This is a genomic window from Arthrobacter sp. UYCu723, from assembly GCF_054059215.1.
Genome location: NZ_JBSSBW010000001.1, coordinates 3,858,484 through 3,973,417, shown reverse-complemented (window position 1 = coordinate 3,973,417; position 114,934 = coordinate 3,858,484). Strand labels below are relative to the sequence as shown.

Sequence of the window (114,934 nt, the reverse complement as noted above, 5' to 3'; positions counted from 1 at the left end):
GCGGACCGGGCCGTGATCGCCCAGACCGCGACGGCGGCCCCGGACCGGATCGACGACGAAACCCGCGGCAACAAACTCGCGCCGTCCGCCACAGGCGAGATCGCCGGGCACCTGATCAAGTCGCGCCCCTGCTACATCTGCAAGCAGCATTTCACCCAGGTTGATGCCTTCTACCATCAGCTCTGTCCCGAGTGCGCCGCCTTCAGCCACAGCAAGAGGGATGCCCGCACGGACCTGAGCGGCCGCCGCGCGCTCCTGACCGGCGGCCGGGCGAAGATCGGCATGTACATTGCGCTCCGGCTGCTCCGCGACGGCGCCCACACCACCATCACCACCCGCTTCCCCAAGGACGCTGCCCGCCGCTTCGCTGCCATGGAGGACAGCAGCGAGTGGCTGCACCGGCTCCGGATCGTCGGGATCGACCTCCGCGATCCCTCCCAGGTGCTGGCGCTGACGGACACCCTGGATGCGGCCGGCCCGCTGGACATCATCATCAACAACGCGGCCCAGACCGTTCGCCGGTCCGGGAACGCCTACAAGCCCCTCGTCGACGCCGAGGACGAGCCGCTGCCCGCTGCACTCGAGGCGGCCAACGGCGGGCCCGAACTCGTCACCTTCGGCCACGCCCACGACAAGCACCCGCTTGCACTGGCCAGCACCGTGCTGGAGCATCCCGTCCTCGCCGGCGATGCCATCACCTCGCTCGCTCTGTCCACCGGCTCCGCGTCGCTGGAGCGCATCTCAGCGGGCACCGCCATCGACGCCGGCGGCCTGGTACCGGACCTGGCCACCATCAACAGCTGGACCCAGGTGGTGGACGAGGTGGATCCGCTCGAGCTGCTGGAGGTGCAGTTGTGCAACGTCACCGCTCCGTTCCTGCTGGTCAGCCGCCTGCGCGGCGCCATGAAGCGCTCCACCGCGAGGCGCAAGTACATCGTGAATGTCAGCGCCATGGAGGGCCAGTTCTCCCGCGCCTACAAGGGCCCCGGCCACCCGCACACCAACATGGCCAAAGCCGCGCTGAACATGATGACGCGCACCAGCGCCCAGGAAATGCTCGACGCCGACGGCATCCTGATGACCGCCGTCGACACCGGCTGGATCACGGATGAACGCCCGCACTACACGAAGGTCCGGCTCATGGAGGAGGGCTTCCACGCTCCCCTGGACCTCGTCGACGGTGCGGCCCGGGTCTACGATCCGATCGTTATGGGCGAGGCAGGCGCGGACCAGTACGGCGTCTTCCTCAAGGATTACAAGCCCAGCCCCTGGTAACCGTCCGCCGGGAGCTCCCGGGCCGTCTGAGGCTTGGGGTACAGGCCTTACGGCCCTAATGGACCTGCCGGGCGGTCCGTGTAACGTGGGTCTCTATGAACACGAGCGCAACGCCGCCTGACGGCCAACTGTCCATGGACCAATGCTGGATGCTGCTGGACACCGGAGTCGTCGGGCGGATCGCCTTGATCGTGGACGGCCATCCGGAGATCTTCCCGGTCAATTTCGTGCTGGAGCGCCGGGCGATTGTGTTCCGCTCCGCCGGGGGCATCAAGCTCTGGGGTGCCATGACCGCCAAGCCCGTCGCCTTTGAAATCGACGGCTATGACGTGCACGAACAGACGGCGTGGAGCGTCGTGGCCCGCGGCGAGATCGAACTGATCGAGAACCTGGCGGAAAAGCAGGCAGTCGATGCCCTTCTCCTTGAGCCATGGCAGCCGGGCGACAAGGACTACTACGTACGGCTCTCGCCGAAGGCGCTGACCGGCCGCCGGTTCAAAGTGAACAAGCCGGATCTTTGGACCACGCGTCTCTCGGATCCGCGCCGGGCTTCCTTCGAATAGACCCTGGGCCTCCTTCGAGTAGACCGGAGTCTGAGGGGCTGCTGCGGTGTCCTTGCCTATTTGGCTTCCGGGGTGTGGACGACGAGCACCGGGCAATGGGCATGCGCCACCAGGGCCGAACTCACCGAGCCCAGCAGCAGTCCCCCGAAGCCGCCATGCCCGCGCCGGCCCACGATGAGCAGGTCCGCGTCACGGCTGGCCTCGATCAGGGTGTGCCGTGGGTGGCCCTGCACGAGACGGGTGTCCAGGTTGGCCGGCGTCTCGGGGCCGAACGCCTTTCCGACGGCCTCCTGCAGGATTTCACCGGCCCGCACGTCGAAGTCGTCGATCCCCATCGCAACATAGCCGTCGTAGACCGCCGGGATGTCCCAGCACGCCAGCGCGGTCACCGAGGCCGAGAGCGGGACGGCCAGGTTCTGCGCGTAGCGGAGCGCCGCAATGGAGGCATCGGACCCGTCAACGCCGACCACGATGTTCTTGACACCCCTGGCGTCGCTCATGGCGCATCCCATTCCCTTGCTGATAGCGCGTCCTGCCCCAGCATCCCGCCCACGCCGGGGTAGGACTAGGGCCGAAAGTCACGGACCGCAGTCCGGTGGCGGTACCCGCTGAAGCGGGGGCGGCGCCGCCCGTCTGGGTCCAACGGCCCTTGTCCGGCATCAGGGTGGGGAGAAGAATTGCAGAGTCCGCTGACGGAAAACGCCGTCGGACCGTGACAATAGATTCAGTGACAATGGAGTCAGTGACAATTCAGACGGCGACACTTCAGACGGCGACAATCATTCGGCAGGCAAAGTTATCAGCACGCGCAGTCCGCTGACACGATCGGCACGGCAGGCTGGGGAGCACCGCATCACACGAGGCAGCGTCAGCGGCCGGACGGGAGAATCATGATTGCCTGGGCAGACGCAGGTCTCTCTGCACACGACGGCTTTCCGGCCGTCATCCGCGTCTTCATTCTCGACGACCATGAACTCGTCAGGCGGGGGCTGCAGGAACTCCTGGAGGGCGAAGGCTTCCTCGTCGTGGGCAGCTCCGGGTCCGCGGTAGAAGCGACACGGCGCATCCCCGCATTGCATCCGGACGTCTGTGTCCTGGACGCCCGGCTGCCGGACGGGACCGGCATCGAGGTCTGCCGGGACGTCCGTTCCGTGGACCCCTCGCTCAACTGCATCATTCTCACGAGTTTCGACGACGAACAAGCCCTGCGCGGCGCGGTGCTGGCGGGTGCGAGTGGCTATGTGTTGAAGGAAATCGGCGGCACGGACCTGATTGGGGCGCTGCGGCGGGCGGCCCGCGGAGAATCGCTGTTCGAGGACGGCGTCGCGGCGGGCATCGTCGACAGCCTGGTCGAAGCCGAAGAGGTGGACCCCCGGACGGCGTCCCTGACACCGCAGGAGCGCCGCGTGCTTGAACTCGTCGGCGGCGGATTGACGAACCGGCAGATAGCGGCCGAGATGTTCCTCGCGGAGAAGACGGTCAAGAACTACGTTTCCTCGCTGCTGGCCAAGCTTGGCTTCGAGCGGCGCACCCAGGCCGCCGTCTTCATCGCGAGCCCCGCCTCGCCCGTGACCCCCGGAAGCCACGCCGGCGAGGGAAGCCGCCACAGTATTCGCTAAGGCAGCGTCCGCTAAAGGCAGCGTCCGCTAAAGCGGGACGGACCACTCCAGGCTGGTTCCGGCGTCGGGCGCGCTGGTGATGGTGCACTCGCCGTCGAGCATCCGCGCCCGGTCTTCGAGGTTGGCCAGTCCATTTCGTTTTTCCGGATCAGCAAAGCCCGAGCCGTTGTCCGTGATGACGACTGTCACGCGGCCCTTGATCACGGCAACAGACACCGAGATGGCATCGGCGCCGGAATGCCGGATGGCGTTGCTGAGTCCTTCAGACACGACGGCCACCACGTTGTCCGCCTTGTCCGGCGTGACCGCGTCCACCGGGCCGGTGATGGTCAGCCGTGGCGTGAACGGCATGGACTTGGCGGAACTACGGGCCACGCGGCGGATCCGTCCGCTCAGCAGCTCGGTTTCTCCGCTGCTGCTCTTGAGCGAGTAAATGGTGTCGCGGAGGCTGCGGATCGCTTCATCGAGCTCGCCTGTGATGTTGCGGATCCGCTCCAGGGCGAGCTCGTCCCTGGTGAAGCGGGTCAGGCTCTGCACACTCAGTCCTGCCGCGAATATCCGCTGGATGACGAGGTCGTGCAGGTCCCGGGCGATCCGGTCGCGGTCCGTGAAGACCAGCAGTTCCTCGCGGAGCCTGTGGACGCGGGCCAGCTCCAGTGCCAGGGCCACATGGGAGCCGAAGACGGCGCCCATTTCGATGTCCGTCCGGGCGAACTGGACCTCGCCCGGTTCCCGGACCAGCAGCAGGAGGCCGTGGTGCGCACCCTGCGTACTCAGCGCCACCGCCAGGAGCGGGCCCGAGATCCCGCCGTCGATCTCACCGAAGAGCGCCGCGGCGTCGTCCAGCAGTACCGGCTCCCCGCCGTCGAGGACGTCCTGGAGCTGCGGCGCGTCCAACGTCAAGGACCGGCCGGAGAAGACGGAGCGGTGCTCACCTGCGACGCCGGCGACAATGTAGCCGGGGCCGTTGACGGCGGGCGCCACCAGCAGGGCGAGCTGCGATCCAGACTCCTGCAGCGCCCTGCTCGCTATCGGGTCGAGACCGCCGGCGGTGTAGTCCCGGTGGCTGCTGAGCATCAGCCCGGAGACGTCCATGCACGCTTCCAGCCAGCGCGCCCGGCGGCGTGCGTCGTCGTAGAGTCGGGCGTTTTCGATGGCGACGCCGGCAGCGGCGGCCAGCGCGACGGCCAGGCCTTCGTCTTCGGCGGTGAAGTCGCTGCCGTCTTCCTTCTCCGTAAGGTACAGGTTGCCGAACACCACGTCCCGGACGCGGACGGGGACGCCGAGGAAAGTCTGCATCGGCGGGTGGAGGGCAGGAAAGCCATAGGATTCCCGGTGTTTGCGCAGATCATGCAGGCGCAGCGGCCTGGGTTCGGAAATCAGCAGCCCCAATACGCCGTGGCCGGTGGGCAGCGGGCCGATCTGATGGGATAGCTCGTTGTCGATGCCGACGGTGATGAAGTGGCTGAGCGCGTGGTCGTCACCGATGACACCAAGAGCCCCGTAGCGCGCATGCAGCAGCCGGCAGGCTGACTGGACGACGCGCTCCAGGACGGCGTCCAGGCTGAGGTCCTCGGCCACCGCCACAACGGCCTCGAGCAGACCTGCCATCCGCTCCTGGGACTGCAGCAACTCCTCGCCGCGGGAGACGAATCCCTTCAACACACCATCGATCCTGGGTTGTGGCTCGGCTTCGGCCTGCTCCGGACTTTCACCCATTGAATGCATGTTCCTGGCCCCAATTCACTACCCCGCGCATCGGCGCTGACGACGTGATGCCAGAATACCCCGCGCCGGTGCCGAAAGCCCCGTGATGCCGGAGCCTGTCGCCTCCTTGTGACCTTGGGCCCTAGTTCCGCGGCGCAGCCGGGCCGTAGGCTCGGCGCCATGAGTACTGATCCCAGCCAGGCCGGCAAGCCCCTCCCAGGCCAGAACCCCCACGACGTCGAGAACCTGGACCACCACGAATGCTGGCGGCTGTTGCGCAGCGTCAGCATCGGCAGGCTGGCCGTCTGGGTGGACGACCACCCGGACATCTTCCCGATCACCTACACAGTGGACCACGGGACCCTCGTCTTCCGGACGGCCGAGGGAACCAAGCTTCAGGCCGCCACCGGTGACACGCCGGTGGCAGTCGAAGCGGACGGCATCGATGCGGACAGCGGCGTCGCGTGGAGCGTGGTGGTCAAGGGCCTGGCGGCACCGGTCGCGAACCAGCAGGAGCTCCTGGACACCGTGGGGCTGCTGCTGTTCCCCTGGCAGGGCGGCAAGAAGGAGCACTTCGTGAGGGTCACCCCGGACACGGTCAGCGGCCGGCGCTTCAAGGTGGTCCCGCCCCTGACCTGGTGGACGCCGCTGGACGACGCTACCCGCTCCGGACTCGAATAGCCCCCGAGACCCTGCATGCATTGGATGCGCTATCAGACGGAGCTGTTCTGGGGACTTCAGAGCAGCGGCAACTGATAGCGCATCCCGGCCCTGGATGCCTGCCTAGGCGAGCCGGGTGATCTCGACGCTCACGCTGAGGGCTGAGCCGCCGCCGCCGGAGAGGATGCCCTTGAGCGGCGGCACATCGCGGTAGTCCCGCCCCCGTGCCACCGTGACGTGGAAATCACCGGCCGGCTTGTGGTTCGTGGGGTCCCAGCTCCGCCATTCGCCGTCCCACCACTCGAGCCAGGCGTGCGACTGCCCGGCCACCGTCTCACCGAGTTCCGCCGTCGCCCGCGGGTGCAGGTATCCGGACACGTACCGGGCGGGAATCCCGCAGCTGCGCAGCGCACCGATGGCGAGGTGCGCGAGGTCCTGGCAGACGCCCTGCCGCTGGGTCCAGGCTTCCTCGGCGTTGGTGGTGACGCCGGTGCTGCCTTTCATGTAGGTCATCTCACCGCGCATCCACTCGACGACGGCGAGGGCCGCCTCGTGCGGGTTGCGGCCCTCGACGACGCCGGGAATGATGCTCAGCACCTCGGTGCCCGGCCCGGTGAGCTGCGACTGCGGAATCCAGTCGCTGAACTGGTTCTGGGTTTCCGGCGCGGCCAGCACGTCCCAGCCGACGATGTCCGTCTCGGACGGGATCTTCTCCACCCGGTGCACCTCGACGGTGGTCGTGGACAGCACTTCCAGGTGCTCGTGCGGCATCTGCATGTCAAAGGCCGTCACCCGGGTGCCCCAGAAGTCGCGGTAGCTGCTCAAAGCGGCCTGCGACGGCGAGACCTTCATCGAGGACTCGAGCACCACCTGCTGGGGATCCGTCAGCGGCGTCATGCGCGCCTCGTTGTAGGAGAGCGTGACGCGCTTGTTGTACTGGTAGGCGGTCTTATGGATGATGCTCAGCCGGGTCATGAAACTTCTCCCACCCAGGCCAGTTCGTCTGCCTGATTGAAGTACTTACGGGAAATGGCGTCGGAGGCCTGCGAGACGGCCTTCTGCACCCGTTCCATGTGTTCCGGCAGTTCCGACATGAGGTCATCCGTGCGGTGGAACTCCAGGAAGGTGCGGGCCTGGCCCACAATGCGGCGGGCGTCGTTGATGAACCCGACGCGCTGCGCCGAGGGGTCCAGCTTGGCGAGGCACTCGTCGGCGTCACGCAGCGCGTACACGATGGAACGCGGGAACAACCGGTCCAGGAGCAGGAACTCGGCGGCGTGCTGGTCCCCGAAGGCCGCGCGCCGGGTCCGCAGGAAGGACTCGTAGGCACCGGCGCAGCGGAGCATGTTCACCCAGGACATGCCGGCGGAGAGCACGTCCCGCGTGGAGAGCATCCGCGCCGTCATGTCGGCGCGTTCCAGCGAGCGGCCCAGGACCAGGAACAGCCAGCTCTCGTCGTGGCTGACCGTGGTGTCCGCGAGCCCGCTGACCATGGCGGTGCGTTCCAGCACCCAGTTGCAGAAGCGGTAGGTTCCTACGACGTCCTTGCGGTGCTGGTTGAGCCCGTAGTAGGTCGTGTTCAGGCTCTCCCAGAGCCCCGAGGACACCGTCTCGCGGGCGCGGCGGGCGTTCTCCCGCGCCGCGCCGAGCGAGCCGGCGATCGACGTCGCACTGTGCTTGTCATAGGCCAGCGCGTTCAGCAGCTCAGGGAGGCCGAATTCCTCGCTTTGCGGGCGGGCGCCCATGACGGCGAGCAGTTCCTGCGCGACGCTGCGCTGCTCCTCCATGGGCAGGTGGTTGAGCCGCTCGAGGTGGACGTCGAGGATCCGGGCGGTGCCGTCGGCCCGTTCCACATAGCGGCCGATCCAGAATAGGGACTCGGCGATACGGCTAAGCATTCGCGGTTACCTCCTGCGCATCCAAAATCTGCTGCTGTTGCTGCTCCGTCTGGCGGTCGCGCCAGTTGCTCTCCACGGGCCAGACCGAGACCCGCTCGCGGACCGCGATGGAAGGCCGTGGGAGCGTCTCCACCGGAACCTGCGGGGAATCCGCCAGCACCCAGGTGTCCTTGGAGCCGCCGCCCTGGCTGGAGTTCACGATCAGCGAGCCCTCCTTGAGCGCCACGCGTGTCAGCCCGCCGGGCAGGACCCAGACGTCGTCGCCGTCGTTCACGGCAAAGGGCCGCAGGTCAACGTGGCGGGGGCCGAACTTGTCGCCGCTGAGCGTGGGGACGGTGGAGAGCTGCAGCACGGGCTGCGCGATCCAGCCGCGGGGGTCGGCAATGATTCGCTTGCGCAGGGCAACGAGTTCGTCCTTGGATGCGTCCGGGCCGATCACCAGGCCCTTGCCGCCGGAGCCGTCCACGGGCTTGACGACGAGTTCGGCCAGGCGGTCCAGGACGTGTTCCCGGGCCTCCTTCTCTTCCAGCCGGAAGGTGTCCACATTGGCGATCACGGGCTCTTCGTTCAGGTAGTACCGGATCAGGTCCGGCACGTAGCTGTAGACCAGCTTGTCGTCCGCGACGCCGTTGCCCACGGCGTTGGCGATGGTGACGCCGCCGGCGCGGGCCGCGTTGACCAGGCCTGGGCAGCCGAGCATGGAATCGGCACGGAACTGCAGCGGGTCCAAGAATTCATCGTCGATGCGCTTATAGATGACGTCCACGCGCTGCTCGCCCGCCGTGGTGCGCATGTAGACACGGTTGGCGCGGCAGATGAGGTCCCTGCCCTCGACGAGTTCGACGCCCATCAGGCCGGCGAGCAGGGTGTGCTCGAAGTAGGCGCTGTTGAACACGCCGGGGGTCAGGACCACCACAGTGGGATCATCGACCCCGGACGGCGCCGTCTTCCGCAGGGCCGACAGCAGCCGGCGGGGGTACTCCTCCACCGGCCGGATCAGCTGCTGGCCGAAGGCCTCGGGGAGGCCCTTGGCCATGGCGCGGCGGTTCTCCAGGACGTAGCTGACGCCGGAGGGTACGCGCACGTTGTCCTCCAGCACACGGAAGGTCCCCTCGGCGTCGCGGACAACGTCGATGCCGGAAATGTGGACCCGCACGCCGCCGGCGGGCTCGAAGCCGTGCACCTGGCGGTGGAAGTGGGCGCTGGTGGTGACGAGCTGGCGCGGGATGACGCCGTCGGACACCACGGTCATCTTGTCGTAGACATCGTTGAGGAAAGCCTCGAGGGCCCGCACACGCTGGGCCACGCCGCCCTCCAGGACGGCCCACTCATCGGCCGGGATCACCCGGGGCACGATGTCCAGCGGGAAGGGCCGCTCCTCCCCCGCGAAGTCGAAGGTGACGCCGCGGTCCAGGAAGGTCCGGGCCATGGAGTCGGCGCGGGCGGTGACGTCCGCCAGCGAGAGTTCGCTCAGGGCGCCGGACACCTGCCCGTAGGACTTCCTGGCCAGCTGGCCGGGGGTAAACATCTCGTCGTAGGCGCCGGTGCGTCCGGCGGCCTCGGCGTAATCCTGGAAAAGGTCAGACATGGCCACTAGCCAACCACCTTTTTGTTACGAAATCATTTCCGGGGTGCGTGGGCAGTTCGCCTGCCGGGCGGAGTCGGCGCGGCGTGCGGGCCGGAGCGGCAGCCGTGGCGGTTGCGGTTGCGGTTGGGTTGCGGGATTCCGGGGGCCATCCGGCATGGTTGAGTGCGTGCCCCTGTTCAGCCCGAAGTCCCCAGCAGCGATTTATGAAACAGCCCTGTACCGAGCAGCGCCCGGCCTGCTGGCGGCCGCGGCCGCCGTCGGGGTGGCCCTTGCCATCCATGCCCTTGTTCCCGTGCTCCCGGCGATGACCCTGGCCGTGGTGCTCGGTCTGCTGTCGGCGAACCTGCCGGGCGTGGCCGTCTGGAGCGCCGGGCGTGCCCGGCCGGGGCTGGACTTCGCCGGCAAACACCTCATGCGCAGCGGGATCGTGGTGCTGGGCCTGAAGGTCAGCCTCGTCGACGTGCTGGGCCTGGGCGGGCCCGCGCTGCTCCTGATCACCGGCGTGGTCCTGGCCGCCTTCGCGGGAACTTACGGCATCAGCCGGCTCTTCCGGCTGCCGCCCCCGGTGTCGCTCCTGATCGCCACCGGCTTTTCCATCTGCGGCGCATCGGCCATCGGTGCCATGGCGGCGGTGCGCCGGATCCGGCAGCAGGACACCGTGCTGCCGATCGCGCTCGTGACGTTGTGCGGCACGCTGGCCATCGGCGTGCTGCCGCTGCTGATGCAGCCGCTGGGACTGGGCCCGGATGAATTCGGGGCGTGGGCGGGGGCATCGGTGCACGACGTCGGCCAGGTGGTGGCCACCGCGCAGACGGCCGGGGCCTCGGCGCTCGCGGTCGCCGTCGTCGTCAAACTCACTAGGGTGGTCCTGCTGGCGCCGATGGTGGCCGCCGCGGGCCTGCACCACCGCAACGGCCAGCATCGCAACGGCTCTGCCGTTTCCGGGGGCAGGCGGCCCCCGATCGTCCCGCTGTTCGTCATCGGCTTCCTGGCGCTGGCCGCCCTGCGCTCGACGGGCTGGCTGTCCCCGGCCGTTCTGGACGCTGCCGCCGTACTCCAGGACCTGCTGCTGGGCATGGCACTCTTCGGCCTCGGTTCTGCTGTGCGGGTCGCCCAGCTGCTGCATACCGGGGTCCGGCCGTTGCTGGCCGCGCTGGCTTCCTGGCTGCTGATTGCCCTGCTGGGGCTGGGCGCTGCCGTCATCATGATTAGATAGCTGGGTGTCGAACCAGAACCTGCGCCGCGATGAAGCGGCAACACGCTCAGCCCTGATCACCACGCACAGCTATGACGTGTCCCTGGACGTGCGGCAGGCGGCGGATCCGAACGTTGCCGGCTACACCAGCCGCAGCGTCATCAACTTTTCCGCGAGCGAGCCCGGGGCTTCCACCTTCCTGGACTTCATCAGCAGCGACGTGCACAGCGTCTTCCTCAACGGCACGGGGCTGGCCGTTGCCGACATCACGGACGGCGCCCGGATCCGGCTCGACAACTTGCAGGCCGAAAACCAGGTTTCGGTCACCGGCACGGCGCTGTTCAGCACCTCCGGCGAGGGCATGCACCGTTTCTTCGACCCGGCAGACGGGCAGTGCTACCTCTATACCCAGTACGAACCCGCCGACGCGCGCCGGGTCTTCGCGAACTTCGAGCAGCCCGACCTCAAGGCCGAATTCACCTTCCACGTCATGGCCCCTTCGGAGTGGCAGGTCGCCTCCAACGGCATCGAAACCCAGCGCACCCAGCTGACCAGCGACCCCGTCACGAGCCGCTGGGACTTCGCCCCGACCAAGGCGATGTCCACCTACATCACCACCGTGCTCGCCGGTCCGTACTTCAAAGCCGCAGACTCCTGGCACGGGGTACTCGGGGACGGGACGGTCCTGGAGGTGCCGCTGGCGCTGTACTGCAGGGCATCCATGGCGTCCTCCTTCGACACCGAGGCGCTCTTCACGCTCACCCGGAACGGCCTCGACTTCTTCAACGGGCTCTTCGACTTCCCGTACCCCTGGGGCAAGTACGATCAGGCCTTCGTGCCGGAGTACAACCTGGGTGCGATGGAGAACCCCGGGCTCGTGACTTTCACCGAAAGCTACGTGTTCACCTCGCGGGCCGCCGATTCGCAGTACCAGGCCCGCGCCAACACTCTGCTGCACGAGATGGCGCACATGTGGTTCGGCGACCTCGTCACCATGCAGTGGTGGGACGATCTGTGGCTCAAGGAGTCCTTCGCGGACTACATGGGGACCCTCGGAGTGGACCGGACCACGGATTGGGACACGGCGTGGGTGAACTTCGCCAACAACCGCAAGGCCTGGGCGTATGTACAGGACCAGCTGCCGACCACGCACCCGATCGTCGCCGATATCCCCGACCTCGAGGCGGCCAAGCAGAACTTCGACGGGATCACCTACGCCAAGGGTGCCTCCGTGCTGAAGCAGCTCGTCGCCTATGTGGGCTTCGAGGCCTTCATCGCCGGTTCACGCCAGTACTTCAAGGACCACGCCTATGGCAACACCACCCTGGCCGAGCTGCTGGCTGCGCTCGGCGCCGCCTCCGGCCGCGACCTCGGGGACTGGGCCCGCCGGTGGCTCCAGACCTCGGGCATCTCGACCCTCTCCAGCGAGATCGACGAGCACGACGGCGTCCTGGCCGCAGTGACGCTCGTGCAGGACGCCGAGGATCCGATCACCGGCCTGCAGGAACCCCGGCCGCACCGGCTGCGGATCGGATTCTACGACGTGGACGACGCCGGCGCCCTCGTCCGCGGGGACAGTGTGGAGACCGATGTCAGCGGCCCCCGCACGCAGGTGGCTGAGCTGGCCGGCAAGCGTCGGCCGGCCCTGCTGCTGGTGAACGACGACGACCTCAGCTACGCCAAGGTGCGGCTGGACGCGCACTCCGAAGCCACCGTGCGGAGCTCCCTCGACAAGCTCAGCGACCCGATGGCCCGGGCCCTGTGCTGGACCGCGCTGTGGGATTCCGCCCGCGACGCCGTCACGCCGTCGACGCTGTATGTCCAGGCCGTGCAGCGCTTCGGCCCGGCCGAGACCGGCATCGGGGTGCTGCTCAACGTGCTGGGCAATGCCGCGACCGCGATCGAACGCTATGTGCCGAGAGCGCAGCGCGACGACGTGCGCCACGAATTCCTCACCGTGGCAGCCACCGAACTGCTCAAGGCCGAACCGGGCTCCGACCAGCAGCTGGCCTGGGCCCGCACCCTGGCCGCGACCAGCCGCTACGACGCCGGCCGGCTGGACCTGCTCCGCGGTATCCTGGCCGGCAGCACCGTAGTCGAAGGCCTCGCCGTCGACGCCGAACTGCGCTGGAATTTCTGGCACGCCCTGGCGGCCAACGGACAGGCGACCCCCGCCCAGCTCGATGAAGAGCTGGTCCGGGACAACACCGCCGCGGGCAAGTCCGGCCACGCCACGGCCATGGCAGCCCGCCCCGAAGCGGCCGTCAAGGAAGCGGTCTGGAATGCGGCAGTCCACGGCACCGCACTGTCCAACCAGCTGCTGAGCGCCACCATCGCCGGCTTCAACTCCGGGCCGGCGGCACTGCTAGCGTACTTCACCGACCGCTACTTCGAATGCCTGGAACAGGTGTGGGCCGGCCGCAGCATCGAGATCGCCGGCCGGATCGTCCGTGGCCTCTACCCGGCCGCGCAGGACCTCGACGGGCATGGCGGCACCCCGGAGACCCACGCCGTGATTGTCCGGAGCGACAACTGGCTGGCCGAACACGCGGACGCGCCCCGTGCGCTGCGCCGCATCATCATTGAACAGCGCAGCCAGCTGCACCGTTCCCTAACGGCACAAGCACTGACGCCACAGGCCCTGATAGCACAGCCGCTCGCGCAGGGCCGGTCTTAGCGGCGCTTCAGAAAGGGATCCGCCGGGGTTGCTTTTCCAGGCTTGGGCTTGCGGTCCAGCACGAGGGCCGCGGCGATGCCGAGCATCCAGATGTCCTTTGCCAGCGCAGTTCCCTGCGGGCTGGGACGGATGCCATCCTCCAGCGTCATGCCGGGTGTCCTCAGGTACATGGTGAACAGGGACCCGGAGAAGATCCCGAGACCGATCCCGGCCAGGCGGCTGGGCAGGAAGGGTGTCAGCAGTGCCGCACCCAGGGTCATTTCCGCGTAGCTAAGCATTTTGCCGAACTTTTCGGCGTCGATTCTGCTGACCGGCGGAATGACCTTGGCTGCCATGGCCTGAAGCCCGGCCGCGCTGTCTTTGTCCAGCTTGCGTTTGCCCCAACCGGCATTCAGGATGAATGCTCCTGTGGTCAGGCGGAGAGGGATGTGGGTGAGTCTCACGGTCGGCTCCTTTCATGATATTTCGTGATAATTCGGCCCGGCGTGGCGCAGCGGGTCATGTCTTCACGCGTTCCCCTGATGCCGCGGACTTCTCGATGGCGGCAATGGTCTCGTGGCGGGCGACGGCGTCGGCGAAGTCCGGCACGGCGTGGGTGCCGTTGTCGATGTCTGCCGCGAACGCCGCGTAGGCGCGCGCGACGTTATATGCCGGCGATCCTTCCAGGCTGCTGAGCGCGGGCCATTTCTGTGCCGGCGCAGGGACGTCAAGTTCGGTGGGCTCGTTCCGCCCTTGCGCTCCCCGGACGGACAGGGGGTAGATTTCGGGGTATGCGGCGTCGGCGGTGATCCGGAGTGTTCCGTCGGTGCCGTTGATTTCCCAGAGGAACCCGGTGCCGCCGGCCACTCCCTCACGGATGTGGACACTGGCGGTCGCTCCGGACGTGAGAGTGCCGATCACGGCGATTTGGTCGGGCGCCGTTTTGACGATCTGTTCCCCGGTCTCATCGATGGTGATGAGCGGCCTGCGAAGATCCGACACGGCCGACAGGTCCGCGAACTCGCCCAGTACGTAGTTGAGTGTGTCCAGGCTGTGCCCGACTGCGATCGTGAGCACGTTGGCCCCGTTTGTCTTGTCGAGCATGTAGGCGTTGGGCCGGCCCACGACGTTGCCCGGGACCGACAGCCCGAGCATGGTCGTTGAGAGGACCTCGCCGACGTATCCGTCGCTGAGCAGCTCCTGGACGAACTGGATCGCGGGGGCCTGGCGGGCCTGCAGCCCGACGGCCGTAGGCACCCCGTGCTCCGCGGCGAGTCCGGACATCGCCCGGGCGTCGCCGAGGTCGCGGCCAAGCGGCCACTCGCAGTAGACGGCCTTGCCGGCGGCAAGGGCGGCGGAGACGAGCTCTCGATGGTGCGGGACCTTGACCGTAACGGCGACCACGTCGATGTCCGGTCGGGCCAGCAGCTGCTCGTGGTCGGAGAACACCGCACGCACCCCGTAGGCTTCGCCTGCTGCGTGCGCGGATTCCGCGCTGTGCGCGCTCAGTGCCCGGATCTCGTAGTTCGGCAGCGCGCGCAGGGCAGGGATGTGGGCGGTGGCAGCCCAGCCCCGCATGGGGCTGACCCCGAGGATCCCGACACCCAACGTCGATTCAGGCATGGCTAGAACCCCAGCGGCTCATCGCAGAGGACCAAGGTGAGGCGCTCCGGTGCCCACTTGCGATTGATGATGAGAACTTTGTTTACGACCCGAGTCCGGAGGGGCTCGTACCTACCGGCGGTTCGCGTCACGCGCGCCTCCTCCGCCGAAACCGGGAATCCCCGGCGGAGTGCCCTGTCGAGGGGCTCGACTTCACTCATGAGACGGTCCTCCTCACCGCTCCCATGTACTTGCGATTGCAAATACCTATGGGGTTAACTGGTGGATATGCACGAAAATTCCCCACCTGGTGATGTGGCTGCTTTCTTCGGCCGGCTTGTTGAGGACTCGCTGCCGGGTCGGCGCGGAGAGCCGGCGTGGCGCGCTTTACTGCAGGCGCACGCGACGCTGATGCGCCAGCTCGACACCGATCTCCGGGCGGACACGGGGCTCCGCCTCACCGACTTCGACGTCTTGGCTCAGCTGGCCGAGACAGGCGGGCAGCTGAGGATGACTGACCTGGCCGCCCGCACGCTCCTCTCGCGCTCGGGGTTGACGCGCCGCGTCGCGAGGCTGGTCGATGAGGGTCTGGTACGTCGAGGAAACACCGCTGAGGACGGGCGCGGCGTAGTGGTCGCCCTGACCGACGCCGGTATCGCCCGGTTGACCGAAACCGTGCCGGTCCATCTTCGCGATGTTTCGAAACTGTTCGTCGAGCGGCTCGACGATCAGGAACTCGCCGTTCTCGAGACCGCCCTGAGAAAAGTCATCGTCCACTGCACGTTCGGCTGAGCATACGAGGGTGCGACGTGCGCAGCTGGGCGCGGGGTCCAGGTGCTAGGGCACCCGGTGCAGCCACTCCGCCGTGCCGAACTTGTCGTCGACGCGCCGGCGGGCGGCGTCGAGTTCGGCGTCGGTGAGTTCCGACGGCGTCGCGGCGTAGCGTTCGGTGAAGACCTCCATCATCGCCGCGACGATCTCGCTGCGGGCCAGGCCGGTCTGGCGCCGGAGCGGGTCCACCCGTTTCTTGGCGCTCGTGGTGCCCTTATCGGAGAGCTTTTCCTTGCCGATGCGCAGTACCTCAACCATCTTGTCGGCGTCGATGTCGTAGCTCATGGTCACGTGGTGCAGCATCCCGCCGTTGGCGAGCCGTTTCTGGGCCGCGCCGCCAATCTTGCCCTGGTCCGTGGCGATGTCGTTGAGCGGGACGTAGAAAGCGCTGATGCCCACTTTTTCGAGTGCCGCCATCACCCAGGCGTCCAGGAAGCCGTAGGAATCGGCGAAGCTGATCCCGTCCACGAGGGTCTGCGGGAGGTACAGCGAGTAGGTGATGCAGTTTCCGGCCTCCATGAACATCGCTCCCCCGCCGCTGATCCGGCGCACCACGCTGATGCCGTGCCGGGCCACTCCTTCAGGGTGGAGTTCGTTGCGGACGGACTGGAAGCTGCCGATGATGACGGAGGGCTCTTCCCAGTCCCAGAAGCGCAGCGTCGGGTTGCGGCGCCCGGCGCCGACCTCTTCGGTGAGGACCTCGTCCAGGGCGACGTTGACGTGGGTGGGCAGCACGGAGGGGCCGATGATGTTCCAGTGGTGGTCCGCCCAGCCGGTGGCCTTCGCGAGGGCGCGGCGTACGGTGACCGCCACGGCGTCGGCGGAGAAGCCGAACAGGACCGCGTCGGCCGGGAGGGCGGCGTCCACCGCCGCGGCGGTGTCCGCGGCGCCGGCGTCCGCCGGCAGACCGGTCAGGGCCCGGTTGATCTCCAGCAGCGCTTCGTCCGGCTCCAGGAAGAAGTCCCCGCTCACCGAGACATTCGCGAGCATGCCGTCGACGACATCGAAGTCGGCGACCACGAGCTTTCCGCCGGGCACCTTGTACTCCCCGTGGTGGCGGCCGCCGCCGTCGTCGGCCTTGCCGGAAGCGGGACCCAAGGGGATCGTTGTCATGTGCTTAATCCTGCCACGACGCCGCTGCGTCAAGTGCACTCGGCCGGACGCAAAAAGCCCGCACCGTAAGCGGTGCGGGCTTTTCCAATAGACCTTGGGGAGAAGTTATTACTTCTTGCCGCCGAAGCCCTTGAAGCGAGCGTTGAAGCGCTCGACGCGGCCAGCAGAGTCCATGATGCGCTGCTTGCCCGTGTAGAACGGGTGGGACTCCGAGGAGATTTCGACGTCGATAACCGGGTAGGTGTTTCCGTCTTCCCACTCGATGGTCTTCTTGGAAGACACGGTGGACTTGGTCAGGAACTTGACGCCGGAAGCCAGGTCGTTGAAAACAACAGCTTCGTACTTCGGGTGAGTATCAGACTTCATAATTGGACCTTTGTTCGCACAACTGGATTTTGCCAGCTGCCAGGTATGAATGGGATGGCTTGCGGAATGCACCGGACGGCCAGCTATCAATCATAGCGGAAAGTCAGCGTCACTGCCGAACACTTAGTCCCGGGGCCGCAGCTCCCAGAACGCGACGGCGGATGCCGCCGCGACGTTAAGGGAGTCGACGCCGGCGCGCATCGGGATCTTCACGGCGAGGTCGACGGCGGCGAGCGTGCCTTCGCTCATGCCGGCGCCCTCCGTTCCGAGCACGAGCGCCAGCCGTTCCGGGTTCCGGACCGCCAGGTCCTCGAGGGAGACGGCATCCTCGGTGAGCTCCATGGCCGCCACGGTGAAGCCCAGGTCCCGGAGCATGGCCAGGTCCCCCGGCCAGTCCTCCAGCCGCGCCCACGGGACCTGGAACACCGTCCCCATGCTGACCCGGACGCTGCGGCGGTAGAGCGGGTCCCCGCAGCGCGGCGAGACGAGGACGGCGTCCACGCCCAGTGCGGCCGCGGAACGGAAGATCGCGCCGACGTTGGTGTGGTCCACGATGTCCTCCAGCACGGCAACCCGGCGGGCACCGGCGAGCAGTTCGGGCAACGGGACCGGAGCCGGCCGGTGCATGGCCGCCATGGCTCCGCGGTGCAGGTGGAAGCCGGTGATGTCCTCGAGGAGCCCGGCGGAGCCGATATAGGCCGGCACATCCGGGTACTCCTCGAAGACATCCGCGAGGTCCTGGATCCATTTCTCGGCGAGGAAGAAGGAGCGCGGCCGGTGCCCTGCCGCCAGCGCCCGGCGCAACACGCGCGAGGACTCCGCGATGTACATGCCCTCGGCGGGTTCGCGCAGCTTCCGCAGGTGGACGTCCGTCAGCTGGGTGTAATCGGAGACGCGCGGGTCGTCGGCCGATTCAAGATAGTGGAAGGTCACGGGCGGTCACTTCGGCAGGTCATTTCAGCAGGTTGGCGATCATGAAGCCCAGGGCGACGAGGCCGAGGACGAAGATGACCCCGCGCAGGACCCCCGGCGACAAGCGGCGGCCCACCTTGGAGCCGATCACGCCGCCGATCAGCGAGCTGACGGCGATCAGCCCCACGACGGCCCAGTTGATCCGGCCGAAGGCAAAGAGCAGGTACGAGGCGGCCGCGACGACGTTCACACCCAGGACCAGGATGTTCTTCATGGCATTGGCGTTCTGGATGGTCCCGGTCATGAAGACGCCGAGGATGCCGACCAGCAGGATGCCCTGGGCCGCGACGAAGTACCCGCCGTAGACGCCGGCCAGATACACCAGGACCACGAGCAGGATGCTGTGGCGCCGGTCCCGGATGGCGTGTTCGGGGTTCTCTTCCCGGTTCCGCACCCATTGCTGGAGCTTGGGCTGGAACACCACCATCAGCAGGGCCACCACAATGAGGGCCGGGGCGGCGTAGTGGAAGACCTTCTCGGGCAGGTGCAGCAGCAGGTAGGCTCCGCTGACGCCGCCCAGGAGCGAGGCGGGCAGGAGCCGGAGCAACTGCCTGCCCCGGCCGGTGAGTTCCTTCCGGTAGCCCCAGGCCCCGGCGGCGCTGCCGGCCACTAGCCCCATCGCGTTGCTGATGGACGCCGTGACGGGCGCGTAGCCGAGGGCGATCAGCACCGGGAACGTGACGAGGGTTCCGGACCCGACAACGCTGTTGATGGTGCCTGCCCAGAGCCCGGCGAAGAAGATGAGGACGCTACTGAGGAACTCCACGCGCTGTCAGGGGCCCGTCAGCGGCGGGCTGCGGCGGTGTAGCGTCCCGCTGTGACGCTGACGTCCAGCGGCAGCCCGAACGTCTCGCTCAGATTTTCCGCGGTGAGGACCTCCGCCAGCGGACCCTGGGCCACCACGCCGCCGTCGCGCATCAGCATGGCGTGGGTGAATCCCGGCGGGACCTCTTCGAGGTGGTGCGTGACGAGGACGATCGCCGGGGCGGCCGCGTCGCGGGCGAGTTCGCTGAGACGGTGGACGAGGTCTTCGCGGCCGCCGAGGTCGAGCCCGGCGGCGGGTTCGTCGAGGAGCAGCAGTTCCGGGTCCGTCATGAGGGCCCGGGCGATCTGGACGCGCTTCCGCTCCCCCTCGGACAGCGAGGCGAAAGGACGGTTGAGCAGCGGGCCCATGCCCCATTCGTTGAGCAGGCCAAAGGCGCGGCGCTCGTCGTCCCTCTCATAGCCTTCGCGCCAGCGGCCGGTGACACCGTAGGCGGCCGTCACGACGACGTTGAGGACCTTCTCTTGCTCGGGGATCTGGTTGGCCAGGGCCGCCGAGGACAGGCCGATCCTGGGCCGGAGCTCGAAGACATCGACGGCGCCGAGGATTTCCTCCAGGATGCCGGCCATGCCGCTCGTGGGGTGGATCCGGGCGGCGGCGATCTGCAGCAGTGTGGTCTTACCGGCACCGTTGGGGCCCAGGATCACCCAACGCTCGCCTTCCTTGACCTGCCAGTCCACCTTGTCCAGGAGCGTTTTCGCCCCACGTACAACGCTGACGGCGGCCATTTCAAGAACATCACTCATAGGAGTAGACACTAGGACAAAAAAGCGGACTACTGATAACCGGAGGCGCGCCCGCGTGCGGGTGCGCGCCGGGTCCGCGCGTCGCGTCCGGCGCGTCCGGTCCATTCAGGGAAGTCGCCGCAGCGAAACGAATTCGGGCGCCGGCCGGGCGCTGGCTAGGATTGCAGCCATGAGTTCGAACGTGACTGCGGTCAGCTATGCCCCGAAATTGCGCCTTTCCGACGTGCAGCGCCTCCGGGCCGCGCTCACCGCAGCCGGCGTGAGCGTCGACGCGGAAAGCCGCACCGGGGACGGCCGCTTCGAGGTGTACTCGGCGGACTGCTCACTGGAGTCCGGGACGGCCGCGGAGCTCGCGGAACTCCGCCGGGTGGCGGCCGGCGCAATCGAGGGCGTGGATACGGCGATCGTGCCGGCCTCGCTCCGGAATGCCCCGCGGAAGTTCCTGATCATGGATGTGGACTCCACCCTGATCCAGCAGGAGGTCATTGAACTCCTGGCAGCCCACGCCGGAAAACGCGAAGAAGTCACGGCTGTCACCGAGGCCGCCATGCGCGGCGAACTGGACTTCGCCCAGAGCCTCCACGCCCGGGTGGCGGTGCTCGCCGGACTGCCGGCCGACGTCGTCGATTCGGTCCGGGCCGAAGTGAAACTCAGCGACGGCGCGGCGGAGCTGGTGGCCGCCTTCAAGGCCGCCGGCCACGTCGTGGCAGTGGTCTCCGGCGGGTTCAACCAGATCCTGCAACCCATCGCCGAAGGCCTGGGGCTGGACTACTGGATCGCCAATGAACTCGAAATCGTGGACGGCGCCCTGACGGGGAAGGTGCTCGGCGATGTGATCGACCGGGCGGCCAAGGAAAAGTACCTGCGTGAATGGGCCGCCGCGGAAGGAATCCCGCTGGAGCACACCATTGCCGTGGGCGACGGCGCCAATGACCTGGACATGCTGGGGGCCGCCGGGATCGGCGTCGCGTTCAACGCCAAGCCGGCCGTCCGCGCCGTCGCGGACGCCACCGTGAACATGCCGTATCTCGACGCGGTGCGGTACATCGCCGGTGTCTGAACCGAATGTATTTCTAGGGCCTGTTGCTTTCGATTGAGCGGCCGATGATGCGCGCGCCTTCCGGGAAGGCGCCGGGGTTGGGTCCGGCGTAGTTGAGCCGGATGAACGGGCCCGCCGGTTCGGCGGGGAACCATTCGGTGCCGGCGGCGATGATGACCCCGGCACTCTCGCAGTCGCGGGTGAGCTGTTCGAGGTCGGTCCCGTCGGGCAGCCGGGCCCAGAGGTTCAGCCCTCCCTTGGGGATGTGGCTGATGTGAGCCTGCGGGGCGTGCTCTCGCAGGCTGGTGACCAGGAGGTCGCGGCGCGATTGGAGCTGGTGCCGGAGGCTTCGCAGATGCGTCTGCCAGGCAGGCTGGGTGACGACATCGAGTGCCGCGGCCTGGAGAAGGCCGCTGACATACATCGACTCGGCTCCGCGGTCGGCAAGGATGCGTTCACGGGCCGGGCCGCGGGCGATGACCGCGGCAACCCGGACGGCCGGGGATACGCTTTTCGTCAGTGAGCGAAGGTAGACGACGTGGCCGGAATCATCCCTCGCGGCCACGGGGACGGGGGTGGAGGTGATGCCGAAGTCGTGTGCCCAGTCGTCCTCAACGAGGAACGCGCCGTGCTCTCGCACGACGTCCAGGACTTGTTCGCCGCGCCGGGCCGGCCATTGCGCTCCGGTGGGGTTCGCGTAGTTCGGCTGCGCGTAGAACATCCGTGCGCCGGTCTCCGCGAAGGCCCGGGCCAACTCGTCCGGGCCGGGACCGTCCGGTCCGCTGGGCAGAGGGACGACACGGACGCCGGCCTGCGCTGCAGCGAGGATGGCGCCCCAGTAGGTCGGGGATTCCATCAGCAGGGTCTGCCCATGGCCCACCAGGGCCCGGAAGATGGAGCTGAGTCCGCTCTGGCTTCCCGGCAGCACGATGACGTCGCTCGGCGTCGGCGGGGTGACCCCTGCCGGGGTCGAGGTGCCGAGTTCGTGGGCGAACCAGGACTGCAGTTCGGGAAGCCCCGCGGCCGGTGGGCGAGCCAAGGCGGCGTCGCCCCGGGCTGCCCTGGTGAGTGCTGCACGCACCAGGCGTTCCGGCAGGAGTTCCCGGTCCGGATAGCCGGAATGGAATGCGATGACATCGTTCGACGCGCTGCGCATCGCAGTGGAGGCCGAGCGAAGAGGCGCCTGGGGCGAACGAAGCGCCGCCGTCTGCCAGCCGTAGTCCGACGGTCGGGCGGTCCGGACGGCGCGCACGAAGGTCCCGACCCCTGGCCGGCTCTCGATCAGGCCCTGTGTGGTGAGGGTCTCCAGGGCCTTCTGCACCGTCACGGGGCTGGCGTGGTATTCGGCAACCAGCGACCGCGTGGACGGCAGCCGGGATCCCGGCGCCGCTCCGGCGATCCATTCCCTGAGTCGCGCGGCAATTCGGGAACTGCTATCGTTGTTCATGAGAGACAATAGTAGCGCTACTACACTTATTCGCCCAGTGATACTGCACCGACAGCCTAACGGTCTGCGGTGGGGCCTCCTCGGAGTAGCGGCGTTCTCGTTCACTGTCCCGTTCACGAGGCTGGCCGTCGCGGGGCTCTCGCCGCTGTTCATCGGGTCCGCCCGCGCCGTGATAGCCGCAGTCCTGGCCGCCTTCGCCCTCTCCCTCACCCGGCAGCGTTTTCCTCGCGGCGCACAGTGGACGCGGCTCGCGGTGGTCGCCGGCGGGATCGTCGTCGGCTTCCCGCTGCTCACCTCCTTCGCCCTCACGACGGCGCCCGCCACCCACGGCGCCGTCGTCATCGCGCTGCTTCCGGCCGCGACGGCAACGGCCGCAGTCCTCCGCGCCCGCGAGCGTCCACGGAAAGCCTTCTGGGTCGCGACAGCCATTGGTGCGCTGGCGGCGATAGCTTTCGCCTTTGCGCAGTCCGGGGGCCTCGGGCAGCTGCACTGGGCGGATCTGCTGCTCCTCGGCGCAGTAGTGGCCGCCGCCATCGGCTACGCGGAAGGCGGCCTGCTCGCACGTGAACTCGGCGCGTGGCAGACGGTGTCCTGGGCCCTTGTCCTCGCATCCCCGCTTATGGTCTTCCTGGCGGCGCTCTCCGCGGCCCGGCAGCCGCCGTCGGGCACGCCGGTCCAGTGGGCTGCCCTCGCCTACCTCGGCATCGTCAGCATGTTCCTCGGCTTCTTCGCCTGGTACCGCGGCCTGGCCATCGGCCCCATGGCCCAGGTCAGCCAAATCCAACTCGTCCAGCCCGTCCTGAGCATCTGCTGGGCCGGACTCCTGCTGGGCGAGACACTGACCTGGACCACCATCTTCGGCGGCCTCGCCGTCATCCTCTGCGCCGGCATCGCTGTCCGCGTCCGGCTCAACCCGCCGCCCACGCCGCGGAATCGCTCATGACCCCCGGACCACGAAGTTCCTCGACCAACAAAGGAAGAACCGCATGTACACCCCAGCGCACTTCGCAGCCGGCCCCGACGCGATCCATGACCTCCTCACCCGGCCGGCCGCCGCCAACCTTGTCACCATGACCTTGCAGGGCCTGCTCGCCACCCTGCTGCCGTTCGTCTACGATTCGTCGGTCGGTGAACATGGCGCCCTGCACGGGCACCTCGCCCGGAACAACGCCCAGTGGTCGGAACCCGCGATCGGAGAATCACTCGTCATCATCCAGGGCGCGGACGCCTACATTTCGCCCTCCTGGTACGCCTCGAAAGCCGAACACGGACGCGTCGTGCCAACCTGGAACTACTCCACAGCCCATGTGTACGGCCAACTGGTCATCCACGACGACCCGGCCTGGCTCGGAAATCACGTTCGACGGCTGACGGACCTCAACGAAGCCAACTCAGACCGCCCGTGGACCGTGGACGATGCCCCCGAGCGCTACATTTCCGGCCAGCTGCGCGCCATCGTGGGCGTCGAACTGCTGATCACAAGGATCGAAGCGAAGACCAAACTCAGCCAAAACCGGACCGGCACCGACATCGACGGCGTTGTGGCCGGACTTACTGCCCAGGGGCTGGCGGAGAGCGCCGCCGACGTTGAACGAGCAAGACGAAACCGGGACGCTGGCCGCCCGTTGGACGCGGGGCCCTCCCTATGAAACCTGGCCGGTCGCTCGGCCGGGCCGCCGATGATGCCTGAGGAGAGGGGCAGGCCCCATCTCCTCAGCTCGGGCCGAGGACGGGGCGCTGCCGGGAGATGGGGCTGCCCCGCCCCCTGCTGGTTCTTTGCCCGTGCCGGACGTTTAGCTGTTGCTCTTGTCCGTTGTTGCTTTGTCGAAGTAATCGGCGCCGCCGACGTACTCGGTGTGGCCTGTTTCGACGTCGGCCGTCACCATCTTGGCCACCTCGGCGGCGAACTCGGAGACCGAGTACAGCTTTCCGGCCTCGGCGCGGCGGGCCTCGATGGCGCCCGGGTTGGAGCGGTCCAGCAGGGTGGCCGTGACGGTGCCCTCGATCATGTCGCCGGACACGACGACGAGCAAGATGCCCTTCTCGGCGAGGCTCGGGACGAGTTCACGGAGGGCATCCTCGCCGGCGCGCTTGCTGCGGGCCACCGGCTCGTAATCCGGCATGGTGGGCACGGTGTCGATGAAGTGGGCCTGGTGGCTCGTCACGAAGACGACGCGGGAGCCCTCGGGCATCAGGGGCACGGCGGCGTTCAGCATGTTCACTTGGGCATCGCGGTTGAGCTTGAGGGCATATCCCTCCTCCATGCCCGACTCCATGCCGCCGGAGGCATTCAGCACCAGCACGTCGAGTGAGCCGAAGTTTTCCATGGCCGCGCTGGCCAAAGCCTGAACGCCTGCCTGGGTGGTGAGGTCCGCACCGACGGCGGCCGCGCGGCCGCCGGCGGCCTCGATCTCTGCGACCACCTTATTGGCGCGCGGTGCCTTCTGGCGGTAGTTCACGACGACGGCGGCACCCTCGGCCGCCAGGTACTTGGCGACTTCGGCGCCGATTCCCCGCGATGAGCCGGTCACAATTGCGGTCTTATTGTCCAGCAGTCCCATATACGAGCTCCTTTGTTCCAAACGTCCAAAAACGGTGGGTCTGCAGTCCATCATGCCAGCGTTGCAGGGCTTTTCCGTTGTTCAGGATCCACAAAGAAGCCACAGCGGGCTAGTTCCGGGTCGGATCGGGCCGTGCCCGGGCTGCCGGGCGGTCCCGTCAGCTGAGGTCGATCCTGATCTTCTTCGTGGTCGACTCCGGTGGTGCCGCCGGCACGGGCGCCCGGACTTCAAGGACGCCGTCCTTGTAGGTGGCAGTGATGTCTTCGTCCTTCGCGCCGGGTGGCAGCGCGATGCTGCGCTGGAAGGAGCCGTAGCGGAACTCCGAACGGTACCCCATCTTGCTCTTGTGCTCGGACCTCTCCACGCGCTCAGCCCTGATATGGAGCATGCCCTCGCTCACGGAGACGTCGACGTCCTGGTCGGGATCGATCCCGGGCACCTCCGCCCGGACCACCAGGGTGTCGCCGTCCTGGAACTGCTCCACCTTGATGGACGACGTCATCGGGAGGTCACCGTCGAGGAACCGCTTGATCGGCTCCAGCACGTCCGACGGCGCCCATTTGCTGATATCAGCCATGATATTTCTCCTGATTCCATGCCCCTGCCTTGGCATAGTGAGGGGCTGTAGCCCCATTAGACACCCGGGAAGGGGCGCTGTTAAGGGCAAAAAGTCCTATCGTGGCGGCTCCGGCTGCCTCAGTGGCCCATGCCGAGGCCGCCGTCTACCGGGATGACCGCGCCGGAAATGTAGGCGGCTTCGTCGCTCGCGATCCAGCGGACGACGTCGGCCACCTCGGACGCTTCGGCGAAGCGGCCGGCGGGGACCTTTGACAGGTAGTCCTTCTGGGTCGCCTCGGGCAGTTCCGCCGTCATGTCCGTATTGATGAAGCCGGGCGCGACGACGTTCGCTGTGATGCCGCGGCCGCCGAGTTCACGGGTCAGCGAACGGGCGATCCCGACGAGGCCGGCCTTGGAGGCCGAGTAGTTGATCTGGCCCGGGGCGCCGTAGAGGCCGGAGACGGAGGAGATGAGGACGACGCGGCCCTTGCGCGCCCGGATCATGCCCCTGGAGGCCCGCTTGATGACACGGAAGGCGCCGGTGAGGTTCGTGTCGATCACCGAGGTGAAGTCGTCCTCGCTCATGCGCATCAGCAGGGTGTCCTTGGTGATGCCGGCGTTGGCCACGAGCACCTCGACGGGTCCGTGCGCGGCCTCAACTTCGGCGAAGGCGGCGTCCACGGAAGCTTCGTCCGTGACGTCTGCCGTGACGCCGAGGATGCCCTCGGGGAGCTTTGACTCGCTGCGGTAGGTGACAGCCACCTTATCCCCGTTGGCCAGGAAGGATTCGGCGATGGCGAGGCCGATCCCGCGGTTGCCGCCGGTGATCAGGACGCTGCGGCCGGTGGTTGCTGCTTCAGGCATGGTGGGGGCTCCGGAATTCTGCGGCGTGACGGCGCCGCGTAGGGGTGGATTTTCCTGCCTCCGATCTTAGCGCCCGGGCGGCGCGCGTTTGGGCGGCTCCTCCGATGGTGAGAGAATTGAAGTAAGCCTTGGGAGCGTGATCTGACAGCCTTGACCCTCAAAAACCGACCCGGTGGACCGTTGCCTGGGGACCCGGGTGAGTTACCGGGTGACACCGAGGTCCACAGCATCACGGACGCCGCCACCGCACACTCGGAAGAGATGCGCCAGCGGATGATCAAGTACGCCGTGGCCATGGGAATCCGCATGGTGTGCCTGATCCTGATATTCGTGGTGGACGGCTGGTTCAAGTTTATTCCCGCGATCGGTGCGGTGTTCCTGCCGTGGGTCGCCGTTATCATCGCCAACGGCGGCGACAAGGCGGAGATCCACAGTGACTCACTGCTGGACTACGTTCCGCTGGGTGAACTGGATGCGCCGGGAAGCGCCGGGCGGGCAGCTGCTGCGTCTGAAGACCCCTCGGTGACGTTGTTGCAGGGCGAACTGATCGAAGACGAGGATGGACTTGCTGAAGATGAAGGCGACCACGGACGGGCTGCTTCATGAACCTGTTTGACCTTGCCGGGAACGGCGGCCCGACGGCGGGCCCCGCCGAAGCGGTGTGCTCACGGAAGGCATGCCGGGCCGGTGCCGAGTGGCAGCTGCTGTGGAATAACCCGAAGATCCATACTCCGGAACGGCGCAAGATCTGGCTCGCCTGCGGCGAGCACCGGCCCTGGCTTGAGGACTACCTCCAGACCCGGGGTCTGTGGAAAGAAACCGTGGCCCTTGAGCCGGCAGGCGGGGCCGGCTGAATGTATCGCTTTCTCTTTTCCAGCAAGTGGCTGGGATACCTTTTGCTGGCTGCCATCTTCGCCACCGCCTGTGTCTTCCTGGGCCGCTGGCAGATGGACCGCCGCGCCGAGACGCTGGCCGAAATCAACCGCGTGACCTCCAATTACTCCGCAACGCCCATTCCGTTTGCCGATGTCAAGGACCAGTTCAGCAGCCTGGACGCTCACCGGGAGTGGACCCAGGTGGAGCTGAAGGGCAGCTACGACGCCGCCGGTCAGCGCATCGTCCGCAACCGGCCGCTCAACGGCCAGCCCGGCTACGAAGTCGTGGTCCCCTTCAGGCTGGGGACCGGCGAGACCGTGGTAATTGACCGTGGCTGGCTGCCCATCGGCAACAACAATCCGGGCCGGCCCGACTCGGTGCCCGCACCGCCGTCGGGCACCGTGAGCGTCGTCGCCCGCCTCAAGCACGCCGAGCCCGAGCTCCAGCGCGGTGCGCCGGACGGGCAGCTGGCGTCCATCGACCTGGCCGCCTACTCCGCGCAGTTGGGTTACCCGCTGCTCACCGGCGCCTATGGACAACTGGCCTCGGAGACACCATCCGTTGCGGACATGCCCATCGCCTTCCCCAAGCCCACGACCGAGGAAGGCACGCACCTGTCGTACTCACTGCAGTGGTTTGCCTTCGGGGTGCTGATGTTCATCGGCTTCGGCTACGCGGCCCGTCAGCAGGCCCGGAACGCGGCCGTCGACGCCGAGGACGCGGAAGCCCAGGGCACAGACACGGGCGGCGGGTTCCTGCACTCCAGCGGGCCGGTGGCGCGGCGTCGTCCTGCCCCCCGGAAGCGGAAGAATGCGACGGCGGAGGAAGAGGAAGACGCCATCCTGGACGCCCAGGGTTACTGAGGGAGCCCCGCATGGATCCGAAACCGGTGGCGAACGTGAAGCATGCCCTGACCGCGGCAGGAGCCGAGGACACGGTGACGGTCTTCGATTCTAAAGTCCCGACGGCGGCAGCGGCGGCAGCCGTCCTGGGCTGCGACGTCGCGGCGATCACCAACAGCCTCGTCTTCGACGTCGGGGGCACTCCCCTGCTGATCCTTGCCAGCGGCGCCGCCAAGGTCGACCTCCGGAAGGTCGCCGCGCAACTGGGCACGGGCAAAATCCGCCGCGCCACCCCAGAGTTCGTGTTGGAACACACGGGCCAGGAAGTAGGCGGAGTAGCCCCGCTGGGCCACCCCGAGAAGATCCGCACCCTGCTGGACCGCTCCCTGGAAATCCACGAAGTCCTCTGGGCCGGCGCCGGCGATCACAACTCGATGTTCTCCATCGGCTATGCCGAGCTCCAGCGCATCACCGACGCCGAGATCGTGCCCGTCCGTTAGCCCAACTGACCCGCAATAGTTGTCGTTTTGACCGGTCAAAACGACTGGTCAAAACGACAACAACTGCGAGTTAGTTGGGGTGCCGACGCTACGCGAGGGTGATGAGGTCCAGGTAGTCCTCGTTCCAGTGGTCCTCGATGCCGTCGGGCAGCAGCACGACGCGCTCCGGGTTCAGGGCTTCGACGGCACCTTCATCGTGGCTGACCAGCACGACGGCGCCGGTGTAGTTGCTCAGGGCCCCGAGGATCTCGGCGCGGCTGGCCGGGTCGAGGTTGTTGGTGGGCTCGTCAAGGAGCAGCACGTTCGCGCTCGAGGCCACGATGGTGGCCAGCGCGAGACGGGTCTTCTCGCCGCCGGACAGCACACCGGCGGGCTTGTCGACGTCGTCGCCGGAGAACAGGAACGAGCCCAGGATGTTTCGTACTTCCGCGTCGTTCATGTCCGGGGCGGAGGAGCGCATGTTCTGCAGGACGGTACGGTCCACGTCGAGCGTCTCGTGCTCCTGGGCGTAGTAGCCCACTTTCAGGCCGTGGCCCGCAACGACTTCGCCGGTGTCCGGCTTGTCGACGCCGGCGAGCATCCGCAGGAGGGTGGTCTTGCCGGCGCCGTTGAGGCCCAGGATGACCACCTTGGAGCCGCGGTCGATGGCGAGGTCCACGTCGGTGAAGATCTCCAGAGAGCCGTAAGACTTGCTGAGGCCGTCCGCGGTGAGCGGCGTCTTGCCGCACGGTGACGGATCCGGGAAGCGCAGGGCTGCCACGCGGTCGGTCGCGCGCACGGCTTCGAGGCCGCCCAGCAGACGTTCGGCGCGCTTGGCCATGTTCTGCGCGGCGACGGCCTTGGTGGCCTTGGCGCGCATCTTATTGGCCTGGTCGATGAGGACCTGGGCCTTCTTCTCCGCGTTGGCGCGCTCACGCTTGCGGGCGCGCTCGTCCGTTTCGCGCTGCTGGAGGTAGCGCTTCCAGTCCATGTTGTAGAAGTCGATCTGGGCGCGGTTGGGATCCAGCAGGAACACCTTGTTGACGGTGGCTTCGAGCAGCTCGGTGTCGTGGCTGATCACGATCAGCCCGCCCTGGTGGTTCTTCAGGAACTCGCGGAGCCAGGAGATGGAGTCGGCGTCGAGGTGGTTGGTGGGCTCATCGAGGAGCATCGTTTCGGCGCCCGAGTACAGGATCCGGGCGAGTTCCACACGGCGGCGCTGGCCACCGGACAGGGTCTTGAGCGGCTGGTTCAGCAGCCGGTCCGGGAGCGCCAGGTTGGAGCAGATCGCGGCGGCCTCGGCCTCGGCCGCGTAACCGCCGGCGGCGAGGAATTCGGATTCCAGCCGGTCATAGCGGTTCATCGCCTTGCGCTGGACCTCGGCGTCCTCGCTGGCCATGTCCTCATGGGTCTGCCGGAGCTTGCCGACGGCGATGTCCAGGCCGCGGGCGGAGAGGATCCGGTCGCGGGCCAGCTGCTCCATGTCCGGGGTGCGGGGATCCTGCGGCAGGTAGCCGATCTCGCCGCTGCGGGTAACCTTGCCGCCGGCCGGCAGGCCTTCGCCCGCGAGCACCCGGGTCAGTGTGGTCTTGCCTGCACCGTTACGGCCGACGAGGCCGATCTTGTCTCCCTTGTCGATCCGGAAGCTCACCTGGTCCATAAGGAGGCGGGCGCCGGCGCGCAGTTCGAGATCCTGGACGGTAATCAATGCAGCTAAGGCCTTTCACAACAGGGAACGCCGCGGCACAACGGATGGAATCTGGAGGGGGCCGGGGCAGTGCGGCCGAGAGAACGGCCTCCACCAGTCTACCGGCCCCGCCTCCGCCCGAAGACAAGAGCCCCGGATCCCGGCCGGACCCGGCCTTTGGCGGCGCCCTCCAGCATCCGGGCCGCCGGTTAGTGGAGCACCTACAAAATAGGGACCGCGCCGCCGCCGTAGGGTCGGAAGTAAGAACCGCCCCCCCCCCTTTTTGATGCGAGGAAATCCGATGCCCGAGACACACCGCACCGCCACCGCCGTCACCCCGGTGCCCGTGCGACGCCACCGCTGGAACGCCACCGACCTCGGCCTGATCGCCGTCTTCGCCGCCCTCGTGGCCGGTTCCGCGCTGATCGCCGCCATTCCCGTGGGCGGACTCGGCGTCCCCATCACGCTGCAGACCCTTGCCGTCATGCTCACGGGGCTGGCCCTCGGCCCCGGGCGGGCCTTCGCCGCCGTCGGGCTGTACGTTCTCCTGGGCCTCGCCGGGCTGCCGATCTTCAGCGGCGGGCGCAGCGGACTCGGTGTCCTGGCCGGTCCCTCGGCGGGCTACATCGTCGGCTTCGTGTTTGCGGCCGCGGCGGTGGGCTGGCTGACCGTCGTCGTGCTGCGCCGCACGGCGGGACGTCCCGGCAGGCTTCGTGCGGTCCTCCTTTTCGCCGCCGCGATGGTGGGCAGCATCATCTTTGTCCATGGCCTCGGCATCCTTGGCATGATGGTCAACGCGAAGCTGGACTTCCCCAAGGCGTTCCTGGCCGACCTGGTCTTTTACCCCGGAGATGTGATCAAGAACGCACTGGCCGTGACCATCGCGCTGTCCCTGCACAAGGCCTTCCCTGACCTGCTCATCCGCCGCGTCCGGACCGCCGGCGCCGCGAAGGCGGAAGTCCGCCCGTGAGCATTGTCCTGGACCGGGTGGCGGTACGGGTCCAGGTTGACGGCCGCGCCGCACCCAAGACCCTGCTCGAAGGGGTGTCGGTGGACCTCTCGGAGCAGCGGATCGGCATCATCGGCGCCAACGGCTCCGGCAAGTCCACGCTGCTGCGGCTCCTGAACGGACTCGTGGCACCGAGCAGCGGCTCCGTGCTGGTGGGCGGTGCGGATACCGTCCGCGCGGTGCGGGAAGTCCGACGCCGCGTGGGGTTTGTCTTCACGGACCCGTTGTCCCAGCTGGTGATGCCCACCGGCCGCGAGGACGTCGAACTGTCGCTCCGGCGCTCGGTCCGGAACGCCGCGGAGCGGCGCAGGCAGGCCGAAGCGACCCTGGACCGCTTCGGGCTGCTGCAGCTGGCGGACCAGAGCATCTACGAACTCTCCGGCGGGGAACGACAGCTGCTGGCCCTCGCCGCGGTCCTCGCGGTGGACCCGGAAGTCCTCGTCCTGGACGAACCCTCCACCCTGCTGGACCTGCGCAACCGGGAACTGCTCCGCCGGACCCTGGCCGGGCTTGGCCAGCAGGTCATCCTGTCCACCCACGACCTTGAGCTCGCTCGCGACATGGACCGGGTCCTCGTGGTGCATGCCGGCCGGGTCGTGTTCGACGGCGGGCCGGCGGCCGCCGTCGACCATTACCGGGCGCTGAGCGCGGCTGGCCTGGAGTCGCCGGCAGTGGAGCAGCCGTGAGCGGGCACGGATTCCTGCTGGCGAACTACGTGCCCGGCCGCTCCGTGGTCCACCGCTCGCCGCTGTGGCTGAAATTCCTGCTGGTCCTCGGCTGCGGCATGGCGTCCTTCCTGATCGTGGACTGGGCGGTTGCGGCCGGAGTGCTGGCGCTGATGTGCGGGGTGTTCCTGCTCAGCGGGGCGGGGGCGGCCCGCCTGTGGCGCGCTGTCCGGCCGGTACTGGCGGTGCTCGCGGCGATCGGGCTCTTCCAGTGGTGGCAGCTGGGCGGTCCCACGGCGGCACGGATCGTGCTGAACGTCCTGGTCTGCGTCGTGGCGGCGTCGATCCTCACGGCGACGACGCCGGTCCAGGGGTTGCTCGACGGGGTGGCGTCTCTGGCCACGCCGTTCCGGCGCATCGGGGCGGATCCGGAACGGTTCGCCCTGACGATCGCCATCATGTTGCGCAGCATCCCGTTCATCGCGGGCGCATACTCCGACGTCAGGGATTCCGCCCGTGCCCGCGGCCTGGAACGCAACCCCAGGGCCCTCGTGCTCCCGGTATTCATCACCACCGTGGCCTTCGCGCGGCAGACCGGTGAAGCACTCGCGGCACGGGGTCTGGGCGAAGCCGAGGACCTGGACGGCTGACAGCCCTCCCAGGCGCCCACCCGCGGGACATGCCCTCCCCTGCCCGCAGCCACCGGACATATGCCCACTCTGCCCGCTGCCCGAGCCCAAAAATGGGCATGTCCCCCGGCTGGTGCACGCGGAACGCCCTCCCCGCGGCCGTGACCGCGGGACATGCCCTCCCCGGCCCGCAGCCACAGCACATATGCCTACTCTGCCCGCTGCCCGAGCCCAAGAATGGGCATGTCCCCCGGCTGGTGCACGCGGAACGCCCTCCCCGCGGCCGTGACCGCGGGACATGCCCTCCCCGGCCCGCAGCCACAGCACATATGCCCACAATGCCCATTCCTCAAGCCCAAGAATGGGCATGTCCCCCTGAGACTATGACAAGCTGCGGTATTCCAGCAGCGCCGCCGTGCCCATTCCCCCGGCGATGCTGATCAGTGCCAGCGCCAGCTGCCCCTCCAGCGGGGTGCGGCGCGCCTGGCCGAGCAGCCGCGTGACGAGCACCGCGCCGGAGGCCCCGTAGGCGTGGCCCAAGGCCAGGGCACCGCCGTCGAGGTTGGCACGTTCCGGGTCGATACCGAGCTGCTCGAGGCAGGCAATGGCCTGCGCCGCGAACGCCTCATTGAATTCAATCAGCCCAATCGCGCCCGCCCTCAGGCCGTGGGCCGCGAGCAGCCGTTTCCCCGCTGCGGCCGCGCCGATCCCCAGCAGCTGCGGGTCCACGCCCGCCGTGTCCGTGCCCAGCACCAGCAGCCCGTCGCGGGCACCGAGTTCGCGGGCACGCTCCAGCGATGTGATCACGACGGCGGCCGCACCGTCCGCATCAAAGCAGGAGTTCCCGGCGGTGACGGTACCGCCCGCCACGAACGCCGGCGGGAACCGGGCCACCACCGCGGCGGTCAACCCGCGGCGGGGGCCGTCGTCGGCGGCGACTGCCAGGGGGCCGCCGGGGTCCGGGCCTCCCGGGAGCGGGACGATTTCGGCGTCGAACGCGCCGGCAGCGGCGGCGGCCAGGGCGCGCCGGTGGCTGCGCAGCGCCGCGGAGTCCTGCCGTGCCCGGCTGATCCCGAACCGGGCAGCCACGTTTTCGGCAGCCACCCCCATGTCCGGATCGCCGTAGCGGCTCGGCGCAAACTGCGCCCGCGAGAAGAATTCCGGGCCGCCGTCGCTGTTCCGGTTGGCGCGGAGCGGTGCCGTGCTGATGCTTTCCACCCCGCCGGCCAGGTACACGCCGCCACCGCCGGCGGCCACGAGACGGGAGGCGAGGGCGATCGCGTCGAGTCCGGACCCGCACTGCCGGTCCACCGTGAGGCCGGGGACGCTGACCGGCAGGCCGGCTTCGAGGGCCGCGAGCCTGGCCACGTTCCCGCCGCCGCCCACGGCATTGCCGATCACAACATCCGTCACCGACTCCGCGGCCACGCCGGCGTCGGTGAGCAGGCTGCGCAGCACGGGGGCCAGCAGCTCATGGGCGCGCAGTGTCTTCAGGGCGCCATTGGCGCGGCAGATCGGCGTCCGGCGGGCGGCAATGATGACGGGCTGCCGGTCCGCGGGGAGCGGCGGCACGGCCGGCACGGCCGGCACGGCCGGCACGACGGACCTGACCGGCGGCTCAGCCAAGGCGGCGGGCCCTGGGGTCATGTCCGGTGATCCAGTCGAGCAGGAGCTGCCGGCTGAGCTTGCCCCGGTCCGTCAGCGGGAGCTCGGTCAGCGCGAAGTACTCCAACGGACGCTTGTCTCGGGCCAGCACGTCTTCCACCCCGGCCTTTAACTGCATCGCTGTCACGCCGCCGTGGGACGGCACCACCGCGGCCACCACACGCTGTCCGCGGAGATCATCGGCGAGGCCGGCGGCCACCGCCGAGGCGACACCGGGCACGGAGGCGAGGGCCAGCTCCACCTCGTGCGGGTACACGTTGGTGCCGGCGGTGATGATCATGTCCGAGCGGCGGCCCAGCAGGTGCAGCGTCCCTCCGGACAGGTAGCCCTGGTCCCCCACGGTGTACCAGCCGTCGAAGCACTGCAGCGCCTGGCCGTCGTCTCCCCAGAGGTAGCCCTCGCTGACCATGCCGCTGCGGACGCAGATGTTGCCGTCGCTTCCTTCCGGAACCGCCGCGCCGGCACCGTCCAGGATCCGGATCTCGACGCCGGGGAACGGCTTCCCGATCCCGGTCCCGCCCAGCCGGGGCCGCTGCCCGGGCTGCAGGCCGGCACCGGCGACGAAGCTCAGTTCCGAGGCGCCGTAGTACTCAAAAATGGTGGCATTGGGCGCCCAGCGGCGTGCCGCGTCCAGAGTGCGGGCGTCCAGTTTGGAGCCGGCACAGATGATGCTGCGGATCCCGGAGGCGTCCACGCCGCCCGCAAGGCCCCGCTCGCTGAGCAGCCGCAGCATGGTGGGGATAAGGACCAGCCGGGTAATGCCGTCGTGGCTGACCGCGGCGTGGACGTCGCCCACGTCAAACTTCGGCAGGGTGTGGAACTCCGACCCCGCGTACAGGCATTCGGCCAGGGCGTAGAGGTTCAGGCTCGCGGCGAGCGGCCCGGGCGCAAGGGTCCTGTCCTCCGGGGTCAGGCCGAAGAACTCGATCGAGGCGTCGAAGGACACCTGCCAGGACCGACGGGTGCGGGTGAAGGCCTTGGGGACAGACGTGGTGCCGGAGGTCAAACCGATCAGGAACGGCGCGTCGGGCGGGCCGTCGATGAGCTCGTCAGTGCGCCCGTGCCCGGTGACCGGAGCCGCACGCCGGACCGTTTCCGCTATCCGTTCGGTGATGCTGTCCTGCAGCTGCTGCGGCCAGGTCGGGTCCAGCACGGCGCATTGCCGCTCCCCCGCCACCGACGCGGCAAAGGACACGGCGAAGTGCAGCGAGTTCGCTTCGGACACGACAGTGACGGCGGGCGCCGCGGGCACCAGCGCCGCGGCGGCATCCCGCAGCTGCTCCCAGCTGAGACCCTGACCGGCGACCACGACGGCGGTGCTGTCGGGGCGCTCGCCGGCCCAGCGCTGGAGTCTGTCGAGGAAAGGCATCGGATCAACTTTACCGAGCGCAGGCGCCCCCGCCACCGGTAAACGATATTGTGACAGCATGAGTTTCAATGACAACGTCGAGCTGGACCCCTCGCAGGTGCAGGACCGGCGGGGCATGGGCCGCGGCGCCAAGGTCGGGGGCGGGATCGGCGGCGGCATCGTCCTGCTGATCGCGGCCCTGTTCGGCATCAACCCGGCGCTGCTGGAAGGCCTGACCGGAACCACCCAGGACTCCGGCGCGCAGGGCCAGGGCACCGAGCTGGCCTGCGCCAGCGGCGCCGACGCCGATGCCCGCCTCGATTGCCGCATCCTTGGCACGGTCAACAGCCTGAACGCCTTCTGGCCTGCCTACCTGGCCCAGTACAACGAGCAGTACCCCCAGCCGAAGACAGTCATCTTCACGGGCGGAACCGGCACCGGCTGCGGCGCCGCCACCTCGGAGGTGGGCCCGTTCTACTGCCCCGCCGACACCACTGCCTACTTCGACCCGGGCTTCTTCCAGGAGCTCGTGGACCGCTTCGGGTCCTCCGGCGGGCCGCTGGCACAGGAGTATGTGGTGGCCCACGAGTTCGGCCACCACGTCCAGAATCTGCTCGGCAACCTGGACCGCGCCCAGCAGGATCCCCAGGGTCCGGAATCCGGTGCCGTCCGCGTCGAACTGCAGGCCGACTGCTATGCCGGGCTGTGGGCCCGCTACGCCACCACGCAGCCGGATCCCAAATCCGGGCAGCCGTACCTGGAACCGCTGAAGGAACAGGACCTCAAGGACGCCCTCTCCGCCGCGTCGGCCGTCGGCGATGACCGGATCCAGAAAGCCGCCACCGGCCGGGTCTCGCCGGAGGCCTGGACCCACGGCTCCAGCGCGCAACGGCAGAAGTGGTTCTACCAGGGCTACAGCACGGGCGACATAAACCGGTGCGACACCTTCGGCGTCGCCACACCGTAGCGCACACAACCGGCTAACGACGACGGCGGGCCCACCTCTGGGAGGTGGGCCCGCCGTTCGTTTCGCGCGGGGAGCGCGGGGAGGCGGTGGGGATTTAGATGTTGAAGCCGAGGGCCCGCATCTGGTCGCGGCCGTCCTCGGTGATCCGTTCCGGACCCCACGGCGGCATCCAGACCCAGTTGAGGCGCCATTCGTCGACGACCCCGTCCAGGGCCTTGCCGACCTGCTCCTCGATCACATCGGTGAGCGGGCAGGCGGCCGTGGTGAGCGTCATGTCGATCAGCAGGGCGCCGTCGTCGTCTGAGTACTTCAGCCCGTAGAGCAGGCCCAGATCAACGATGTTGACCCCGAGTTCCGGGTCGATCACATCCTTGAGTGCCTCTTCGACATCCTCGAGGCCCGTGCGGGCCACATTGAGTTCGGTCATTGCGGAGTCCTAACTACGCCTGAGCTGCAGCCGAGGCGGCAGCGATGGTGGCCGCCCCTGCGCCGGTGGCGTAGCGGTCGTAGCCTTCTTCTTCGAGGCGGTCGGCGAGCTCCGGGCCGCCCTCTTCCACAACCTGGCCATCGACGAACACGTGCACGAATTCCGGCTTGATGTAGCGCAGGATCCGGGTGTAGTGCGTGATGAGCAGGGTGCCCATGTTGCCTTCGGCGTGAGCGCGGTTGACGCCCTCGGAGACAACCTTCAGCGCGTCGACGTCGAGGCCGGAGTCGGTCTCGTCGAGGATGGCGAACTTCGGCTTGAAGAGCTCCAGCTGAAGGATCTCGACGCGCTTCTTTTCGCCGCCGGAGAAGCCTTCGTTGACATTGCGCTGGGTGAAGTCCGCATCGATGCGCAGCTGCGCCATGGCAGCCTTGACGTCCTTCGTCCACGTGCGCAGCTTGGGTGCTTCGCCGTCGATGGCCGTCTTGGCGGTGCGCAGGAAGTTCGTCATGCTCACGCCGGGAACCTCGACCGGGTACTGCATGGCCAGGAACAGGCCGGCGCGGGCGCGGGCGTCAACGGTCATCGCGAGGACGTCTTCGCCGTCGAGGGTGATCGAGCCGGAGGTGACGTTGTAGCGCGGGTGGCCGGCGATCGTGGACGCCAGCGTGGACTTGCCGGAGCCGTTGGGGCCCATGATGGCGTGGGTCTCGCCGGTCCTGATGGTCAGGCTGACGCCCTTCAGGATTTCCTTTGTGCCCTGCTCGGTGTCAATGCTGACGTGCAGGTCCTTGATCTCAAGAGTAGACATGTGCCTTGTTCTCCTCTGCACCGTGCGCTCCGGCACTGTGCGGTTTCTGGTCGATAAGTATTCTGGTGCGGGTTGCCGGCTGCAGGCAGCTAGCTGAAGGTCGGAGCCTCGGCACCGTTCAGGACGTTGGTGAAGTCCACATAGACCTCGTCATCCAGGACGGTGACGGCAAAGACGGGAACGGGATCATAGGCCGGCAGCTGGAGCGGCTCGCCGCTGCGCAGGTCGAACTGGGAACCGTGGCCCCAGCACTCGATCTTGCAGCCTTCAACCTCTCCTTCGGAGAGGGAGATGTCCGCGTGCGAGCAGGTGTCGCCGATGGCGTGGATCTCCCCCATCGAGTCCTTCACGATCGCTACGGGGTAGTCGTCGATCAGGATCCGCAGCGCCTGCTTGAGTTGGATCTCGCTGGCGTTGCAGACCAGCTCGCCCCTTGGCTGTTCAGTCATTGATGGTTTCCTGTGCTGTCTAGTGGTTCGTTGCCGCGAGTTCGCGCTCGACAGCGGCCGTGAGTCGCTCTTCGATGGCCGGAACCTTGATCTGCTGGATGATCTCGTTCAGGAAGCCGCGGACCACCAGGCGGCGGGCCACTTCTTCCGGAATGCCGCGGGCCATCAGGTAGAACAGGTGCTGGTCGTCGAAACGTCCGGTGGCGCTGGCGTGGCCGGCGCCGGCGATCAGGCCGGTCTCGATCTCAAGGTTCGGCACGGAATCCGCGCGGGCGCCGTCGGTCAGGACCAGGTTGCGGTTGGCCTCGTAGGTGTCGGTGCCTTCTGCTTCCTTGCGGATCAGAACGTCACCCACCCACACGGTGTGCGCATTGCGGCCCTGCAGGGCGCCCTTGTACAGGACGTTGGACTTGCAGTTGGCGACGGCGTGGTCCACGAACAGGCGCTGCTCGAGGTGTTGGCCGGCGTCGGCGAAATACAGGCCGAACAGTTCCACTTCGGCGCCCGGGGCGGTGAAGCGGGCCGAAGGCGTGACCCGCACCAGGTCGCCGCCGAGGCTGACGACGATGTGCTTGAACCTGGCGTCGCGGCCGAGCTTCACCTGCTGCGAGGAGGCGTGCACGGCGTCGTCGTTCCATTCCTGGAGCGAGATGACGGTCAGCTGCGCGCCGTCCCCAACCACGATCTCGACGTTTTCCGACACGACGGCGGTGCCCTGGTGGTCCAGGACCACGACGGACCTGGAGAGCTCTTCCGCGACGATCACGACGTGCTGCGCGGAAGCCTCGGTGCCCTGGCCGGTCAGCAGGACGGTGACCTCGCCGTCAACCTGGACCTCGGCCGGAACGGTGATGACGGTGGCCTCGGAGAAGTTCTCCCAGGCGTTCGCGGAGACGCGGTCCTCGGGGATGGCGGCGGAGCCGATCCGGCGGTCGTCACGGCCGACGGTCTCCACCGTGACGCTGTCCGGAGCGGTGACGCTCACGGACGGTGCGGCACCGTTGAGGACGTCGGTGTGCAGGCCGCGGAGGCGCTTGAGCGGGGTGAACCGCCAGTCTTCCTCCATGCCGGTCAGCGGCTTGAAGTCCGCCAGCTTGTAGGAGGTCAGGCGGCCGGCACGTGAGCTGTCCGGGATGCCGACGCCGCCACCGTGCGAATGGCGCTTGACGGCGTCGCCCGCCAGCGGTGACTTCGACTCCGCGGCGTTCACGGGTGAAAGGCTTTCGCCTTCCTCGGTGAAACCGTTGATGAACGGCTGGGATGAGGGCGCGCCGACGCGGGCCTTTTCAGTAGTGATGTCAGTCATTAACCGACCGATCCTTCCATCTGCAGTTCAATCAGTCGGTTCAGCTCAAGGGCGTATTCCATCGGGAGCTCGCGGGCAATCGGCTCGATGAAGCCGCGGACGATCATCGCCATGGCCTCGTCTTCGCGCATGCCGCGGGACATCAGGTAGAACAGCTGCTCTTCGCTGACACGCGAGACCGTGGCCTCGTGCCCCATGGTCACGTCGTCCTCGCGGATGTCGATGTACGGGTAGGTGTCCGACCGGCTGATGGTGTCCACCAGGAGCGCGTCGCAGCGGACCGTGTTGGCCGAGTGCTTGGCGCCTTCGCGGACCTGGACCAGGCCGCGGTACGCAGCACGGCCGCCGCCGCGGGCCACCGACTTGGACACGATCGAACTCTTGGTGTTCGGCGCGATGTGGACCATCTTGGAGCCGGTGTCCTGGTGCTGGCCTTCACCCGCGAACGCGATGGACAGGGTCTCGCCCTTGGCGCCTTCGCCCACGAGGTAGACGGCCGGGTACTTCATGGTGACCTTGGAGCCGATGTTGCCATCGATCCACTCCATGGTGGCGTTCTCTTCGCAGATGGCGCGCTTGGTGACCAGGTTGTACACGTTGGTGGACCAGTTCTGGATGGTCGTGTAGCGGACGCGGGCGCCCTTCTTCACGATGATTTCCACGACGGCGGAGTGCAGCGAGTCCGAGGTGTAGATCGGTGCGGTGCAGCCTTCGATGTAGTGGACGTAGGAGTCCTCGTCCGCGATGATCAGCGTGCGTTCGAACTGGCCCATGTTTTCCGTGTTGATGCGGAAGTAGGCCTGCAAGGGGATGTCCACGTGGACGCCCTTGGGCACGTACACGAAGGAACCGCCGGACCACACGGCAGTGTTCAGCGACGCGAACTTGTTGTCGCCCACCGGGATGATGGTGCCGAAGTACTCCTGGAAGATCTCCGGGTGTTCGCGCAGCGCGGTGTCGGTGTCCAGGAAGATGACACCCTGTTGTTCCAGGTCCTCGCGGATCTGGTGGTAAACAACCTCGGACTCGTACTGGGCTGCGACGCCGGAGACGAGGCGGCTGCGCTCCGCTTCCGGGATGCCCAGCTTCTCGTAGGTGTTCCGGATGTCCTCGGGGAGGTCTTCCCAGGTTGCGGCCTGCTTCTCGGTGGACCGCACGAAGTACTTGATGTTGTCGAAGTCGATGCCGGAGAGGTCTGCACCCCACGTGGGCATGGGCTTGCGGTCGAAGTACTTCAGGCCCTTGAGCCGAAGGTCGAGCATCCATTCCGGCTCGTTCTTCTTGGCCGAAATGTCGCGGACGACGTCTTCATTGATACCGCGGCGGGCATTGGCCCCGACATCGTTCTTGTCGGACCAGCCGTACTCATAGGTGCCGATTCCGTGGAGCTCGGGATTCTTTTCCAGAATCTCCGAAATCACAGTGGATTCAGCAACCTTCTTCTCTGATAGTTGGTCCGTCATCACGGCCTTTCTTGCAGATGGTTGGATACTTCGTCCAGGTTGCCCGGGGTGGTCGCGGGGCTGTAAAGCCCCCTGGCCGCCGGACGGCCTGTGGGTATGTGGGTGGTGCAGACGTGGCCGCCGCGCGCCAGCGTGGAGAGCCGGCGGACGTCGACGCCGACCAGCCGGGAGAACACTTCGGTCTCCACATCGCAGAACACGGGGAACTGCGCGGCCAGCTGCTGGATGGGGCAGTGCCCCTGGCACAGCTGGACGCTTGAGAGCGCCGCCGGCAGGGGCGCCTTGGCTTCACGGGAGGCCGCGGACGCGACGAAGCCGTCGCGGCTCAGGGCCTCGGACAGCGCCTGCGCGCGGGCTGTGATGTCCGGTCCGGCGGCGTCGATCTCGGGTGCGTAGCGGCTTTCCATTTCGCCGAAGCGTTCGACGGCGAACTGCCGCACGGCTTCGGGGCCGGCCATCTCGCCGAGGCGCTGCAGCGCCAGGGTGGCGATGTCGAGGTAGTCGTTGCCGAGCGTGGACTGGCCCTGGGAACTGAGGACATAGCGGCGTGCGGGGCGTCCCGCTCCGGCGCCGGCACGGGCAACCCGCTTGACCTCGATCACGCCGTGGCGTGCGAGGTGGTCCAGGTGGCGGCGCACCGCGGCGGGAGTGAAGCCGAGCAGGTCGCCGAGTTCGGCGGCGCTGATGGGTCCGTGTTCCAGTACCGCGTTCAGCACGCGGTCCCGGGTCCGCTCATCGGCGTCGGCCGCCTGCGCCACCGCCACGGGCGGATGAGGTGCCCCAGCCGCCTGGGGCGCGTGTGACGCACCATGCCCGGCAAGGGCAGCAGAAGAAGAGGGGCTCATGGAATACACAACACAATCATGTCGTAATTTAGTCCCGCGATCCAGTAAGGCAGGGCTTCCCTCCGGTCCGCGTCCGTGCCGTCGGCTTCCGTGCTGTCGGGATCCGGCACCGCACCCGGCCGCGCGTACTACATCGCGTAGAATGCTCTGGTGCGATCTCCCGAATCCCCCGTCCTGTCCATCAGCGGGCTAGTCAAGGATGTTGGTCCGCTGCCCACCCTTGACGGCAAGATGCTGCGGGTGGTCAGCGGCCTCTCCCTTGTCGCCGAACGAGGACAGGTCACGGCACTGCTGGGCGCCAACGGTGCCGGCAAGACCACCACCATCGAATGCGCCCAGGGACTCCAGAAGCGTACCGCGGGAAGCATCAGTCTGCTAGGCCAGGACCCGGACACGGCCGGGGCCGGACTGCGCGCGCGCGTCGGCGTGATGCTCCAGGACGGTGGGCTGCCGCCGTCGGCCCGGCCCATTCCGCTGCTCAAGCACATCGCAGGCATGTACCAGGAACCGTGGCCCGTCGAGGAGCTCATTGCACGCCTTGGCATCGACGGCTTCAGCCGGACTTCGGTGCGGCGGCTCTCCGGCGGACAGAAGCAACGCCTCGCCCTCGCCGCAGCCCTCGTCGGGAATCCCGAGGTGCTCTTCCTGGATGAGCCGAGCGCCGGCCTGGACCCGCAGTCCCGCCAGCTGGTCTTTGAGCTCATCTCCGAACTCCGCAACCGCGGGATGGGGATCATCCTGACCACGCACCTCATGGACGATGCCCAGCGCCTCGCCGACTATGTCTACATCATCGATGGAGGCCGCAACGTCGCCGAGGGAACCGTCGCCCAGCTCCTGCAGCACAAGCTTCCGGCCGGCGCCGGGGAGCAGCACATCCGCACCCTGCTGTTCGAGACAGAACCCGGGCTGGATTTCACCGGGGTGCTGCCCGACGCCGTCGACGTCACCGAAGCGCGGGCCGGCAGCTACGCCGCCACCGGCGCCCTCACCCCCGCCGATCTGGCCGCGATCACCGCGTGGTGGTCCGCGCGCGGGATCATGCCCAGCTCCCTCAGCCTTGAAGCACGCAGCCTCGAGGATGTCTTCCTGGACATCTCCGGAAGGGAGATCCGATGACCCGCGTTTCCGGCAGTTCACCTCGCGGCAGTGCGCCGCTCGGCAGTTCGGCTCGCGGCGGCGCGGCGCCTGGCCGTGCGCCCGCTCCGTTGTTGCGGCGGATCGCGCTGCAGGGCAGGTACGAAACGATCACCATGCTCCGGAACGGCGAGCAGCTGATCCTCGCGATTGTGCTGCCGCTGCTGGCGATGGTGGGCCTGACCGTCACGCCGCTGCTTGACGGGCTCGGTTCGAGCCGGATCAATATCGCCGTCCCGGGCATCCTGGCGCTGTGCGCCATGTCCACCGCCTTCACCGGCCAGGGCATCTCCACCGGTTTCGACCGCCGCTACGGAGTCCTGCGCTTTCTCTCCACGACCCCTCTGGGCCGCACCGGGCTGATTGCCGGCAAGGGCCTGGCCGTCCTGGCTGTGCTGCTGCTGCAAGTGCTCGTCGTAACGGCCGTGGCCTTGATACTGGGCTGGCAGCCCGAGCCGGCGGGCTGGCTGCCCGGCCTGGCCCTGCTGGTCCTCGGGGCCGCGTCCTTCACGGCACTGGGCCTGCTCGTCGCCGGAACGGTCCGGCCGGAGGCGACCCTTGCCATCACCAACCTGCTGTGGATCCTGCTCGGGGCGCTGGGCGGGATTGTTATCCCGGCCGAACGGCTCCCTGCGCTGGCGCAGGCCGTGGTGCATGTCCTTCCCTCGGGTGCGCTGGGCCAGGCGCTGAGGGACGCTTTCCTGCACGGCAGCATCAATGCTGGTGCCGTGCTTGTCCTGCTGCTCTGGACGGCACTTGCCGGCGGCGCAGCCACCCGTTGGTTCAAGTGGAATTGAGAAAACTGTGAGTACGGCGTCACGCCCACCCCGGATCATCTCCGGGATCACCTCCCGGCTGCCCGTCACCGTTGACAAGACGGTCAAGCGGCTGGCCGTTTTGTCCCTGATAGGCCAGACAGTGCTGGTGGTGACCGGCGGCGCTGTCCGGCTCACCGCCTCGGGACTTGGCTGCCCCACCTGGCCGCGCTGCACGGACGCCTCGCTCGTGAACACCCCGGAAATGGGGATCCACGGCATCATCGAGTTCGGCAACCGGCTCCTGACCTTCGCGCTGGCCGCCGTCGCCGTGATGATGCTCGTGTACCTGTGGAACCTGCGCAAGGAACGCCGCGACCTCTTCCTGCCGGCCCTCGGCCTGCTCGCCAGCATCCCGGCGCAGGCCGTGATCGGCGGCATCACGGTACTGACCCGGCTGAACCCCTGGGTGGTGGGCCTGCACTTCCTCGTCTCCATGGGCCTCGTGGTCCTCGCGACCCTGCTGGTGAACCGCGCCTACGGCCGCACGGGCAAGGCCCGGGTTGCCGGGCTCGCCGCGCTCCCGGGCGCCGCACGCCCGGTGATGACCGCCGTCGCGCTCATCTCCGCCGTGGCGGTCTGCCTGGGCGTGGTGGTGACCGGAGCGGGCCCGCATGCGGGCGACGCCGATGCCCCGCGGAATGAACTCGACTGGGACCTGTTCTCGCACATCCACGCCGTGCCCGCCTACCTGGTGACCGCCGGCGCACTCTTCGGGCTGGTCCTGGTGCTCCGCGGCCGGATCTCCGGGCCGTTCCGCACCGCCGTGCTCCTGCTCCTGGGCGTCACCGTGCTGCAGGCCATCATCGGCTTCACCCAGTACTACAACGGCATCCCGGCGCTGCTTGTCGGTACGCACATGCTGGGGGCCGCCCTGCTGATGAGCGCCGCCACGAACGCCGCCGACCTCGCCCGCGACAGCCCGGTCAAGTAGGCATCCGAGGTAGGCGCGCAGCGGCCTGCCTCGTCGCTGAGAAGCACCCCTTTCCGTCCGAGGCTGGCACGCAGCCAGACTGGCACATCAGCGCCCGACAGTGCAGCCGCCAGGGATGTGGCCTCAACGATTCTCGCAGCTGGTAGGGATCACCGGTTCCGCCGTCGAAACAGTGCCGTGGGCTTTGTCCTGCCCGGCGGCAGACCGTCGTTCGTCTTCATGACCGCGCGGACGCGTCAGGATCCGTCAACGACTCGAAGGCGTGCGCGGGGATGCTCCAGCTGTCCCAGTCCTGAGGCCGGGTGGATGGCCGGCCCAGGAAGTAACCCTGCCCGGCTGTTAATCCGAGCCCGGTGACGGCTGCGAATTCAGCACTGGTTTCGATTCCTTCCGCGGTAACCGACGCACCGATCTGACCGGCGATGCCGGTCATGGCCTCGCTGAAGGCGTGGCGCAGCGGGTCGGTGTCGATTCCCTCGATGAGGTTCCGGTCAAGCTTGATGATGTCTGGTTCGAGCTGCCTGACGTGGCGGATCGAGGCAAAGTACGAGCCCACATGGTCAATCGCCAGGCGGACTCCGCGCCGTCGCAGGGGTGCCAGCGCTGCAGCAAGGGCGGCGGGCTCCTCGTCGGTCAGCGCCTCGGTGAGCTGAAGTACCGTCCGCCCGGGGGACAGCCCCGATTCCTGAAGAAATTCCGGCAGGAGCGGGTCCAGGCAAATGGCCGGGGAGAGTTTCAACGCCACGTACAGGTGGGCAGGCAGGTGCTGCGCGGCAGTAAGGGCGGACTCCAGCGCCGCGAATTCAAGTTCGCTACCGAGCTGTGCGTTGGCGGCCTCGGTAAACCAGTAGTCGGCGCTGTCGCTCCCGTCGCTGACGAACCGTGTGAACGCTTCGACACCGACGACTGCGGCAGTGGAGAGATCGAATATCGGCTGGAAAGCCGTCAACAGCGTCCGGTGTGCCAGGACCGCCTGAATGCGCGAAGCACTCTCGGTTGTCGCCGTGGCCGTCGTTTCGACGGCGTCTTTCCCCTCTGACGGGACGTGCGGGCGCTGCACTTGATGCACGCCACCCGTGTAATCGGCCAGGGAACCGAGGGAGACCAGATGCTCCGCGAGTGCTATTTCCGGGCGTCCTGGGTTGGAGGCAAGGTGTTTGCGAAGTTGATCCCGCGTGGGGGCGTTCTCTGGTGAAGTCTGCGACAGCACCGCCTCGACGATCTCCGCGGCCTGTCGGCGTATCCCCGAAGCCTCATCCTCAGGCTTCCCGTTTACAGCGGGTGCCTCCGGGTGTTGGCTGTCGCTGCTGGATGGAAAGGACGACGGCTCCGGCGACATTGGCTATTCCTTTGTTCCGTGTCCCGGGTGAGTCCGGAACCGGCCTGCACACGTCCGGCGTCTCCAGCGCTGGAACGAGGAAGTCCGTGACAGGACTGTACAACGGGATCAACCGGTCTGTCACGCTGCTGGTTCAGCCCGGCAATGTTCCTTACATGCAGAAAACGGACTTGACAATTAGGTGCTCACTTGATTCCAGTTCTTGTTACATGGGTCGTTGCCAGCCAGCCCTCCGGCGTTTACCCTGTGGTTGGGACGTGGTCCGGCAAGTAGTTTTTGGGGGCAGGCTGCGCGGCATTCTCTCCGGATGCCGATTCCCGCAAAGGCTGGCTCCATGGTCTCAGAGCGATGGAGCCAGCTTGCGGGGCGATAGCGCACCGGCGCCTTGTGCCTCCGCAGTTCGGTGCTGCCTGTGTCGGTCGCCCGCAGATGAACCTCCATCCAGGAGCAGCCTGCGATGGTGGCCAGGGGAAAAGTGCTAGCCGCCGACGATGGCGGAACCGACGAACGGGTCTACGGCCAGGGCGATGAAGAGCAGGGTCAGGTAGCTGATCGAGCCGTGGAAGACCTTCATGGCGCCCTTGTTGGAAACGTCCCCGCCCTGCGCCCGCTTGTACAGCGCGTGCGATTCGTACAGGAACCAGGCACCCGCGACGACGGCGGTGACGGTGTAGACCCAGCCTGCGCCACCGGCCGGAACCATCAGCAGCGAACAGACGACCATGGCCCACGCGTACAGTACAACCTGCACCGAGACCACCTTGGCGCCGGCGATGGCACCGAGCATCGGCACGTTGGCGTTACGGTAGTCCTCGCCGTAGCGCATGGACAGCGGCCAGTAGTGCGGCGGGGTCCAGAGGAAGATCACCATGAAGAGGACGACGGCGGGCCACTCCACCGTGTTGGTCACGGCGGCCCAGGCAATCAGCACCGGGAAACAGCCCGCAGCCCCGCCCCAGACGATGTTCTGCGCGGTGCGGCGCTTGAGGATCATCGTGTAGATGACCACATAGAAGACGATGGCGCCAAGGCCGAGCCACGCAGCGAGGGGGTTGGCTCCGAACCAGAGAATGGCAATCGCCGCCGCGCCCAGGAGCCAGGAGAAGACGAGTGCCTCGCGCGGCGTCACTTCGCCCGTGACCAGCGGCCGTTTCTCCGTGCGGTGCATGAGCTTGTCAATGTCGCGGTCGATGTAACAGTTGAAGGCACCGGCACTGCCTGCCGCGAAGGCGCCGCCCACGAGCGTTGCCAGGATCAGACCGATTGACGGGAACCCGCGTTGGGCGTAGATCATGGTCGGCAGCGTGCTCACGAGCAGAAGCTCGATGACGCGGGGCTTCGTGAGCGCCAAGTATGCCTTGGCTTTGCGGGAGAAGCCGATCTTTCCGGGGATCGTGGAGGCGTTCAGCGGCGTATCGATTGTGCTCACGGTGGCAGTCACTCTGTTCTGTCTGGCTGTTCAGTCGGGCTGGTTTTCGCAGTGCGCCTTGAATCCGGCGCGTTGCTGGAGGGGGTCCGCGCACCGCGTACGGGCGTGTCCTCGCCCCCCGTTGGTAGCCACGCACCATCATACCGTGACCCGCCGACGTCGGGGTCCCGGGTTGCCGTCATGAAGTTGCCGTGATGAAGCCGCCGGAACACCGCCGTGATTCGAACAGGTTAACGCGGGCTCACCGCCGCGGCGCCGGGCGGTGATTCATATAAGCGACAAATCCGGTCCAATTGGTGAGATATACGCCACCCGACAGGTGGAATAGGGCTAAGCTATCTGCAGATCAGCGCGCACGGGCGATAGCCGCCAGAGACGTAACTGTGTCCGGACACGTGCAGTTGCCGGCGCGACTGAAGATAGATCAACGTTTCGATGGTGAACGGCTGGGACGTACCGCAGCGGGCACCGAACTGTGCCCGGACGGGACTGACCATTCCACCCGCCGTCAGCACAGAGAGGGGCCCGGTTTTCGTGCCACATTTGGAAGAGCAAGAACTGTCATGGACCAGCTTGGACCAGCGTGCGGTGGACACTGTCCGCGTTCTCGCTGCGGACGCCGTGGAGAAGGTCGGTAACGGCCACCCGGGGACCGCGATGAGTCTGGCTCCGGCCGCGTACCTGCTGTTCCAGAAGCTGATGCGGCACGACCCGAAGAACCCGGACTGGCTGGGACGGGACCGTTTCGTCCTCTCCCCCGGCCACACCTCCCTGACCCTGTACATCCAGCTGTTCCTCTCCGGCTACGGCCTGGAGCTGAAGGACCTGCAGGCGCTGCGGACCTGGGGCTCGCTGACCCCGGGCCACCCGGAATACAAGCACACCGCCGGCGTCGAGATCACCACCGGCCCGCTGGGCCAGGGCCTCGCGTCCGCGGTCGGTTTCGCGTACTCCCAGCGCCGGATGCGCGGCCTCTTCGACGCCGACGCCGCCGAGGGCGCCAGCCCGTTCGACCACACGATCTGGGTGATCGCGTCCGACGGCGACCTGCAGGAAGGTGTCACCTCCGAGGCGTCCTCGCTGGCCGGGCACCAGGAACTCGGCAACCTCGTGGTGATCTACGACGAGAACCACATCTCCATTGAGGACGACACCGATGTGGCGTTCACCGAGGACGTCCTGAAGCGTTACGAGGCCTACGGCTGGCACGTCCAGCGCGTCGACTGGACCCGGACCGGCGAATACGTCGAGGACGTGCAGGAACTCCACGCCGCGCTGCTCGCCGCGAAGTCCGAGACCTCCAAGCCGTCCATCATCTCGCTGCGCACCATCATCGGCTACCCGGCCCCCAAGAAGCAGAACACCGGCAAGATCCACGGCTCCGCCCTGGGCGCCGAGGAAGTCGCAGGCCTGAAAAAGGTCCTCGGCTTCGATCCGGAGCGTTCCTTCCAGGTCGACGACGACGTCCTCGCCCACACCCGGAAAGCTGCCGACCGCGGCGCCGCGGCCCGCAACGCATGGCAGGACGCGTTCGAGGCCTGGCAGGCCGGCAACCCCGAGGGCGCCGCGCTCCTGGAGCGCATCGAGGCCCGCAAGCTTCCGGCCGAACTCGACGCGGCCCTCCCGGTCTTCGAAGCAGGCAAGGACGTCTCCACCCGCGCCGCGTCCGGCAAGGTCCTGAACGCGATCGGCCCGGTCATGCCGGAACTGTGGGGCGGCTCCGCGGACCTCGCGGAGTCGAACAACACCACAATCGAAGGCTCGCCCTCGTTCATCCCCTCCTCCCGGCAGACCGAGGCGTGGAAGGGCAACCCCTACGGCCGGGTCCTGCACTTCGGCATCCGCGAGCACGCCGCCGCGTCGATCGTGAACGGCATTTCCCTGCACGGGCGCACCCGGGCGTTCTCGGGCACCTTCCTGATCTTCAGCGACTACCAGCGCCCGGCCATCCGGCTCGGTGCCCTGATGGGCGTCCCGTCGCTGTACGTCTGGACCCACGACTCGATCGGCCTGGGCGAAGACGGACCCACCCACCAGCCGGTGGAGCAGCTCGCCTCGCTCCGGGCCATCCCGGGCCTGGACGTCGTCCGCCCGGGAGACGCGAACGAGGTCGCAGCGGCCTGGAAGATCATGCTGGAAAACCACGGGAACCCCGCCGGGATCGTGCTGACCCGGCAGAACATCCCGACCTACGCCCGCGGCACCGGCGAAGCGGAGGGCGACACCTTCGGCTCCACCGCCGGCGTCGCCAAGGGCGGCTACGTGCTGGCCGAAGCTTCCGCCAACGGCGCCACCGCGGCGCCGAAGGTCATCCTGATCGGCACCGGCTCCGAGGTCCAGCTCGCTGTCAATGCCCGCGAAGCCCTCCAGGCCGAAGGCATCCCCACCCGCGTCGTCTCCATGCCCTGCGTGGAATGGTTCAACCAGCAGGACGCCGCGTACCGTGAAGCGGTCCTGCCCGCTGCAGTCAAGGCACGCGTCTCGGTCGAAGCCGGACTCGCGCTGGGCTGGAAGGAATTCGTCGGCGACGCCGGCCGTTCCATCTCCCTCGAGCACTTCGGCGCCTCCGCCGACTACAAGCGCCTCTTCCAGGAATTCGGCATCACTGCCGAAGCCGTCACCGCGGCCGCCAGGGATTCCCTGGCCGGCCTCACCGCCTGATTCAAAACCACGCTTTCCGGGCCGCAGCAATCCGGCCCCAGACTTTCAGGAGTTAAACATGACTACCAGCCCCAGCTCCACCCCCACCCAGCAGCTCTCCGACGCCGGCGTCTCCATCTGGCTCGACGACCTCTCCCGCAGTCGCCTCACCACCGGCAGCCTGCGCCAGCTCATCGAAGAGAAGAACGTTGTCGGCGTCACCACGAACCCGAGCATCTTCCACGCCGCCATCAGCACCGGCCACGACTACGACGCCGTCATCGCCGCCCAGGCGGCAGCCGGCGCCAGCGTCGAGGAGACCGTCTTCGCGATCACCACGACCGACGTCGCCGACGCCTGTGACCTCTTCGCACCGGTGGCCGCCGCCACCAAGGGCGTCGACGGCCGCGTCTCCATCGAGGTGGACCCCCGCCTGGCCTGGGACACCGCCGGCACCATCGTTGAGGCCAAGGAGCTCTACGGCCAGGTCAACAAGGAAAACGTCTTCATCAAGATCCCCGCCACGCTCGAAGGCCTGGAGGCCATCACGGCAACCCTCGCGGCCGGCATCAGCGTGAACGTGACCCTGATCTTCTCCCTCGAGCGCTACCGCGCCGTCATCAACGCCTTCCAGAACGGCCTCGAGCAGGCCAAGGAGAACGGCCACGACCTCTCCAAGATCCACTCCGTGGCATCCTTCTTCGTCTCCCGAGTGGACACCGAAATCGACAAGCGCCTCGACGCGATCGGCACCGACGAAGCCCGCGCCCTGAAGGGCAAGGCCGGCGTGGCCAACGCCCGCCTGGCCTACCAGGTCTACGAGGAACTCTTCTCCACCGAACGCTGGGCGCTCCTGGCCGACGCCGGCGCCCTCCCCCAGCGCCCGCTGTGGGCCTCCACCGGCGTGAAGGACCCGGCCTACCCGGACACCCTCTACGTCACGGAGCTCGTCGCTCCCGGCGTCGTGAACACCATGCCGGAGAAGACGCTCAACGCCACCTTCGACCACGGCGTCATCACCGGCGACACCGTCACCGGCACCTACCAGGAAGCGAACGCGACACTCGACGCCCTGGAAGCGCTCGGCATCTCCTACAACGAGGTTGTCGCGGTGCTCGAGTCCGAAGGCCTCGACAAGTTCGTGGCCAGCTGGAAGGAACTGCTCGGCGACGTCGAGGCAGCCCTCGCCGCTGCACGGAAGGACGCATAGTCCTCCATGACGACTCTCAGCTACGACGCCACGGGCGCTGCCCGTCAGGCCCACGAACAGCACTTCCCGGCCCTGCTGGAAGACAAGATCGCCACCCGGATCTTCGCCAAGGACGCCACCCTGTGGGGTCCCGACGCCGAGGCCGAGGCTTCCGTCCGGCTCGGCTGGGTTGAGGCGGCCACCGTCTCGCAACCGCTCGTCGCGGACATCCTTGCGCTCCGCGATGCGCTCCGCGACGAGGGCGTCAGCCGGATCGTGCTGTGCGGCATGGGCGGTTCCTCGCTGGCCCCGGAGGTCATCGCGGGGACCGCCGGCGTCGAGCTGACCGTGCTGGACAGCACCGATCCCGAACAGGTTTCGGCCGCCCTGGCGGACCGTTTGGGCGAAACCGCGATCGTGGTGTCCTCGAAGTCCGGCTCCACCCTGGAAACAGACTCGCAGCGCCGGATTTTCGAACACGCCTTCACCGAGGCCGGCGTCGACGCCAAGAGCCGGATCATCATCGTCACCGATCCGGGCTCGCCGCTGGACAAATCCGCCCGTGAGGCCGGCTACCGCGCCGTCTTCAATGCGGATCCGAACGTCGGCGGACGCTACTCGGCCCTCACCGCGTTCGGACTGGTGCCCTGCGGCCTGGCCGGCGTGGACATCCAGGCATTCCTGGACGAGGCCGAGGAAGCCGCGGAAGTCCTGAACGATGACTCGGAGGAAAACATCGGCCTCGCCCTCGCCGCGGCGCTGGGCGGCACCAACCCGCTGCGCAACAAGATCGTGATCGCCGAGGACGGCTCCGGGATCGCTGGTTTCGCCGACTGGGCCGAACAGCTCATCGCCGAATCCACCGGCAAGCTCGGCACCGGCGTGCTGCCGGTCGTGGCAGGACCGAAGTCGCCCGAGGCCACCCTCGGTGCCCCGGATGTCCTGGTGATCCGCCTTGTTGCGGTGGATGCCGACGTCGAACTCGGCGAAAATGAAGTGGCCATCGCGGGCGGGCTCCCGACCCAGATGATGGCCTGGGAATTCGCCACCGCCGTGGCAGGCCGCCTGCTCGGCATCAACCCCTTTGACCAGCCCGACGTCGAGGCCGCGAAAGTGGCTGCCCGCGGCCTCCTGGATGCCCAGCCGGAACCGACCCCGGCCGACTTCACCGACGGTGCCATCGAGGTCCGCGGCGGGGAATGGCTTGGCGGTGCCGGCACGGCAGCCGACGCGGTCAGCGCGCTGCTCGGCGAGCTAGGCCCGGACGGCTACCTGAGCGTCCAGGCCTACTTCGACCGGCTCGCCTACGCGCCCCTCGAGGGTGTCCGGGACCAGCTGGCGGCGCTCAGCGGCCGTCCCGTCACTTTCGGCTGGGGCCCGCGGTTCCTGCACTCCACCGGCCAGTTCCACAAGGGCGGACCCGCCATCGGTGTGTTCCTCCAGGTGACGGCGGCGTCCGCCACCGACCTCGCCATCCCGGACCGTCCCTTCACCTTCGGTGAGCTGATCTCCGCGCAGGCCGCCGGGGACGCCCAGGTCCTGTCCGGACACGGCCGCCCGGTCCTGCGCCTCCACCTCACGGACCGCGCCGCGGGCGTCCGGCAGCTGCAGGACCTGGTCTCGGCCCTGGCCGGCCAGGCAGCCCCCTCCACCAAAAGCTAAGGCACCCACACAACCATGCCAGAAACAATGACCGACGGCCGGAGGTCCACGGGCCGGGGGCGCAACCCGCTCCGGGACCCGCGGGACCGCCGGCTGAACCGTATTGCCGGACCGTCGTCGCTGGTCCTTTTCGGTGTCACGGGGGACCTCGCCCGCAAGAAGCTCATGCCAGCCGTGTACGACCTCGCCAACCGCGGGCTGCTGCCGCCGAGCTTCGCCCTCGTCGGCTTCGCCCGGCGCCAGTGGGACAACGAGGACTTCGCTGCGGAGGTCAAGGCCGCGGTCAAGGCCTACGCCCGGACGCCGTTCGATGAGATCGTGTGGAAGCAGCTCTCCGAGGGGATCCGCTTCGTGCAGGGCGAGTTCGACGACGACGAGGCGTTCGAGCGGCTCAGCGCCACGATCGATGAGCTGGATGAGCAGCGCGGCACGCGGGGAAACCATGCGTTCTACCTGTCGATTCCGCCCAAGGCTTTCGAACTGGTCTGCCGGCAGCTGTCCAAGCACGGCCTGGCCGAGGCCGAGGGCGACAACTGGCGCCGCGTCGTGATCGAGAAGCCGTTCGGGCATGACCTCGAATCGGCCCGGCAGCTGAACGACATCGTCGAGTCGGTCTTTCCGCCGGACGCGGTCTTCCGGATCGACCATTACCTGGGCAAGGAGACGGTGCAGAACATCCTGGCGCTGCGCTTCGCCAACCAGCTGTTCGAGCCGCTGTGGAACGCCAACTACGTGGACCACGTCCAGATCACCATGGCCGAGGACATCGGCACCGGCGGCCGGGCAGGCTACTACGACGGCGTCGGCGCGGCCCGCGACGTCATCCAGAACCACCTGCTGCAGCTGCTGGCCCTGACCGCGATGGAGGAGCCGATCTCCTTCAACGCCGACGACCTCCGCGCCGAGAAGGAAAAGGTCCTCGCCGCCGTCCGGCTGCCGGAGGACCTCTCCACGCACTCGGCCCGCGGGCAGTTCACCGGCGGCTGGCAGGGCGGCGAGAAGGTCGTCGGCTACCTGGCGGAGGACGGGATCCCGGAAGACTCCAAGACGGAGACCTTCGCCGCGATCCGGGTGGACATCAACACCCGCCGCTGGTCCGGCGTGCCGTTCTACCTGCGGGCCGGCAAGCGGCTGGGGCGCCGGGTGACCGAGATCGCCGTCGTGCTCAAGCGGGCCCCGAACCTGCTGTTCACCGACCACGGCGAGGACGACTTCGGCCAGAACGCCGTCGTGATCCGGGTCCAGCCCGACGAGGGCGCCACCATCCGCTTCGGTTCCAAGGTCCCCGGCACCCAGATGGAAGTCCGCGACGTCACGATGGACTTCGGCTACGGCCACTCCTTCACGGAATCCAGCCCGGAGGCCTACGAGCGGCTCATCCTCGATGTGCTGCTCGGTGAACCGCCGCTGTTCCCCCGGCACCAGGAAGTCGAGCTGTCCTGGAAGATCCTGGACCCGTTCGAGGACTACTGGGCCAGCCTCGATGAACAGCCCGAGCCCTACGCGCCCGGAAGCTGGGGCCCCGCCTCGGCCGATGAGCTGCTTGCCCGCGACGGACGAACCTGGAGAAGGCCATGATCGTAGATCTTCCCGATACAACAACGTCCAAAATCTCCAAGAAGATCATGGCTTTGCGCGAGCAGGGCGGCGTGATTGCCCTGGGCCGCGTGCTCACCCTCGTGGTCGTCACCAAGTCCGGGCTGGAGGAGGAGGCGATCGAGGCCGCCAACGAGGCCAGCCGGGAGCACCCCTGCCGGATCATCGTGCTGGCGGACGCCGGGGCCTCCGCCCCGACGAGGCTTGATGCGCAGATCCGGGTCGGCGGCGACGCGGGCGCCTCCGAGGTGATCCTGCTCCGCGGCTACGGCGAACTCGCCGAGGAAAGCGAGTCGCTCGTGGCGGCCCTGCTGCTGCCGGATGCGCCGATTGTGGCCTGGTGGCCGCACGGTGCCCCGAAGAACGCCTGCGAGACGTCCATCGGGCGGATCGCGCACCGCCGGATCACGGACTCGGCCAACGAGGCCGATCCGCAGCGTGCCCTGGACAACATCCGCCGGACCTACAAGGCCGGCGACACGGACCTTGCCTGGACCCGCCTCACCAACTGGCGGATCCAGCTGGCCGCGGTGCTGGACCAGGTCGACGATTCCCCCGTGACGGCTGTCGCCGTCGAAGGTGCCTCGGACTCCCCCAGCACCATCCTGCTCGCCGCGTGGCTTACCCTCGCGCTGGACGCACCGGTCACGATCGTGGCGGATCCTGCAGGCACCGGCATCCGGCGGGTCCGGCTGACCCGGACCGGCGGCGATGTCCAGTTGTTCCGGCCCGGCCTCACCATCGCCGAACTGACCCAGCCCGGCCAGCCCGCGCAGCGCATCTCGCTGCCGCGCCGGAACCTCAAGGACTGCCTGGCCGAAGAGCTCCGCCGCCTCGATCCGGACGAAGTCTTCGGCGAAGTGATTACTATTGGACTGCCACGTACCAATCTAAGGAGTGTCCGTCCCAGTGAGCGCTGACCCCAGAGTAAGCATCCATCCCGACTCGACCGTCCTGATGGCTGCGATCGCGGCCCGCCTGATCACCAAGCTTGTGGATATCCAAGACAAACACGGCGAGGCGACGGTGGTGCTTACCGGGGGCTCGATGGGGATCGGTTCGCTCAAGGCTGTCGCGGAGTCGCCCGCGGCCCCGGCCGTCGACTGGTCCAAGGTCAATTTCTGGTGGGGTGACGAACGCTTCGTCGCCGCCGACGACGCCGAGCGCAACGCGCGCCAGGCGCATGAGGCGCTGCTCTCGCACATTCCGGTGGACCCGGCCCGGGTGCACGTTCCGGGAGCGGCCGGGGACTTCGGCACCCCGGAGGAGGCCGCTGAAGACTACGCCCGGCGGCTGGCCGAGGCGGCGGCGGCGGAACATGCCGCCGACATGTCGGATGAGCGCCCGGACGACCCCCGCATGCTCCCCCGCTTCGACGTCGTCCTGCTCGGTGTGGGGCCTGATGCCCATGTGGCGTCGCTGTTCCCGGAGCAGGCAGGCATCCGTGAGAAAGAGCTCTCGGTGGTGGGGGTGCGCAATTCGCCCAAGCCGCCGCCGGCCAGGGTTTCCCTCACTTTGCCTGCGATCAATACGGCCTCGGAGGTGTGGATGGTGGTGGCGGGCGAGGACAAGGCCGGAGCCGTGGGACTGGCACTCGCCGGCGCCAACCCGGTCCAGGTTCCGGCGGCCGGCCCCCGGGGACGCGAGAAGACTCTGTGGCTGATCGACGAAAACGCGGCGGCCCGGGTCCCGGAGCAGCTAATCCGGAAGGGCCTGTCCGGCTCGTAGCCTCTCGAGCGCTCCGGCCAGCACGTCTTCGGCGTCCTGGCTGGAGCGCCGTTCCTTAACGTATTCCAAGTGGCTTTTGAAGCCTTCGACTGGGGTGTCCTCGAGCGCGAACTGCGCCTCGTCCCGGGTCGACGTGCCGCCGCAGCGGCGGCAGTCCCAGACCCCGGGGATCTGGTCTTCGGGAAGCTGGGCGAACACCAAGGCGGTCTCGTGTCCCTTGGCGCACACATAGGAGACGCGGATACGGGGCTGGCGTACGCCAGCCCCGTCCAGTGGCTCGTGGCGGGGTGTGGCCCCTTCGGTGGCTCCTACACGGATGCCCTTGAATCCGGAAGCGGAATGCAGCATCGGGAACTCCTGGCTACTGGACTGTTGGAACGTGCGTACAACCAGCGACAGTGTAGTTCGGAGTTCCCGATGCCGGGAGGGCCATAAGGGCCCCATATGAAGATTTTCCGCGGAGTCCTAGGAGTCGGCTCCGGTGCTGAACCGCATCAACAGCCCGAGGGCGATGATCACGACGCCCCAGGTGACACCCAGGATGATCGTGAAGCGGTTGAGGTTCCGCTCGGCAACGCCGGAGGAGCTGAGTCCCGAGCTCATGCCGCCACCGAACATGTCGGACAGACCGCCTCCACGTCCCTTATGGAGCAGGATGAGCAAGGTCAGCAGGAGGCTGGTGATGCCCAGAAGCACCTGCAGAATGACATGAAGAACGTCCACGACGGCCTTTCAGAAGAATTGGATTGCGGGGGCCAAACCTGTGTCCGGACTAATCCGTCAGCAGGTGACTCTCGAACCTCACAATATTAGCAAACTCGGCAGCATCCAGGCTGGCACCGCCGACAAGCAATCCGTCCACGTCGCGTTCCTTGAGGATGGACGCCGCGTTGTTGGCCTTGACCGAGCCGCCGTAGAGCAGCCGGGCCTTGGCGGCGACGTCCGCACCGAAGAGGGTGGACAGCTCGGCCCGGATGGCGGCGCACAATTCCTGGGCATCCCCGGGTCCGGCGACCTCGCCGGTTCCGATGGCCCAGACCGGCTCATAGGCGACCACGAGCTCGGTGGCCTGCTCCGGCGTGAGGCCTTCGACGCCGGCGCGGAGCTGGGTGAGGCTGTGCTCGACGTGGGTGCCCGCCTGCCGGACTTCGAGGCCTTCGCCGACGCAGAGCACGGGCGTGAGGCCGTGGCGGAAGGCGGCCTTGGTCTTGGCGTTGAGCAGCTCATCGGACTCGTGGTGGTGGGTGCGGCGTTCGCTGTGGCCGACGAGGACGTACTGGCAGCCGAGCTTGGCGAGGAACTGCCCGGAGATGTCTCCGGTGTACGCGCCGGAGTCGGACGGGGAGAGATCCTGGCCGCCGTAGACAAGCTCCAGCTCATCGCCCTGGACGAGGGTCTGGACGCCGCGGAGGTCCGTGAACGGCGGGAAGACGGCAACCTCCACCCGGCTGTAGTCGTGCTTGGCGTCGGACAGGGTCCATGCCAGCTTCTGCAGGAGGGTGATGCCCTGGACATGGTCCATGTTCATCTTCCAGTTGCCTGCGATGAGGGGCGTGCGGTCAAACGTGCCGTTGGTTGACGTTGTCACATTGTCTCCAAAGAGGTGCGGATCGAAAGAGGCGGATCGAAAGAATCAGTCAGGGAAGCAGCCGGCAGCGCGCCCGAATAGTTGCGGACCCGCGTTGTGCGGGACGGGCGCGCCGCCGGCTGGATTGCTTAGCGGTCCAGGACGGTCAGTCCGGGGAGTTCCTTGCCTTCAAGGTATTCCAGGCTGGCGCCGCCACCGGTGGAAATGTGGCCGAACTGGTCATCGGCGAAGCCGAGGGTCCGGACTGCCGCGGCGGAGTCGCCGCCGCCGACGACCGTGAACGCCTCCGTCTCCGTCAGCGACCGGGCAATCGCCCGGGTGCCGGCCGCGAACGCCGGGAACTCGAAGACGCCCATCGGACCGTTCCAGAACACCGTCCTGGCGCCCTTGATCCGTTCCGCGAAGGCGGCTGCCGACTCGGGTCCGATGTCCAGGCCGATGCCCTGGGCGCCGAAGCTGCTGTCCTCGATCGCCTCCGCGCGGACCGTCTCGTGCTCGGCGTCGGCGGCGAACTTGCTGGCCACCACAACGTCGGTGGGGACCACGAAATCGGTTCCGGCGTCCGCGGCGCGCTTGAGGTAGTCCTGGACGACCGGGATCTGGTCCTCTTCCAGCAGGCTGCCGGCCACCTTGTGGCCCGCCGCGGCGAGGAAGGTGAACAGCATGCCGCCGCCGACCAGGATGGTGTCCGCCTTGCCGATCAGGTTGTCGATCACGGCGAGCTTGTCCGAGACCTTGGAACCGCCGAGCACCACCACGTAGGGGCGCTGGGTGTCGGTGGTGAGCTTGCGAAGCACCTCGACCTCCGTGCGGACCAGGTCGCCCTGATAGGACGGCAGCCGGGCCGCGACGTCGTACACGCTGGCATGCTTGCGGTGCACGGCGCCGAAGGCATCGTCCACGAAGGCGCCGCTGGCTCCGGTGAGGGCCACCAGCTCGTCCGCGAAGGCGCCGCGCCCGGCGTCGTCCTTGGACGTTTCGCGGGCGTCGAAGCGCACGTTCTCCAGCACGAGGGCTTCGCCGTCCTGCAGCGCCGCGGCGAGTTCCTTCGCCGAGCCGCCGACCGTGTCTTGCGCGAGGGAGACCTTGAACGAGGCAAGCTCGGCCAGGCGCGACACGGCGGGCTTCAGCGAGTACTTCTCTTCCGGGGCGCCCTTGGGGCGGCCGAGGTGTGCCGTGACCAGCACGCGGGCACCGGCGTCCGTGAGCTTCTCCAGCACTGGCAGGGAGGCCTTGATGCGGCCGTCGTCAGTCACTGTAGAGCCGTCGAGCGGCACGTTCAGGTCACTTCTGACCAGAACGTACCGCCCGCGGACACCATCAGCGATCAGTTCGTTGAGGGTGTGGAATGTCATGTGTCTTACCCTAGCCCAGCTTGGCTGCGACAAGCTCCGTGAGGTCCACGAGGCGGTTCGAGTAGCCCCATTCGTTGTCATACCAGGCAACAACCTTGACCTGGTTGCCGATCACCTTGGTCAGGCCGGAGTCGAAGATCGACGACGCCGGGTCGCCGACGATGTCCGAGGAGACGATCGGCTCGTCGGTGTAGGTCAGCAGGCCCTGGAGCGCCTCGGATTCGGAAGCGGCCTTGAGGGCGGCGTTGACTTCCGCCACCGTGGTTTCGCGGGACACGGTGACTGTCAGGTCCGTGGCCGAACCGGTCGGGACCGGGACTCGGATGGCGTAGCCGTCGAGTTTGCCCTTGAGCTCCGGCAGGACCAGGCCGATTGCCTTGGCCGCACCCGTCGAGGTGGGGACCATGTTGATGGCGGCGGCGCGGGCGCGGCGGAGGTCCTTGTGCGGGCCGTCCTGCAGGTTCTGGTCGGCGGTGTAGGCGTGGATGGTGGTCATCAGGCCGCGTTCGATGCCGAACGAGTCGTTGATGACCTTGGCCAGCGGGCCGAGGCAGTTGGTGGTGCAGGACGCGTTGGAGATGATGTGGTGCGCTGCCGGGTCGTAGAGCTCGTGGTTGACGCCCATCACGATCGTGATGTCCTCATCCGAGGCGGGAGCGGAGATCAGGACCTTCCTGGCGCCGGCGTCGATGTGCTTCTGCGCGTCCGAGGCCTTGGTGAAGAAGCCGGTGGACTCGATGACGATGTCGACGCCCAGCTCGCCCCAGGGCAGCTTCGCCGGATCGCGCTCGGCGAGGACCTTGATGATGTTGCCGTCGACGACGATGTTGCCGTCCTTGACCTCGATGGTCTCCTGCAGGCGCCCGCCGACGGAGTCGTACTTGAGCAGGTGGGCGAGGGCTTCCGGGCTGGTGAGGTCGTTGACGGCAACGATCTCCAGGTCTGCCCCCTGGGCCAGGGCGGCGCGGAAGTAGTTGCGGCCGATGCGGCCGAAGCCGTTGATACCAATACGGGTGGTCACGTTTTCAGTCTCCTTGGTGCTTTTGCAAGCACGACTAGTTGAGTCGGGCGTTCAAGCCAACTAACAGATCCCGCACGCCATTGGGCAGAGATGATTACCAGATCGGAGGGCGACCAGCCACATTGCTGAAGGCTAACCGCCTTCCGTGACCTATCTTACGTTTAACTAAGCCTGCCCCCGCAAGTGCGGGGGCAGGCCGTCCACGATTCGGCCCCAACGGCGCGAAATGTGAGCTTTGTTACAAACGGATGTGCACTACAACACCCTTAGAGGGTAATGAGCCCGGTGGCGTTCCTGCGGGCCGCATCGAAGCGCTTGGCGACGTCGGCCCAGTTGACGATGTTCCAGAAGGCCTTGACATAGTCGGCCTTGACGTTGACGTAGTCCAGGTAGAAGGCGTGCTCCCACATGTCCAGCATCAGCAGCGGGGTGGTGCCCAACGCGACGTTGCCCTGCTGGTCGTAGAGCTGCTCGATCACGAGGTTGCCGCCGATCGGCTCGTAGGCGAGGAAACCCCAGCCGGAGCCCTGCAGGCCAAGGGCCGCCGCGCTGAACTGGGCGCGGAAGGCGTCAAAGGAGCCGAACGCGTCGTCGATGGCGGCCGCGAGCTCGCCCTCGGGCTTGTCGCCGCCGTCGGGTGAGAGGTTGTTCCAGAACACGGAGTGGTTGATGTGGCCGCCGGTGTGGAAGGCGAGGTCCTTGGACAGCCGGTTGATGTTGGCGAAGTCGCCCTTCTCGCGCGCTTCGGCGAGCTGGGCCAGGGCGTTGTTGGCGCCCGTCACGTAGGCGGCATGGTGCTTGCTGTGGTGCAGCTCCATGATCCTCGCGGAAATGTGGGGCTCCAGCGCTGCATAGTCATAGCTGAGTTCGGGCAGTACGTACTCGGTCACAAAAATCCTCCAATGTCGTGGACGGGTTGTCCGGTTCGGTAACTCTCGGATGGTGCACCCGGATGGTATGGCACCCGGACGGTTGTGGTGAATCCGGAATCCGGTGCGCATAACCTCCGGCGTCGCTGAGGTATTTCCACCGTCTGGATCTGATTCGGCAATTGTTTCTGGGGAGAGGCTACTCGTCCAGCATGTCCGGAGTCACATTGGCCTCCGTACCGGGGATGCCAAGGTCCTGGGCCCGTTTGTCCGCCATGGCCAGGAGCCGCCGGATCCGGCCGGCCATGGCGTCCTTCGTCATCACGGGATCGGCAATCCTGCCGAGCTCGTCCAGGCTGGCCTGTTTGTGCGCCACGCGCAGTTCGCCCGCGTACTTGAGATGCTCCGGGACGTCGTCGCCAAGGATCTCCAGGGCACGGTCCACGCGGGCTCCCGCGGCCACGGCGGCCTGCGCCGAGCGGCGCAGGTTGGCGTCGTCGAAGTTGGCCAGCCTGTTGGCGGTGGCCCGGACTTCCTTGCGCATCCGGCGTTCCTCCCAGACCATCAGGGCGTCGTGCGCGCCCATCCGGGTCAGCAGCGCGGCGATGGTGTCGCCGTCGCGGATCACGACGCGGTCCACTCCCCTGACCTCGCGGGCCTTGGCCTGGATGCCGAGGCGGCGCGCCGCGCCGACGAGGGCCAGTGCCGATTCCGGTCCGGGGCAGGTGACCTCCATGGCGGAGGAGCGTCCGGGTTCGGTGAGGGAACCATGGACGAGGAACGCCCCGCGCCACACTGCCTCGGCGTCGGAGGCGGAACCGTTCACCACCACCGAGGGGAGGCCGCGGACCGGGCGTCCGCGGGCGTCAAGGAGGCCGGTCTGGCGGGCCAGGGCCTCGCCGTCGCGCACCACCCGGACCACGTAGCGGCTGCCGCGGCGCAGTCCCCCGCCGGAGACGACGATGATTTCACTCTGATGCCCGTAGACCTCGGCGATGGCCGCGCGCAGCCGCCGGGCGGTTGAGGCGAGGTCGACTTCAGCCTCGATCACGATCCGGCCGGAGATGATGTGCAGTCCGCCGGCGAAGCGGAGCATAGCCGACACTTCAGCCTTACGGACCGAGGACTTCTTGATGTCCAGCCGGGAAAGTTCTTCCTTGACTGATGCTGTCAGTGCCATGGCACCTTTCCTAACTGTTCCCGAAAATGTCGTGGTACGCCGTTGCCAGACGCAGCGGGTCGTGGATCGGCCGGCGGCTCGACGCCCCCACTTTACCCAACACCACCTCGGCACCCAGCATCCCGGCCGCCCGTTCGAACGCGCGGAGGTCCGGGACCGACGCCGGATCGGCCAGGACGACGTCGATCGTGAACTCCGGGGCGTACTGGCGCAGCACGCGCAGGTGGTCGGCGGCGGTCATCCCCAGGGTTTCCTTGGTGTCCGTGGCCAGGTTCATGGTGAGGCAGCGACGGGCCGCGGTGTCGCACAGCGCTTCCCGCATTTCCGGCAGCAGCAGGTGCGGCAGCACCGAGGTGTACCAGGACCCCGGGCCCAGGATCACCCAGTCCGCCAGTTCAATGGCGGTGAGGGCCTCGATGCAGGCCGGGGCGTCCTCGGGCAGCAGGCGGACCCGCTCCAGCGACCCGGCCACAGCGCATTTCGCCTGCCCGGTGAGGGTCTGCAACACCGAGGTGCCGTCCGGCGCTGTGACGCGGACCTGGCCTTCGATGGTGAGCGGCACGCTCGACATCGGCAGGACCTCGCCGCGGGCGCCCAGCAGGGCACCCGCCCACTTGAGGCCGGCCACAGTATCGCCGAGGAGCTCCCAGAGAGTCACGATCAGCAGGTTGCCCATGGCGTGTTCGTCGAGCGAACCGCCGCGGCCCTTGCCCGGCATGAAGCGGTGCTGCATGACGTCACGCCAGGTGCGGCCCCAGTCGGTGTCGTCGCACAGCGCCGACAGTGCCATCCGGAGGTCTCCGGGCGGGAGGACGCCGTACTCCTCGCGCAGCCGCCCCGAGGAGCCGCCGTCGTCCGCCACGGTGACGATGGCGGTCAGTTCGGAAGTGAGCAGGCGCAGGGCGGACAGCGAAGCGGACAGGCCATGGCCGCCGCCGAGGGCCACCACAGAGGGGCCCTTGTCCTGCTGGCTGGCGAAGGCGGCGCTGGCCGGCGGGACGAGCGGCAGGGGCCCGGTGAGCAGCGCCATTATTCGCGGCCCAGGTCCCGGTGCGTCGTGGTCACGGTGACGCGCGGATACTGCGCGAGCCGGCGGGAGAGCTCGACGGCGACCGCGACCGAGCGGTGCTTGCCGCCGGTGCAGCCGATGGCGATCGTTGCGTAGTGCTTGTTCTCGCGCCGGTAGCCGTCCAGGACCGGTTCCAGGGCCAGGACGTAGCGCTCGACGAAGCTGCTGACCCCTTGGGCCTCGAGCACGTAGTCGCTCACGTCCTGATCCAGGCCGGTGTGCGGGCGCAGCGCCGGGACCCAGTGCGGGTTGGGGATGAAGCGGGCATCCGCGACGAAGTTGGCGTCCACGGGAAGGCCGTACTTGAAACCGAAGCTCATGACGTTCAGGCGCAGCGCGACGGGGCCGGTTTCGCTGAACAGCTCCGTGATCGCGGTGGCCAGTCCGTGCACGTTCAGGGCCGAGGTGTCCAGCACGATGTCCGAGGAGGTCCGGAGCTCGTGCAGCAGCTCGCGTTCGGCGGCGATCCCGTCGAGGATCCTGCCGCCGCCCTGCAGCGGGTGCGGCCGCCGGCCCTGTTCGAAACGGCGCACCAGGACGTCGTCGTTCGCGTCGAGGAAGAGTACGCGGAAGGTGACGCCGCTGGCCTCAAGGTTGCGGAGGGCGGCGCGGATGTCCGCGAAGAGATCCTTGCTGCGGACATCCATCACGACGGCGAGCTTGGAAATGGAGCCGGGCGCATGGGAGACGAGTTCGGCCAGGGTGCCGAGCATCTGCGGGGGAAGGTTCTCCACGACGTACCAGCCGTGGTCCTCCAGCGCGTCCGATGCTGTGCTCCGGCCTGCACCCGACATCCCGGTCACCACGAGCAGTTCCGCCTCGACGGGTTTGACCGGCGTCATGCCGTCCGTCTCCGTGCCGGATCCTGCCGTTGACTCTGCCATCTGTGAAGCCCCGTTCTGCTGCGCAGTTCTTTGTTGTCACGTCTGTTGTCACGTCCCTGCGGCGTTCGCTGCAACCGAATGTGCCGTTTCCCAAGTCCTTACCCTAGCTAAGTTTGCCGGGGCTAGCTAAGTTTCGAGGATTTCCCCCGTTGTCATATTGATGGCGGGTACGGTGGCGGCCTCGGACCCGTCCTCCGGGTTGAAGTGCCGCACGATCGCCGCGGCCAGGGACGGCCCGATCCCCTTGGCGACCGTGAGTTCATCCGCCGTCGCCGCCTTGATGCTCTTGACCGAGCCGAACTGCGCCAGCAGCGCCTTGCGCTTGGAGTCGCCGAGGCCGGGCACTCCGTCGAGTGCGGACACGGTCATGGCCTTGCCGCGTTTCTGCCGGTGGAAGGAGATCGCGAAGCGGTGTGCCTCGTCGCGGACGCGCTGCAGCAGGTACAGCCCGGCCGAGGCGCGCGGCAGGATCACGGGGAAGTCGCTGTCCGGCAGCCAGACCTCTTCGAGCCGCTTCGCCAGGCCGACGACGTACACGTCCTCGACCCCAAGTTCGGCCAGCGCTCGGGCCGCCGCGTTGACCTGGGGCTGGCCGCCGTCGACCACCACGAGGTTCGGCGGGTAGGCGAACTTGGTCCGCGGCGCCGGTGTCGTGGTGTCCGCAAGCGCGACCGCCACGGCAGCCTCCAGGGCAGCCTGGTGGCCCGGCTGGTGGCCCGTCATCCGGGCCCCCTCCGCCTGCTCGGCCTTCTCCTGCAGGTAGTGCCGGAACCGCCGGGTCAGCACGTCATGCATGGCAGCCGTGTCGTCATTCGCGGCGGCGCCGGTGACGGAGAACTTCCGGTAGTCGGATTTCTTCGGCAGACCGTCCTCGACCACCACCATGGAACCGACCACATTGGTGCCCTGGACGTGCGAGATGTCGAAGCATTCGATCCGCATCAGCGCCACGGGCAGGTCCAGGGCCTCCTGCAGCTCCTGGAGTGCCTGGGACCTCATGGTCAGGTCGCCGGCGCGCCGGGACTTGTGGAGCTTCAGTGCGTGTTCGGCGTTCTCCCGGACGGTGGACATGAGGGCGGCTTTGTCGCCGCGCTGCGGGACGCGGACGTCCACCCTCGCCCCGCGCAGTCCGCTGAGCCACTCCGCGAGCTGCGCGGCGTTGCTGGGTTCCGCCGGGACCAGGACCTCGCGGGGCAGCCGGCCCTGGCTGCCGGCTTCGTCCCCGTACACCTGCTGGAGGAGATGCTCGACCAGGTCCGGGGTGGTGGAGTCCTCGACCTTTTCCACGACCCAGCCGCGCTGGCCGCGGATCCGGCCGCCGCGGACATGGAACACCTGCACGGCGGCTTCGAGCTCGTCCTCGTGCAGGGCGAAGATGTCGGCGTCCGTGCCCTCCGCCAGCACCACGGCGTTGCGCTCGAAGACCTTCTTGAGTGCCACGATGTCGTCCCGGAGGCGGGCGGCACGCTCGTAGTCCAGTTCGGCGACGGCGGCGGCCATTTCCTTTTCCAGCCTCGCGACGAAGGGTTTGGCTTCGCCGCCCATGAAGGTGCAGAGGTCCTCGGCCAGGGCGCGGTGGTCCTCGGCCGAGATGCGGCCCACACAGGGGGCCGCGCACTTGTCGATGTAGCCGAGCAGGCACGGCCTGCCGCTGGCCTCGGCCCGCTTCAAGACACCGGGGCTGCAGCTGCGGACGGGGAAGACGCGCAGCAGGGTGTCCAGGGTGTCCCGGATGGCCCCGGCGGTGAACGGGCCAAAGTAACGGGTGCCTTTCTTGCGTTCGCCGCGCAGCACCTGGACGCGGGGGTACTTCTCCCCCATGGTGACCGCGAGGTACGGGTAGCTCTTGTCATCCCGGAACATGACGTTGAAACGCGGCGTGAATTCCTTGATCCACGTGTATTCCAGCTGGAGGGATTCGAGCTCGCTCCCGACGACGGTCCATTCGACGCTGCTGGCCGCGTGGACCATCGCATGCGTCTTCGGCAGCAGTCCGGCGGGGTTGGCAAAGTAGGAATTCAGCCGGGAACGGAGGTTCTTGGCTTTGCCGACGTAGATGACCCGGCCGTGCGGGTCGCGGAAGCGGTACACGCCCGGATTGCTCGGGATCTCACCCGTCTGGGGTCGGTAACTCGCTGGATCTGCCACACTTCAAGTCTACTGAGGCACCGGGGGTGCCGGGGACGGCGGCTACTCCGCGACTTTGCTCTGGTTGTAGCTCGTGGAGCGCTCCTGGCCGCTGAGCTCCGCAATCGCGTCCATGATGCGGTCCGTGACCTGGCGGCGTGCCGGCAGCGAATGGTCCGGTCCGGTCTTATCGAAGTAGAGCGGCTCGCCGACCTTCATGGTGAAGTGCTGCGGCTTGACGGATTTGCTGTCCGCCGGCTGCAGGTTCTCGGTGCCGATCAGGCCGACCGGGACCACCGGGGCGCCTGTGGTCAGGGCGAGCCAGCCGACGCCGGTGCGGCCGCGGTACAGGAGGCCGTCACGGGAGCGGGTTCCTTCGGGGTAGATGCCGATGCCCTTGCCCTCGTCCAGGATCGCCAGCAGCGTCTTGAGCGCCTGCACGCTGGCGGCCTGCTCGCCGCGCTCAACCGGGATCGAGCCCACGGCCTCGAAGAAGGACTTCATGACCTTGCCCTTGACACCGCCGGTGGTGAAGTACTCGGCCTTGGCGAAGAACGCCACGGGGCGCGGCATGAGGGCCTGGACAATCACGCTGTCCAGGAACGAGAGGTGGTTCGGCGCCACGATGAACGGGCCCTCCCTGGGCACGTTGTCAAGTCCGATGACCGTGGGCCGGCAGGTCGAGGTGACAAGTCCCCGCGTGGTCCAGCGGATTGCATCAAACATTGCCATCGGTGGGCACCTCGTTCAGGGCTTCAGTCATCAGGGCGGCGGCGCGAACGGAGTCCAGCTTGCTAATGGTGTCATGCAGCGCTGACGTGCTGTGCACAATCTCGACGGCGCCCGCCTCGCGCAGTTCGCCGTCGAGCGCAAAGCCCCAGGCGACGCCGATGCAGTCCAGGCCGTTGGCGGCGGCGCCGGCCACGTCCTGGGCCCGGTCCCCCACCATGACCGCGTAAGGCGTGCGGAGGTCGGCCAGGGCGGCGGCAACGATGCCGGCCTTCCCGGACGGTCCGGTGGCGGCGCCTGCCTCGTCGGCGGCCGAGCCGCGGATGACGTGGAAGAGGGCCGCGATGCCGTGGTGCTCCAGGACGATGCGGGCCAGGTGCTCGGGCTTCTGGGTGGCGACGGCGATCGGCCGCCCGGCGTCGATAAAGGAGTCCAGCAGGGCCCGGATGCCGGGGTAGAGCCGGCTCCGGGCGATCCCGGTGGAAAGGTAGTGTGCCCGGTAGATCCGGATGGCCTCTTCCAGTTGCTCCGGCGGGACGCCCGCGATGTCCACGAGCGAGTGGCTGAGTTTCGGGCCGATCATCGCGTCCAGCCGGGCCTTGCCGGGGACGGCGATTCCGAGTTCCGTGAGGGCCGCCGCGATTCCGTCCGATATCCCCCCGGCGGGATCGACAAGAGTGCCGTCAAGGTCAAAGATCACGGGCACTGTTGAATGGGTCACCGGCCTAGTTTCTCACGAGTGCCGGAATGCCAGAAACTCGCATACCCCGAAGGGAATACATCTATCCCCTGTCGGCCTCAGGCCAGGATGTCGGCGAGGAAGGCCGCCGTGTGGCTCTCTGTCGACTTGGCCACCTGCTCCGGCGTGCCGGAGGCGATGATGCGGCCGCCGCCGGACCCGCCGTCGGGCCCGAGATCCACGATCCAGTCGGCGCTCTTGATGACGTCGAGGTTGTGCTCGATCGTGATGACGGTGTTGCCCTTCTCTACGAGGCCCTGGAGCACCAGGAGGAGCTTCCGGATGTCCTCGAAGTGCAGGCCCGTGGTGGGTTCGTCCAGCACGTAGATGCTGCGCCCGTTGGAGCGCTTCTGCAGTTCCGCCGCGAGCTTCACGCGCTGGGCCTCGCCGCCGGAGAGCGTGGTGGCGGGCTGGCCCAGCCGGACATAGCCGAGCCCGACGTCGACGAGGGTGCTGAGGTGCCGGGCGATCGGCGAGAACGCCGCGAAGAACACGGCGCCTTCCTCGATCGGCATGTTCAGGACATCGGCGATGGTCTTGCCCTTGTAGTGGACTTCCAGGGTTTCCCGGTTGTAGCGGGCCCCGTGGCAGACCTCGCAAGGCACGTAGACGTCCGGCAGGAAGTTCATTTCGATCTTCAGCGTGCCGTCACCGGAGCAGGCCTCGCAGCGGCCGCCCTTGACGTTGAAGGAGAACCGGCCCGGCTGGTAGCCGCGGACCTTGGCCTCGGTGGTCTCGGCGAAGAGTTTGCGGATGTTGTCGAAGACTCCCGTATAGGTCGCCGGGTTGGAGCGTGGCGTGCGGCCGATGGGACTCTGGTCGACGTGCACCACCTTGTCCAGGTGCTCGAGGCCCTGGATGGACTTGTGCCGTCCGGCCACCTGCTTGGCGCCGTTGAGCTTGTTGGCCAGCACCTTGTAGAGGATCTCGTTGACAAGCGTGGACTTGCCGGATCCGCTGACGCCCGTCACCGCGGTGAAGAGGCCCAGCGGGAAGGTTGCATCCACGTTCAGGAGGTTGTTCTCCTTGGCGCCGATAACCTTCAGTTCCCGCTTCTTGTCGTACTTGCGGCGCTTCTTCGGGATCTCGATCCGTCTGCGGCCGGAGAGGTAATCGCCGGTGAGCGATTCCGTGTTTTCCAGCAGTTCCTTGTAGGACCCGGAGTGCACCACCATGCCGCCGTGTTCGCCGGCGCCAGGTCCGATGTCCACCACCCAGTCGGCTTCCTGGATGGTGTCCTCGTCGTGTTCCACCACGATCAGCGTGTTGCCGAGGTCCCGCAGCCGGGTGAGCGTCTCGATGAGGCGGCGGTTGTCCCGCTGGTGCAGCCCGATGGACGGCTCGTCCAGGACGTATAGCACGCCCACGAGGCCGGAACCGATCTGGGTGGCGAGCCGGATGCGCTGGGCCTCGCCGCCGGACAGCGTGCCGGAGGGCCGCTCCAGGTTCAGGTATTCCAGGCCGACGTCGAGGAGGAAGGTCAGCCGGGCCTGGATTTCCTTCAGGACCTGGTGCCCGATCTGGGCTTCGCGGTCCGTCAGCACGAGGTTGTCCAGGAAGTGCGCGCATTCGCGCATCGGCAGCGCTGCGACCTCGGCGATGTTCTTGCGGTTGATCAGCACGGACAGCGACGCCGGGTTCAGCCGGGCGCCGTTGCAGGCCGGGCACGGGATCTGCCGCATGTATTCCTCGTAGCGGTCCCGGGCCGTGTCCGAGTCGGTTTCGAGGTGTTTGCGGTGCACGTACTGGATGACGCCTTCGAAGCCGGTGCTGTACTTGCGTTCCCGGCCGAAGCGGTTGCGGTACTGCACCACGACCTTGTGGTCCTTACCGTGCAGCACGGTCTGGCGGGTGTCCTCGGAGAGCTTGTCCCACGGCGTCTTCATCGAGAAGCCGAGTTCCTGGGCGAGTCCGCCGAGCAGCCGGCCCCAGTATTCCGAGGTCGCCGTCCCGAGCGACCAGGGCGCGATGGCCCCCTCCGCCAGGGAGAGTTCCCCGTTCGGGATGATGAGTTCCTCATCGACTTCCAGCTTTGTGCCGATGCCGCTGCAGGCGGAGCAGGCGCCGAAGGGGTTGTTGAACGAGAAGGAGCGCGGCTCGATCTCGTCAATCGCGAGGGGGTGCTCGTTGGGGCAGGCGAGGTGTTCGGAAAACGCCCTGACCCGCTCCGGGTCGTCCTCGTCGAGGTCGACGAATTCGGCCAGGATTCGGCCCTCGGCCAGCCCGAGCGCGGTTTCCACCGAGTCGGTGAGGCGCTGGCTGATGCCTTCCTTGACCACCAGACGGTCCACCACAACCTCGATGGTGTGCTTGAACTGCTTGCCGAGCTTGGGCGGATCGCTCAGCTGGATCAGCTTGTCGTCGACCCGGGCGCGTGAGTAACCCTTGGCCGTGAGCTCCTTGAACAGCTCGACGAATTCACCCTTGCGGCCGCGGACCACGGGGGCCAGGACCTGGAAGCGGGTGCCCTCCGGCAGTTCCAGCAGCTGGTCCACGATCTGTTGAGGGGTCTGCTTCGTGACAGGCTCCCCGCAGACAGGGCAATACGGGCGGCCCACGCGGGCCCACAGGAGGCGCATGTAGTCGTAAATCTCGGTGATGGTGCCCACGGTGGAGCGGGGGTTCTTGCTGGTGGACTTCTGGTCGATCGACACCGCGGGCGAGAGGCCTTCGATGAAGTCGACGTCGGGCTTGTCCACCTGTCCCAGGAACTGCCGGGCGTAGGCGGAGAGCGACTCGACATAGCGGCGCTGGCCCTCGGCGAAGATCGTGTCGAAGGCGAGGGACGATTTACCGGAGCCGGAGAGCCCGGTGAAGACGATCATGGAGTCCCGCGGCAGGTCGAGGTCCACGTTGCGCAGGTTGTGTTCGCGCGCGCCCTTGACGACGAGCCGGGACATGTCCGGACGCTTCACCTCGGGGCGGGATTCGACCGCGCGGCCCTGTTTTGCGGAGCCCATCGGAACGGAGCCCATCGGAACGGAGGTCTGGGAATCAACGGCTGGATCTTCAGCTACGGCTTTAGGCACGCTACCAATGCTAATCGAAAACTTCTTCGAATATCTATTCCCAGCTGTGTCCCAGGCCGGAGAATCAGCGCCGGTGTGCTAGCGGTGTGCTATTCGCGGTCGTACGCGGCGGCGAGCAGTTGAACGGCTGCGGCAAAGCTGGCGCCCTGGGCCTTCGCAGCGGCGGCGAAGTCGGCGGCGGCGGCGGAGAGCGAGCCCCAGGCCTCGTCGCGGGCGCAGACCACCGTCCCGTTCCGGCCCCGCGTGATCACGACGCCGGCGGCCTCGAGTTCCTTGTAGGCCCGCGCCACGGTGTGGGGGGCTACGCCCAGTTCGGCGGCGAGGCTGCGGACGGCCGGCAGCCGGGTTCCCGGTGCCAGGGTGCCGTTGTCCGCCCGTTCGATGACGTTGAGCCGGAGCTGTTCGAACAGCGGCACCGAGCTGGCCTGGTTGGGTTTCCAGGTGCCGGGGAATCGGTCCGCCACGTTCTCGGTCTGGCTCACTGTTCCGGCTTCCTCAGGCCGCGCCGCTGTTCGCGGCCGGCGAACTGGGCCTGGTAGAGATCCGTGTAAAGCGCGCCCCTGGCCATCAGCTGCTGATGGGTCCCGTGTTCAACGATCCGTCCGTGGTCCATGACGAGAATTAGATCAGCGTCCCGGACTGTGGACAAGCGGTGGGCAATCACGAAGCTGGTCCGGCCGTGACGGAGGCGCTGCATCGCCTGGCGGATTTGCACCTCCGTGCGGCTGTCCACCGAGCTCGTGGCCTCGTCCAGGACCAGGATGCTGCGGCCTGCCAGTTGCGCCCTCGCGATCGAGACAAGCTGGCGCTGCCCCCTGCTGAGCGAGTCGCCGTCGTCGCCGAGCACGGTGGCGTAGCCGTCCGGCAGCGAGCGGACGAACTGGTCCACGTGGCTGGCCTGCGCCGCGGCGACGATGTCGTCCTCGCTGGCGCCGGGCCTGCCGTATTCGATGTTCTCCCGGATGCTGCCCGTGAACAGCCAGGCGTCCTGCAGCAGGGTGCCGAAGGCGGAGCGCAGCTCGTCCCGGGGCATCGCCGCGATGTCCATGCCGTCGACGGTGATCCGGCCGGAGTCCAGTTCGTAGAACCGCATCAGGAGGTTCACCACGGTGGTTTTGCCGGCGCCGGTGTGGCCCACGATCGCCACCGTCTGCCCCGGCTCCACGGCAAAGGACAGATCCTGGACCACGGGGGATCCGGGGCTGTAGCTGAAGCTGACGTGTTCGAAGGCGATGCGGCCTTCGGCCACTGGCGTCGTCCCGCCGGCCGGTGATTTCCCCGCCCCGGCCTTGGCCGGCGACTTCCCCGCCCTGGCCGCCTTCGCCGGAACCCCCGCCCTGGCCGCCTGGTCGGGGGAAATCTCCGGGGCGTCCAGCAGGGCAAAGACCCGCTCAGCCGAAGCCAGGCAGGACTGCATGAGGGTCAGCATCCCGCCGATCTGGCCCATCGGCTGGCTGAAGAGGCGGCTGAACTGGATGAAGGCCTGGATGCCGCCGATCGTCATGGCGCCCGCCGTGACCTGGAGGGCCCCCACCACGGCGACGGCGACGTAGTTGAGGTTCGAAACGAAGACCATCAGCGGCTGCACCACGCCAGACACGTACTGGGCGCGGGCACTGGCACGGCTGAGTTTCCCGTTGCTCTCCCTGAAGCTGGCCGCCGAGGCTTCCTGCCGGCCGAAGGCCTTGATCACCTCGTGCCCGGTGAAAAACTCCTCCAGCTGTGCGTGCAGCTCGCCGGTGCTCCCCCACTGCTCGGTGAAGTAGGCCTGCGACTTCCGGGCTACCAGGACGGTGATCAGGGCCGAAACGGGCACGGACACCAGCGCGATCACCGCCAGGACCGGCGAGATCCACAGCATCATGGCCAGTGCCCCGGAGAGCATCAGCAGGGACATGATCAACTGGTTCAGCAGTTGGTTCAGGGCCTGCGAGATGTTGTCGACGTCGTTGGTGGCGCGGCTCAGGACTTCACCCCGGTGCTGTTCGTCGAAGTGGCCGGACGGCAGCACGTGCAGTTTCTCCTCGACGGAGGAGCGGAGATCAAAGCCCAGACGCTGGACGGCCGTGGCGGCCAGGGCGCCCTGGATCCAGCTGAAGACCGAGGCACCCAGGTACATGAGGGAGACAGCCGTGAGCAGCGCCGCCAGCTTCCCCACGTTGAAGGTGCCCCGCAAGACGCCGTCAACCACGACGTCGGTGGCGTCCCCCAGTGCCTTGGGGGCCGCCACATTGAGGATCACGAAGGCGCAGGTGGCCGCGATGACGCCGGTCATCCGCCACTTCGACGGCCGGAGCAATCCGAGCAGCCGGCCAATGGCCCGGCGGCCGGACAGGGTGGCCCCGGGTGCCGCCGTCGGGCCGGCCGGCCGGGCGCCGCCGTCCGTGGAGGCCGGGGAATCCTTCGGGGATACGGGGGCATCGCAGGCCTCGGCCTTGTCTTCGTCCTCGTCTTCGAGGCCAGGTTTGCGGCTCACGGAGTCTCCTCCAGCACAAGCTGCGAGGCTGCGATCTCCTGGTAGCTCGGTGAGGCGTCCATCAGTTCCTGGTGGGTGCCCTGCGCCACGATCCGGCCGTCTTCCAGCACCAGGATCAGCCCGGCGTCCACGATCGTGGCCACCCGCTCGGCCACGATCAGCACCGTTGCAGAGCGCAGCAGCGGTTTCATGGCCTCCCGCAGCCGGTAATCGGTGCCATAGTCCAGGGCCGAGAAGCTGTCGTCGAAGAGGTAGACGGGGGCACGCCGGAGCAGTGCGCGGGCAATGCAGAGCCGCTGCCGCTGGCCGCCGGAGAAGTTCGTGCCGCCCTGGCTCACCGGGGACTGCAGTCCGTGCGGCAGCTGGCGGACGAAGCCCGCGGCCTGGGCCGTTGTGAGCACCGCCCAGAGTTCCTCATCGGTGGCCGCGGGGGACCCCATCCTCAGATTGTCTGCGAGCGTCCCGGAAAACAGGTAGGAGTGTTGTGGCACCAGGGCGATGAGACCGCGGAGCACGTCCAGCGGCAGGGAACGGACCGCGTGGCCCCCGATCGTGATGTTCCCGGCAGTGGTGTTCAGGAAGCGCGGCAGCAGGTTCAGCAGCGTGCTCTTGCCGCTGCCGGTGGCGCCGATGATGGCCGTCGTGGTGCCGGGCGTTGCCTTGAAGCTGATGCCGGCGAGGACCGGCGCTTCGGCGCCCGGGTAGGCGAACTCGACGTCGCGGAACTCCACGGTGTTGTCCGCCGGGCCGTGGCCGTCCGCAGCGGAACCGTCCACCGCACCTGAACCGTCCGCCACACCGGGCCCGTCCGCGATGGCCGGAACCGTATCCAGAACCGCCTGGATCCGTTCCGCGCAGGCAGCCGCGCGCGGAGCCGTCATGAAGACGTACATGGCCATCATGATGGCGATCAGGATCTGCAGGATGTAGGCGATGAACGCCGTCAGTGCTCCCAGCCGCATCTCGCCGGCGTGGATCCGGTGCCCGCCGAACCAGACGACGCCGACGGAGGACAGATTGACCACGAGCATGATCATCGGCATCATCCCGGCGACGAGCAGTGCTGAGCGCAGGTTGTTCCGGGTGAGGTCCTTGTTCGCGCCGTTGAACCGCCGGATCTCGTGACCCTGCCGGACGAAGCCACGGATCACGTTGGCGCCGATGATCTGCTCACGCAGTACCCGGCTGATCCGGTCGATCAGCCCCTGGCCCTCCCGGTACAGCGGAACGAGGCGCCGCACGATCATGGCCATGATGACGGCGAGCAGCGGCACCACGGCGATAACGATGCCTGACAGGGCCAGGTCCTGGTGGACGGCCAGGGCAATCCCGCCGAGGAAGATGGCGGGGGCGGCGACCAGCATGGTGAACACCAGGACGGCCAGGTTCTGGATCTGGGCCACGTCGTTGGTGGCCCGCGTGACCAGGCTGGCGGCGCCGAACGCGGCCACCTCCTGGGAGGACAAGGACTGGACCTTGGCGAAGAGCTCTTCGCGCAGCTGCCGGCCCACGTCCATGGCCACGACGGCGCCCAGGTAGCCGGCGATGATCGCCGCCACGACCTGGACTGCGGCGATCACGGCCATCCAGACACCGAGGTCCAGGATTTCCGCCGTATTGCCGCCGACAATCCCGTCGTCGATGATGGCGGCGTTGAGGGTGGGCAGAAGCAGGTTGGCGGTGGACTGCACCAGTTGGAGGAGAACGATGGCCAGCACGGTCACCTTATGGGCGGACAGCAGGCGCCCCATCAGGCCAATTAGCACCGAACCTCCATCCCTGGATCAGGGCCCCGATCCAGAATCAGTGTGGCGGCCGCCCCGAGCCGCTTCGTCATTGTAGGCCCGGCCGCAGAGTGCTCTTTTGTCTACTCTTCCGGGTCCGGAGACGGGGGTCCGGAAGCCCCCGGCGCCGCTCATTCCCGTTTGCGGGCCACGGCAAATATCCGGCGGAACGGGAAGACCGTCCCGTGCGCGCCGGACGGGTACGCCTCAGCCAGCCGTGCGGAATATTCGCTCTCAAATTCGCCGGCCTCCTCGGCGGACAGTGCGGCCAGCACAGGCCGGAGCCCGGTGCCCCGGACCCACTCCAGCACCGGGTTTTTGCCCGGGAGCAGCTGCAGGTACGTGGTTTCCCAGGCATCGGCGTCGCAGCCGGCGTCGAGCATGATGTCGAGGTATTCGGCGGCGTCGCCGACGACGTCGTCATGGCGGAGCACACCGCTGAGCCGGCCGGCCCAGGCCCCGGACTCCGCCAGTCCACGCATCAGGGTGTGGGAGGGCGAGTTGAAGTTTCCGGGCACCTGCAGGGCGAACCACGCCCCGGGCCTGAGGGCTGCGAGCCAGCGCGGCAGCAGCTCGCGGTGGCCGGGAACCCACTGCAGGGCAGCGTTGGTGACCACAACGTCCGTCTGTTCAGAGGGCATCCAGGCGGCGATGTCGGCCAGGCCGAAGGAGAGATTGGCGAACTTGTCCGCGTAGGCCTCTGCTTTCGCCAGCATCTCCTCGGAGGAATCCAGGCCCACCACCCTGGCGCCGGGCCAGCGCTCCGCGAGCGTGGCGGTGAGGTTCCCGGGGCCGCAGCCGAGGTCCACCACCAGCTGGGGATCGTCCGCGTGGATCCGGGACGTCAGGTCAAAGTAGGGCCTGTCACGGTAGTCCCCGAACTGCACGTACTTGACGGGATCCCATTTCATTATTTCCTCCAGTCACCGGCACGGATGCGACTTCCGAAGCGTAACCCCGGCCGGGGGCGGGACCAAGGAGGCGCGCGCCCTGCCGGCCGGCTGCCGAGCCCTCCGGCAGGTCCCCCCTTCAGGGTCCGGCCCACTAAGCTGGGGAGTAATGAAACTTGTTGATCAGCTCCCCGCCCCGGCCGCCCGAGTCCCAGGCAGGACCGGACTGGATCCGGACGAGCTGTACACGCGGTTCGTCGAGTGGACCGAAAGCCGCGGACTGGCCCTGTACACCGCCCAGGACGAGGCCATCATGGAACTGGCCGCCGGCTCCAACGTGATCCTGGCGACCCCCACGGGTTCCGGAAAGTCCCTCGTTGCCATCGCCGCGCATTTCCAGGCCGTGGCCCGGGGGCAGCGCAGCTATTACACCGCCCCGATCAAGGCCCTCGTGTCCGAGAAGTTCTTTGCCTTGTGCGAGATCTTCGGCGCGGAAAACGTGGGCATGATCACCGGCGACTCGGGCGTGAACCAGGACGCCCCGATTATCTGCTGCACCGCCGAGATCCTGGCCAACACGGCTTTGCGGGAAGGTGCTGCCGCGGACCTGGGCTCCGTCGTCATGGACGAGTTCCACTTCTACTCCGACCCGCAGCGCGGCTGGGCGTGGCAGGTTCCTCTGCTGGAACTCCCCCAGGCCCAGTTCCTGCTGATGTCCGCGACCCTCGGCGACGTCAGCCGGTTCGAGGAGGGCATCAGCGAACTGACCGGGCGTCCGACGACGACTGTCAGTTCCGTCGAACGCCCCATCCCGCTGCACTACTACTACGAGCAGACGCCCGTCCACGAGACCCTCGAAGAGCTCCTCGCCACCAAGCAGGTGCCCGTCTACGTGGTGCACTTCAGCCAGGTGGAGGCCATCGACCGGGCGCAGAACCTGATGAGCATCAACGTCTGCACCCGCGAGGAGAAGGACAGGATCGCTGAGCTGATCGCCGGCTTCCGCTTCGCCGCCGGCTTCGGCAGGACCCTGAACCGGCTGGTCCGCCACGGTATCGGCGTCCACCACGCCGGGATGCTGCCGAAGTACCGCCGGCTCGTGGAACAGCTGGCCCAGGCCGGGCTGCTCAAGGTCATCTGCGGCACAGACACCCTCGGCGTCGGCATCAACGTGCCGATCCGCACGGTGCTGCTGACCGCCCTGAGCAAGTACGACGGCGTCCGCACCCGGCTGCTGAACTCCCGCGAGTTCCACCAGATCGCCGGCCGGGCCGGACGGGCCGGCTACGACACGGCCGGGACCGTCGTCGTGCAGGCCCCCGAGCACGTCACCGAAAACGTCAAGGCGATGGCGAAAGCCACGGCAAAGTTCGGCGACGACCAGAAGAAGCTGCGCCAGGTGGTCAAGAAGAAGCCGCCCGAGGGTTTTGTGTCCTGGGGCGAGCCCACCTACAAACGCCTCGTGGAGTCCGTCCCGGACCCGCTCACGTCCAGCTTCACCGTGACCCATGCGATGCTGATGAACCTGATGGAACGGCCGGGGGACCCGTTCAAGGCCGCCCGCCGGCTGCTCACCGAGAACCACGAGCCGCGCTCCTCCCAGCTGCAGCTCATGAAGAAGGCCCTCGGCATCTACCGCGAGCTGCTGGCAGCCGGCGTCGTGGAGCGGATCCCGCCCGAGGAGCAGGGACGGGACGGCCGCACCGTCCGGCTGACGGTCCATCTCCAGGCCAACTTCGCCCTGAACCAGCCGTTGTCCCCCTTCGCCCTCGCGGCGCTGGACCTGCTGGACCCGGAGTCGCCGTCGTACGCCCTGGATGTGGTGTCCGTGATCGAATCCACCCTGGAGAAGCCGCGGCAGATCCTCTCTGCCCAGCAGAAGAAGGCCCGCGGCGAGGCGATCGCGGCGATGAAGGCCGACGGCATCGACTACGACCAGCGCATGGCCATGCTCGAGGACGTCACGTACCCGCAGCCGCTGGCTGAAATCCTCGGCGAGGCGTTCGACGTCTACCGCAAGGCCGCCCCGTGGATCGGCGACTTCGAGCTCGCGCCCAAGTCAATCGTCCGGGACATGTACGAACGGGCCATGAACTTCGGCGAGTTCGTCCAGTTCTACGGCCTGGCCCGTTCCGAAGGCATCGTGCTGCGCTACCTCGCCGACGGCTTCAAGGCGCTGCGCCAGACCGTCCCGCAGGACGCCCTGCGCGAGGACCTCGAGGACCTCATCGCCTGGCTCGGCGAACTGGTCCGCCAGGTGGACTCGAGCCTGCTCGACGAATGGGAGGAGCTCACCTCCGGCAAGGCGCCGACGCCGCACGACGCTCCGCCGCCCCCGCCGCCCTCGCTGACGTCCAACGTCCGGGCCTTCCGGGTGATGGTGCGCAATGAGATGTTCCGCCGCGTGGAACTGTTCGCGGATGAGGCGGCCACCGCCCTCGGCGAGCTCGACGGCGGATCCGGCTGGGACGCCGAACGCTGGGAAGACGCCCTGGACGACTACTTCGACGAACACGACGACATCGGCACCGGCCCCGACGCCCGGGGCCCCGGGCTGCTGATCATCACCGAGGAACCCGGCACGTGGAAGGTCCGGCAGATCTTCGAGGACCCGGCCGGCAACCACGACTGGGGCATATCGGCCGAGGTGGACCTCGCGGCCTCCGACGAGACCGGCACCGCCGTCGTGCGGGTGACCAACGCCAACCGGCTGTAGGTAAACTCGAATAATGAGTGTAATCCGGCCCGCGACCGCGAACGATGTCCCCGCAATCCTGCAGATGATCCATGATCTGGCCATCTACGAAAAGGAACCCGATGCCGTCCGGAACACCCAGGAGATGCTCGCCGACGTGCTGTTCGGCGCAAACCCGCGGGTCTTCGCCACGATGGCCGAGAACGAATCCGGCTGCGTCCAGGGCTTCGCGCTCTGGTTCCTGAACTACTCCACCTGGGAAGGCGTCCACGGGATCTACCTCGAGGACCTGTACGTCATGCCCGAGGCCCGGGGTGCCGGCCACGGCAAGGCGCTCCTGCAGCACCTGGCCGCGACCGCCGTCGAACGCGGTTACGCGCGCGTCGAGTGGAGTGTCCTGGACTGGAACGAGCCTTCCATTGACTTCTACAAGAACCTCGGCGCCGCCCCGATGGAGGAATGGTCCACTTTCCGGCTCACCGGCGACGCGCTCGAAGCCTTCGGCACCGCACGCCAGGCCCACATCCGTGGCTGACCGCCCCCTGGCTGACCTGCCGGCGGCAGGCCAGGCCGCAGCCGATCTGCTCGAGGCAGCTGCGGAAGCCGGGGGCACCGTCCCCCACACCGTCAAGGCACGGCACGAGTACCGCGGCCTGCGCACCGCGGAACACTTTTTCGAGGTGCCCCTGGACCATTTCCGCGGCGACGGGACGGGACAGAGCCGCGGCGAGACGATTACCGTGTTCGCCCGCGAGTACGTCTCGGCAGAGCACAGTGCGGAAACGGCGGCAGAGCTGCCCTGGCTGCTGTACCTGCAGGGGGGTCCCGGCGGGCGCGGCAACCGTCTCCCGTCCCTCGGCGGCTGGAGCAAGGCGGCTGCCAAGGATTTCCGCATCCTCATGCTGGACCAGCGCGGCACCGGGCTGTCCTCCGCCGTCGACCGCAACACGCTGCCGCTGCGCGGCAGCGACGCGGACCAGGCGGAGTACCTGTCGCACTTCCGGGCGGACTCCATCGTCGCCGACGCCGAGGCCATCCGGCACGCCCTGGGCTCGGATCCCTGGACCATCTACGGCCAGAGCTACGGCGGCTTCTGTGCGCTCAGTTACCTCTCCTTCGCCCCCGAGGGCCTGCGCGAAGCCCTCATTACGGGCGGGCTGGCTCCGCTGGCGGGCCCCGCGGACCGGGTGTACCGGGCCACGTTCCAGCGCGTCGCCGCCCGGAACACCGAATACTTCAGCTGGTACCCCGGCGACCGGAACACGGTCAACAGGATCGCCAAGCATTTGAGGGACACCGAGGAATTCCTGCCCGACGGCGAACGGCTGACGGTGGAGCGCTTCCAGATGGTGGGCTCGTTCCTGGGCGGGAACACCCGCGTGGACGCCCTGCACCACCTGCTGGAGGACGCCTTTGTCAGCACAGCCGACGGCGGCCGGCTCTCCGATCCTTTCCTCGAACAGGTCCGCAGCCTCGTGTCCCGGTCCGTCAACCCGCTGTACGCCCTGATGCACGAGTCCATCTACGGGCAGGGCGAGGCCACCGGCTGGGCTGCCTGGCGCGTCCTCCAGGAGTTTCCGGGGTTCCGCCCGGACGTCCCGGAGCCGCTGCTGACCGGGGAGATGGTCTACCCCTGGTACTTCGAGCAGGATCCGGCCCTCCGCCCGCTGCGGAACGTGGCGCAGCTGCTGGCGGAGAAGGCCGACTGGGCGCCGCTCTACGATCCGGACCGGCTGGCCCTCAACAGCGTTCCCGTGGCCGCCGCCGTCTACCGCGACGACATCTACGTGGACCGGGAACTGTCACTAGAGACCGCGGCCGCGGTCCGCGGCCTGCAGGTCTGGGAGTCCGCGGACTTCCACCACGACGGCATCGCGGACGACGGCGAAGGGATCTTCGCCCGGCTGCTGGGCATGACCCGCTCCGTCCGGGACTGACCCGGCCGCACGGGTATGGCCGCTGCCCGGCCGGGGTTTCAGCTGGCCACGTCACTAACCTCCGTGGGTAATACAGCTAGCCGGCTTGGGCGGCTGCGTGTGAGGTGCTGCGGCTCCGGACCACGGCAGGGACGGCGACGGCCAACACGGCCGTGGCGAGGGCTGCGGCTGCCAGGTTGAGGCCCTGATAGCCCACTCCGCTCATCACGACTCCGGAGAACCCCGCACCGACTGCGCCGGCGGCTCCCATCAGGGTGTCGGCCACACCCTGGACCAGGACCCGGTCCTCGGCGCCGACGCTTTCGGCGAGCAGGGTGGACGCGGCGATGGTGGCCGCGGACCAGCCGAGTCCCAGCAGGACGAGGCCCGCGGTCACCAGAACGGGCTGCTGCTGCCCGAAGCCGGCAACACAGACCGCGAGCAGGATCAGCCCGTGCCCCAGGATGATCACGGGCCGGCGCCCCGCCTTGTCCGTGAGCCAGCCCATCACCGGGGACAGCGCGAACATGCCGGCGATGTGCAGCGAGATGGTGAAGCCGATCAGGACCAGGACATCGGTGCTGGCGGCATGGGCATGGCCGGCCGGCATGCCGGCCAGGGTCCCTTCGCTCAGCAGCTGGAGATGCAGCGGAGTCATCGACATAACAGCGACCATGCAGCCGTGCGCGGACACAATGGCCAGCAGGGCCAGACGGGCTCGCGGCGACGCCCCGACCGCCCGCAGGCCGTTGCGGAGGGCGTGCCGCCGTCGGACTCCCGTGGTTCCCTTCGCGGCCGGCACGGCTCCGGCAGCCCTGATCCGGGCGGCCAGCAGCAGCGGATCCGGCCGCAGGCCGACCACCAGCAGCAGGGCTGCGAGGGCCAGGCCGCCGGTCGAAAACACGAACGGACCGGCCAGGGCCGGCAACCCCAGCGCCTCCCCTACGACAGCTCCCGGACGGATCAGGTTGGGCCCGGCGACGGCACCGATGGTGACCGACCACACGACGATGGCGAGGGAGCGGCCGCGGTGCCCGGCGTCGGCCAGGTCGACGGCGGCGAAGCGGGCCTGGAGGTTGGCGGCGGTCCCCAACCCGAGCAGGGCGGCCCCGAGCAGCAGCACCGGAAAGGCTCCGGTCACGGTTGCGAGGATGATGAGCAGGGACCCGGCCATCGCGGCCAGCTGCCCGGTCACGAGGGCGGCCCGACGGCCCCGGCGGCCTGCCAGCCCGGCCAGAGGGAGAGCTGCGACGGCGGCAGCAAGCGTCACGGCCGTCGTCACCGAACCGGCCCAGGCGTTGGAGCCGGAAAGCTGCACGGCGAGCAGGGACCCGACGGAGAGGCTGGCACCGCTGCCCACGCCGCTGAGGAGCTGGGCTGCGCTCAACACGGAAACGGTACGGCGCTGGACCCGTTGGGGATCCAGCGCCGTACCGCCGGGTGCTGCTGCTTCAATCATTTTCACAGTCCGAGCTTAGCCGGACCAGGGGACTACTCGACGTCGCTGAGGCTCTTGCGGGAGTCCTCTTCGAGCCTGACGTCGAGCTTGGCCTTCGATGCCCTGGAGCTGGCCAGGCTGGCGATGACGGCGACAATGATGGTGCCGATGATCACCCCGAGGGAAACGTAGGTGGGGATCTCGGGAGCCCACTCGATGTGCTGGCCGCCGTTGATGAAGGGCAGTTCGTTGACGTGCATTGCATGCAGGACCAGCTTGACGCCGATGAAGGCGAGAATCACGGACAGCGCGTGCTTCAGGTAGACGAGCCGGTTCATCAGGCCGCCGAGCAGGAAGTACAGCTGCCGCAGTCCCATCAGGGCGAAGATGTTCGCGGTGAAGACGATGAAGGCGCTCTGGGTGAGGCCGAAGATGGCCGGGATGGAGTCGACGGCGAAGAGCAGGTCCGTCATGCCGATGGTCACGAAGACGATCAGCATCGGGGTGAAGACCTTCTTGCCGTTCACGTCGGTGCGCAGCTTGCCGCCGTCGAACTTCTCGGACATCGGCAGGATCTTGCGGATCCGGGCGATCAGCGGGTTTTCCTTGTCTTCCTCGTCCTCGCCCTCGTCCTGGGCCTGCTTCCAGGCGGTCCAGAGCAGGAAGGCACCGAAGATGTAGAAGACCCAGCTGAACTGTTCGATCACGATGGCGCCGAGCATGATGAAGATGCCGCGGAGGATGAGCGCGATGATGATGCCCACCATGAGGACTTCCTGCTGGTACTTACGCGGTACCGAGAAGCGCGCCATGATGATGATGAACACGAACAGGTTGTCGATGCTGAGGCTGTATTCCGTCACCCAGCCGGCGAGGAACTGCCCGCCGTACTCCGGGCCGGTGAAGGCGAACATGGCGGCGGCGAAGACCAGGGCGAGGGCCACGTAGAAGGAAACCCACAGTCCGGCCTCCTTCATGGAGGGCTCGTGCGGGCGCTTCAGGACCAGCAGCAGGTCGATGGCGAGGATGATGCCGAGAACGACAAAGGAGCCGATCTCAAACCAAAGGGGAAGTTCGGGCACGAAGATACCTTTCGCAGGGTGCGACTGTGCGGTGTAAGTCTCTCCGACCGCCCTGAATGTCCGGTACTACGTACCTGGTACTGCCTGGCTGCCCGCTACGCCCGGCAAGGCATCTGTGCCGTGCGTGTTGACGATCGTAGCGCTTGGGATACTCCCCTACGTTCGAACAACTTTACCCTAGGCGTGCCCGGCGGACTGCATCTGGCGCAGTTCCTTCTTCAGCTCGCCCACCTCGTCGCGGAGCCGGGCCGCGAGCTCGAACTGCAGTTCCCCGGCCGCGGCGTGCATCTGCTCCGTGAGCTGTTCGATCAGGCCCACGAGGTCCTCGGCCGGCGCGGCGGCAAGCCCGTCCGCCCGGACCTTCGCAGCGCCCTTGCCCTTGCCGCGCGCCTTGCCCGCGCTGGCCAGCAGTTCGCGGGTGTCCGCGTCCTCCTTGGCAATCTGGTCCGTGATGTCGGCGATCTTCTTCCGCAGCGGCTGCGGGTCGATCCCCTTTTCGGTGTTGTATGCCACCTGGATTTCGCGGCGCCGGTTGGTCTCGTCGATGGCCTTGGCCATCGAGTCCGTAATCCGGTCCGCGTACATGTGGACCTCGCCGGAGACGTTTCGGGCGGCACGGCCGATGGTCTGGATCAGCGAGGTCGCCGAGCGCAGGAAGCCTTCCTTGTCCGCGTCGAGGATGCTGACGAGGGACACCTCCGGCAGGTCAAGGCCTTCGCGGAGCAGGTTGATGCCCACGAGCACGTCGAAGACGCCCATCCGGAGTTCGCGGAGCAGTTCCACCCGGCGCAGGGTGTCGACGTCCGAGTGCAGATACTCCACCTTGACGCCGTGGCCCAGCAGATAGTCGGTGAGGTCCTCGGCCATCCGCTTGGTCAAGGTGGTGACCAGGACGCGTTCGTTCTTCTCGGTACGGGTCCGGATCTCGCCAAGCAGGTCATCGATCTGGCCCCTGGTCGGCTTGACGATCACCTCGGGGTCGATCAGGCCGGTGGGACGGATGATCTGCTGGACGAAACCGTCGGACTTGCCGAGCTCGTACTTGCCCGGCGTCGCCGAGAGGTAGACCGTCTGGCCCACCCGCTCGAGGAACTCGTCCCACTTCAGCGGGCGGTTGTCCATCGCCGAGGGCAGCCGGAAGCCGTGGTCCACGAGCGTGCGTTTGCGGGACATGTCGCCCTCATACATGGCGCCGATCTGCGGCACGGTGACGTGGGATTCATCAATCACCAGGAGGAAGTCGTCCGGGAAGTAGTCGATGAGGCAGTGCGGCGCCGTGCCGCCGGCGCGGCCGTCGATGTGCCGGGAGTAGTTCTCGATGCCGTTGCAGAAGCCCATCTGCTGCATCATTTCGAGGTCATAGGTGGTGCGCATCCGGAGCCGCTGCGCCTCCACGAGCTTGTTCTGGCTTTCGAGGACCTGGAGCCGCTCGGCGAGTTCGTCCTCGATTTTCGTGATCGCCCGGCCCATGCGTTCCGGACCGGCCACGTAGTGCGAGGCGGGGAAGACGTACATCTCGTTCTCATCCCGGAGTATCTCCCCGGTGAGCGGGTGAAGGGTGTAGATGTTCTCGATCTCGTCCCCGAAGAACTCGATCTTAATCGCCAGCTCCTCGTACATCGGGATGATTTCCACGGTGTCGCCGCGGACGCGGAACGTGCCGCGGTGGAAGTCCATGTCGTTGCGGGTGTACTGCATGGCGACGAACTTCCGGAGGAGATCGTCCCTGTTCATTTCCGCACCTTTGCGGAGCGTGACCATGCCGGCGATGTATTCTTCCGGCGTGCCCAGGCCGTAGATGCAGGAGACGGTGGCCACCACAATCACGTCGCGGCGGGTCAGCAGCGCGTTCGTTGCGGAGTGGCGGAGCCGTTCCACTTCCTCATTCACGGATGAGTCCTTCTCGATGAAGGTGTCCGTCTGGGGCACGTAGGCCTCGGGCTGGTAATAGTCGTAGTAGGAGACGAAGTACTCCACCGCATTGTTCGGAAGCAGTTCGCGGAATTCGTTGGCGAGCTGCGCGGCGAGGGTCTTGTTCTGGACCATCACCAGGGTGGGCCGCTGGACCTGCTCGATCAGCCACGCCGTCGTCGCGCTTTTACCGGTGCCGGTGGCGCCGAGCAGAACCACGTCCTTCTCGCCGTTCTTGATGCGCTCGGTCAGTTCCGCGATCGCGGCGGGCTGGTCGCCGGCAGGCTGGAAGTCGCTGATGACCTCGAAGGGGGCCACGACGCGGTTGATTTCCTGGGCAAGACTCATGCATCTAATCTACCGCCGGCCACCGACAGGAACTCCTTGTTTCAGCTTTGGGCCGTACCGGGGGCGGCATCCTGCGCGCTGCCGCCCGCCTGATCGGTGGCGTACGACGGCGGCTGCCAACCGCTGCGGCGCACCCACTCTTCCATCTGCGGCGCGGCGTAGTCGGTGAACCACGCCTCCTTGTCGGCGGCGTAGCCCGCGGTGGATTTGTCCACGCCGTGCCGCCGTGCCACCCGCCGTTTTTCGGCGAGGTAGTCCGTGCGGGCTGCGGCGTCGTCGCGCAGCCAGTCCCGGAAGCACAGCGCGTACCGCCAGCCCGGTGACCCGGCGGAACGGACGTGGAGGTTCACGGCGCGGCCGGGGTCCGCGTTGCCGTGCAGGCGCTTGTCCCAGTCGACGGGGTCCGGGTGCGAGGGCTTGGGGTTGTCCGTGACGATGCCGGGCCAGCGCGGGAACCCTGCCGCGGCCAGCAGCGGCTCGAGCCGGTCCGCCGTCGCCAGGTCCGTGACACTGAGCTGCAGGTCGATCACGTCTTTGGCGTCGAGGCCGGGAACTGCCGTGGAGCCGATGTGTTCGACGGACAGGATGTCCTGCGGCGCCGCCGCCTGCAGACGGGCAATCAGCCGGCTGGCCTGGGCCGGCCACGCGGGATTCGCGGGGTTGAGCACCGGGCCGCCGGTGCGCGGGGCAATGCGGTGTTTGGCCAGGTTTTCCGCGAATGGCGCGAGCCGGTGCCGCCAGAGGAGATCCACCGCATCCCGGGCTTCTTCCTTTGACCCGGAGTTGTCCAGGACGACGTCGGCCGCGGCGAGGCGTTCCTCACGCGTGGCCTGGGCGGCCATCCTGGACGCGGCGTCCTCGGCGGTCATTTTCCGGTGTTCGATCATCCGCTGGACGCGGACGGCGTCCGGGGCGTCCACCACCACGACCAGGTGGAAGTTTGCGCCCTGCCCGGTTTCGACGAGGAGCGGGATGTCCTGGACCACGACGGCGCCCCGCGGGGCGGCTGCCACCAGCGCGGCGGCACACTCCCGGACGAGGGGATGGATGATGCCGTTCAGGACGCCAAGGCGTTCCGGGTTGCCGAACACCAGGACGCCCAACCGGGCGCGGTCCAGGCCTCCGTCGGGTGTCAGGATCGCGGCGCCGAAAGCATCGACGACCTGCGCCAGCCCGGGAGTCCCCGGCTCCACCACCTCCCGCGCCAGTGCGTCGGCGTCGACCAGCACCGCGCCTAGTTCGCGCAGGCGCGAGGCGACCACTGACTTCCCTGAGGCGATGCCGCCCGTCAATCCGATCTTCAGCACCCCTCCAGACTAAACTGATCGGGTGGCAGATGATGCGGTGTCCCCGGAGAGCAGGGCCACGGCGTACACCACTCTGGCCGGACCGGAGTTCCGCCACGAGATCGACGTCAAGCGGTCCCGGTTCATCACCGTGCTGCACCGCACGGCAGACGAGGACAGCGCCCGGTCCGTGCTCGCCGGGCTGCGCCGGGAATTCCACGACGCGCGGCACCACTGTTCCGCCTTCGTGCTCGGTCCCGACCGCGACGTGCAGCGCTCCAGCGACGACGGCGAACCCTCCGGGACGGCGGGCATCCCGATGCTCGAAGCGCTGCTGAAACGCGAGACCGCCCCCGGGGTGACCGATCTCAGCGACACGACCGCCGTCGTCGTCCGTTATTTCGGCGGGATCCTGCTCGGCGCCGGCGGGCTGGTGCGGGCCTACTCCGAATCGGTGTCGGCTGCTTTGGACCGGGCGCCGCGGGTGCAGCGGCGCCGGCTGCGGATCTGCGCTGTTCCGGTGCCGCATACGGCGGCCGGGCGGCTGGAAAACGAGCTGCGCGCCGCGGGCTACGTCATGGCGGAAACCAGCTACGAGGCGCAGACTACTGTTCTCAGGCTTGCCCTGCCGGACGATCCGGCCGGACTGGCCGAGGCCGGTGAGCGGCTCGCCGCCCTCTCAGCCGGAAGAGCAGTGCTGCTGCCCGGAGAAACGGAGTGGACCGATGTCCCCATCAGCTGACTTGTCCGTTGCCGTGGCGCTTGTGGATGTCAGCGAGGAGGTGCTGGAGCATCTCCTGACCGTCGCCATCCAGGATGCCGACGCCGACGAAGTGACGCCTCCACTGGGCAGCGCCGAGGGCTGGAACTCGGAACGGATCAGCTGGTTCCGCGAGTACCACCATGACGCGGCGTCCGGGCTCGACGGTCCCGCGCGGCAGAAGAGCTGGGCGATCAGCTGCAACGGCGAGCTCGCCGGGTCCATCCGGCTCCGGCGGGCCGGTCCCGGGACGCTGGAAACCGGGATTTGGCTGGCGCGGAGCTTCCGCGGCCGGGGAATCGGCAGCGAGGCACTCCGGCTGGTCAAGGCGCAGGCCGCGGCGTCAGGAGCCACGGCCCTGGAAGCAGATACCACGGCTGGCAACGCCGGTGCGCTGGCGCTCCTGCGAGCAGCGGGCGCCGAACTGGTGGCCGGGGATGCCTCCGGCGAAGCGGCTGTTCCGGTGAAGGCCCGCATCTTGCTGGGCTGACCCCCACCACGCCCCCCCCCCCGCGGGACATGCCCCGCCCGCCCCGCGACCACTGGACATATGCCCCCTGTGCCCACTCCCCGGGCCCAGGACTGGACATGTCCTTCCGGATCCGACACTAGGACTGGACATGTCCCATCAATGCCCGCGGGGACTGGACATGTCCTCCGGAACTGCGGACGGATCGTTCCTGCTACCCGGCAATCTTCCAGATAGGTCCAAGCCGCTCCTACGGCAGGACGACGGTGGCTTCGATTTCGATCAGCAACCCTTCCACGGCCAATCCGGTGACACCCACAATCGTCTGGGCAGGGTGGTCCGTCGACCCCTGGACCTCCTCGATGGCGGCGGTGATCACTTGATAGTCGGTGGGCCGGAGGGTGTAAATGGTCCGCCGGTACACGTCTTCCCAGGACGCCCCGATGGCATCGAGGGCAGTCTTGATATTGCGCATGGCTGCCTTGGTCTGCTCTCCGAGATCGTCACCGCCGAGGAGGGCGAAGTTGGGGTCGAGCGCCACCTGGCCGGACAAGAAGGCCAGGCCGGCTCCCGGAGCAACGACTACATGGGTGAAACCGGGGGCGGCGTGCATTTCGGGCGGGTTCAATAACTTTCGGCTTGACATCGGAATCCTACTCTCTGTCGGGGGCGCACAGTCAGGGGCGCACAGTGCCCGTACGGGACTGGCCCGTCGCCCGCCAGGGATGGTTGGGACCATCATGGGATAACCATGCTGACAGAGCATCCGCGGGTGCGTTTGGCGGTCAGGGCTCCGGGTCTCAAGGCGCCCGTGGGCTCATCGTACGCTCGGGCGCGCTGCCCCGGAATGGGGCGCGGTCACACCGGGACTGCCCTTCAGCGGCGGTTGCTTTCAGTGCGCGATCTCCCAGATGTGACCGGCCGGATCGCGGAAGCTGGCAGTGCGGATCCCCCATGGCCGGTGCATCGGGCCGTTCAGCAGTTCGACGCCGCGGCTCGCCAGTTCGGCGCACATGGCGTCGACGTCGTCGACCTCGATGGTGAACTGCATCCGGGCCCCGGCCGTGGGAGGGGCCACAGCCGCGGGCTGAATCAGCTCGGGTGCCGCACTGGTCTTCAGCAGGTTGATCATGGTGTTCTCGAATGTGAATACGGCCGAGGCATCGTCCTCAAAGGCGATCGGCAGGCCGAAGACCTCCTGATAGAAGTGCTTGGTGGCCGCCAGGTCCTCGACGAACAAGGTGATGGCGCCGATCCCCCGCGGCCACGGGCCGGGGCCGTCGGGTGCTGCTGCGGGTTGTGCCGTTCGTGATGCTTCACTCATGAATAGTCCCCCGGGTAAGACGCGGTGTGCACCTGCAAAGTGTGGACTCGGGGCCGCTCCGCCGTCAAGGATCTGCCCGGTTTGACGGCCCTCCACGGGACATGCCCCACGCTTGCCGCAGCCACCGGACATAATCCCGAAGTGCCCACTCGCTGGGTCCAGGACTGGACATGTCCCACTGGATCCTTACCGGACACTGGACATGTCCCACTGGATCAACGGCCAAGGACGCGCCGCGGATTAACGAAAGGTGGCCGCCCCTACGGGACGGCCACCTTCACGGTGCTACTTCTAAGCTAGCAACTGCCAGGTCTCAGGGAGCGGACTCCCTGAGCATCAGTGGCAATTAGTTGCCGGTCAGCTTCTCGCGCAGTGCTGCAAGAGCCTCGTCCGAAGCAAGCGTGCCTGCACCGGTCTCGGCTGCAGCCGGCTCGGAGGAGTAGCTGGTGGTGCCGGAGTCGCTCTCGCCGGACGTTGCAGCTGCAGCGTCGTCGGCAGCGTGCTGGGCAACCTGCTTCTTGTGGGCTTCCCAGCGGGTCTGGGCGTCAGCGTACTGCTGCTCCCAGGCGGTGCGCTGCGTCTCGTAGCCTTCAAGCCACTCGTTGGACTCCGGATCGAAGCCCTCCGGGTACTTGTAGTTGCCCTCTTCGTCGTACTCTGCGGCCATGCCGTAGAGAGCCGGATCGAATTCGGTGGACTCGGCGTCAACGCCCTCGTTAGCCTGCTTGAGGGAGAGGGAGATGCGGCGACGCTCGAGGTCGATGTCGATGACCTTGACGAACAGCTCGTCCCCTACGGAGACAACCTGCTCGGCCAGCTCAACGTGGCGGACTGCGAGCTCGGAGATGTGGACCAGGCCTTCGATGCCGTCTTCAACGCGAACGAACGCGCCGAACGGAACCAGCTTGGTGACCTTACCCGGAACAACCTGCCCGAGGGCGTGGGTGCGGGCGAAGGTCTGCCACGGATCTTCCTGCGTGGCCTTGAGCGACAGGGAAACACGCTCGCGGTCCAGGTCCACCTCGAGAACCTCGACGGTGACTTCCTGGCCAACTTCGACAACCTCGGACGGGTGGTCGATGTGCTTCCAGGACAGCTCGGAAACGTGGACCAGGCCGTCTACGCCGCCCAGGTCCACGAAGGCACCAAAGTTGACGATGGAGGAAACGACGCCGGGACGGACCTGGCCCTTTTCCAGCTTGTTGAGGAACGTGGAGCGGACCTCGGACTGGGTCTGTTCGAGCCATGCACGGCGGGACAGCACAACGTTGTTGCGGTTCTTGTCCAGCTCGATGATCTTGGCTTCGATCTTCTGACCGATGTACGGAGCAAGGTCGCGCACACGGCGCATCTCGACGAGGGATGCGGGCAGGAAGCCGCGCAGACCGATGTCGAGGATAAGACCACCCTTGACAACCTCGATGACGGTACCGGTGACGACACCGTCTTCTTCCTTGACCTTCTCGATGTCGCCCCAGGCACGCTCGTACTGAGCACGCTTCTTGGAGAGGATCAGGCGGCCTTCTTTGTCTTCCTTGGTGAGCACCAGGGCTTCGACGAGATCCCCAACGGAGACGACGTCTCCGGGATCAACATCGTGCTTGATGGACAGCTCGCGGGAGGGAATGACACCTTCGGTCTTGTAACCGATGTCGAGCAGAACTTCGTCGCGGTCGACCTTCACGACGGTACCTTCGACGAGGTCTCCGTCGTTGAAGTACTTGATGGTGGCGTCGACTGCTGCGAGGAAGTCCTCGGCGGTACCGATGTCGTTAATCGCGACTACGGGGGTACCGGGCTTCTCGGTGGAGGTGATGGTCATGTAGTAGGGGCTCCGTTGTGGATAGTGAGTCGGTCAGGCAAACCGCTGCGCCCGCATTAAGGAATGCAGGCGAAGCACACGGCACCTCAATTGAGATCAGCCGGGTCATCCTGATTTGTGGATTGTAGATGCGCGCACGTAGTACGCGCCCGTTTAGTCTAGTCGTTTACGTCAACGCCGGTCAAAGCGCGCAACGAGGCCCGTCGAGGCTCTCCCGGCGCCGCATCCGCCTAGAAGTGCGTGAGGCAGTGCGGGGCGCGTTCGACGCCGAACATCTGCCGGGCGGTCAGCGCTGCTCCGGCGGTGGGCTGGCTGATCCGGCCGGCCGCGGCCAGCGTGACCGGGCAGACGCCGCCGAGGTAAATAGAGCCGAGCGCCGCGACCTCCATGACAAGGTCCGCTGCACGGTCCCCTTCCACGCGGCTGACGGTGGCGCCGCCGTCGTACACGGCCAGCTCAAACGTTCCGCCGGCAAGGTCCAGGCCGTCCAGGATCCGCAGGACGAGGGTGCCGTCCGCGGCATAGTGGCGTGCCGCCAGGGCCGCCTCCGTGTCCAGGATCCTGAGCCAGAGCATGTCCCGGTGGTCCGAGGACTCAACGCAGCGCGGGTCATCCAGCGCCCAGCCCAGGGGATCGTCAACCGGCGCCTCCTGCCAACTGACCCGCTCCACGAGGTCAATGCTGCCCAGGAACTGCCACAGCTCCAGCTGGGCGGCGTCGGTGGCGGCCAGCAGGTCGACAATTTTTACCGTGGGAGGTTTGGCCTCCCAGCCGGCAAACTTGTAGGAGACGTAGCCGTCCACCGTACCGTCGGCGTCGTAGTGCAGGGCGCACTTGACCCCGTCGTCCTCGGTGCCGTCCTTGGACAGTGCACCGGAAACCCTTTGCCGGTACGCCTCCTGACGGCCCAGCGAACCCGGGGTAAGCCGGTGGACGCGGGCGAACACCTCGGGGGCAAGGTCCAGCAGGACCCTGGGGTCGGCGATTTCCACCCGGCCGGTGGCGCTGTGCCGAAGCCGGAAGCGCGGCCCGGTGTCCACCGTGATGCTGCGCTCGAAGGTGGCGACGCCGTAGCCGAACCGGCCGTAGATCGACGCTTCCGAGGCGGTCAGGGCCGCTATGGCCATCCCGTCCGCCCGGGCGGCCGTCAGGTCCTCCGTCATCATCCGGCGCAGCAGCCCCTGGCGACGGTGCGTCCCGCGCACCGTGACCGCGGTGACCATGTGGGCCGGCAACTTCCGGCCGTAGCCGATGTTCAGTTCCTTGCGCAGCGTGGCGAAGGTGGCCACCGGGACGTCGGAGGCCAGGGAGTGGGCCGCGACGTCGCCGGTCTGGTAGACCCCCGTCATCTCGCGGTTGTCCACGCGGTACATGGCCATGACCTTGTCCACGAACTCGTCCTTGTGCCGCTCGTCGTAGAACCCGACGCCCACGCCGCGCAGCCATTCCGTGCCCCAGGCGTAGCCGGCTCCGCCTTTTTCTGCCGCGCGGAACCGTCTGATCTCATACTTCTCTGCCACGTACGTCTCCCACTGTGAAAAGACCTGCCGCTGAACCCTGTTGCCCCGGCAAGCCGGAGCCGTAAAACCTAGTGCCCGGCGTCGTACCAGGTGGGACCGACGCCGATCTGGACTTCCAGCGGGACGCTGAGCTCGGCCGCAGCGCCCATCTGTTCCGTGACCAGCTTCTCCACGGCCTCCCGTTCGCCGGTGGCCACCTCGAGGACCAGTTCGTCATGGACCTGCAGGAGCATCCGCGATTTCAGTCCCTGCTCGGCCAGCGCGCCGGCGACGCCCAGCATGGCCCGCTTGATGATGTCCGCAGCCGATCCCTGGATGGGTGAGTTCAACGCGATGCGCTCCGCGTTCTCGCGAAGCTGCCGGTCCGTGCTGGTGAGGTCCGGCAGGTAGCGCCGGCGGCCTTCGATGGTGGCCGTATAGCCGTCGATGCGGGCCTGGTCCACGACGCCGCGCAGGTAGTCGCGGACAGCGCCGAACCGGTCGAAGTATTCCTTCATGAGGGTACGTGCCTCGTCCACGGAAATCTCCAGCTGCTTGGAGAGCCCGAACGAGGTCAGTCCGTAGGCGAGGCCATAGGACATGGCCTTGACTTTGGAACGCATCGCGCTGGTCACCTGGTCGGTGGACACATGGAAGATGTTGGAGCCCACGAACCGGTGCAGGTCTTCGCCGTCCTGGTAGGCCTGGATCAGGCCGGCGTCCCCCGAGAGGTGGGCCATGATGCGCATCTCGATCTGCGAGTAGTCCGCGGACAGCAGGCAGTCATAGCCTTCGCTGACGACAAAGATGCCGCGGACGCGCCGGCCTTCCTCGCTGCGGATGGGGATGTTCTGCAGGTTGGGGTTATTGGAGGAGATCCGGCCCGTGGCTGCGACGTTTTGCGCGTAGGTGGTGTGGATCCGGCCGTCGTCGGTGACGGACTTCTTGAGCGACTCCAGCATCTGGCGCAGCTTCGACGACTCGCGGTGCGCCATCAGCTGGACCAGGAATTCATGCCCGGTCTTTTCCAGGAGGTTTTTCAGCGAGGCGGCATCGGTGGTGTAGCCGGACTTGATCTTTTTGGTCTTGGGCAGCTGGAGCTCGTCGAAGAGGACCGTCTGCAGCTGCTTGGGCGATCCCAGGTTCACCTCGTGTCCGATTGCGGCGAAGGCAAGCTCCTGCGCGTTGTCGATCACTTTGGAAAGATCCGCCAGCTGCTCGTCCATACGCCGCATATCGATGGAGATCCCGGCACGTTCCATGTCGGCCAGGACGCGGCTGACCGGAAGCTCGAGAGTGGACAGGAGCTCCTGCGCCTGGCGCTCCCTCAGCTCCGCCTCGAAGTAGCGGCTCAGGGCGTGGACGACGGCGGCGACCTGGACGAGTGCGCCGGCGGCGGCTTCATCGCCATCAAGGTCCAGCTCCAACTGTCCAGCCTTCGCTGCGGCGGTGGAGATGCCGATGTTGAGGTGGTGCTGCGCCAGCTCCGCGAGCTCGTAGCTGCGGCGGTCGGGCTCGATCAGGTAGCCGGAGATCGAGGTGTCATCCACGACGCCCTCGAGTTCCAAACCACGGGCGTCCAGTGCCTTCACGGCAGCCTTGTACCCGTGCATCACCTTGGGCGATTCGGGGTCCCGCAGCCACGCTGCCAGGACGTTCTCGGCAGCGGCGTCCTGGCCGGCGAGGTCGATGTATGCGGCGGCGCCGTCGCGGACGATCGCCAGCGCGGCGGCGTCCTCGCCGATCCGCCCGGGGACCAGATCGACGGCTACTGCGGATCGCTGCGTGGCGCCTGCCGCCAGGAAGGCGGCCAGCTCAGCTGCCCGGCCGGGGGTCACGAAATCCGGCGTGTCGACGCTTTCCCGCTCCGCGGTTTCCGGGGCCTCACTGCCGTAGAGGGCAAAGAGCCGGGTACGGATGGTCTTGAATTCGAGGGTGTCGAACAGCTCCTCGAGGGCGGACTGGTCCGGCCGCGGTTCCGCGAGCTCGTCCAGCGTTACCGGGAGGTCGAGGTCGGTGTGCAGCCTGTTCAGCCGCCTGTTGCGCTTGACGTCCTCAACGTTTTCGCGGAGGGCGTCCCCCACCTTCCCGCCGATGGAATCCAGGTTCTCGAGGACCCCCTCCAGCCCGCCGTAGAGGTTGATCCACTTGGCGGCCGTTTTGGGGCCGACGCCGGGAACACCGGGGAGGTTGTCCGCGGACTCCCCCACCAGCGCGGCGAGGTCAGAATACTGTTCGGGGCTGACGAAGTACTTTTCCTGGATGGCTGCCGCGTCCAACCGGGGAATATCGCTCACGCCTTTTTTGGGGTACAGCACAAAGACGTTGTCCGTAATCAGCTGGAAGGCGTCACGGTCGCCCGATACGAGAAGGACCTCGAAACCGGCCTTGTCTCCCATGGTGGCAAGAGTGGCCAGGATGTCGTCAGCCTCATAACCGGGCATCTTGATGGTCTTGATGCCCCACGCGCCCATGACCTTGTCGATGAGGTCGATCTGGCCGCTCATCTCCCGGGGGGTCTCGTTGCGGCCACCCTTGTAGTCGCTGTATTCGGCCTTGCGGTGCGTGGTCTCATCCGAGACATCGAAGGCTACGGCAATGTGGGTGGGCTTCTGTTCCTTGATGAGATTGATGAGCATGGAAGTAAACCCATGGATCGCGTTGGTGTGCTGCCCATTGGCAGTGGAGAACTTGTCCGCCGGTAGGGCGAAGAAGGCGCGGAAGGCCATGGAGTGGCCGTCGAGGACCATCAGCCGGGGCTGGTCCGTGATGGGAATCACGGGTGCCTCAGTGGCGGAAACCGGCCCCGCGGCCCGGCTGGACTTCCGGGCGGGCCTGGCCGCAGTCACTGATTCGGTCTCAGTTGCCGGGAGGATGTCTGCTGCGGATGGGGCAAGGGCCGGTTTGGTAGTTTCGCTCACAGGTGCCAGCCTAGTTCCCATGATGGACAATTTCACGCCGGCCCCGTTCGCGGCCGAACTGGCGGCTGCCGGAGTGCCCGAGGAAATGCATGACTGGCTCGGACAGTACGGCGTGGGGGCGCTGGTGGTGAAGATGGGGATCCATTTCCTGGAGATGAGTCCCGAGCGCACGGTAGGCACCATGCCGGTGGAAGGCAACACCCAGGTGGCCGGGATTCTGCACGGCGGCGCCCATGTGGTCCTGGCCGAGACTCTTGGTTCCTTTGCCGCCGGAATGCACGCCGGGCCCAAGAGGCAGGCACTGGGAATCGACGTCAGCGCGACGCATCACCGGGCCATCACCAAGGGCACCGTGACCGGGACGTGCACGGCCATCCACCTCGGCCGGACCATCACCACGCATGAGATTGTTATGACGGACGAGCAGGGCCGCCGGCTGTCCACGGCGCGGATCACGAACCTGATCCGCAACATCGCAGAGTAGGTCGTCGCACGCCCGCTAGGGCCGCTGTCCGCCGAAGCGGTAGCGCAGCTCCACGATGCCCCGGCCCATGGTCTGGGAGGAGATCAGCTCCAGCGGCGCCGTCGGGCCGGCCAGCGGAAGCACGCCTTTGCCGTTCCCGAGCACCACCGGGATGATTGAGATGATGAGTTCGTCCAGCACGCCGGCGTCCGCGAACTGCGCTGCCAACACACCGCCGCCTACGATCCAGACGTTACGCCCGCCCGCCTCCTCCTTGAGGTCCTCGACGAACTCCCCCACGGGGCCACGGACAAAGGTGATGTCCGTTCCCTTGGGAGCCGAGAGTTCGTGGTGGGTGAAGACCCAGCACGGCGTGGACGGGTAGGGCCAGTTGCCGGGTTCGTGTTCCATGAGCCAGGCGTAAGTTTCGCCGCCCATCACGATGCAGCCGACGTCGGCCATGAACGCATCGTAACTTTCCTTGCCCCCGGCGAAGCCGTCGAACTGCAACAGCCAGTCCAGTTTGTCATCGGCTGTCGCGATGAATCCATCCAGGGATGAGGCCACGAAGTACTGGAGACTCGACATGGCCCCAGCCTAGCGATTACCGTCCGGGGTTCCCATAGCCCGCGGCGACCGCGGGCAGCGGTGACCGCGGGCAGCCGGGCCGGCAGACGGTGCCGTGCCGCGGGCTACTTGCTGAAGTAGGGAATGATCAGGTATAGCCCAAACAGGACGGCGATGCCACACAGGCCGAAGCACGCGATAGCGAGCGGACGGACCCATACCGGCTTGTTTTCACGTACGTCGCCGGCGATGGCCGTGAGCCGGACTCCGAGGGCGTAGAGGACGACGACGGTTACCGCGGCAACGAGGGTTGCTCCGGCGACCTGCAACAGTTCCAGCCACTTCATTACTGGCCACCCTTCGTCTTGTTGTTGCCGCGCCTGACGGCAATCGCCTTCTTCTTGCGGAACTGCACGGCCTGCCCGGCTTCCTCGACCTCGACGGCGTTGTGGTGGCCCACGTGCGATTTCCGCGACTGGAAAAACATGTACAGGACGGCGGCGGTTCCGGCGACGGCGGCGATGACAACGCCCACCACCCCGATCCCTACCAGCATCGCCGTGAGGGCGCCCATGATGCCGGCGGCCGGGAGGGTGAAGAGCCAGCCGACGGCGATCCGTCCGGCGGTGCCCCAGCGCACTGTTGTGCCGCGGCGGCCCAGTCCGGAACCGATCACGGAGCCGGAGGCCACCTGGGTGGTGGACAATGCGAAGCCCAGATGGGAGGAGGCCAGGATCGCGGAGGCGGTGCTGGTCTCGGCGGCGAAGCCCTGGGCGGGCTTGACGTCGGTGAGGCCGGACCCCATGGTCCGGATGATGCGCCAGCCTCCCGCGTAGGTGCCGACCGCGATGGCCAGGGCGCAGGCGGTGATGACCCAAAGCTGCGGTCCGGTGCCGGCCTGCTGGGTTCCCGCTGCGATCAGCACGAGGGTGATGATGCCCATGGTCTTCTGGGCGTCGTTTGTTCCGTGGGCGAGGGCAACGAGGCTGGAGGTGAAGATCTGGCCAGTGCGGAATCCGCCGCGCTTCTGGGTGAGCTTGCTGCCGGTTTCCGGGTCGTGCCGGGACGTAAGGGCGTAAGCCAGCCTGGTGCACAGGTACGCCACTCCGCCGGCAATGATGGGCGCGAAGATGGCCGGCAGGATCACCTTCTGGAGCAGGGATTCGAAGTTCACCGAGTGGATGCCGATGCCCGCTATGGCGGCGCCGATCAGGCCCCCGAAGAGCGCGTGCGAGGAACTCGACGGCAGGCCCTTGAGCCAGGTGATCATGTTCCAGAGGATGGCGCCCATCAGTCCCGCGAAGATGATCTCCGGGGTGATCTGGATCCCGTCCGAGCCTTCCTTGATGATGCCGCCGGACACGGTCTTGGCCACTTCCGTCGAAAGGAAAGCGCCCACCAGGTTCAGCACCGCCGCGAGGGCGACTGCCGTTTTGGGTTTGATGGCACCGGTCGCGATGGGGGTGGCCATCGCGTTGGCAGTGTCATGAAATCCGTTGGTGAAGTCGAAGAAAAGCGCCAGCGATATCACCAGCGCAACCATTACGGTGATTTCCACTTGTTGCCCAATCTGCAGAGTCGACGGTCAGCATTTTCATTCCCGTCGCCGCGCAACGTTCATCCGGGATTGACCGGGACGACGTGCGGCGTCCAGCAAAGTAGCTTGAAACCCTATAGATCGTACGTGGGAAAGGCATCAGGGCAAAACAAGCTTCGGGGACGGCGAACGCCGGACATCCCGTCGGTCAGCATCCCGGCGATCTTCCCCTGACCTCGTCATGGGCCGTCATCAGCGCCTCGCCGGGTGTCAGTCCTCGTGCTTGACCTTGCGCACCCGGGTGACAATGGTTGGGCACGGCACGTGCAGCAGGACAGCGTGGGCTGTGGAGCCGAGCACCAGCCGGGAGAAGCCTCCACGCCCCCGGCTGCCGGCTACCAGCAGGCGTGCCTCCGCAGCGATGTCGACGAGGGCTTTGGCCGGCTCGGTGTCCTTTTCGAGGCGCTGATGGACCACCAGGTCGGGGTACTTGTCGCCCAGGCCGGCCACGGATTCGCTAAGGACGATCCGGTTCTCCGCGACCATGGTTTCGGCGAGTCCGCTCGACGGCAACCGGTTCTCGACCCAGCGCGCAGGGCTCCGGAACCCGAGCACCACGGTCAGCTCATCGCGGCCGCGGTCGGCTTCGGCGGCAGCGAACTGGACGGCCTGGCTAGACTCTTCGGAGCCGTCGACGCCGACGACGACGCCCCCGGCAGCGGCCCCCTGCTTGAGCGGGATGACGGCTACCGGGCTGTCCGAGGCGGAGACGATCTGCAGAGCGCGGTCCGTCAGGGGACCGCCGTCCATCCAATGCCTGTCATGTACGCCGACAACCACCATGGACGCCTGTTTGGACGCCTCCCGCAGTGCCGCGCCCGCGCTGCCATGACGAAGCTGGATCTCCACCTTCACGTCGGGCGCCTGCCGGCTGGCGCTGGCCGCTGCCTTATGCAACAGTTCCATGCCCGATTCCCTGATGAGCTCCTGATACTGGAAATCAGGAGACATCCAACGGTCGTCCACTGCATGAATAGCGATGACCGGGAGCTGGAGTCGGGCCGCCCGCTGAAGTGCCCACGTGAGTGCGGCCTCGCTTCCGGCAGACCCATTGATGCCGACGACGATTGGTTTAATCATTGCGAATCCTGCTCTTCTCGTGGCGTGACGGCTCCGCCAGCCCACGACCCGAGCAGCAGTGCCCAACGGTCCGCTGACACTTCAGTGTGCGCCGCCTGCCAGGAGCTCGGTTAGGGCCTTAAGCCCCCCACATGCCTTCCCGAGCCACAGTTTCGTCGCTGCTGTCCCGTCAGCGGCCTGATGCCAGCGGTCGGCGCTCCTCGTTCCCTTGCGTCAACCTCTGCGCGTCTCAATGCGGGGAAGTTCTCACCGATTCTTCCCCCGGGCTTCCCGGGTTGTCGAACGAGGCCAGGCCGGTTCCGGCGAGTCCCAGGACGCTGACGGCGATCGCCGCCACAACCGGGAGCGAGCGGATGTGGGCTGAGGCCGGTGGGCGTTTGGGGAGCCGGCCTTTTTCGCGGAGTAGGACGACGGCGGCCACCAACGTGCTCAGCTCCAGGACGCCGGCAGCCCAGTCCGGCAGTCCCGACGGTTCGGGTACGCCGGCTGCGGGTCCGAAGGGCAGTCCGACCGTGCGGGAGTACAGCCACAGCGCCAGCGGCACGATCGAGACTGCCGCGACGGCCCGGAGCATGGTGCGGTGCCGCCGTCCGAGGGACAAGAGTCCAAGGGCAAGCTGTGCTGCGGTGAGAACAATGAAGAAGGCACCGGCGGCGGCCCACTCGCTGAGATGCTGGGGTACGACGGCGGCGTGGATGGCAGCGCTGCCGAACAGAGCAGTAGCCAGATACAGCCGCCGGTGGTCAATTCGGCCGCCGCGGGCCGTTCGCCGTCGGGGCCTGCTGACGTCCAGTCGGCCGCCCCGGATCGCCACCGCCCAGCCGACGAGGACGAGGTTGGTGAGCAGGATTATCCCGCTACCATAGCCCACGGCGCGCATCTGTAGCCCTAGCGTCGCCTGCTGTTGCAGCGCCAGGCAGTTCCCTTCCGTGCACGTATGGCTCATCGAGTCCATCAGCTGCAGCTGGCTTGACTGCAGGTCATAGTCGTAGGCCGAACTGACCGAAATTTCTGCGATGCCGACGGCGGTGCCGGCCGCAACGACCAGCAGCGCCGCCAGGACCGTCCTCGACGGGCGCAGCACCGGCCCGAATAGACGGAGCGCCAACGTCAGTGCCCCGAGCACCGCGACGACGAAAACCGGCAGGACCAAGGTGGACTCCCGCAGCCAGCTCGCGAATGGCTCCTGCGTGCGTTCAATGGCCCCAACGGCACCCCGCAGCGACATCATCCAGAAACCGTCGGCGTAGGCCATCACGACAGCCAGCGATAGAACCGTCAGCCACGGGACGGCTGGGCCGGGGATCGCGCCGCTGCGCTCGTTGACGGAGTTGCCGAGTTTGGTGTCGATCATCTCCCGTTACCTCGCATATCCGTTGTCGGAACCGGGGCTTGCCTGGTGCGACATACCCCGGCCCCTTGGTTCATCAGGGGAGGAGGGAGGCAGTCACGGTGTGATCTCCCAGCCGAACATCATGGCGTGGTCCTCGTGCGCCAGGTTGTGGCAGTGCGCCACGTAGGGCCCGACGAAGTCCCGGAATCCGCGGTAGAGGATCACCGACTCGTCCGGGTCGAGCGCCGCCAGGTCTTCTTTCGAGACGTCGTCGGGATGCCCGGGGTTTCCCGCACGAGTCACGTCCTTGCCGTTGCGCATGACGGTGCGGTGCTCCTCCATGTGGAGGTGGAAGGGGTGCACCCAGCCGCCGCCGCCGTTGCGGACCTCCCAGAGGCTGAAGCTGTTCTTCTTCTGCCGGGCCAGCGGCGTCGCGCCGGCCGGGTTTTTCAGGCACGTCACCACCGTCGTCGGGTCGAAGGGCTTGCCGTTGATGAGCCATTCGGTCTCCCCGCCCAAGCTGCCGCGCTTCACTTCGAAGATCAGGCGGTTGTCCAGCAGGCTCTGCCAGTTGCTCGGCAGCGGCGGTAGCGGACGAAGGGGCATTTGGGGCGCCGGAATCTGGCTGTCGTCCGGCGCGTTGTCGCCGATCACGAACTTCAGCACCGGCACCTTGTACTTCGGATCGGGGAAGAAGCGGGACGAGTTGGACCACATCCGCCCGTTGGGCATCTTCATAACGTTGGTGAGGTAGATGACATCGCCCTTGGTAGTCGGCGTGCCGTCCTGGTACCTGGTGAAGTCGACGATGACCTCGCGCCGCTTGGCCGGCCACAGTTCGAACGAGTCCCGCTTGATCGGGAACGGCAGGAGCCCACCGTCCGAGGCGATCTGGGTGAACTGCATGCACTGCTGGCCGTCCTCGATGCGGTACTGACCCTCAAGCTCGTCATCCACGTAGCCGAGCGACGCCGACGACTTCGGGCCCAGCGTCGAGCTCATCAGCTTGAACTCGTAGATCCTCGAGACTGAGGCGTCAAGGAACCGGAAGCGGTACTTGCGCCGCTTTACTTCCAGCACCGGGGAGGCCGTGCCGTTGACCGTGCAGATGTCGCCCACAAAGCCGTGGTTGGGAAAGTGCTTGTAGAACGTCTTGCCCCACCACTCGGGGTGCTTGGCCGGGTTCTTGGCGGCCGGGAACTCGCCCTGCCCGTCGTGGATGTCCTTGTGCACCGTGTCGCCGTCGTCAAGGCGGAAGTCGGAGAAGGCCAGCGGGATGTCGTATTTGACGTCGAAGGACCCGTCCGGGTTGTCAGTGCGGACGCCGGGCAGCCGGAGGCCCTGCCGCTCGTCTCCCATGTCCAGACCGTACTTCGGGTCGTAGATGGGGTACAGGCCGACCAAGCCCTTGTAGACGTTCGAGCCGGTGTGATCCATCCGGTGGTCATGGAACCAGAAGAAGCTCTGCTTCTCCCGGTCGTCTCCACCGGCCGGCCAGTTCAGGTACAGGTTGTCGACCCACATCTGCGGCAGGAACCCCATGCGCCTCGGCCCGGACACCATCGAGTAGTGCGGGTTGCCGTCGCTCTCGGGCGCGGTGTGACCGTTGTGCAGGTGGGTGAGGAAGGACCAGTCCGGAGAGCCGAAGTCCTGGCGATCGAGGTTGAGCGGGTTCTCGTCCAGGTGGTTCTCGAAGCGGACGAGCGCCGGCTTGCCGTATTCGGCGTTGATCATCGGCCCGGGGAAGGTGCCGTTGAAACCGTAGATCGTGCTGAGAGGCAAGGTCCGCTTCGTGCCCGGGGAATAAGCCTTGCCGGATGAGTCGAACGAGACAGTCGGCTTACCGTCTGCGTCGATCGGCAGCACCTGAGACGTGGTGAAGGCGTGGGTCCGAAGCAGTACGTCGATCTTGTAGACGATCGGGTCTGGATAGCCGATTTGACCGGGCCAGATCTGGTGCCGCTCGTTGCGCAGCGAGTTCTGCTGGCCCGTCCCGGGTCCCGGCGGATTCCGCCAGGCGCTGTACACCGACCTCGGGACCGGGGCGAGCGCCCTCGGGATCGGTAGGGGATCGGTAAACGGCGAGATGATCAGCGGGCTCGTCGGGAACTTCTCAAGGTAGAAAAAGCCATCACTAAGCGCTGTGGATGTGGCGGCAAAAGCGCCGTCGGCCGAGAGCAGTCCCCTCTGAGCCAGAAACGGGGCGCCCCACCCCTGCGCGGCGACCAGCGCGGCTCCGGCTCCCCCGGCCGCCCCCAACCTCAAGAGCGTGCGGCGGGACACCGGGCCGGCGTTTGCAGAATCCTCCGGCATCAGTCTGCGTCCGTTTCGCACGGGGCCGATAGGTAGCCCTGCGGCACCGGTTCGCCGTCGATTGCACGGCGTTCCCCAGTTTGAGGTTTGATCATGACGAAACTCCTTGCTTTGTCCACTCAGCTTCGTGATGCGGTTCCCCCGCGATCAGTGTGAGTCGCAGACCTTGGGAAAAACACTGGGACTTTTCCGGGCCCGGATTCTTCCGTGACACCGGATCGCGGCCGCGTCCGGGCGCATGTCCGGGCCCCTCCTAGCTAACAGGGGGCCCCGGAGCACCAGCATGAGCCCTGGTCGACGCACCGATAGGATTTTTCCGGCAGGCTTTTCGGCTCGCGAACCGCACCGGCGCATTCCAGTGGCAAGGACACATTATGGATTCCTCCGTGCGGCGCTTCGGCTCCAAGACGGCCCTGGAGTTCTTCGGGGCACGCACCAGCTACCGGGAATTGGGCGCGCTTATCAGCCGGGCCGCCGCCGGACTCAAGAAACTTGGCGTCAAGGCCGGTGACCGGGTGGCCCTCGTCCTGCCGAACTGTCCTCAGCACATCATTGCCTTCCATGCCGTGCTGCGGCTGGGCGCGATCGTTGTGGAGCACAATCCCCTATATACGGACCGGGAGCTGCGCCACCAGTTCGAAGACCATGGCGCCACCGTGGCGATCGTCTGGGACAAGGCGGTGCAGCGAGTGAGTCAGTTGCCGCCCGACGTCGGGCTCCGGACCATCATCTCGGTCGAGCTGATCCCGGCGATGCCGCTGCTCCAGCGGTTGGCACTCCGGCTCCCTGTGCCCGCGGCGCGGAAAGCCCGCGCAGCCCTGGCCGCCGGGAAGAACACCACCCAGAAGCGGGGGCGCCCTCTGGTCCTGCCCTGGCGGAAGCTCCTGGAGGCCGGCGAGTTGAAGAAGAAACACCCCCGTCCTGCACCCCAGGACCTGGCGGTCCTGCAGTACACGAGCGGCACCACGGGCCTGCCCAAGGGCGCCATGCTCACGCACGCCAATCTGCAGGCCAACGCCGCCCAGGGCCGGGCGTGGGTGCCGGGGCTCCGGGACGGCCGGGAAACCGTGTACGCGGTGCTGCCCATGTTCCACGCCTACGGACTGACTCTCTGCATGACCTTCGCCCTCAGCATCGGCGCGAAGTTGGTGCTGTTCCCGAAGTTCGACGTCGAGCTGGTGCTGAAGGCGCTCAGGAAGTCGCCGGCCACCTTCCTGCCGGCGGTCCCGCCGATCTACGACCGGATCGCCGCTGCGGCGGCGGAGCGCGGCGTCGGGCTCGAGAGCATCCGCTTCTCCATCTCCGGGGCCATGAACCTGCCGACGGCGACAGTGGAGACCTGGGAGAAGGCTACCGGCGGGTACCTGATCGAGGGCTACGGACTGACCGAAACGTCCCCTATCGCGCTGGGCAATCCCTTTGGTTCCAGCCGGAAACCGGGCACCGTGGGAGTGCCGTTCCCGCTGACCGATATCCGGGTGGTGGATCCGAAGAATGTCGCGGTCGACCGTGCCCCGGGCGACGAGGGAGAATTGCTCATCCGCGGCCCCCAGGTCTTCTCCGGATACTGGAACCGGCCGGATGAAACCGAGGAGGCGCTGCTCGACGGCGGCTGGTTCCGCACCGGCGACATCGTCTCCGTAGATAAGGACTACTTCGTGACGATCCGGGACCGGATCAAGGAACTGATCATCACGGGAGGGTTCAACGTCTCGCCCAGCGAGATCGAAGACGTGCTCGTCACTTTCCCGGGCCTTGAGGAGGTTTCCGTCGTCGGGTTGCCCCGCGCGGGCGGCGGCGAAGATGTGGTGGCGGCCGTCGTCCCCGTCCCGGGCACCACATTCGATCCGGATGCGCTGCTGGCCTTCGCCCGGCGGCACCTGACTGCTTACAAGGTGCCGCGGCGCGTGGTCGTGCTCGATGAGCTGCCCCGCTCCCTGATCGGGAAGGTGCTGCGCCGGGAAATCCGGGACAGGCTCGTGGCCGGCCGGTAGGGGAATACTCCCTCCGGCCGGCCACGAACGCGGTCAATGCCCGGAATCGTCGCGGCCCGAAGCGTGCGCGCCCTCGGTCTCCGCCGGCTCCGGCTCCGCGGACAGGTCCACTCCTTCCCCGGTGGCCGAACGCGGGGCGAGCTCGACCTCCCCGGGGCCAACACCCGCGCCGCGGGCCATGCCCTCCCGGACCGCCTCCACCAACTCGTCGCTGAGCAAGGGTCCGGTGTAGCCCACGGTCAATGCGCCGCCGTCAAGCGACGTGGAATAGTTTCCGAGCGCGTCCGAGAGGATCCCTTCGCTGGCGATCGTCTCCGCCAGCGCGGCCGGGTCCGCGGACCCGATCCTGAACTGCAGGTCGTGGACGAGCACTGACCCGACATGGACATGCTCGACGCCGGTAAACGAACCCACAGGTCCGAAGGCAAGCCCGGCCAGTGCATCAGCCTCCTCATGCGTGCCTTCGGGTGGGAGTGCCACGATCACCTCCGGGACGACGTGTTCCAGGACGACGGGATCCAGTACATCGGGCGAGATGTCGGAGAAGACCATGCCTTGTGCGGCGGCTGTCCGGTCTAGCTGCTGACGCAGCGCGGCCGGATCAGCGTCCGCGGTGGGGTGGACGGCGATGACCAGGCGGCGCCGCACCATGAGCCCGTCGTGGCTGCTGGCCGGCCGGCCGTTCCCGACGTCGGCACCGGTCTCGAGCGAGGCGGCCTCGCCGCTGGCCGGCCCGGCCGGGTCCGCTGCGGTGGAGTTGACGGCGCCGGCCGGTGCCGCGGCCGTCGGGCCCGGAGATGCGGCCGGGTCCGGCGTCCCGCCCGTGCAGGCACTGATTGCCAGCACGAGCAGGGCGGCTGCCGCCGTTTTTCCGATCCGGCCCATCTCAGGTCCCGGGCGGCAGGCCGGGCCGGTACACCGGCGGAAAGGCGTCGGCCGGGGACGTATCCAGGACGGGCGGGTCGGAGGTCACGGGGTCGTTGGTCCTGTAGTCGCCCACGGCGAACTGGACCATCATGTCGTGGTCCTCGTGCACCAGGTTGTGGCAGTGGACCATGTACCGCCCGCCCCGCTCCTTACCCGTGTCGAACTGCATGAGCGCGGTGATCGACTCGTTCTCGCCCGCATAGAAGACGTCTTTGGGTCCGGTTTCCCAGGGGAACGGCTTGCCGCCGTTGGTGTTCCGGCCAATGATCTTGGCGTCTATCAAGTGGATGTGGACGGGGTGGAACCAGCCTCCGGAAGCATTTGTGATAGTCCATTGCTCGATGTCATAAGGCTTTGGATTGCCGAACAACTTAGTCAACCCGGACTTCTCCACGTCCGCCCAGGTGACACCATTGATGGTCCACTGCCCGTTCGCCCGCAGCACTTTGAGGTCGCGTTTTACCACGGCCATGTCCGGGGTCAGCTTCATGGTGGCTACGGCACCCATGGCTGCGTTGACCGCGCCGCCGTCCTCCAGCGTCGCCGGGATACTGGAGATGGAACCGGTGGCGGATCCGGAGTCCTCGACCACCTCGAAGCGCATGATCTTCCCGGTATTGGCGAAATTGACGTTGTTCTTATTGCTCAGGTTGCGCAGCTCGATCATTTGCCCGCGCCGGTACCGGCGGAAGTCGATCAGCACTTCGTACCGCTCGGCGGTGCCTTGGCGCCAGGACTTGACCGCCTGGACCACCGGAACCATGCCGGCGTCGGTCCCCACCACGTAGACCGGCTCCCCGGTGGAAAGCGTCGGGCGGTAGGACCGAGTAATCGAGGCGATCAGGACCCGGAAACGGTAGATCCGGGGCTTGACCTTCATAGTCGGCCATGGCACGCCGTTAACCATGATGATGTCGCCCCACAGACCGTTGTGGCCGTTGTCGTTGTAGCCGAGGGATCCGTCCGCGTTGAACATCGCGTCCGAGATCATCAGCGGCACGTCGAACTCACCCTGCGGCAACTGGGCGCTCTCGTACTTGTCGGTCAGGGGGTAGAAGCCGGCGAGCCCCGAGTACACGTTCTGGGCCGTGATGTGGTGCTTGTGGTCGTGATACCACAGCGTCCTGGCCGTCTGCCAGTTCGGATAACGGTAGTTCTTGACATTGCCGGGCGCGGTGAAGTCGTTGGCGTAGCCGTCGTACTGCGGCAGCGACGCCGAGCCGTGCAGGTGGGTGACCGTGTCGAAGGCACCCGGCTGAAGCACGCCACGCGCGGGCAGGGCGTTGCGGATCCGCACCTCGGTCCTCGTGCCCTGGACGGCGCGGATCGTCGGGCCGGGGAAGATGCCGTCATAGCCGGCCACGGTGGTGTTCAGTCCGGGGACGAACTGCGCCTGGCCAAGCTTCTGGGTGAGGGCGTAGCGCGCATAGGGCCGCGCCGGATCGCCGTCGTCGTAGCCCGAATCAAAAGGCGTCAGCTCCGGCGGACGCCGGAAGACTCCCGCGTAGGGGATGGGCATGTTCTGGGGTGCCAGCAGGCTGGCGGTGGCCGGGGCCGTCGAGGGGGCGTCGTCGTCGCCGTTCTTCATCCCCGCCAGGCCGAGTGCGCCCACAGCACCCAGTTTCAAGAGTTCTCGTCGTGTCGTCATGGCCCCTCCAATATGGGGAAATAGGACTGAATAACGTGCCGAAGGTGAACCTTCGGACAAATGAGGATGCCGGCTGGCGGGCCGTTGGAGACCCGCCAGCCGGCAAACTCTTACTGCTGGTGTCAGAGCGCAAATCCGGTTGTGATGGTCCACGTCCGGGTGACCAGCGGGTTCCCGGCCGTATCCCGTACAGCCGCCGTACCGCCTGTGATCTGGACGCGGTACTGCGTGTTCGCGACCAGGGTGGTGGCGGGATCAATCGTCAGCACCCGGGTCAGGGGGTTGAACCCGATCGTGGTGGTGATGACGTTGTTCGTGGTCAGATTGGTGACCCGAACCGTGGTCGGCGAGAACCCGGTGATGATCTCACTGAAGGTCGCCGTAATGTTGCTGTTCCGGCGGACCCCGGTCAGGGCCGACTGGGCCGTGATCGTTGGCGCCGGGCCGGTGAGGAACGACCAACTGCTCGCCGTCATCGTGTTTCCCGCTGTGTCACGGACTCCGGACATTGTGGCCGTGTACGTCCGGTCGGCAAGCAGCGTCGCGGTCGGGTTCAACGTTGCAACCCGGGTCGTGGCGTTGTAGGTCACTACGGCGGTGATCACCGTTGTGCCCTGCCGGAGTACGAAGGTGCTGCCGTTGACTCCGGTGACCGGTTCGCTGAAGGTTGCCGTGAGGTCGGCTACCTGGCTTACCGAACGGGCACCCGTTGCCGGGGTCCGTGCCGTAATCGTCGGAAGCACAAACTCCGTGCGGGGGGTTACGGCCGTAGCCGTCCTCGCCGAAGCTGCACCCGTGCCGACGCCGTTGGTGGCTGCCACATCGAACGTGTACGCCGTGCCATTGGTGAGCCCGGTGACGACGACGGTGCCGACGTTCCCGGTGACCGCCTGGGTCCTGACCACCGTTGTGCCGGCGAAGGCCCGAACGCGGTAACCGGTGATCGCCGACCCGCCGTTTGCGGCCGGTGCGGTCCAGGTCAGGGTTGCCGAAGCATTCCCGGCGGTGGCCGTACCAATCGTCGGATTACCGGCGATAGTCGCCGGAGTGACGAGGTTGGAAGCAGCCGAGGCTGCTCCCGTTCCGACGCCGTTGGTGGCTGCCACATTGAACGTGTACGCCGTGCCATTGGTGAGCCCGGTGACCACGACGGTGCCGACGTTTCCGGTGACCGTCTGGGTCCTGGCCAGCGTTGTGCCGGCGAAGGCCTGCACGCGGTAGCCGGTGATCGCCGAACCGCCGTTGGAGGCCGGGGCGGTCCAGGTCAGGGTCGCCGAAGCGTTCCCGGCCGTGGCCGTACCGATGGTCGGGGCCCCGGCGAGGGTCGCCGGTGTCGCAAGGTTGGAAGCAGCCGAGGCGGCTCCCGTCCCGACGGCGTTGATGGCTGCCACGTCGAACGTGTACTCCGTGCCGTTGGTGAGCCCGGTGACCACGACCGTGCCGACGTTCCCGGTGACCGTCTGGGTAGCGGCCACCGTTGTTCCGGTGAAGGCCTGCACCCGGTAGCCGGTGATCGGGGATCCACCGTCAGAGGCGGGGGCGGTCCACGTGAGGGTTGCCGAAGCAGCCCCTGCCGTAGCCGTTCCGATAGCCGGGGCACCCGGGGCGGTTGCTTCCGCAGTCGGCGACGGCGTCACCGAGTTGGAAACCGCCGAGAACGGGCTGTCACCGAGTGCGTTGGTGGCCAGGACCTGGAACCTATAAGAGGATCCGTTGGTCAGACCGTCTACCAGCAGGCTGGTAGCGCCAGAGGGAGCGGGGCGCAGGGCCCCGACCTGGACGCCGGCCGGGTTCGTCGTTACGTCCAACACCTTCACGGAGAAGCTGCTGGCGATTCCGACGGTGGGAGCCGTCCAGTTGACGGTTGCCCGGCCGTTGCCGGCCGTTGCGGTGCCGATGACCGGTGCGTTGGGAACAACCGTGTCGGCGAACTGGAGGACTTCGATGTTGCGGAGGGTGTCCGTCCCATCGGTTCCGACGTTGTCGACTACCGTGGTGGTCGAGCCCGGCGAGCCGAGGGTGGCGCCGACAGGGGTCGTGGTGACCGTGTAGTTCGCCTGCGGGCCGGAGAAGACCGCTGAATCGGTTCCGCCGGAGCCGTTCAGGATCTCACGGACGGCCACGATGTTTCCGGGGTTGACGGTACCGGCAAAGACAGCTTCCTGGAGCGTCGGCCCGGTAAGTGCACCGGCGCCGTCACGAAGGTACTGACTGGCCATGGCGCTCTGCCCTGGTCCGGTCACTGCTGCACTGCCGATTTCAATTGTCGGATCAGCCGCATTCCGAACGCTCAGACGGACGTTGAAGTAGGCGTCGCCGTCGATGATGTCGTCACCGCCGCGTCCCTCGATCACGTCACTTCCGCCGCCGCCCAGGAGGATGTTGCCATCGCCCCAGACGTTCGGTCCGCTCAGGAGCGGGCAGTTGCCCGATGCCGACGCCGCTACTACGGAAGCCAGCGGAGTGTTCAACGGCGGCACCAGCGCGTCGAGCCCGGCAACCCGGTCAAGGCCCGCCTGGTCCAGCACGTCGCAGCCGATGAACCCGGCGCCACCCACGGCGCTTGGAACGAGGCTGTCGCCGCGGAGGGTGTCGTTGAGGTCCCCGCCGGACAACGCTTCCACTTCGTTGAACTTGTCCCTGACGCCAACCTGGAGGATACCCAGCGGCGGGATCGGGAGGGCCAGGTCAGCGTCCTGCGGCTGTGGATCGCCGACGCCGATTTCCCAGTCATAACCGGAAGCGCCGGCAACCTTCTCGATGCCCGGACCGGCGACACCGACGTCGTCGCCGCCTTCCATGTCGTAGTCGTCGTCACCGCCCTGGCCGATCAGGATGTCGTGACCTGGTGTCTGGGAGTCGTCCAGGAAGAACAGGTTGCCGCTGTCCCCCTGCAGGAGGTCCGGCTGGTCACCGCCCTCTTCCCAGTCATTGCCGCTGTCACCGAAGACGGCGTCTTCACCCTGTCCGGCGATGACGAAGTCGTCACCGGCGCCGGCGAACGTTTCGTTGATGTTGGCTCCGCCGTTGGTGAAGTCGTTGCCGTCGCCGCCCATCACGATGTCCAGTCCGGGTCCGGCGTCGATGGCATCGTTACCGGGACCACCCTTGGGGACGTCGTCGCCGGCGATATCGGTGATGATGTCGTCGCCTTCCCCGCCCAGGGCGATGTCGGCTCCGTCACCACCTTCGATGATGTCGTTGCCGGCGCCACCCCAGAACGTGTCGTTGTCGTTGCCGCCGTAGATCCGGTCGACGCCGTCAGTGCCGTTGTAGACGCTTTGGCCGTTAATGCCGGTGGGGTCCAGGGTGTTCCGCGCGCGGTACTTGATGGTGCCGTCGGGCTGGCGGAGCAGCAGATCCGGCTCGCTGCATTCCGAGTCCGGGTCGTCTAGAACCTTGTTACCGTCCTGGGCAAAGCCCGCCGGTGTTCCGGCCAGCTTTTTCAGTTCGAACTTGCAGTCCGCCGTGGCGAACGCATCCGCCTTGAGCGTGTGGACATTCGTGTTACGCATCATCATCTCGGAGAACGAGTTGCCCTCAAGCTGGGCCCGCAGGTTCATGCCCGGTGTCCGCGCGAGGTAGTAGAGGCGGTCGCCGTTCTGAAGGTCCGTGAGTTGCTTCTCGAACACGTAGTTGAAGGTGCTGCCGAGCAGTCCGCCGAAGAGGTTCGTCCGCTCGGCAAGGCCGCCGACCCAGAGGTCGATGTCGTCCAGGCCGGTGGTCGACCGGGCACCGGTGTTGGCCCACGCGTCCGTGCTGTTCATGAACGCCGCGGCGTCAGCAGGGGCGACGTCGCCGGCAAGGGCGTTGGGGTTGACGATCAACCTTGCAGCCTCCCGCCGAGAGGCCAGGGTTACCGGAACGTCGTCGGCATTCCCCAAGATCGCATCCGGACCAGCGCCGGTGATCGATGGGTGCTGACCGTAGGCCGCCACGAAGTTGATGAGTGACTCCGGGTGCTTGAGGTTCTCGCCGAAATCAACCCAGTTGACGTAGGGCTTGAGCTGGCCGTCGTTGGTTGCGTTGAAGATTTCCTTGCGCAGGGGATTCAGCCGCGGGATGCCCTCGGACCGCGCCCTGGTCATGTTGATGGTCGGGAGGTCCAGGGGGAGGCCCAGCAGGTTGTTGCGGAGCGTATCCGTTACAAACTCGTCCAGCTCGTTGCCGACCTGGTCGGACATGCCCATGATGACGCTGCCGGCAGCCTCTTCGGACGTCAGCTCGCCTGCGGAGCCGCCATTGGTGTACTCCGGCGGGTTGAGGAAGCCGTGGAGCAGCGAGATGTCATTCGTGGTCCCGCGGACGTCATCGGCGTTACCGAAGATTGTGTCGGGGCCGGCCGTGTCCTCGTTTCTGCGGGAGATCGTCTCGGTCAGCATGGAGTGACCGAAGCGGTAGACGGCATGCGCAAACTCGGCCTTGACCGCCGGGTTGAGTTCCGTCTGCGTGAACGCGAACGGCTGGAAGGGGTTGATCGCCGGCTGGATCTTCCGGGCGAATTCCTCGAACACCAGGTGCTGGTATTCCATCTCGGTGATGAACCGTGCAGCCTGGAAAAGACGTTCTCCGTTCCAGTTGGCCGCGCCCGATGCCGACTGCCATTCGGGCAGGGCAGCAACCCCGCTGGTCGACGTGTCGGTGGTCAGCACCCTCTTGATGTCGTCGACGAGCCGGTCGTGCTCCGAGTGGAACACCTGGTGGATTGTGGTCAGCCCGATGTTCTCGTTGACGCGGCCGTCACCGGCGGCGAAGTGAGCGTCGAGCATTTCGTCGTCGTAGGTGCCTGCGGGCTGATGGGCGAAATCTGCCGAGGCCGTTGTGTCGGTATCGGGATACAGGCAACCCGCCGGGTCCCGAGGCTCGGTACCGACAGGAGTGACGCAGGGCGTGCCCGGTTCCGCATTGTGCGCGATGTCGGTCAGGAAGGGCGTGTCGAAGTGCTTCACATCGGCGGGAACCTTCACGGGGACGGCAAGGTTGCCTTCCACCAATCCGGACGCCGTGACATACTGCGGCAGTCCGTTGGCGCCGGGAATGAACTTGCCGTAAGGGTCTGCGGCGATCATGGGGACGTTCGTGACGTCCTTGTCCTCGAGCTGGAGGCCGAGAAGGGTTCGGGCCTGTTCCTTCACGATGGCCCATGTGGCCATTCCACCGTCGGTCTTCTTACCGTCGATGATTCCGGCCGGGCCGCCGAGCAGCTTGCCGGTGGAGACCGGGTTGCCGGCGGGGTTGTTGGCGTACTGCCGCAGGAACACCTGGTGGGAGGGGTGGGACGTGTAGGTCTGGCTCTGATCAACGAACGGCGTGTCCGTGTTGGTCGCATTCTGGATATCGTCGGCGCTTTCGTCGACAGTGGTGGTCGCGGGATTGTCGCCAGCGATGCCGTCCGGGCCGGGCTGGTTCTGGCCGCGGGTCAGCACCATGAAGCGCAACTCCGGCCGCAGATTGTCGGCGGACTCGTCCACTGGCGTTGCCGGGTCGTCCAGGAGGATGTGGTCCGGGCCGGGGATCAGCGGATCATCGTCCTTGAGGGGGACAAATACCGTTCCGCCGCTCTTGACCGTCTGGTCCACACCGTGGTCGAAGAACTGGCCGAACAGGGTGAAGAGGGAGTTGTAGGGCGGGGAGAGGCCGACGTCGGTAGTCACGTTCGGGATGAACAGGGTCTCTCCCGCCGGGACACATTCTGTGGCCGGCGGGGTTGCGGGGCACGGGACAACGCCGGTGTTGCCCTGGGTCCGCACCGGATTGCCGGCGGCTGCTACTGCGGCAGGATTGCTCGCGGTCTGGTCGACAATCAGGTTGCTGATGGTGCGGGGCTCGGAATCGAAGACCAAGCCCTTCTTTTGCGCATAGCTCGTCGGATGACTGGGCCCGAATGCTGCGGGAGAGTCCTCGGCGGCCTTAAATACGGGCGTCGTCAGGCGCGGGAACGTCTGATCGGCAGCGCCGAACGTTTCCTGGCCGGGCTGGAGGTTGTTGCACGAGCCGTCCACCGTCCGCAGCCCCTGGGAGACGAGGGGGCTGGGCATCTGATTGGGTCCGGTGCCGATGAGGGCGCCGCACGGGCCGGTAGCGGACGTGGTGTTGGCCACGTGGGCTTCGGCGATCTTGATTTGCTTGAGGATAAATGCCAGATCAGACGGGCTGACGGTGAACCCCTGGCCAGCCGGCGCCACTACGGCGCCCGCTGTCACCGCCGTCGTCGTGAGTCCGAGGAAACTGAGCAGCGCCATTGCTGTCCCTGCCGCGACTATCCGGGTCGGCTTGCCAAAGACGCGTCTTTGACCCTCGACCTTCATGCTTGCGAACACATTCATTACGCACCTGCCTCTTGAAGTGAATGATGGGGCAACAGTGCAGGGCATTTCTTCGGGAAAACTTGAACCGGGTGGTAACTATCTCTCCTGACCGCGGTCCGGAAATCTGGACGCAGGTAAGCGGAATGAACGCGTTTCTGGGTTCCTACTCGGGAATGCTTTGCCGAGACTCCCCCGTGCCTGGCCGGGAAGGCTCACCCTCCGTTGGGCACGAGTAGCCGCTACCCGAATACAGCGCCGGGGACCCTGCCGGCTACTTGGAGCATGCGGCCCGGCCACGCGGGAAATTTAACTGCCGCGGGGGTGCCCGGTTTCACGAGCTCGGTGCTGAAATCGGGCGTACGTGCCGGCGCGGCGGCCGTCGGATGGCCGGGCTACGGAACCGCCAGGACGCCGTCGACGGCGATTTCCTTGCGGCGCTCCGGACAAGCTGGTAGGCCTGTAATAGCCGTGAAGGTAGGGTGCGTAGTGGCAGATGAGCGCACCATCCAAACCCATGATGTTTGCAGAAGGGAAGTTCGACGTGACGCGCAAGAATTCTCCAGTGGAGGAAACTGACGAAAAGGACCTGGAGGTCGGCCATGGCCCGAAGGACTGGGCCGCGGGAATCCCGGGCGTCCTGCACTCCATGAAACCCGCAATCGAACACATGGGTCTGAACCGCACCCGCAAGACCGTGATGGCGATGAACCAGAAGGACGGCTTCGACTGCCCCAGCTGCGCCTGGCCGGATCCGCACCACCGCAAGGCGTTCGAGTTCTGCGAGAACGGCGCCAAGGCCGTCACCTGGGAGGCAACACCGGTGGTCGTCGCCTCAGACTTCTGGGCGGAGCACTCCGTCACCGAACTGCGCAGCCGCTCGGAGTACTGGCTCGGCATGCAGGGCCGGCTCACCGAACCGGTCCACAAGCCCGCCGGCGAGGACCACTACAAGCCGGTCAGCTGGGACGAGGCGATCCGGATCATCGCGGACAAACTCACCAGCCTGGACTCCCCCGACGAAGCCGCCTTCTACACGAGCGGGAGGACCTCCAACGAGGCCGCGTTCCTCTACCAGCTGTTCGTCCGCGGCTACGGCACCAACAACCTGCCGGACTGCTCCAACATGTGCCACGAATCCTCAGGCTGGGCAATGGGGCAGACCATCGGGATCGGCAAGGCCACGGTCTCCTTTGACGACTACGCCAAAGCGGACCTGATCATAATCATGGGCCAGAACCCGGGTACCAACCACCCGCGCATGCTCACCGAGCTGGAGGCGTGCAAGGAAAACGGCGGCGAGATTGTCGCCGTCAATCCCCTGCCGGAGGCCGGCCTCCGCCGGTACAAGAACCCCCAGAAGGTCAAGGGCATCATTGGCCGCGGCACCGAGATCGCGGACCAGTTCCTGCACATCCGCATCGGCGGGGACATGGCTCTGCTGCAGGCCATCTCCAAGCGCGTGCTCGACGCCGA

General features: G+C 67.2%; 97 protein-coding genes (2 of these 97 running past the window's edge). 35 read left to right on the top strand and 62 right to left on the bottom strand.

Annotated elements, in window-relative coordinates:
• Together ACVWZ8_RS18525 and ACVWZ8_RS18520 are read left to right on the top strand one after the other, a co-directional pair.
• On the top strand, positions 1-1,275 hold the 3' portion of the coding sequence (locus ACVWZ8_RS18525; RefSeq protein WP_426979907.1) for an SDR family NAD(P)-dependent oxidoreductase. Its footprint begins 177 nt before the window's first position; only the last 1,275 of its 1,452 coding nucleotides appear in the window; its start codon lies off the left edge, out of view; its stop codon occupies positions 1,273-1,275.
• A 95-nt stretch (positions 1,276-1,370) separates the two neighbouring features.
• Positions 1,371-1,838 carry a pyridoxamine 5'-phosphate oxidase family protein gene (locus ACVWZ8_RS18520; RefSeq protein ID WP_426977876.1) on the top strand — a complete coding sequence of 156 codons (468 nt, stop codon included), beginning with the start codon at positions 1,371-1,373 and terminating at the stop codon, positions 1,836-1,838.
• Positions 1,839-1,894: 56 nt separating this feature from the next.
• Here the strand turns inward: ACVWZ8_RS18520 and ACVWZ8_RS18515 are convergent, their stop codons facing one another.
• The gene (locus ACVWZ8_RS18515) at positions 1,895-2,338 is read right to left on the bottom strand and encodes a universal stress protein (protein WP_426977877.1); all 444 of its coding nucleotides are present in this window, start codon (positions 2,336-2,338) and stop codon (positions 1,895-1,897) included.
• A gap of 390 nt (positions 2,339-2,728) precedes the next feature.
• On the opposite strand from ACVWZ8_RS18515, the gene ACVWZ8_RS18510 reads away from it, so the two are divergent.
• Positions 2,729-3,457 (top strand): response regulator, encoded by a 729-nt coding sequence (locus tag ACVWZ8_RS18510; RefSeq protein WP_426977878.1) that lies wholly within the window; start codon positions 2,729-2,731, stop codon positions 3,455-3,457.
• A gap of 27 nt (positions 3,458-3,484) precedes the next feature.
• On the opposite strand, the gene ACVWZ8_RS18505 is transcribed toward ACVWZ8_RS18510, so the two are convergent.
• Positions 3,485-5,176 carry a GAF domain-containing protein gene (locus tag ACVWZ8_RS18505; RefSeq protein WP_456505439.1) on the bottom strand — a complete coding sequence of 564 codons (1,692 nt, stop codon included), beginning with the start codon at positions 5,174-5,176 and terminating at the stop codon, positions 3,485-3,487.
• A 168-nt stretch (positions 5,177-5,344) separates the two neighbouring features.
• Here ACVWZ8_RS18505 and ACVWZ8_RS18500 point away from each other — a divergent pair, with 168 nt between their 5' ends.
• On the top strand, positions 5,345-5,845 hold the full coding sequence (locus tag ACVWZ8_RS18500) for a pyridoxamine 5'-phosphate oxidase family protein (RefSeq protein WP_426977880.1): 501 nt from the start codon (positions 5,345-5,347) through the stop codon (positions 5,843-5,845).
• A gap of 102 nt (positions 5,846-5,947) precedes the next feature.
• Here the strand turns inward: ACVWZ8_RS18500 and ACVWZ8_RS18495 are convergent, their stop codons facing one another.
• From ACVWZ8_RS18495 to ACVWZ8_RS18485, 3 genes are read right to left on the bottom strand one after another with little or no spacing between them, the layout of a single operon-like run.
• A complete protein-coding gene (locus ACVWZ8_RS18495; protein ID WP_456505438.1) occupies positions 5,948-6,799 on the bottom strand; it encodes a transglutaminase family protein in 852 nt (283 codons plus the stop codon).
• Entirely contained in the window at positions 6,796-7,722 is a 927-nt protein-coding gene (locus ACVWZ8_RS18490; protein WP_426977882.1) for an alpha-E domain-containing protein, read from the bottom strand. Before ACVWZ8_RS18490 ends, ACVWZ8_RS18495 begins: the two co-directional genes overlap by 4 nt.
• Entirely contained in the window at positions 7,715-9,310 is a 1,596-nt protein-coding gene (locus tag ACVWZ8_RS18485) for a circularly permuted type 2 ATP-grasp protein (protein ID WP_456505437.1), read from the bottom strand. The genes ACVWZ8_RS18490 and ACVWZ8_RS18485 overlap by 8 nt, the downstream gene beginning before the upstream one ends.
• A 166-nt stretch (positions 9,311-9,476) precedes the next feature.
• Here ACVWZ8_RS18485 and ACVWZ8_RS18480 point away from each other — a divergent pair, with 166 nt between their 5' ends.
• Together ACVWZ8_RS18480 and pepN are read left to right on the top strand one after the other, a co-directional pair.
• Positions 9,477-10,526 (top strand): YeiH family protein, encoded by a 1,050-nt coding sequence (locus tag ACVWZ8_RS18480; RefSeq protein WP_426977884.1) that lies wholly within the window; start codon positions 9,477-9,479, stop codon positions 10,524-10,526.
• A 4-nt stretch (positions 10,527-10,530) separates the two neighbouring features.
• Positions 10,531-13,182 carry an aminopeptidase N gene (pepN, locus tag ACVWZ8_RS18475; RefSeq protein ID WP_456505436.1) on the top strand — a complete coding sequence of 884 codons (2,652 nt, stop codon included), beginning with the start codon at positions 10,531-10,533 and terminating at the stop codon, positions 13,180-13,182.
• Here pepN and ACVWZ8_RS18470 read toward each other — a convergent pair.
• Positions 13,179-13,625 carry a hypothetical protein gene (locus ACVWZ8_RS18470; protein ID WP_456505435.1) on the bottom strand — a complete coding sequence of 149 codons (447 nt, stop codon included), beginning with the start codon at positions 13,623-13,625 and terminating at the stop codon, positions 13,179-13,181. The genes pepN and ACVWZ8_RS18470 overlap by 4 nt on opposite strands.
• A gap of 55 nt (positions 13,626-13,680) precedes the next feature.
• Positions 13,681-14,784 carry a Gfo/Idh/MocA family protein gene (locus tag ACVWZ8_RS18465; RefSeq protein WP_456505434.1) on the bottom strand — a complete coding sequence of 368 codons (1,104 nt, stop codon included), beginning with the start codon at positions 14,782-14,784 and terminating at the stop codon, positions 13,681-13,683.
• Positions 14,785-15,078: 294 nt separating this feature from the next.
• Between ACVWZ8_RS18465 and ACVWZ8_RS18460 the strand changes: the two genes are divergently transcribed.
• A complete protein-coding gene (locus ACVWZ8_RS18460; RefSeq protein WP_456505433.1) occupies positions 15,079-15,555 on the top strand; it encodes a MarR family winged helix-turn-helix transcriptional regulator in 477 nt (158 codons plus the stop codon).
• Positions 15,556-15,600: 45 nt separating this feature from the next.
• On the opposite strand, the gene ACVWZ8_RS18455 is transcribed toward ACVWZ8_RS18460, so the two are convergent.
• The 5 genes from ACVWZ8_RS18455 to ACVWZ8_RS18435 form a co-directional block, all read right to left on the bottom strand.
• Positions 15,601-16,707 (bottom strand): lipoate--protein ligase family protein, encoded by a 1,107-nt coding sequence (locus ACVWZ8_RS18455; protein WP_426977889.1) that lies wholly within the window; start codon positions 16,705-16,707, stop codon positions 15,601-15,603.
• A gap of 108 nt (positions 16,708-16,815) precedes the next feature.
• Complete coding sequence (locus ACVWZ8_RS18450) at positions 16,816-17,073, bottom strand: type B 50S ribosomal protein L31 (protein WP_024365679.1); 258 nt, start codon at positions 17,071-17,073, stop codon at positions 16,816-16,818.
• Between the two features lie 123 nt (positions 17,074-17,196).
• A complete protein-coding gene (locus ACVWZ8_RS18445; RefSeq protein ID WP_354244911.1) occupies positions 17,197-18,006 on the bottom strand; it encodes a TrmH family RNA methyltransferase in 810 nt (269 codons plus the stop codon).
• A gap of 19 nt (positions 18,007-18,025) precedes the next feature.
• Positions 18,026-18,811 carry a sulfite exporter TauE/SafE family protein gene (locus tag ACVWZ8_RS18440; RefSeq protein ID WP_426977890.1) on the bottom strand — a complete coding sequence of 262 codons (786 nt, stop codon included), beginning with the start codon at positions 18,809-18,811 and terminating at the stop codon, positions 18,026-18,028.
• Between the two features lie 17 nt (positions 18,812-18,828).
• Positions 18,829-19,614: an ABC transporter ATP-binding protein gene (locus tag ACVWZ8_RS18435; protein ID WP_354244906.1), complete on the bottom strand. Its 786-nt coding sequence runs from the start codon at positions 19,612-19,614 to the stop codon at positions 18,829-18,831.
• Between the two features lie 169 nt (positions 19,615-19,783).
• On the opposite strand from ACVWZ8_RS18435, the gene serB reads away from it, so the two are divergent.
• Positions 19,784-20,674: a phosphoserine phosphatase SerB gene (gene serB / locus ACVWZ8_RS18430; protein WP_456505432.1), complete on the top strand. Its 891-nt coding sequence runs from the start codon at positions 19,784-19,786 to the stop codon at positions 20,672-20,674.
• A gap of 13 nt (positions 20,675-20,687) precedes the next feature.
• Here serB and ACVWZ8_RS18425 read toward each other — a convergent pair whose 3' ends face one another.
• Positions 20,688-22,100, bottom strand: coding sequence for an aminotransferase-like domain-containing protein (locus ACVWZ8_RS18425; RefSeq protein WP_456505431.1), 1,413 nt, complete (start codon positions 22,098-22,100; stop codon positions 20,688-20,690).
• Here ACVWZ8_RS18425 and ACVWZ8_RS18420 point away from each other — a divergent pair.
• Both ACVWZ8_RS18420 and ACVWZ8_RS18415 read left to right on the top strand, forming a co-directional pair.
• Positions 22,099-23,043: a DMT family transporter gene (locus ACVWZ8_RS18420; protein ID WP_456505430.1), complete on the top strand. Its 945-nt coding sequence runs from the start codon at positions 22,099-22,101 to the stop codon at positions 23,041-23,043. The two genes, ACVWZ8_RS18425 and ACVWZ8_RS18420, sit on opposite strands and share 2 nt — an antisense overlap.
• 43 nt (positions 23,044-23,086) lie before the next feature.
• Entirely contained in the window at positions 23,087-23,749 is a 663-nt protein-coding gene (locus ACVWZ8_RS18415; RefSeq protein WP_456505429.1) for an FMN-binding negative transcriptional regulator, read from the top strand.
• Between the two features lie 144 nt (positions 23,750-23,893).
• Here the strand turns inward: ACVWZ8_RS18415 and ACVWZ8_RS18410 are convergent, their stop codons facing one another.
• The 3 genes from ACVWZ8_RS18410 to ACVWZ8_RS18400 all read right to left on the bottom strand — a co-directional run bounded on the left by ACVWZ8_RS18410 (position 23,894) and on the right by ACVWZ8_RS18400 (position 26,083).
• Positions 23,894-24,661, bottom strand: coding sequence for an SDR family oxidoreductase (locus tag ACVWZ8_RS18410; RefSeq protein WP_456505428.1), 768 nt, complete (start codon positions 24,659-24,661; stop codon positions 23,894-23,896).
• 157 nt (positions 24,662-24,818) lie between these two features.
• Complete coding sequence (locus ACVWZ8_RS18405; RefSeq protein ID WP_456505427.1) at positions 24,819-25,238, bottom strand: Hsp20/alpha crystallin family protein; 420 nt, start codon at positions 25,236-25,238, stop codon at positions 24,819-24,821.
• 119 nt (positions 25,239-25,357) lie between these two features.
• Positions 25,358-26,083, bottom strand: coding sequence for a beta-ketoacyl-ACP reductase (locus tag ACVWZ8_RS18400; RefSeq protein ID WP_456505426.1), 726 nt, complete (start codon positions 26,081-26,083; stop codon positions 25,358-25,360).
• Between the two features lie 150 nt (positions 26,084-26,233).
• Here ACVWZ8_RS18400 and ACVWZ8_RS18395 point away from each other — a divergent pair, with 150 nt between their 5' ends.
• From ACVWZ8_RS18395 to ACVWZ8_RS18380, 4 genes are read left to right on the top strand one after another with little or no spacing between them, the layout of a single operon-like run.
• Positions 26,234-26,689, top strand: a complete 456-nt coding sequence (locus ACVWZ8_RS18395) for a DUF3099 domain-containing protein (protein WP_426977929.1) — start codon at positions 26,234-26,236, stop codon at positions 26,687-26,689.
• On the top strand, positions 26,686-26,937 hold the full coding sequence (locus ACVWZ8_RS18390; protein ID WP_426977931.1) for a hypothetical protein: 252 nt from the start codon (positions 26,686-26,688) through the stop codon (positions 26,935-26,937). The genes ACVWZ8_RS18395 and ACVWZ8_RS18390 overlap by 4 nt, the downstream gene beginning before the upstream one ends.
• Positions 26,938-27,822, top strand: a complete 885-nt coding sequence (locus ACVWZ8_RS18385; RefSeq protein ID WP_456505425.1) for an SURF1 family cytochrome oxidase biogenesis protein — start codon at positions 26,938-26,940, stop codon at positions 27,820-27,822. It abuts the gene before it with no gap.
• Positions 27,823-27,833: 11 nt separating this feature from the next.
• Entirely contained in the window at positions 27,834-28,301 is a 468-nt protein-coding gene (locus ACVWZ8_RS18380; protein ID WP_426977934.1) for a YbaK/EbsC family protein, read from the top strand.
• An 88-nt stretch (positions 28,302-28,389) separates the two neighbouring features.
• Here the strand turns inward: ACVWZ8_RS18380 and ACVWZ8_RS18375 are convergent, their stop codons facing one another.
• Complete coding sequence (locus ACVWZ8_RS18375) at positions 28,390-29,988, bottom strand: ABC-F family ATP-binding cassette domain-containing protein (protein ID WP_354241314.1); 1,599 nt, start codon at positions 29,986-29,988, stop codon at positions 28,390-28,392.
• Between the two features lie 280 nt (positions 29,989-30,268).
• Between ACVWZ8_RS18375 and ACVWZ8_RS18370 the strand changes: the two genes are divergently transcribed.
• From ACVWZ8_RS18370 to ACVWZ8_RS18360, 3 genes are read left to right on the top strand one after another with little or no spacing between them, the layout of a single operon-like run.
• Positions 30,269-30,937 carry a biotin transporter BioY gene (locus ACVWZ8_RS18370; protein WP_354241312.1) on the top strand — a complete coding sequence of 223 codons (669 nt, stop codon included), beginning with the start codon at positions 30,269-30,271 and terminating at the stop codon, positions 30,935-30,937.
• A complete protein-coding gene (locus tag ACVWZ8_RS18365; protein WP_456505424.1) occupies positions 30,934-31,662 on the top strand; it encodes an energy-coupling factor ABC transporter ATP-binding protein in 729 nt (242 codons plus the stop codon). Before ACVWZ8_RS18370 ends, ACVWZ8_RS18365 begins: the two co-directional genes overlap by 4 nt.
• Positions 31,659-32,291 (top strand): energy-coupling factor transporter transmembrane component T family protein, encoded by a 633-nt coding sequence (locus ACVWZ8_RS18360; protein ID WP_456505423.1) that lies wholly within the window; start codon positions 31,659-31,661, stop codon positions 32,289-32,291. The genes ACVWZ8_RS18365 and ACVWZ8_RS18360 overlap by 4 nt, the downstream gene beginning before the upstream one ends.
• A gap of 360 nt (positions 32,292-32,651) precedes the next feature.
• Here the strand turns inward: ACVWZ8_RS18360 and ACVWZ8_RS18355 are convergent, their stop codons facing one another.
• Both ACVWZ8_RS18355 and ACVWZ8_RS18350 read right to left on the bottom strand, forming a co-directional pair.
• Positions 32,652-33,917, bottom strand: coding sequence for a thiolase family protein (locus tag ACVWZ8_RS18355; protein ID WP_456505422.1), 1,266 nt, complete (start codon positions 33,915-33,917; stop codon positions 32,652-32,654).
• Entirely contained in the window at positions 33,889-35,304 is a 1,416-nt protein-coding gene (locus tag ACVWZ8_RS18350) for a class I adenylate-forming enzyme family protein (protein ID WP_456505421.1), read from the bottom strand. Before ACVWZ8_RS18350 ends, ACVWZ8_RS18355 begins: the two co-directional genes overlap by 29 nt.
• Before the next feature lie 58 nt (positions 35,305-35,362).
• Here ACVWZ8_RS18350 and ypfJ point away from each other — a divergent pair, with 58 nt between their 5' ends.
• Complete coding sequence (ypfJ, locus tag ACVWZ8_RS18345) at positions 35,363-36,250, top strand: KPN_02809 family neutral zinc metallopeptidase (protein ID WP_426977939.1); 888 nt, start codon at positions 35,363-35,365, stop codon at positions 36,248-36,250.
• 94 nt (positions 36,251-36,344) lie between these two features.
• On the opposite strand, the gene ACVWZ8_RS18340 is transcribed toward ypfJ, so the two are convergent.
• From ACVWZ8_RS18340 to ACVWZ8_RS18315, 6 genes are all read right to left on the bottom strand, one after another.
• A complete protein-coding gene (locus tag ACVWZ8_RS18340; protein ID WP_056434018.1) occupies positions 36,345-36,677 on the bottom strand; it encodes a metal-sulfur cluster assembly factor in 333 nt (110 codons plus the stop codon).
• A 13-nt stretch (positions 36,678-36,690) separates the two neighbouring features.
• On the bottom strand, positions 36,691-37,488 hold the full coding sequence (sufC, locus tag ACVWZ8_RS18335) for a Fe-S cluster assembly ATPase SufC (RefSeq protein WP_426977940.1): 798 nt from the start codon (positions 37,486-37,488) through the stop codon (positions 36,691-36,693).
• 89 nt (positions 37,489-37,577) lie between these two features.
• Positions 37,578-37,937, bottom strand: coding sequence for a non-heme iron oxygenase ferredoxin subunit (locus tag ACVWZ8_RS18330; protein WP_426977941.1), 360 nt, complete (start codon positions 37,935-37,937; stop codon positions 37,578-37,580).
• 19 nt (positions 37,938-37,956) lie between these two features.
• Positions 37,957-39,243: a Fe-S cluster assembly protein SufD gene (sufD, locus tag ACVWZ8_RS18325; RefSeq protein WP_456505420.1), complete on the bottom strand. Its 1,287-nt coding sequence runs from the start codon at positions 39,241-39,243 to the stop codon at positions 37,957-37,959.
• On the bottom strand, positions 39,243-40,706 hold the full coding sequence (gene sufB, locus ACVWZ8_RS18320) for a Fe-S cluster assembly protein SufB (RefSeq protein ID WP_426977943.1): 1,464 nt from the start codon (positions 40,704-40,706) through the stop codon (positions 39,243-39,245). The genes sufD and sufB overlap by 1 nt, the downstream gene beginning before the upstream one ends.
• Complete coding sequence (locus ACVWZ8_RS18315; RefSeq protein WP_456505419.1) at positions 40,706-41,560, bottom strand: helix-turn-helix transcriptional regulator; 855 nt, start codon at positions 41,558-41,560, stop codon at positions 40,706-40,708. Before ACVWZ8_RS18315 ends, sufB begins: the two co-directional genes overlap by 1 nt.
• A gap of 141 nt (positions 41,561-41,701) precedes the next feature.
• Here ACVWZ8_RS18315 and ACVWZ8_RS18310 point away from each other — a divergent pair, with 141 nt between their 5' ends.
• From ACVWZ8_RS18310 to ACVWZ8_RS18300, 3 genes are read left to right on the top strand one after another with little or no spacing between them, the layout of a single operon-like run.
• Entirely contained in the window at positions 41,702-42,670 is a 969-nt protein-coding gene (locus ACVWZ8_RS18310) for an ABC transporter ATP-binding protein (protein WP_426977945.1), read from the top strand.
• On the top strand, positions 42,667-43,485 hold the full coding sequence (locus ACVWZ8_RS18305; RefSeq protein WP_456505418.1) for an ABC transporter permease: 819 nt from the start codon (positions 42,667-42,669) through the stop codon (positions 43,483-43,485). Before ACVWZ8_RS18310 ends, ACVWZ8_RS18305 begins: the two co-directional genes overlap by 4 nt.
• Positions 43,486-43,492: 7 nt before the next feature.
• The gene (locus ACVWZ8_RS18300) at positions 43,493-44,437 is read left to right on the top strand and encodes a COX15/CtaA family protein (RefSeq protein WP_456505417.1); all 945 of its coding nucleotides are present in this window, start codon (positions 43,493-43,495) and stop codon (positions 44,435-44,437) included.
• 217 nt (positions 44,438-44,654) lie between these two features.
• Here ACVWZ8_RS18300 and ACVWZ8_RS18295 read toward each other — a convergent pair whose 3' ends face one another.
• Positions 44,655-45,776, bottom strand: a complete 1,122-nt coding sequence (locus tag ACVWZ8_RS18295) for an EAL domain-containing protein (protein WP_456505416.1) — start codon at positions 45,774-45,776, stop codon at positions 44,655-44,657.
• 478 nt (positions 45,777-46,254) lie between these two features.
• Complete coding sequence (locus tag ACVWZ8_RS18290; RefSeq protein ID WP_456505415.1) at positions 46,255-47,217, bottom strand: heme o synthase; 963 nt, start codon at positions 47,215-47,217, stop codon at positions 46,255-46,257.
• A 531-nt stretch (positions 47,218-47,748) separates the two neighbouring features.
• Between ACVWZ8_RS18290 and tkt the strand changes: the two genes are divergently transcribed.
• From tkt to pgl, 6 genes are read left to right on the top strand one after another with little or no spacing between them, the layout of a single operon-like run.
• Positions 47,749-49,866, top strand: coding sequence for a transketolase (gene tkt, locus ACVWZ8_RS18285; RefSeq protein WP_456505978.1), 2,118 nt, complete (start codon positions 47,749-47,751; stop codon positions 49,864-49,866).
• A 58-nt stretch (positions 49,867-49,924) separates the two neighbouring features.
• Entirely contained in the window at positions 49,925-51,055 is a 1,131-nt protein-coding gene (gene tal, locus ACVWZ8_RS18280; RefSeq protein ID WP_456505414.1) for a transaldolase, read from the top strand.
• A 6-nt stretch (positions 51,056-51,061) separates the two neighbouring features.
• The gene (locus ACVWZ8_RS18275) at positions 51,062-52,696 is read left to right on the top strand and encodes a glucose-6-phosphate isomerase (protein ID WP_456505413.1); all 1,635 of its coding nucleotides are present in this window, start codon (positions 51,062-51,064) and stop codon (positions 52,694-52,696) included.
• A gap of 15 nt (positions 52,697-52,711) precedes the next feature.
• Entirely contained in the window at positions 52,712-54,274 is a 1,563-nt protein-coding gene (zwf, locus tag ACVWZ8_RS18270) for a glucose-6-phosphate dehydrogenase (RefSeq protein ID WP_426977956.1), read from the top strand.
• On the top strand, positions 54,271-55,212 hold the full coding sequence (locus ACVWZ8_RS18265; protein ID WP_426977958.1) for a glucose-6-phosphate dehydrogenase assembly protein OpcA: 942 nt from the start codon (positions 54,271-54,273) through the stop codon (positions 55,210-55,212). The genes zwf and ACVWZ8_RS18265 overlap by 4 nt, the downstream gene beginning before the upstream one ends.
• The gene (gene pgl, locus ACVWZ8_RS18260; protein WP_456505412.1) at positions 55,202-56,020 is read left to right on the top strand and encodes a 6-phosphogluconolactonase; all 819 of its coding nucleotides are present in this window, start codon (positions 55,202-55,204) and stop codon (positions 56,018-56,020) included. Before ACVWZ8_RS18265 ends, pgl begins: the two co-directional genes overlap by 11 nt.
• On the opposite strand, the gene ACVWZ8_RS18255 is transcribed toward pgl, so the two are convergent.
• From ACVWZ8_RS18255 to ACVWZ8_RS18175, 17 genes are all read right to left on the bottom strand, one after another.
• Entirely contained in the window at positions 55,991-56,368 is a 378-nt protein-coding gene (locus tag ACVWZ8_RS18255; RefSeq protein WP_426977960.1) for an RNA polymerase-binding protein RbpA, read from the bottom strand. The two genes, pgl and ACVWZ8_RS18255, sit on opposite strands and share 30 nt — an antisense overlap.
• Before the next feature lie 117 nt (positions 56,369-56,485).
• Positions 56,486-56,743 carry a preprotein translocase subunit SecG gene (secG, locus tag ACVWZ8_RS18250; protein ID WP_120950437.1) on the bottom strand — a complete coding sequence of 86 codons (258 nt, stop codon included), beginning with the start codon at positions 56,741-56,743 and terminating at the stop codon, positions 56,486-56,488.
• Positions 56,744-56,792: 49 nt separating this feature from the next.
• Positions 56,793-57,608 carry a triose-phosphate isomerase gene (gene tpiA, locus ACVWZ8_RS18245; RefSeq protein ID WP_456505411.1) on the bottom strand — a complete coding sequence of 272 codons (816 nt, stop codon included), beginning with the start codon at positions 57,606-57,608 and terminating at the stop codon, positions 56,793-56,795.
• Positions 57,609-57,736: 128 nt separating this feature from the next.
• The gene (locus ACVWZ8_RS18240) at positions 57,737-58,963 is read right to left on the bottom strand and encodes a phosphoglycerate kinase (protein WP_426977964.1); all 1,227 of its coding nucleotides are present in this window, start codon (positions 58,961-58,963) and stop codon (positions 57,737-57,739) included.
• Between the two features lie 10 nt (positions 58,964-58,973).
• On the bottom strand, positions 58,974-59,984 hold the full coding sequence (gap, locus tag ACVWZ8_RS18235; RefSeq protein ID WP_426977966.1) for a type I glyceraldehyde-3-phosphate dehydrogenase: 1,011 nt from the start codon (positions 59,982-59,984) through the stop codon (positions 58,974-58,976).
• Positions 59,985-60,250: 266 nt separating this feature from the next.
• Positions 60,251-60,874 (bottom strand): superoxide dismutase, encoded by a 624-nt coding sequence (locus ACVWZ8_RS18230; protein WP_426977968.1) that lies wholly within the window; start codon positions 60,872-60,874, stop codon positions 60,251-60,253.
• Positions 60,875-61,052: 178 nt separating this feature from the next.
• Positions 61,053-62,033 carry a DNA-binding protein WhiA gene (whiA, locus tag ACVWZ8_RS18225; RefSeq protein ID WP_426977970.1) on the bottom strand — a complete coding sequence of 327 codons (981 nt, stop codon included), beginning with the start codon at positions 62,031-62,033 and terminating at the stop codon, positions 61,053-61,055.
• 10 nt (positions 62,034-62,043) lie between these two features.
• A complete protein-coding gene (locus ACVWZ8_RS18220; protein ID WP_456505410.1) occupies positions 62,044-63,063 on the bottom strand; it encodes a gluconeogenesis factor YvcK family protein in 1,020 nt (339 codons plus the stop codon).
• Entirely contained in the window at positions 63,063-63,986 is a 924-nt protein-coding gene (gene rapZ, locus ACVWZ8_RS18215) for an RNase adapter RapZ (protein WP_426977974.1), read from the bottom strand. Before rapZ ends, ACVWZ8_RS18220 begins: the two co-directional genes overlap by 1 nt.
• A 126-nt stretch (positions 63,987-64,112) precedes the next feature.
• Positions 64,113-66,134 carry an excinuclease ABC subunit UvrC gene (uvrC, locus tag ACVWZ8_RS18210; protein WP_456505409.1) on the bottom strand — a complete coding sequence of 674 codons (2,022 nt, stop codon included), beginning with the start codon at positions 66,132-66,134 and terminating at the stop codon, positions 64,113-64,115.
• Positions 66,135-66,176: 42 nt separating this feature from the next.
• A complete protein-coding gene (locus ACVWZ8_RS18205) occupies positions 66,177-66,845 on the bottom strand; it encodes a lysophospholipid acyltransferase family protein (RefSeq protein WP_426977978.1) in 669 nt (222 codons plus the stop codon).
• The gene (locus ACVWZ8_RS18200) at positions 66,832-67,563 is read right to left on the bottom strand and encodes an HAD hydrolase-like protein (RefSeq protein WP_456505408.1); all 732 of its coding nucleotides are present in this window, start codon (positions 67,561-67,563) and stop codon (positions 66,832-66,834) included. Before ACVWZ8_RS18200 ends, ACVWZ8_RS18205 begins: the two co-directional genes overlap by 14 nt.
• Before the next feature lie 77 nt (positions 67,564-67,640).
• Positions 67,641-70,541, bottom strand: coding sequence for an excinuclease ABC subunit UvrA (gene uvrA / locus ACVWZ8_RS18195; protein WP_426979913.1), 2,901 nt, complete (start codon positions 70,539-70,541; stop codon positions 67,641-67,643).
• A gap of 158 nt (positions 70,542-70,699) precedes the next feature.
• The gene (locus ACVWZ8_RS18190) at positions 70,700-71,092 is read right to left on the bottom strand and encodes a GntR family transcriptional regulator (RefSeq protein ID WP_426977982.1); all 393 of its coding nucleotides are present in this window, start codon (positions 71,090-71,092) and stop codon (positions 70,700-70,702) included.
• Positions 71,089-72,885, bottom strand: a complete 1,797-nt coding sequence (locus ACVWZ8_RS18185; RefSeq protein WP_456505977.1) for an ABC transporter ATP-binding protein — start codon at positions 72,883-72,885, stop codon at positions 71,089-71,091. Before ACVWZ8_RS18185 ends, ACVWZ8_RS18190 begins: the two co-directional genes overlap by 4 nt.
• A gap of 197 nt (positions 72,886-73,082) precedes the next feature.
• Positions 73,083-74,837 (bottom strand): ABC transporter ATP-binding protein, encoded by a 1,755-nt coding sequence (locus ACVWZ8_RS18180; protein ID WP_426979915.1) that lies wholly within the window; start codon positions 74,835-74,837, stop codon positions 73,083-73,085.
• Positions 74,838-75,001: 164 nt separating this feature from the next.
• On the bottom strand, positions 75,002-75,781 hold the full coding sequence (locus ACVWZ8_RS18175) for a trans-aconitate 2-methyltransferase (protein WP_456505407.1): 780 nt from the start codon (positions 75,779-75,781) through the stop codon (positions 75,002-75,004).
• A 148-nt stretch (positions 75,782-75,929) separates the two neighbouring features.
• Here ACVWZ8_RS18175 and ACVWZ8_RS18170 point away from each other — a divergent pair, with 148 nt between their 5' ends.
• The 3 genes from ACVWZ8_RS18170 to ACVWZ8_RS18160 are packed head-to-tail and all read left to right on the top strand — an operon-like array spanning position 75,930 to position 80,392.
• Positions 75,930-78,476, top strand: coding sequence for a DEAD/DEAH box helicase (locus ACVWZ8_RS18170; protein ID WP_456505406.1), 2,547 nt, complete (start codon positions 75,930-75,932; stop codon positions 78,474-78,476).
• Positions 78,477-78,489: 13 nt separating this feature from the next.
• Positions 78,490-78,990: an N-acetyltransferase family protein gene (locus ACVWZ8_RS18165; protein ID WP_456505405.1), complete on the top strand. Its 501-nt coding sequence runs from the start codon at positions 78,490-78,492 to the stop codon at positions 78,988-78,990.
• A 46-nt stretch (positions 78,991-79,036) separates the two neighbouring features.
• Entirely contained in the window at positions 79,037-80,392 is a 1,356-nt protein-coding gene (locus tag ACVWZ8_RS18160; protein WP_456505976.1) for an alpha/beta fold hydrolase, read from the top strand.
• Between the two features lie 76 nt (positions 80,393-80,468).
• Here ACVWZ8_RS18160 and ACVWZ8_RS18155 read toward each other — a convergent pair whose 3' ends face one another.
• The 4 genes from ACVWZ8_RS18155 to coaE all read right to left on the bottom strand — a co-directional run bounded on the left by ACVWZ8_RS18155 (position 80,469) and on the right by coaE (position 86,457).
• Entirely contained in the window at positions 80,469-81,830 is a 1,362-nt protein-coding gene (locus ACVWZ8_RS18155) for an MFS transporter (RefSeq protein ID WP_456505975.1), read from the bottom strand.
• A 32-nt stretch (positions 81,831-81,862) separates the two neighbouring features.
• Positions 81,863-82,891 carry a TerC family protein gene (locus ACVWZ8_RS18150; RefSeq protein WP_456505404.1) on the bottom strand — a complete coding sequence of 343 codons (1,029 nt, stop codon included), beginning with the start codon at positions 82,889-82,891 and terminating at the stop codon, positions 81,863-81,865.
• Positions 82,892-83,068: 177 nt separating this feature from the next.
• Positions 83,069-85,150, bottom strand: coding sequence for an excinuclease ABC subunit UvrB (gene uvrB, locus ACVWZ8_RS18145; RefSeq protein ID WP_456505403.1), 2,082 nt, complete (start codon positions 85,148-85,150; stop codon positions 83,069-83,071).
• 41 nt (positions 85,151-85,191) lie between these two features.
• A complete protein-coding gene (gene coaE / locus ACVWZ8_RS18140; protein ID WP_456505402.1) occupies positions 85,192-86,457 on the bottom strand; it encodes a dephospho-CoA kinase in 1,266 nt (421 codons plus the stop codon).
• Between the two features lie 22 nt (positions 86,458-86,479).
• On the opposite strand from coaE, the gene ACVWZ8_RS18135 reads away from it, so the two are divergent.
• A complete protein-coding gene (locus ACVWZ8_RS18135; RefSeq protein ID WP_456505401.1) occupies positions 86,480-87,178 on the top strand; it encodes an IMPACT family protein in 699 nt (232 codons plus the stop codon).
• The gene (locus ACVWZ8_RS18130) at positions 87,162-87,686 is read left to right on the top strand and encodes a GNAT family N-acetyltransferase (protein WP_456505400.1); all 525 of its coding nucleotides are present in this window, start codon (positions 87,162-87,164) and stop codon (positions 87,684-87,686) included. Before ACVWZ8_RS18135 ends, ACVWZ8_RS18130 begins: the two co-directional genes overlap by 17 nt.
• 229 nt (positions 87,687-87,915) lie before the next feature.
• Here ACVWZ8_RS18130 and ACVWZ8_RS18125 read toward each other — a convergent pair whose 3' ends face one another.
• From ACVWZ8_RS18125 to polA, 5 genes are all read right to left on the bottom strand, one after another.
• Positions 87,916-88,278 (bottom strand): RidA family protein, encoded by a 363-nt coding sequence (locus ACVWZ8_RS18125; protein ID WP_456505399.1) that lies wholly within the window; start codon positions 88,276-88,278, stop codon positions 87,916-87,918.
• A 279-nt stretch (positions 88,279-88,557) separates the two neighbouring features.
• Positions 88,558-88,989 (bottom strand): VOC family protein, encoded by a 432-nt coding sequence (locus tag ACVWZ8_RS18120; RefSeq protein ID WP_426977996.1) that lies wholly within the window; start codon positions 88,987-88,989, stop codon positions 88,558-88,560.
• A 346-nt stretch (positions 88,990-89,335) separates the two neighbouring features.
• Positions 89,336-90,811: a 30S ribosomal protein S1 gene (rpsA, locus tag ACVWZ8_RS18115; RefSeq protein ID WP_426977998.1), complete on the bottom strand. Its 1,476-nt coding sequence runs from the start codon at positions 90,809-90,811 to the stop codon at positions 89,336-89,338.
• Positions 90,812-91,041: 230 nt separating this feature from the next.
• Complete coding sequence (locus tag ACVWZ8_RS18110; RefSeq protein WP_456505398.1) at positions 91,042-92,331, bottom strand: GNAT family N-acetyltransferase; 1,290 nt, start codon at positions 92,329-92,331, stop codon at positions 91,042-91,044.
• 68 nt (positions 92,332-92,399) lie between these two features.
• Entirely contained in the window at positions 92,400-95,039 is a 2,640-nt protein-coding gene (gene polA / locus ACVWZ8_RS18105) for a DNA polymerase I (protein ID WP_456505974.1), read from the bottom strand.
• 211 nt (positions 95,040-95,250) lie between these two features.
• Between polA and ACVWZ8_RS18100 the strand changes: the two genes are divergently transcribed.
• Positions 95,251-95,715, top strand: a complete 465-nt coding sequence (locus ACVWZ8_RS18100; RefSeq protein ID WP_426978000.1) for a hotdog fold thioesterase — start codon at positions 95,251-95,253, stop codon at positions 95,713-95,715.
• Positions 95,716-95,730: 15 nt separating this feature from the next.
• Here ACVWZ8_RS18100 and ACVWZ8_RS18095 read toward each other — a convergent pair whose 3' ends face one another.
• From ACVWZ8_RS18095 to ACVWZ8_RS18070, 6 genes are all read right to left on the bottom strand, one after another.
• On the bottom strand, positions 95,731-96,282 hold the full coding sequence (locus ACVWZ8_RS18095) for a dihydrofolate reductase family protein (protein ID WP_456505397.1): 552 nt from the start codon (positions 96,280-96,282) through the stop codon (positions 95,731-95,733).
• Between the two features lie 104 nt (positions 96,283-96,386).
• Positions 96,387-96,608 (bottom strand): hypothetical protein, encoded by a 222-nt coding sequence (locus tag ACVWZ8_RS18090; RefSeq protein WP_354241217.1) that lies wholly within the window; start codon positions 96,606-96,608, stop codon positions 96,387-96,389.
• On the bottom strand, positions 96,608-97,819 hold the full coding sequence (locus ACVWZ8_RS18085) for an inorganic phosphate transporter (protein WP_426978003.1): 1,212 nt from the start codon (positions 97,817-97,819) through the stop codon (positions 96,608-96,610). Before ACVWZ8_RS18085 ends, ACVWZ8_RS18090 begins: the two co-directional genes overlap by 1 nt.
• 249 nt (positions 97,820-98,068) lie before the next feature.
• Complete coding sequence (locus tag ACVWZ8_RS18080; RefSeq protein WP_456505396.1) at positions 98,069-98,938, bottom strand: universal stress protein; 870 nt, start codon at positions 98,936-98,938, stop codon at positions 98,069-98,071.
• Positions 98,939-99,167: 229 nt separating this feature from the next.
• Complete coding sequence (locus ACVWZ8_RS18075; RefSeq protein WP_426978006.1) at positions 99,168-100,292, bottom strand: hypothetical protein; 1,125 nt, start codon at positions 100,290-100,292, stop codon at positions 99,168-99,170.
• Between the two features lie 93 nt (positions 100,293-100,385).
• The gene (locus tag ACVWZ8_RS18070) at positions 100,386-102,584 is read right to left on the bottom strand and encodes a multicopper oxidase family protein (RefSeq protein WP_456505395.1); all 2,199 of its coding nucleotides are present in this window, start codon (positions 102,582-102,584) and stop codon (positions 100,386-100,388) included.
• A gap of 374 nt (positions 102,585-102,958) precedes the next feature.
• On the opposite strand from ACVWZ8_RS18070, the gene ACVWZ8_RS18065 reads away from it, so the two are divergent.
• Positions 102,959-104,578 (top strand): long-chain-fatty-acid--CoA ligase, encoded by a 1,620-nt coding sequence (locus tag ACVWZ8_RS18065; RefSeq protein ID WP_456505394.1) that lies wholly within the window; start codon positions 102,959-102,961, stop codon positions 104,576-104,578.
• 33 nt (positions 104,579-104,611) lie between these two features.
• Here the strand turns inward: ACVWZ8_RS18065 and ACVWZ8_RS18060 are convergent, their stop codons facing one another.
• The 3 genes from ACVWZ8_RS18060 to ACVWZ8_RS18050 all read right to left on the bottom strand — a co-directional run bounded on the left by ACVWZ8_RS18060 (position 104,612) and on the right by ACVWZ8_RS18050 (position 113,479).
• Positions 104,612-105,463, bottom strand: coding sequence for a hypothetical protein (locus ACVWZ8_RS18060; RefSeq protein ID WP_456505393.1), 852 nt, complete (start codon positions 105,461-105,463; stop codon positions 104,612-104,614).
• A gap of 1 nt (position 105,464) precedes the next feature.
• Positions 105,465-107,153, bottom strand: a complete 1,689-nt coding sequence (locus ACVWZ8_RS18055; protein ID WP_456505392.1) for a multicopper oxidase family protein — start codon at positions 107,151-107,153, stop codon at positions 105,465-105,467.
• A gap of 122 nt (positions 107,154-107,275) precedes the next feature.
• On the bottom strand, positions 107,276-113,479 hold the full coding sequence (locus tag ACVWZ8_RS18050) for a peroxidase family protein (protein WP_456505391.1): 6,204 nt from the start codon (positions 113,477-113,479) through the stop codon (positions 107,276-107,278).
• A gap of 499 nt (positions 113,480-113,978) precedes the next feature.
• On the opposite strand from ACVWZ8_RS18050, the gene ACVWZ8_RS18045 reads away from it, so the two are divergent.
• Positions 113,979-114,934, top strand: the 5' portion of a protein-coding gene (locus ACVWZ8_RS18045) for an FdhF/YdeP family oxidoreductase (RefSeq protein ID WP_426979919.1). It continues 1,423 nt past the right edge of the window; the window shows 956 of its 2,379 coding nt (coding positions 1-956); its start codon is at positions 113,979-113,981; the stop codon falls past the right edge of the window.

Bases quoted from the DNA above. Each gene is read 5' to 3' on its own strand.
- ACVWZ8_RS18520 (WP_426977876.1), top strand. From the start codon at position 1,371: ATGAACACGAGCGCAACGCCGCCTGACGGCCAACTGTCCATGGACCAA.
- ACVWZ8_RS18515 (WP_426977877.1), bottom strand. From the start codon at position 2,338: ATGAGCGACGCCAGGGGTGTCAAGAACATCGTGGTCGGCGTTGACGGG.
- ACVWZ8_RS18510 (WP_426977878.1), top strand. From the start codon at position 2,729: ATGATTGCCTGGGCAGACGCAGGTCTCTCTGCACACGACGGCTTTCCG.
- ACVWZ8_RS18505 (WP_456505439.1), bottom strand. From the start codon at position 5,176: ATGGGTGAAAGTCCGGAGCAGGCCGAAGCCGAGCCACAACCCAGGATC.
- ACVWZ8_RS18500 (WP_426977880.1), top strand. From the start codon at position 5,345: ATGAGTACTGATCCCAGCCAGGCCGGCAAGCCCCTCCCAGGCCAGAAC.
- ACVWZ8_RS18495 (WP_456505438.1), bottom strand. From the start codon at position 6,799: ATGACCCGGCTGAGCATCATCCATAAGACCGCCTACCAGTACAACAAG.
- ACVWZ8_RS18490 (WP_426977882.1), bottom strand. From the start codon at position 7,722: ATGCTTAGCCGTATCGCCGAGTCCCTATTCTGGATCGGCCGCTATGTG.
- ACVWZ8_RS18485 (WP_456505437.1), bottom strand. From the start codon at position 9,310: ATGTCTGACCTTTTCCAGGATTACGCCGAGGCCGCCGGACGCACCGGC.
- ACVWZ8_RS18465 (WP_456505434.1), bottom strand. From the start codon at position 14,784: ATGCCTGAATCGACGTTGGGTGTCGGGATCCTCGGGGTCAGCCCCATG.
- ACVWZ8_RS18455 (WP_426977889.1), bottom strand. From the start codon at position 16,707: ATGACAACGATCCCCTTGGGTCCCGCTTCCGGCAAGGCCGACGACGGC.
- ACVWZ8_RS18450 (WP_024365679.1), bottom strand. From the start codon at position 17,073: ATGAAGTCTGATACTCACCCGAAGTACGAAGCTGTTGTTTTCAACGAC.
- ACVWZ8_RS18435 (WP_354244906.1), bottom strand. From the start codon at position 19,614: ATGAGTGATGTTCTTGAAATGGCCGCCGTCAGCGTTGTACGTGGGGCG.
- serB (WP_456505432.1), top strand. From the start codon at position 19,784: ATGAGTTCGAACGTGACTGCGGTCAGCTATGCCCCGAAATTGCGCCTT.
- ACVWZ8_RS18420 (WP_456505430.1), top strand. From the start codon at position 22,099: ATGAGAGACAATAGTAGCGCTACTACACTTATTCGCCCAGTGATACTG.
- ACVWZ8_RS18425 (WP_456505431.1), bottom strand. From the start codon at position 22,100: ATGAACAACGATAGCAGTTCCCGAATTGCCGCGCGACTCAGGGAATGG.
- ACVWZ8_RS18415 (WP_456505429.1), top strand. From the start codon at position 23,087: ATGTACACCCCAGCGCACTTCGCAGCCGGCCCCGACGCGATCCATGAC.
- ACVWZ8_RS18410 (WP_456505428.1), bottom strand. From the start codon at position 24,661: ATGGGACTGCTGGACAATAAGACCGCAATTGTGACCGGCTCATCGCGG.
- ACVWZ8_RS18405 (WP_456505427.1), bottom strand. From the start codon at position 25,238: ATGGCTGATATCAGCAAATGGGCGCCGTCGGACGTGCTGGAGCCGATC.
- ACVWZ8_RS18400 (WP_456505426.1), bottom strand. From the start codon at position 26,083: ATGCCTGAAGCAGCAACCACCGGCCGCAGCGTCCTGATCACCGGCGGC.
- ACVWZ8_RS18390 (WP_426977931.1), top strand. From the start codon at position 26,686: ATGAACCTGTTTGACCTTGCCGGGAACGGCGGCCCGACGGCGGGCCCC.
- ACVWZ8_RS18385 (WP_456505425.1), top strand. From the start codon at position 26,938: ATGTATCGCTTTCTCTTTTCCAGCAAGTGGCTGGGATACCTTTTGCTG.
- ACVWZ8_RS18380 (WP_426977934.1), top strand. From the start codon at position 27,834: ATGGATCCGAAACCGGTGGCGAACGTGAAGCATGCCCTGACCGCGGCA.
- ACVWZ8_RS18370 (WP_354241312.1), top strand. From the start codon at position 30,269: ATGCCCGAGACACACCGCACCGCCACCGCCGTCACCCCGGTGCCCGTG.
- ACVWZ8_RS18355 (WP_456505422.1), bottom strand. From the start codon at position 33,917: ATGACCCCAGGGCCCGCCGCCTTGGCTGAGCCGCCGGTCAGGTCCGTC.
- ACVWZ8_RS18350 (WP_456505421.1), bottom strand. From the start codon at position 35,304: ATGCCTTTCCTCGACAGACTCCAGCGCTGGGCCGGCGAGCGCCCCGAC.
- ypfJ (WP_426977939.1), top strand. From the start codon at position 35,363: ATGAGTTTCAATGACAACGTCGAGCTGGACCCCTCGCAGGTGCAGGAC.
- ACVWZ8_RS18340 (WP_056434018.1), bottom strand. From the start codon at position 36,677: ATGACCGAACTCAATGTGGCCCGCACGGGCCTCGAGGATGTCGAAGAG.
- sufC (WP_426977940.1), bottom strand. From the start codon at position 37,488: ATGTCTACTCTTGAGATCAAGGACCTGCACGTCAGCATTGACACCGAG.
- ACVWZ8_RS18330 (WP_426977941.1), bottom strand. From the start codon at position 37,937: ATGACTGAACAGCCAAGGGGCGAGCTGGTCTGCAACGCCAGCGAGATC.
- sufD (WP_456505420.1), bottom strand. From the start codon at position 39,243: ATGACTGACATCACTACTGAAAAGGCCCGCGTCGGCGCGCCCTCATCC.
- sufB (WP_426977943.1), bottom strand. From the start codon at position 40,706: ATGACGGACCAACTATCAGAGAAGAAGGTTGCTGAATCCACTGTGATT.
- ACVWZ8_RS18305 (WP_456505418.1), top strand. From the start codon at position 42,667: ATGACCCGCGTTTCCGGCAGTTCACCTCGCGGCAGTGCGCCGCTCGGC.
- ACVWZ8_RS18295 (WP_456505416.1), bottom strand. From the start codon at position 45,776: ATGTCGCCGGAGCCGTCGTCCTTTCCATCCAGCAGCGACAGCCAACAC.
- tal (WP_456505414.1), top strand. From the start codon at position 49,925: ATGACTACCAGCCCCAGCTCCACCCCCACCCAGCAGCTCTCCGACGCC.
- ACVWZ8_RS18275 (WP_456505413.1), top strand. From the start codon at position 51,062: ATGACGACTCTCAGCTACGACGCCACGGGCGCTGCCCGTCAGGCCCAC.
- zwf (WP_426977956.1), top strand. From the start codon at position 52,712: ATGCCAGAAACAATGACCGACGGCCGGAGGTCCACGGGCCGGGGGCGC.
- ACVWZ8_RS18265 (WP_426977958.1), top strand. From the start codon at position 54,271: ATGATCGTAGATCTTCCCGATACAACAACGTCCAAAATCTCCAAGAAG.
- ACVWZ8_RS18255 (WP_426977960.1), bottom strand. From the start codon at position 56,368: ATGCTGCATTCCGCTTCCGGATTCAAGGGCATCCGTGTAGGAGCCACC.
- ACVWZ8_RS18240 (WP_426977964.1), bottom strand. From the start codon at position 58,963: ATGACATTCCACACCCTCAACGAACTGATCGCTGATGGTGTCCGCGGG.
- whiA (WP_426977970.1), bottom strand. From the start codon at position 62,033: ATGGCACTGACAGCATCAGTCAAGGAAGAACTTTCCCGGCTGGACATC.
- ACVWZ8_RS18220 (WP_456505410.1), bottom strand. From the start codon at position 63,063: ATGGCGCTGCTCACCGGGCCCCTGCCGCTCGTCCCGCCGGCCAGCGCC.
- rapZ (WP_426977974.1), bottom strand. From the start codon at position 63,986: ATGGCAGAGTCAACGGCAGGATCCGGCACGGAGACGGACGGCATGACG.
- ACVWZ8_RS18205 (WP_426977978.1), bottom strand. From the start codon at position 66,845: ATGGCAATGTTTGATGCAATCCGCTGGACCACGCGGGGACTTGTCACC.
- uvrA (WP_426979913.1), bottom strand. From the start codon at position 70,541: ATGGGCTCCGCAAAACAGGGCCGCGCGGTCGAATCCCGCCCCGAGGTG.
- ACVWZ8_RS18185 (WP_456505977.1), bottom strand. From the start codon at position 72,885: ATGACCGGCGTCATCGCGGCCACCTGCGCCTTCGTGATCCTCAATGTG.
- ACVWZ8_RS18180 (WP_426979915.1), bottom strand. From the start codon at position 74,837: ATGGGGCGCCTGCTGTCCGCCCATAAGGTGACCGTGCTGGCCATCGTT.
- ACVWZ8_RS18175 (WP_456505407.1), bottom strand. From the start codon at position 75,781: ATGAAATGGGATCCCGTCAAGTACGTGCAGTTCGGGGACTACCGTGAC.
- ACVWZ8_RS18170 (WP_456505406.1), top strand. From the start codon at position 75,930: ATGAAACTTGTTGATCAGCTCCCCGCCCCGGCCGCCCGAGTCCCAGGC.
- ACVWZ8_RS18165 (WP_456505405.1), top strand. From the start codon at position 78,490: ATGAGTGTAATCCGGCCCGCGACCGCGAACGATGTCCCCGCAATCCTG.
- ACVWZ8_RS18155 (WP_456505975.1), bottom strand. From the start codon at position 81,830: ATGATTGAAGCAGCAGCACCCGGCGGTACGGCGCTGGATCCCCAACGG.
- uvrB (WP_456505403.1), bottom strand. From the start codon at position 85,150: ATGAGTCTTGCCCAGGAAATCAACCGCGTCGTGGCCCCCTTCGAGGTC.
- ACVWZ8_RS18130 (WP_456505400.1), top strand. From the start codon at position 87,162: ATGTCCCCATCAGCTGACTTGTCCGTTGCCGTGGCGCTTGTGGATGTC.
- ACVWZ8_RS18125 (WP_456505399.1), bottom strand. From the start codon at position 88,278: ATGCACGCCGCCCCCGGTTTCACCCATGTAGTCGTTGCTCCGGGAGCC.
- ACVWZ8_RS18120 (WP_426977996.1), bottom strand. From the start codon at position 88,989: ATGAGTGAAGCATCACGAACGGCACAACCCGCAGCAGCACCCGACGGC.
- rpsA (WP_426977998.1), bottom strand. From the start codon at position 90,811: ATGACCATCACCTCCACCGAGAAGCCCGGTACCCCCGTAGTCGCGATT.
- polA (WP_456505974.1), bottom strand. From the start codon at position 95,039: ATGGCCTTCCGCGCCTTCTTCGCCCTACCGGCGGACAAGTTCTCCACT.
- ACVWZ8_RS18100 (WP_426978000.1), top strand. From the start codon at position 95,251: ATGATGGACAATTTCACGCCGGCCCCGTTCGCGGCCGAACTGGCGGCT.
- ACVWZ8_RS18095 (WP_456505397.1), bottom strand. From the start codon at position 96,282: ATGTCGAGTCTCCAGTACTTCGTGGCCTCATCCCTGGATGGATTCATC.
- ACVWZ8_RS18090 (WP_354241217.1), bottom strand. From the start codon at position 96,608: ATGAAGTGGCTGGAACTGTTGCAGGTCGCCGGAGCAACCCTCGTTGCC.
- ACVWZ8_RS18080 (WP_456505396.1), bottom strand. From the start codon at position 98,938: ATGATTAAACCAATCGTCGTCGGCATCAATGGGTCTGCCGGAAGCGAG.
- ACVWZ8_RS18075 (WP_426978006.1), bottom strand. From the start codon at position 100,292: ATGATCGACACCAAACTCGGCAACTCCGTCAACGAGCGCAGCGGCGCG.
- ACVWZ8_RS18070 (WP_456505395.1), bottom strand. From the start codon at position 102,584: ATGCCGGAGGATTCTGCAAACGCCGGCCCGGTGTCCCGCCGCACGCTC.
- ACVWZ8_RS18065 (WP_456505394.1), top strand. From the start codon at position 102,959: ATGGATTCCTCCGTGCGGCGCTTCGGCTCCAAGACGGCCCTGGAGTTC.
- ACVWZ8_RS18060 (WP_456505393.1), bottom strand. From the start codon at position 105,463: ATGGGCCGGATCGGAAAAACGGCGGCAGCCGCCCTGCTCGTGCTGGCA.
- ACVWZ8_RS18055 (WP_456505392.1), bottom strand. From the start codon at position 107,153: ATGACGACACGACGAGAACTCTTGAAACTGGGTGCTGTGGGCGCACTC.
- ACVWZ8_RS18050 (WP_456505391.1), bottom strand. From the start codon at position 113,479: ATGAATGTGTTCGCAAGCATGAAGGTCGAGGGTCAAAGACGCGTCTTT.